111 protein-coding genes and 3 tRNA genes (1 of these 114 cut by a window edge) are annotated in these 110,434 nt (G+C 62.7%); 55 read left to right on the top strand and 59 right to left on the bottom strand.

What is annotated here, in order from left to right:
• Window positions 1–14: 14 nt before the first annotated feature.
• A tRNA-Pro gene (locus FJ949_RS05680) sits at window positions 15–91 on the bottom strand.
• Between the two features lie 389 nt (window positions 92–480).
• Between FJ949_RS05680 and FJ949_RS05675 the strand changes: the two genes are divergently transcribed.
• From FJ949_RS05675 to FJ949_RS05665, 3 genes are all read left to right on the top strand, one after another.
• Window positions 481–1,878 carry a cytochrome B6 gene (locus FJ949_RS05675; protein WP_140493995.1) on the top strand — a complete coding sequence of 466 codons (1,398 nt, stop codon included), beginning with the start codon at window positions 481–483 and terminating at the stop codon, window positions 1,876–1,878.
• Window positions 1,879–1,927: 49 nt separating this feature from the next.
• Window positions 1,928–2,530 carry a DUF4142 domain-containing protein gene (locus FJ949_RS05670; RefSeq protein ID WP_140493992.1) on the top strand — a complete coding sequence of 201 codons (603 nt, stop codon included), beginning with the start codon at window positions 1,928–1,930 and terminating at the stop codon, window positions 2,528–2,530.
• 117 nt (window positions 2,531–2,647) lie between these two features.
• A complete protein-coding gene (locus FJ949_RS05665; RefSeq protein ID WP_140493990.1) occupies window positions 2,648–3,157 on the top strand; it encodes a DUF892 family protein in 510 nt (169 codons plus the stop codon).
• Between the two features lie 80 nt (window positions 3,158–3,237).
• Here FJ949_RS05665 and FJ949_RS05660 read toward each other — a convergent pair whose 3' ends face one another.
• The 4 genes from FJ949_RS05660 to FJ949_RS05645 form a co-directional block, all read right to left on the bottom strand.
• On the bottom strand, window positions 3,238–4,512 hold the full coding sequence (locus FJ949_RS05660) for an O-antigen ligase family protein (RefSeq protein ID WP_140493988.1): 1,275 nt from the start codon (window positions 4,510–4,512) through the stop codon (window positions 3,238–3,240).
• Window positions 4,509–6,044, bottom strand: coding sequence for an undecaprenyl-phosphate glucose phosphotransferase (locus FJ949_RS05655; protein WP_140493986.1), 1,536 nt, complete (start codon window positions 6,042–6,044; stop codon window positions 4,509–4,511). Before FJ949_RS05655 ends, FJ949_RS05660 begins: the two co-directional genes overlap by 4 nt.
• Before the next feature lie 93 nt (window positions 6,045–6,137).
• A complete protein-coding gene (locus FJ949_RS05650; RefSeq protein ID WP_140493984.1) occupies window positions 6,138–7,268 on the bottom strand; it encodes a glycosyltransferase family 4 protein in 1,131 nt (376 codons plus the stop codon).
• 9 nt (window positions 7,269–7,277) lie between these two features.
• The gene (locus FJ949_RS05645) at window positions 7,278–7,841 is read right to left on the bottom strand and encodes a polysaccharide biosynthesis/export family protein (RefSeq protein ID WP_140493982.1); all 564 of its coding nucleotides are present in this window, start codon (window positions 7,839–7,841) and stop codon (window positions 7,278–7,280) included.
• Between the two features lie 253 nt (window positions 7,842–8,094).
• Here FJ949_RS05645 and FJ949_RS05640 point away from each other — a divergent pair, with 253 nt between their 5' ends.
• Complete coding sequence (locus FJ949_RS05640; protein ID WP_140493979.1) at window positions 8,095–10,344, top strand: exopolysaccharide transport family protein; 2,250 nt, start codon at window positions 8,095–8,097, stop codon at window positions 10,342–10,344.
• Window positions 10,345–10,390: 46 nt separating this feature from the next.
• Here the strand turns inward: FJ949_RS05640 and FJ949_RS05635 are convergent, their stop codons facing one another.
• Window positions 10,391–11,617, bottom strand: a complete 1,227-nt coding sequence (locus FJ949_RS05635) for a GNAT family N-acetyltransferase (RefSeq protein WP_140493978.1) — start codon at window positions 11,615–11,617, stop codon at window positions 10,391–10,393.
• A gap of 88 nt (window positions 11,618–11,705) precedes the next feature.
• Here FJ949_RS05635 and FJ949_RS05630 point away from each other — a divergent pair, with 88 nt between their 5' ends.
• On the top strand, window positions 11,706–12,764 hold the full coding sequence (locus FJ949_RS05630) for a polysaccharide deacetylase family protein (protein WP_140493976.1): 1,059 nt from the start codon (window positions 11,706–11,708) through the stop codon (window positions 12,762–12,764).
• Between the two features lie 17 nt (window positions 12,765–12,781).
• Here FJ949_RS05630 and FJ949_RS05625 read toward each other — a convergent pair whose 3' ends face one another.
• The gene (locus FJ949_RS05625) at window positions 12,782–12,997 is read right to left on the bottom strand and encodes a DUF2842 domain-containing protein (RefSeq protein ID WP_140493974.1); all 216 of its coding nucleotides are present in this window, start codon (window positions 12,995–12,997) and stop codon (window positions 12,782–12,784) included.
• 183 nt (window positions 12,998–13,180) lie between these two features.
• Between FJ949_RS05625 and FJ949_RS05620 the strand changes: the two genes are divergently transcribed.
• A complete protein-coding gene (locus tag FJ949_RS05620) occupies window positions 13,181–14,269 on the top strand; it encodes a COX15/CtaA family protein (RefSeq protein WP_140493972.1) in 1,089 nt (362 codons plus the stop codon).
• A gap of 82 nt (window positions 14,270–14,351) precedes the next feature.
• Here FJ949_RS05620 and FJ949_RS05615 read toward each other — a convergent pair whose 3' ends face one another.
• The 3 genes from FJ949_RS05615 to speB are packed head-to-tail and all read right to left on the bottom strand — an operon-like array spanning window position 14,352 to window position 17,154.
• A complete protein-coding gene (locus FJ949_RS05615; RefSeq protein WP_210240547.1) occupies window positions 14,352–15,194 on the bottom strand; it encodes an aminoglycoside phosphotransferase family protein in 843 nt (280 codons plus the stop codon).
• A complete protein-coding gene (argC, locus tag FJ949_RS05610; protein WP_140493968.1) occupies window positions 15,191–16,117 on the bottom strand; it encodes an N-acetyl-gamma-glutamyl-phosphate reductase in 927 nt (308 codons plus the stop codon). Before argC ends, FJ949_RS05615 begins: the two co-directional genes overlap by 4 nt.
• A gap of 29 nt (window positions 16,118–16,146) precedes the next feature.
• Complete coding sequence (gene speB / locus FJ949_RS05605) at window positions 16,147–17,154, bottom strand: agmatinase (RefSeq protein WP_140493966.1); 1,008 nt, start codon at window positions 17,152–17,154, stop codon at window positions 16,147–16,149.
• 123 nt (window positions 17,155–17,277) lie between these two features.
• Between speB and FJ949_RS05600 the strand changes: the two genes are divergently transcribed.
• The 3 genes from FJ949_RS05600 to FJ949_RS05590 all read left to right on the top strand — a co-directional run bounded on the left by FJ949_RS05600 (window position 17,278) and on the right by FJ949_RS05590 (window position 21,111).
• Window positions 17,278–18,486, top strand: coding sequence for an acyltransferase (locus tag FJ949_RS05600; RefSeq protein WP_140493964.1), 1,209 nt, complete (start codon window positions 17,278–17,280; stop codon window positions 18,484–18,486).
• Window positions 18,487–18,582: 96 nt separating this feature from the next.
• Window positions 18,583–19,641: a glycerophosphodiester phosphodiesterase family protein gene (locus tag FJ949_RS05595; protein WP_140493962.1), complete on the top strand. Its 1,059-nt coding sequence runs from the start codon at window positions 18,583–18,585 to the stop codon at window positions 19,639–19,641.
• Window positions 19,642–19,722: 81 nt separating this feature from the next.
• A complete protein-coding gene (locus FJ949_RS05590) occupies window positions 19,723–21,111 on the top strand; it encodes an MFS transporter (protein WP_224646253.1) in 1,389 nt (462 codons plus the stop codon).
• Between the two features lie 61 nt (window positions 21,112–21,172).
• On the opposite strand, the gene rpsI is transcribed toward FJ949_RS05590, so the two are convergent.
• The 4 genes from rpsI to FJ949_RS05570 all read right to left on the bottom strand — a co-directional run bounded on the left by rpsI (window position 21,173) and on the right by FJ949_RS05570 (window position 23,552).
• The gene (rpsI, locus tag FJ949_RS05585) at window positions 21,173–21,655 is read right to left on the bottom strand and encodes a 30S ribosomal protein S9 (protein ID WP_140493960.1); all 483 of its coding nucleotides are present in this window, start codon (window positions 21,653–21,655) and stop codon (window positions 21,173–21,175) included.
• A 1-nt stretch (window position 21,656) separates the two neighbouring features.
• Complete coding sequence (gene rplM, locus FJ949_RS05580; RefSeq protein ID WP_010915638.1) at window positions 21,657–22,121, bottom strand: 50S ribosomal protein L13; 465 nt, start codon at window positions 22,119–22,121, stop codon at window positions 21,657–21,659.
• A gap of 274 nt (window positions 22,122–22,395) precedes the next feature.
• A complete protein-coding gene (locus FJ949_RS05575; protein ID WP_140493958.1) occupies window positions 22,396–23,043 on the bottom strand; it encodes a LysE family translocator in 648 nt (215 codons plus the stop codon).
• A gap of 62 nt (window positions 23,044–23,105) precedes the next feature.
• Window positions 23,106–23,552 (bottom strand): PaaI family thioesterase, encoded by a 447-nt coding sequence (locus FJ949_RS05570; RefSeq protein WP_140493956.1) that lies wholly within the window; start codon window positions 23,550–23,552, stop codon window positions 23,106–23,108.
• Between the two features lie 152 nt (window positions 23,553–23,704).
• Here FJ949_RS05570 and FJ949_RS05565 point away from each other — a divergent pair, with 152 nt between their 5' ends.
• The 6 genes from FJ949_RS05565 (at window position 23,705) to FJ949_RS05540 (ending at window position 28,133) form a co-directional block, all read left to right on the top strand.
• Window positions 23,705–24,526 carry an enoyl-CoA hydratase gene (locus FJ949_RS05565; RefSeq protein WP_140493954.1) on the top strand — a complete coding sequence of 274 codons (822 nt, stop codon included), beginning with the start codon at window positions 23,705–23,707 and terminating at the stop codon, window positions 24,524–24,526.
• An 11-nt stretch (window positions 24,527–24,537) separates the two neighbouring features.
• On the top strand, window positions 24,538–24,960 hold the full coding sequence (locus FJ949_RS05560; protein WP_140493952.1) for a VOC family protein: 423 nt from the start codon (window positions 24,538–24,540) through the stop codon (window positions 24,958–24,960).
• Window positions 24,960–25,742: an AAA family ATPase gene (locus FJ949_RS05555; protein ID WP_140493951.1), complete on the top strand. Its 783-nt coding sequence runs from the start codon at window positions 24,960–24,962 to the stop codon at window positions 25,740–25,742. Before FJ949_RS05560 ends, FJ949_RS05555 begins: the two co-directional genes overlap by 1 nt.
• Entirely contained in the window at window positions 25,739–26,260 is a 522-nt protein-coding gene (locus tag FJ949_RS05550; RefSeq protein WP_140493949.1) for a CoA-binding protein, read from the top strand. Before FJ949_RS05555 ends, FJ949_RS05550 begins: the two co-directional genes overlap by 4 nt.
• Before the next feature lie 158 nt (window positions 26,261–26,418).
• On the top strand, window positions 26,419–27,699 hold the full coding sequence (locus FJ949_RS05545; RefSeq protein WP_140493947.1) for an O-acetylhomoserine aminocarboxypropyltransferase: 1,281 nt from the start codon (window positions 26,419–26,421) through the stop codon (window positions 27,697–27,699).
• Window positions 27,700–27,782: 83 nt separating this feature from the next.
• On the top strand, window positions 27,783–28,133 hold the full coding sequence (locus FJ949_RS05540; protein WP_181172165.1) for a cupin domain-containing protein: 351 nt from the start codon (window positions 27,783–27,785) through the stop codon (window positions 28,131–28,133).
• A gap of 41 nt (window positions 28,134–28,174) precedes the next feature.
• On the opposite strand, the gene FJ949_RS05535 is transcribed toward FJ949_RS05540, so the two are convergent.
• The gene (locus FJ949_RS05535) at window positions 28,175–29,425 is read right to left on the bottom strand and encodes a cytochrome P450 (protein WP_140493945.1); all 1,251 of its coding nucleotides are present in this window, start codon (window positions 29,423–29,425) and stop codon (window positions 28,175–28,177) included.
• 104 nt (window positions 29,426–29,529) lie between these two features.
• Here FJ949_RS05535 and FJ949_RS05530 point away from each other — a divergent pair, with 104 nt between their 5' ends.
• On the top strand, window positions 29,530–30,633 hold the full coding sequence (locus FJ949_RS05530; protein ID WP_140493943.1) for an FAD-dependent oxidoreductase: 1,104 nt from the start codon (window positions 29,530–29,532) through the stop codon (window positions 30,631–30,633).
• Between the two features lie 2 nt (window positions 30,634–30,635).
• On the opposite strand, the gene FJ949_RS05525 is transcribed toward FJ949_RS05530, so the two are convergent.
• Window positions 30,636–31,226 (bottom strand): hypothetical protein, encoded by a 591-nt coding sequence (locus tag FJ949_RS05525; protein WP_140493941.1) that lies wholly within the window; start codon window positions 31,224–31,226, stop codon window positions 30,636–30,638.
• 335 nt (window positions 31,227–31,561) lie between these two features.
• Between FJ949_RS05525 and clpP the strand changes: the two genes are divergently transcribed.
• From clpP to FJ949_RS05505, 4 genes are all read left to right on the top strand, one after another.
• Entirely contained in the window at window positions 31,562–32,191 is a 630-nt protein-coding gene (clpP, locus tag FJ949_RS05520) for an ATP-dependent Clp endopeptidase proteolytic subunit ClpP (RefSeq protein WP_027028064.1), read from the top strand.
• A 295-nt stretch (window positions 32,192–32,486) separates the two neighbouring features.
• Window positions 32,487–33,761: an ATP-dependent Clp protease ATP-binding subunit ClpX gene (gene clpX / locus FJ949_RS05515; RefSeq protein WP_140493939.1), complete on the top strand. Its 1,275-nt coding sequence runs from the start codon at window positions 32,487–32,489 to the stop codon at window positions 33,759–33,761.
• Window positions 33,762–34,033: 272 nt separating this feature from the next.
• Window positions 34,034–36,445, top strand: coding sequence for an endopeptidase La (gene lon, locus FJ949_RS05510; RefSeq protein ID WP_140493937.1), 2,412 nt, complete (start codon window positions 34,034–34,036; stop codon window positions 36,443–36,445).
• A 196-nt stretch (window positions 36,446–36,641) separates the two neighbouring features.
• Window positions 36,642–36,914 (top strand): HU family DNA-binding protein, encoded by a 273-nt coding sequence (locus FJ949_RS05505; protein ID WP_006201846.1) that lies wholly within the window; start codon window positions 36,642–36,644, stop codon window positions 36,912–36,914.
• 93 nt (window positions 36,915–37,007) lie between these two features.
• Here the strand turns inward: FJ949_RS05505 and FJ949_RS05500 are convergent, their stop codons facing one another.
• The gene (locus FJ949_RS05500; RefSeq protein WP_140493934.1) at window positions 37,008–38,030 is read right to left on the bottom strand and encodes an aldo/keto reductase; all 1,023 of its coding nucleotides are present in this window, start codon (window positions 38,028–38,030) and stop codon (window positions 37,008–37,010) included.
• Between the two features lie 187 nt (window positions 38,031–38,217).
• Here FJ949_RS05500 and FJ949_RS05495 point away from each other — a divergent pair, with 187 nt between their 5' ends.
• Both FJ949_RS05495 and FJ949_RS05490 read left to right on the top strand, forming a co-directional pair.
• Window positions 38,218–38,784, top strand: coding sequence for an SIS domain-containing protein (locus FJ949_RS05495; protein ID WP_140493932.1), 567 nt, complete (start codon window positions 38,218–38,220; stop codon window positions 38,782–38,784).
• Between the two features lie 4 nt (window positions 38,785–38,788).
• A complete protein-coding gene (locus FJ949_RS05490; RefSeq protein WP_140493930.1) occupies window positions 38,789–39,532 on the top strand; it encodes a creatininase family protein in 744 nt (247 codons plus the stop codon).
• Window positions 39,533–39,577: 45 nt separating this feature from the next.
• On the opposite strand, the gene FJ949_RS05485 is transcribed toward FJ949_RS05490, so the two are convergent.
• From FJ949_RS05485 to FJ949_RS05475, 3 genes are all read right to left on the bottom strand, one after another.
• Window positions 39,578–40,495, bottom strand: a complete 918-nt coding sequence (locus FJ949_RS05485; RefSeq protein ID WP_140493928.1) for a carbohydrate ABC transporter permease — start codon at window positions 40,493–40,495, stop codon at window positions 39,578–39,580.
• Between the two features lie 13 nt (window positions 40,496–40,508).
• Window positions 40,509–41,630 carry a sugar ABC transporter permease gene (locus tag FJ949_RS05480; RefSeq protein ID WP_140493926.1) on the bottom strand — a complete coding sequence of 374 codons (1,122 nt, stop codon included), beginning with the start codon at window positions 41,628–41,630 and terminating at the stop codon, window positions 40,509–40,511.
• Between the two features lie 87 nt (window positions 41,631–41,717).
• Complete coding sequence (locus FJ949_RS05475; RefSeq protein WP_140493924.1) at window positions 41,718–43,382, bottom strand: sugar ABC transporter substrate-binding protein; 1,665 nt, start codon at window positions 43,380–43,382, stop codon at window positions 41,718–41,720.
• Between the two features lie 288 nt (window positions 43,383–43,670).
• Between FJ949_RS05475 and ugpC the strand changes: the two genes are divergently transcribed.
• The 3 genes from ugpC to rbsK are packed head-to-tail and all read left to right on the top strand — an operon-like array spanning window position 43,671 to window position 46,134.
• A complete protein-coding gene (gene ugpC / locus FJ949_RS05470; protein ID WP_140493922.1) occupies window positions 43,671–44,720 on the top strand; it encodes a sn-glycerol-3-phosphate ABC transporter ATP-binding protein UgpC in 1,050 nt (349 codons plus the stop codon).
• Between the two features lie 27 nt (window positions 44,721–44,747).
• Window positions 44,748–45,200, top strand: a complete 453-nt coding sequence (locus FJ949_RS05465) for an RbsD/FucU family protein (RefSeq protein WP_140493920.1) — start codon at window positions 44,748–44,750, stop codon at window positions 45,198–45,200.
• 4 nt (window positions 45,201–45,204) lie between these two features.
• Window positions 45,205–46,134, top strand: a complete 930-nt coding sequence (rbsK, locus tag FJ949_RS05460; RefSeq protein WP_140493918.1) for a ribokinase — start codon at window positions 45,205–45,207, stop codon at window positions 46,132–46,134.
• Between the two features lie 26 nt (window positions 46,135–46,160).
• Here the strand turns inward: rbsK and FJ949_RS05455 are convergent.
• Window positions 46,161–46,236: transfer RNA gene (locus tag FJ949_RS05455), tRNA-Val, on the bottom strand.
• Window positions 46,237–46,452: 216 nt separating this feature from the next.
• On the opposite strand from FJ949_RS05455, the gene FJ949_RS05450 reads away from it, so the two are divergent.
• A tRNA-Asp gene (locus FJ949_RS05450) sits at window positions 46,453–46,529 on the top strand.
• A 46-nt stretch (window positions 46,530–46,575) separates the two neighbouring features.
• Here the strand turns inward: FJ949_RS05450 and FJ949_RS30225 are convergent.
• The 10 genes from FJ949_RS30225 to FJ949_RS05405 form a co-directional block, all read right to left on the bottom strand.
• Complete coding sequence (locus tag FJ949_RS30225) at window positions 46,576–46,725, bottom strand: hypothetical protein (protein ID WP_181171936.1); 150 nt, start codon at window positions 46,723–46,725, stop codon at window positions 46,576–46,578.
• A gap of 129 nt (window positions 46,726–46,854) precedes the next feature.
• Complete coding sequence (locus FJ949_RS05445; protein WP_140493916.1) at window positions 46,855–48,606, bottom strand: sulfatase-like hydrolase/transferase; 1,752 nt, start codon at window positions 48,604–48,606, stop codon at window positions 46,855–46,857.
• A 36-nt stretch (window positions 48,607–48,642) separates the two neighbouring features.
• Entirely contained in the window at window positions 48,643–50,049 is a 1,407-nt protein-coding gene (locus FJ949_RS05440) for a class I SAM-dependent methyltransferase (protein ID WP_140493914.1), read from the bottom strand.
• Window positions 50,046–50,255 (bottom strand): hypothetical protein, encoded by a 210-nt coding sequence (locus FJ949_RS05435; protein WP_140495002.1) that lies wholly within the window; start codon window positions 50,253–50,255, stop codon window positions 50,046–50,048. Before FJ949_RS05435 ends, FJ949_RS05440 begins: the two co-directional genes overlap by 4 nt.
• Before the next feature lie 869 nt (window positions 50,256–51,124).
• Window positions 51,125–51,328: a CsbD family protein gene (locus FJ949_RS05430; RefSeq protein ID WP_140493912.1), complete on the bottom strand. Its 204-nt coding sequence runs from the start codon at window positions 51,326–51,328 to the stop codon at window positions 51,125–51,127.
• A 157-nt stretch (window positions 51,329–51,485) separates the two neighbouring features.
• Window positions 51,486–52,271 (bottom strand): SDR family oxidoreductase, encoded by a 786-nt coding sequence (locus tag FJ949_RS05425; protein ID WP_140493910.1) that lies wholly within the window; start codon window positions 52,269–52,271, stop codon window positions 51,486–51,488.
• Window positions 52,268–53,263 carry an ABC transporter permease gene (locus FJ949_RS05420; protein ID WP_140493908.1) on the bottom strand — a complete coding sequence of 332 codons (996 nt, stop codon included), beginning with the start codon at window positions 53,261–53,263 and terminating at the stop codon, window positions 52,268–52,270. The genes FJ949_RS05425 and FJ949_RS05420 overlap by 4 nt, the downstream gene beginning before the upstream one ends.
• A 105-nt stretch (window positions 53,264–53,368) precedes the next feature.
• Window positions 53,369–54,409, bottom strand: a complete 1,041-nt coding sequence (locus FJ949_RS05415; RefSeq protein WP_140493905.1) for a sugar ABC transporter substrate-binding protein — start codon at window positions 54,407–54,409, stop codon at window positions 53,369–53,371.
• Window positions 54,410–54,448: 39 nt separating this feature from the next.
• Window positions 54,449–55,213, bottom strand: a complete 765-nt coding sequence (locus FJ949_RS05410; RefSeq protein ID WP_140493903.1) for an ATP-binding cassette domain-containing protein — start codon at window positions 55,211–55,213, stop codon at window positions 54,449–54,451.
• Window positions 55,213–56,376, bottom strand: a complete 1,164-nt coding sequence (locus FJ949_RS05405; protein ID WP_140493901.1) for an ROK family transcriptional regulator — start codon at window positions 56,374–56,376, stop codon at window positions 55,213–55,215. The genes FJ949_RS05410 and FJ949_RS05405 overlap by 1 nt, the downstream gene beginning before the upstream one ends.
• Before the next feature lie 167 nt (window positions 56,377–56,543).
• Here FJ949_RS05405 and FJ949_RS30220 point away from each other — a divergent pair, with 167 nt between their 5' ends.
• Window positions 56,544–56,693, top strand: coding sequence for a hypothetical protein (locus FJ949_RS30220; RefSeq protein WP_181165117.1), 150 nt, complete (start codon window positions 56,544–56,546; stop codon window positions 56,691–56,693).
• Between the two features lie 36 nt (window positions 56,694–56,729).
• Here FJ949_RS30220 and FJ949_RS05400 read toward each other — a convergent pair whose 3' ends face one another.
• Window positions 56,730–58,034 (bottom strand): M23 family metallopeptidase, encoded by a 1,305-nt coding sequence (locus tag FJ949_RS05400; protein ID WP_140493899.1) that lies wholly within the window; start codon window positions 58,032–58,034, stop codon window positions 56,730–56,732.
• A gap of 160 nt (window positions 58,035–58,194) precedes the next feature.
• On the bottom strand, window positions 58,195–58,662 hold the full coding sequence (locus FJ949_RS05395; RefSeq protein WP_140493897.1) for a peroxiredoxin: 468 nt from the start codon (window positions 58,660–58,662) through the stop codon (window positions 58,195–58,197).
• A 95-nt stretch (window positions 58,663–58,757) separates the two neighbouring features.
• Between FJ949_RS05395 and FJ949_RS05390 the strand changes: the two genes are divergently transcribed.
• Window positions 58,758–62,147, top strand: a complete 3,390-nt coding sequence (locus tag FJ949_RS05390; RefSeq protein ID WP_140493895.1) for a DUF3971 domain-containing protein — start codon at window positions 58,758–58,760, stop codon at window positions 62,145–62,147.
• A gap of 7 nt (window positions 62,148–62,154) precedes the next feature.
• On the opposite strand, the gene tyrS is transcribed toward FJ949_RS05390, so the two are convergent.
• A complete protein-coding gene (tyrS, locus tag FJ949_RS05385; RefSeq protein ID WP_140493893.1) occupies window positions 62,155–63,408 on the bottom strand; it encodes a tyrosine--tRNA ligase in 1,254 nt (417 codons plus the stop codon).
• Window positions 63,409–63,708: 300 nt separating this feature from the next.
• Between tyrS and FJ949_RS05380 the strand changes: the two genes are divergently transcribed.
• Genes FJ949_RS05380 through FJ949_RS05365 form a run of 4 tightly spaced genes read left to right on the top strand, consistent with a single transcriptional unit; the run spans window position 63,709 to window position 67,320 of the window.
• Window positions 63,709–64,443, top strand: a complete 735-nt coding sequence (locus FJ949_RS05380) for a glycosyltransferase family 2 protein (RefSeq protein ID WP_140493891.1) — start codon at window positions 63,709–63,711, stop codon at window positions 64,441–64,443.
• Window positions 64,436–64,768: a lipid-A-disaccharide synthase N-terminal domain-containing protein gene (locus FJ949_RS05375; RefSeq protein ID WP_140493889.1), complete on the top strand. Its 333-nt coding sequence runs from the start codon at window positions 64,436–64,438 to the stop codon at window positions 64,766–64,768. Before FJ949_RS05380 ends, FJ949_RS05375 begins: the two co-directional genes overlap by 8 nt.
• A 43-nt stretch (window positions 64,769–64,811) precedes the next feature.
• Window positions 64,812–66,461, top strand: a complete 1,650-nt coding sequence (locus FJ949_RS05370) for a glycosyltransferase family 39 protein (protein ID WP_181172164.1) — start codon at window positions 64,812–64,814, stop codon at window positions 66,459–66,461.
• Between the two features lie 25 nt (window positions 66,462–66,486).
• Window positions 66,487–67,320, top strand: coding sequence for a phosphatase PAP2 family protein (locus FJ949_RS05365; protein WP_140493887.1), 834 nt, complete (start codon window positions 66,487–66,489; stop codon window positions 67,318–67,320).
• A 17-nt stretch (window positions 67,321–67,337) separates the two neighbouring features.
• Here the strand turns inward: FJ949_RS05365 and FJ949_RS05360 are convergent, their stop codons facing one another.
• Both FJ949_RS05360 and FJ949_RS05355 read right to left on the bottom strand, forming a co-directional pair.
• Window positions 67,338–67,988, bottom strand: a complete 651-nt coding sequence (locus FJ949_RS05360) for an FMN-binding negative transcriptional regulator (RefSeq protein ID WP_140493885.1) — start codon at window positions 67,986–67,988, stop codon at window positions 67,338–67,340.
• 16 nt (window positions 67,989–68,004) lie between these two features.
• Window positions 68,005–68,679: an alpha/beta hydrolase gene (locus tag FJ949_RS05355; RefSeq protein ID WP_140493883.1), complete on the bottom strand. Its 675-nt coding sequence runs from the start codon at window positions 68,677–68,679 to the stop codon at window positions 68,005–68,007.
• Between the two features lie 240 nt (window positions 68,680–68,919).
• On the opposite strand from FJ949_RS05355, the gene FJ949_RS05350 reads away from it, so the two are divergent.
• The 7 genes from FJ949_RS05350 (at window position 68,920) to sufA (ending at window position 76,162) form a co-directional block, all read left to right on the top strand.
• Complete coding sequence (locus tag FJ949_RS05350) at window positions 68,920–70,083, top strand: cysteine desulfurase family protein (RefSeq protein WP_140493881.1); 1,164 nt, start codon at window positions 68,920–68,922, stop codon at window positions 70,081–70,083.
• 185 nt (window positions 70,084–70,268) lie between these two features.
• A complete protein-coding gene (sufB, locus tag FJ949_RS05345; RefSeq protein WP_140493879.1) occupies window positions 70,269–71,786 on the top strand; it encodes a Fe-S cluster assembly protein SufB in 1,518 nt (505 codons plus the stop codon).
• A gap of 27 nt (window positions 71,787–71,813) precedes the next feature.
• Window positions 71,814–72,569 (top strand): Fe-S cluster assembly ATPase SufC, encoded by a 756-nt coding sequence (sufC, locus tag FJ949_RS05340; protein WP_140493877.1) that lies wholly within the window; start codon window positions 71,814–71,816, stop codon window positions 72,567–72,569.
• 25 nt (window positions 72,570–72,594) lie between these two features.
• On the top strand, window positions 72,595–73,863 hold the full coding sequence (gene sufD / locus FJ949_RS05335) for a Fe-S cluster assembly protein SufD (protein ID WP_140493875.1): 1,269 nt from the start codon (window positions 72,595–72,597) through the stop codon (window positions 73,861–73,863).
• 183 nt (window positions 73,864–74,046) lie between these two features.
• Window positions 74,047–75,282 (top strand): cysteine desulfurase, encoded by a 1,236-nt coding sequence (locus FJ949_RS05330; protein ID WP_140494998.1) that lies wholly within the window; start codon window positions 74,047–74,049, stop codon window positions 75,280–75,282.
• Between the two features lie 5 nt (window positions 75,283–75,287).
• On the top strand, window positions 75,288–75,680 hold the full coding sequence (locus tag FJ949_RS05325; RefSeq protein ID WP_140493873.1) for an SUF system Fe-S cluster assembly protein: 393 nt from the start codon (window positions 75,288–75,290) through the stop codon (window positions 75,678–75,680).
• Window positions 75,681–75,781: 101 nt separating this feature from the next.
• Entirely contained in the window at window positions 75,782–76,162 is a 381-nt protein-coding gene (gene sufA / locus FJ949_RS05320) for a Fe-S cluster assembly scaffold SufA (RefSeq protein ID WP_140493871.1), read from the top strand.
• Window positions 76,163–76,323: 161 nt separating this feature from the next.
• On the opposite strand, the gene FJ949_RS05315 is transcribed toward sufA, so the two are convergent.
• Complete coding sequence (locus FJ949_RS05315) at window positions 76,324–76,821, bottom strand: GFA family protein (RefSeq protein WP_140493869.1); 498 nt, start codon at window positions 76,819–76,821, stop codon at window positions 76,324–76,326.
• A 92-nt stretch (window positions 76,822–76,913) separates the two neighbouring features.
• Here FJ949_RS05315 and FJ949_RS05310 point away from each other — a divergent pair, with 92 nt between their 5' ends.
• Window positions 76,914–77,237 (top strand): TfoX/Sxy family protein, encoded by a 324-nt coding sequence (locus FJ949_RS05310; protein ID WP_140493867.1) that lies wholly within the window; start codon window positions 76,914–76,916, stop codon window positions 77,235–77,237.
• A gap of 126 nt (window positions 77,238–77,363) precedes the next feature.
• Here FJ949_RS05310 and FJ949_RS05305 read toward each other — a convergent pair whose 3' ends face one another.
• Window positions 77,364–78,281 carry a pseudouridine-5'-phosphate glycosidase gene (locus FJ949_RS05305; RefSeq protein ID WP_140493865.1) on the bottom strand — a complete coding sequence of 306 codons (918 nt, stop codon included), beginning with the start codon at window positions 78,279–78,281 and terminating at the stop codon, window positions 77,364–77,366.
• Between the two features lie 46 nt (window positions 78,282–78,327).
• Window positions 78,328–79,272, bottom strand: a complete 945-nt coding sequence (locus tag FJ949_RS05300) for a carbohydrate kinase family protein (RefSeq protein ID WP_140493863.1) — start codon at window positions 79,270–79,272, stop codon at window positions 78,328–78,330.
• A gap of 282 nt (window positions 79,273–79,554) precedes the next feature.
• Between FJ949_RS05300 and recA the strand changes: the two genes are divergently transcribed.
• Both recA and alaS read left to right on the top strand, forming a co-directional pair.
• Window positions 79,555–80,652 (top strand): recombinase RecA, encoded by a 1,098-nt coding sequence (gene recA / locus FJ949_RS05295; protein WP_010909075.1) that lies wholly within the window; start codon window positions 79,555–79,557, stop codon window positions 80,650–80,652.
• A 304-nt stretch (window positions 80,653–80,956) separates the two neighbouring features.
• A complete protein-coding gene (gene alaS / locus FJ949_RS05290) occupies window positions 80,957–83,623 on the top strand; it encodes an alanine--tRNA ligase (protein ID WP_140493861.1) in 2,667 nt (888 codons plus the stop codon).
• Between the two features lie 150 nt (window positions 83,624–83,773).
• On the opposite strand, the gene FJ949_RS05285 is transcribed toward alaS, so the two are convergent.
• Both FJ949_RS05285 and FJ949_RS05280 read right to left on the bottom strand, forming a co-directional pair.
• Window positions 83,774–84,400: a glutathione S-transferase N-terminal domain-containing protein gene (locus FJ949_RS05285; RefSeq protein ID WP_140493859.1), complete on the bottom strand. Its 627-nt coding sequence runs from the start codon at window positions 84,398–84,400 to the stop codon at window positions 83,774–83,776.
• A gap of 86 nt (window positions 84,401–84,486) precedes the next feature.
• Window positions 84,487–85,698, bottom strand: a complete 1,212-nt coding sequence (locus tag FJ949_RS05280; protein ID WP_140493857.1) for an NADP-dependent isocitrate dehydrogenase — start codon at window positions 85,696–85,698, stop codon at window positions 84,487–84,489.
• A gap of 213 nt (window positions 85,699–85,911) precedes the next feature.
• On the opposite strand from FJ949_RS05280, the gene FJ949_RS05275 reads away from it, so the two are divergent.
• Genes FJ949_RS05275 through FJ949_RS05265 form a run of 3 tightly spaced genes read left to right on the top strand, consistent with a single transcriptional unit; the run spans window position 85,912 to window position 87,861 of the window.
• Window positions 85,912–86,835 (top strand): RNA methyltransferase, encoded by a 924-nt coding sequence (locus tag FJ949_RS05275; RefSeq protein ID WP_140493855.1) that lies wholly within the window; start codon window positions 85,912–85,914, stop codon window positions 86,833–86,835.
• Window positions 86,828–87,616 carry a glutamate racemase gene (gene murI, locus FJ949_RS05270; protein WP_140493853.1) on the top strand — a complete coding sequence of 263 codons (789 nt, stop codon included), beginning with the start codon at window positions 86,828–86,830 and terminating at the stop codon, window positions 87,614–87,616. Before FJ949_RS05275 ends, murI begins: the two co-directional genes overlap by 8 nt.
• 59 nt (window positions 87,617–87,675) lie before the next feature.
• The gene (locus tag FJ949_RS05265) at window positions 87,676–87,861 is read left to right on the top strand and encodes a DUF3008 family protein (protein WP_140493851.1); all 186 of its coding nucleotides are present in this window, start codon (window positions 87,676–87,678) and stop codon (window positions 87,859–87,861) included.
• Window positions 87,862–88,011: 150 nt separating this feature from the next.
• On the opposite strand, the gene FJ949_RS05260 is transcribed toward FJ949_RS05265, so the two are convergent.
• Window positions 88,012–88,218: a hypothetical protein gene (locus FJ949_RS05260; RefSeq protein WP_140493849.1), complete on the bottom strand. Its 207-nt coding sequence runs from the start codon at window positions 88,216–88,218 to the stop codon at window positions 88,012–88,014.
• A gap of 412 nt (window positions 88,219–88,630) precedes the next feature.
• Here FJ949_RS05260 and rpsD point away from each other — a divergent pair, with 412 nt between their 5' ends.
• The 3 genes from rpsD (at window position 88,631) to FJ949_RS05245 (ending at window position 91,088) form a co-directional block, all read left to right on the top strand.
• Complete coding sequence (gene rpsD, locus FJ949_RS05255) at window positions 88,631–89,248, top strand: 30S ribosomal protein S4 (protein WP_140493847.1); 618 nt, start codon at window positions 88,631–88,633, stop codon at window positions 89,246–89,248.
• A gap of 129 nt (window positions 89,249–89,377) precedes the next feature.
• The gene (gene ttcA, locus FJ949_RS05250; protein ID WP_140493845.1) at window positions 89,378–90,271 is read left to right on the top strand and encodes a tRNA 2-thiocytidine(32) synthetase TtcA; all 894 of its coding nucleotides are present in this window, start codon (window positions 89,378–89,380) and stop codon (window positions 90,269–90,271) included.
• On the top strand, window positions 90,261–91,088 hold the full coding sequence (locus FJ949_RS05245) for an inositol monophosphatase family protein (protein ID WP_140493843.1): 828 nt from the start codon (window positions 90,261–90,263) through the stop codon (window positions 91,086–91,088). Before ttcA ends, FJ949_RS05245 begins: the two co-directional genes overlap by 11 nt.
• A 47-nt stretch (window positions 91,089–91,135) precedes the next feature.
• Here FJ949_RS05245 and FJ949_RS05240 read toward each other — a convergent pair whose 3' ends face one another.
• The 6 genes from FJ949_RS05240 to FJ949_RS05215 all read right to left on the bottom strand — a co-directional run bounded on the left by FJ949_RS05240 (window position 91,136) and on the right by FJ949_RS05215 (window position 97,831).
• The gene (locus FJ949_RS05240; protein WP_140493841.1) at window positions 91,136–92,404 is read right to left on the bottom strand and encodes a multidrug effflux MFS transporter; all 1,269 of its coding nucleotides are present in this window, start codon (window positions 92,402–92,404) and stop codon (window positions 91,136–91,138) included.
• A 141-nt stretch (window positions 92,405–92,545) separates the two neighbouring features.
• Entirely contained in the window at window positions 92,546–92,881 is a 336-nt protein-coding gene (gene grxD, locus FJ949_RS05235; RefSeq protein WP_013532137.1) for a Grx4 family monothiol glutaredoxin, read from the bottom strand.
• A 153-nt stretch (window positions 92,882–93,034) separates the two neighbouring features.
• Complete coding sequence (locus FJ949_RS05230) at window positions 93,035–93,268, bottom strand: BolA family transcriptional regulator (RefSeq protein WP_140493839.1); 234 nt, start codon at window positions 93,266–93,268, stop codon at window positions 93,035–93,037.
• Window positions 93,269–93,390: 122 nt separating this feature from the next.
• Window positions 93,391–93,924, bottom strand: a complete 534-nt coding sequence (locus tag FJ949_RS05225; RefSeq protein ID WP_140493837.1) for a hypothetical protein — start codon at window positions 93,922–93,924, stop codon at window positions 93,391–93,393.
• Between the two features lie 47 nt (window positions 93,925–93,971).
• Complete coding sequence (purL, locus tag FJ949_RS05220) at window positions 93,972–96,203, bottom strand: phosphoribosylformylglycinamidine synthase subunit PurL (protein ID WP_140493835.1); 2,232 nt, start codon at window positions 96,201–96,203, stop codon at window positions 93,972–93,974.
• 221 nt (window positions 96,204–96,424) lie between these two features.
• Window positions 96,425–97,831, bottom strand: a complete 1,407-nt coding sequence (locus FJ949_RS05215) for a PLP-dependent aminotransferase family protein (protein WP_140493832.1) — start codon at window positions 97,829–97,831, stop codon at window positions 96,425–96,427.
• A gap of 94 nt (window positions 97,832–97,925) precedes the next feature.
• Between FJ949_RS05215 and FJ949_RS05210 the strand changes: the two genes are divergently transcribed.
• Window positions 97,926–98,171, top strand: coding sequence for a DUF1127 domain-containing protein (locus tag FJ949_RS05210; RefSeq protein WP_140493830.1), 246 nt, complete (start codon window positions 97,926–97,928; stop codon window positions 98,169–98,171).
• 18 nt (window positions 98,172–98,189) lie between these two features.
• Here FJ949_RS05210 and FJ949_RS05205 read toward each other — a convergent pair whose 3' ends face one another.
• The 5 genes from FJ949_RS05205 to purC form a co-directional block, all read right to left on the bottom strand.
• Window positions 98,190–98,846, bottom strand: coding sequence for a Pr6Pr family membrane protein (locus tag FJ949_RS05205; RefSeq protein WP_140493828.1), 657 nt, complete (start codon window positions 98,844–98,846; stop codon window positions 98,190–98,192).
• Window position 98,847: 1 nt separating this feature from the next.
• Entirely contained in the window at window positions 98,848–99,258 is a 411-nt protein-coding gene (locus tag FJ949_RS05200) for a hypothetical protein (protein ID WP_140493826.1), read from the bottom strand.
• Between the two features lie 41 nt (window positions 99,259–99,299).
• Window positions 99,300–99,968: a phosphoribosylformylglycinamidine synthase subunit PurQ gene (gene purQ, locus FJ949_RS05195; RefSeq protein ID WP_140493824.1), complete on the bottom strand. Its 669-nt coding sequence runs from the start codon at window positions 99,966–99,968 to the stop codon at window positions 99,300–99,302.
• Between the two features lie 60 nt (window positions 99,969–100,028).
• Window positions 100,029–100,268 carry a phosphoribosylformylglycinamidine synthase subunit PurS gene (gene purS, locus FJ949_RS05190; RefSeq protein ID WP_140493822.1) on the bottom strand — a complete coding sequence of 80 codons (240 nt, stop codon included), beginning with the start codon at window positions 100,266–100,268 and terminating at the stop codon, window positions 100,029–100,031.
• A 69-nt stretch (window positions 100,269–100,337) separates the two neighbouring features.
• Window positions 100,338–101,132 carry a phosphoribosylaminoimidazolesuccinocarboxamide synthase gene (gene purC, locus FJ949_RS05185; protein ID WP_127282327.1) on the bottom strand — a complete coding sequence of 265 codons (795 nt, stop codon included), beginning with the start codon at window positions 101,130–101,132 and terminating at the stop codon, window positions 100,338–100,340.
• 275 nt (window positions 101,133–101,407) lie between these two features.
• On the opposite strand from purC, the gene FJ949_RS05180 reads away from it, so the two are divergent.
• Both FJ949_RS05180 and FJ949_RS05175 read left to right on the top strand, forming a co-directional pair.
• On the top strand, window positions 101,408–101,728 hold the full coding sequence (locus FJ949_RS05180; protein ID WP_140493820.1) for a DUF1476 domain-containing protein: 321 nt from the start codon (window positions 101,408–101,410) through the stop codon (window positions 101,726–101,728).
• A gap of 163 nt (window positions 101,729–101,891) precedes the next feature.
• Window positions 101,892–102,665: an HpcH/HpaI aldolase/citrate lyase family protein gene (locus tag FJ949_RS05175; RefSeq protein WP_140493818.1), complete on the top strand. Its 774-nt coding sequence runs from the start codon at window positions 101,892–101,894 to the stop codon at window positions 102,663–102,665.
• A gap of 23 nt (window positions 102,666–102,688) precedes the next feature.
• On the opposite strand, the gene FJ949_RS05170 is transcribed toward FJ949_RS05175, so the two are convergent.
• Complete coding sequence (locus FJ949_RS05170) at window positions 102,689–103,243, bottom strand: alpha/beta hydrolase (RefSeq protein WP_140493816.1); 555 nt, start codon at window positions 103,241–103,243, stop codon at window positions 102,689–102,691.
• 244 nt (window positions 103,244–103,487) lie between these two features.
• Between FJ949_RS05170 and FJ949_RS05165 the strand changes: the two genes are divergently transcribed.
• The gene (locus tag FJ949_RS05165) at window positions 103,488–104,300 is read left to right on the top strand and encodes a VOC family protein (protein ID WP_140493814.1); all 813 of its coding nucleotides are present in this window, start codon (window positions 103,488–103,490) and stop codon (window positions 104,298–104,300) included.
• 58 nt (window positions 104,301–104,358) lie between these two features.
• Here the strand turns inward: FJ949_RS05165 and purB are convergent, their stop codons facing one another.
• From purB to FJ949_RS05150, 3 genes are read right to left on the bottom strand one after another with little or no spacing between them, the layout of a single operon-like run.
• Window positions 104,359–105,666: an adenylosuccinate lyase gene (gene purB / locus FJ949_RS05160; protein WP_140493812.1), complete on the bottom strand. Its 1,308-nt coding sequence runs from the start codon at window positions 105,664–105,666 to the stop codon at window positions 104,359–104,361.
• Between the two features lie 59 nt (window positions 105,667–105,725).
• Entirely contained in the window at window positions 105,726–106,250 is a 525-nt protein-coding gene (locus FJ949_RS05155) for a hypothetical protein (RefSeq protein WP_224519150.1), read from the bottom strand.
• Complete coding sequence (locus FJ949_RS05150) at window positions 106,247–106,972, bottom strand: DUF2259 domain-containing protein (protein ID WP_140493810.1); 726 nt, start codon at window positions 106,970–106,972, stop codon at window positions 106,247–106,249. Before FJ949_RS05150 ends, FJ949_RS05155 begins: the two co-directional genes overlap by 4 nt.
• Before the next feature lie 138 nt (window positions 106,973–107,110).
• Here FJ949_RS05150 and FJ949_RS05145 point away from each other — a divergent pair, with 138 nt between their 5' ends.
• Entirely contained in the window at window positions 107,111–107,365 is a 255-nt protein-coding gene (locus tag FJ949_RS05145; RefSeq protein WP_140493808.1) for a DUF2171 domain-containing protein, read from the top strand.
• Between the two features lie 11 nt (window positions 107,366–107,376).
• Here FJ949_RS05145 and FJ949_RS05140 read toward each other — a convergent pair whose 3' ends face one another.
• Together FJ949_RS05140 and FJ949_RS05135 are read right to left on the bottom strand one after the other, a co-directional pair.
• Window positions 107,377–108,396, bottom strand: coding sequence for a P1 family peptidase (locus tag FJ949_RS05140; protein WP_140493806.1), 1,020 nt, complete (start codon window positions 108,394–108,396; stop codon window positions 107,377–107,379).
• Complete coding sequence (locus FJ949_RS05135) at window positions 108,396–109,469, bottom strand: branched-chain amino acid ABC transporter substrate-binding protein (RefSeq protein ID WP_140493804.1); 1,074 nt, start codon at window positions 109,467–109,469, stop codon at window positions 108,396–108,398. Before FJ949_RS05135 ends, FJ949_RS05140 begins: the two co-directional genes overlap by 1 nt.
• 180 nt (window positions 109,470–109,649) lie before the next feature.
• Here FJ949_RS05135 and FJ949_RS05130 point away from each other — a divergent pair, with 180 nt between their 5' ends.
• Window positions 109,650–110,177 (top strand): flavin reductase, encoded by a 528-nt coding sequence (locus FJ949_RS05130; RefSeq protein ID WP_140493802.1) that lies wholly within the window; start codon window positions 109,650–109,652, stop codon window positions 110,175–110,177.
• Window positions 110,174–110,434: the start of a MoxR family ATPase gene (locus FJ949_RS05125; protein WP_140493800.1), read on the top strand. 669 nt of this gene lie beyond the right edge of the window; 261 of the gene's 930 nt are visible here — the first part of the coding sequence; its start codon is at window positions 110,174–110,176; the stop codon falls past the right edge of the window. Before FJ949_RS05130 ends, FJ949_RS05125 begins: the two co-directional genes overlap by 4 nt.

The following is a 110,434-nucleotide window of genomic DNA, read 5'->3' as shown; positions in this document are numbered from 1 at the left end:
GTCCTTGTTTAAAATGGTCGGAGTGGCCGGATTCGAACCGACGACCCCTTGACCCCCAGTCAAGTGCGCTACCGGGCTGCGCTACACTCCGGACCGCGCAAAGCCATATATATTCGAGGCTTGGCGCGCAAGCGCTAAAACCGCCTCCGGAAGCAGAACCAACCATCGCCGATAAATCGCGTCAAACCTGACCGGAAGTCCCACGGGCGTTCGCGGGTCGCTCCGTGGACCATGCCATGAGCAAGGCTTCCTTCAGAGTAAATGCCTCCACCTGTCGGGGCCCTCTTGGCCGGGAATTGCTTTCCAAACGTGGCGTCGCCGTTCGAGGCGGGGAAGATGTCGCCCTGCATTCAGAGATGACGGGCCCGGCGATGGCTCAATCCGGTGGCGGAAATAAATTCCCTTTCGCCAACTCCCGCCTTGGAACAAACCGCCCCCGGTCCGGTTTGGCAACCGTCCGGGGAACTTAGGAGGGACGAAATGACCGGCAAACTCCATATCGGCCTTCCGTGCGCGATCATCGTCGCGGCGGCCAGCATCAGTGCGTTCTCGGATCCGCTGCCTCCTGACATCACCTATCGGCCATTGCCGAGCCAGCCCTTTTCCGCGGTGAAAGCCGATGACGAGGCGCAGAAGCCTGGCGTGATGGAGCGTCAGAAGAAGCTTTTGGAGCAACGTTATGATCTGGCTGACCGTCCGATACCGGGCGTGATGATGACCGACGGCAAGAAGCCGGTCCAGGGTGGCGTCAGGGTCAAGCTGGCGGGTGGCTCGACCTGGGACAGGCTAAGCTCGATGAGCCCCGGCGATATTCGTGACCAGGGTCTTCTGCCGGCTGGCTTCCTGCCGCTACCTCATGTCAAGCAGGCTGCCGGAGGCCAAGTGTTTCCCGAGAAGGAAATCCGCGAGATCGGCCGCCAGGAAGGCCGTGATCTGCGCCGCTTCGACGTCGATTTCGATCTTCCCGATCACCTGACGCCCGAATTCCCGCCACCGATTTTCCTGACCACCCACCCTGAACTCGGCGATGTCTCGCGCGGCGAACTGCTTACCATCCGCAATTACTACGAGATCATGAACGGCATCATCACCCCAGTACAGATGGAGGGTTTGCGGCTTCTGCTGACGCCATTCCCGCAGGAAGAGTTCAATCAGACCGAGGACCGCAAGGTCGCTGGCCAGAGCATGGGTGTCGCCTGCCTTGATTGCCATTCCAATTTCAACACTAACGCCGCCTTCCATCAGACACCCGACATCAGGCCGCAGGCGGCGCGCTTCCGTCTCGACACCACCAGTCTGCGCGGCCTCTTCAACCAGCAGATACATGGATCGAAGCGCTCATTGCGGTCCGTGGAGGATTTCACCGAATTCGAGCAGCGCACCGCGTATTTCAATGGCGATCATGTCAGTGCCACCCGCAAGGGCGTCAACCTGCCTGACCGCCCGAACCAGGTGGCGATGATGGCACAGTTGCAAAACATCATCGATTTCCCGCCGGCGCCTAAGCTCGATCCGTTTGGCCGCCTCGATCCGGCACTGGCGTCAGCAGAGGAATTGAAAGGGGAAGCGGTGTTCATGGGCAAGGGCCGCTGCTCCCAATGCCACAATCCGCAGACGTCCTTCATGGACAACAACATGCACGATCTGAAGCTCGATCGTTTCTACAAGCCAGGACAGACCGTCAACGACATGGTCGAGCTTCCCGACGGTCCGATCAAGACGTTCACGCTGCGCGGAATCAAGGACACGCCGCCCTATTTGCATGACGGCCGCCTGATGACGCTCGCCGACACGGTCGAGTTCTTCAATCTGGTGCTGGGCACCAAACTCGACCAATCGGAAAAGGACGCGCTGGTCGCCTATCTGCTCGTGCTCTGAGAAAGCGCGCCGTGATATCCGGCGCGATACGCTTCCCGAGGAGGTTCGCATGCGTCTACTCGCAACTGTCGTGGGGCTTGCGCTTCTGCCTGCCGCCACCGCCTTCGCCCAGTTCGGCAATCCGGCTGGCATGGCGCCGGACACGATGAAGGAATCTCCCGGCAAGCCAATGCCTCACCAAACCAACTATCAGGACCGGCTGTTCGCGCAGCTTACCGCTGCTGGCGGTCTGGCCGAGGTCCGCTTCGGCGAGCTTGCCGGAAAATCCGAAAATGCCGCGGTGAAAGACTTTGCCCGCAGGATGGTTGACGACCACCAGAGGGCGAACGACAGGCTGAAGTCGCTCGCCGAAGCGGCCAAGATGCCGCTTCCGCCTGGGCTGGATGCCGAGCACGAGGAGATGCGTACCAGGCTGGAAAAGCTTACAGGCGTCGAATTCGATCTGGCTTACATCAGCGGCCAGATCGTCGAGCATCAGAAGACTGTGCAACTCCTTGAATGGGAGATCGGCTCCGGCCAGGATCCGGATGTCCAGCATTTCGCCTCGGATATCCTGCCGGCCGTACTGGAGCATCTGCGAATGGCGCGGGACGTCCGCAGCAAGCTGGTGAACCCGGCATTGGCCGATGCCTCGGGCCAGAGCAAGAAGTGACCGTCGCGTCGGCGGCCAATCCGCGCGTTGGCAGCGCCTCTGGCCGAACCTGCCATAGCCCGGGCGGAACAATGCTCTCCACTCGCGGTTTGGGCGAGCAACCCAAGGGAGACCTTCATGACACAATCGCGCGACTGGTTGATACAGTGGCTGAGAGACGCTCACGCCATGGAGGAGCAGGCCGAGACGATGCTCTCCGGGCAACTGTCACGCCTCGAAAGCTATCCGGAACTCGGCGACCGCATCCGTCAGCATCTCGACGAGACGCGGCAGCAGGCCTCGCGCCTCAAAAGCTGTCTTGACCGGATCGGAGAGGGATCCTCCGCGATGAAAGACGCAGGCGGCAAGCTCACCGCCATGGCCCAGTCGATCAGCGGCGTGTTTGCCGGCGACGAGGTGATGAAGGGCTCGCTCGCCAGCTATACTTTCGAGCATATGGAGATTGCCTCCTACACGATGCTCATCGCCGCGGCCAACGCCGAAGGGGAGGCCGAGGTGGCGCGTGTGTCTGAGCAGAATCTGCGCGAAGAGGAGGCGATGGCGGATTGGCTCAAGAGCCATCTCGCCGAGACGACGCAGATGTTCCTGTCTCGCGCCGCGGCCGACAGCGATGCCGCAAAACGATAATCGGGCCTGTCATCGCGTCGAATTTCGCCGGCCATGATCGTGCGACAGCGGCAGCGCGCGCTGCCTGTCGGCGGCGGCGACTATCGAGCCGATAGCGCTCCGCGGTCACGTGAAGCTTTCGGCATCGCCAGCCGTAATTGCCGCTGATGACGGTGTTCCAGCGCGATCGCGCCCCAGACCAATCCGAGCAGCAGGTAGACGTGGCGCCAATGGTCGATATCGATGAAGGTGCCGAGCCCGACATTGCCGATGAAGGCGACATAGGCGCACAGGAGATAAGGCTGCCATGGCCGGTCGCGCAGCAGGATGCGGAATCCGGCACATATCGTCCAGATGACGAGCGTCAGGAACGACACGAAGCCGAGCCAGCCATAGTCCATCAGCATCTTCAGCCAGATATCGTGGGTGTCCTCGCCGAAGATGGTGCCGAACACCAGAGGCCCGATGCCGAACGGATGCTCCATCGCCATCTGGAAGCCGATCGCATAGCGGGCGAAGCGGCCGAGGCGGGCGGTGTCGTAGCTCTGTTCGAGATGGGCACGGTTGGAGAACATCTCCGCCACGCCGGGCAGCTGCAGGATGACGATCATGGCGATCGCCAGCAGCGACAATGCCGCGATGGTCATCACCACCACGCGCAGCCGGAACATGCCGCTGTTGCTCTGAAGGAACAGACAGCCGGTGAGCAGAACGGCAGAGACGGCAAACATGCCCCACGCGCCGCGCGAGAAGGAAAAGAAGATGCCTGATGTGATGATGAGCAGCGGCACCGCCAGCAGCGGCATGCGCGAGACCGGCCCGGTCAGCAGCAGATAAAGCAGATAGATGCCGGGCAGCACCAGGAACGGCCCGAACACGTTCGGGTCCTGGAAGGCGCCTGCGGCGCGGTCGTATTTGGTGAACATCTCCGCGCCCGGGAAGGCATGGAAATACCCTGCTATGCCGAGTAGCGAAGTCATCACCGCGGATACGACATAGGCAATGAAGATCAGCCGGTAGAGGCTCGGCTGCGTGGCGGTGACCGATGCGAAGAAGACCGCGCTGAAGGCGAGAAACAGCGACACTGCAAGGTAGAGCGGCGTGTTGGCGAGGTCTGACATCTGCGTCATGGCGATCATGCCGCCGATATTCATCGTCACCAGAAGCACCAGCAGCGGCGCGGCCGCGTGCGAAATCCTCAAACCGAAAAGCGCCCAGATGGCGATCAGGCCGGCCATGTAGATCTCGTAAGGAGCCGGCTCGCTGATGACGAAGCCGGAAAGCAGGATGCCGAGCCCGACCGCGCCCGAGGAAATCAGCGCGATCAGCTTCGCATTGACCGCCGCGCGCGGCAGGTCATGGGTGACCGCGCTCAATAGGCGTTTTCCGTGTTGAGCAGCCGAATCGGCGTCAGGAACAGGATCCGCAGGTCGAACAGCATCGACCAGTTCTCGATATAATAGAGGTCGTATTCCGTCCGCATGCGGATCTTCTCGTTGGTGTCCATCTCGCCGCGCCAGCCATTGATCTGCGCCCAGCCGGTAACGCCGGGCTTGACCTTGTGGCGCGCGAAATAGCCGTCGACCACTTCGTTGTAGAGCAGGTTGTGCGACTGCGCGGCAATCGCGTGCGGCCGCGGGCCGACCAGCGACAGCGAACCCAAGAGCGAATTGAAGAACTGCGGCAGCTCGTCGATCGAGGTCTTGCGGATGAAGCGGCCGACGCGGGTAACGCGCGGGTCGTTCTTGGTGACCGTCTGTCTGGCGGTCGGGTCCGACCGGTCGGCATACATCGAGCGGAATTTGTAGACTTCGATCACCTCATTGTTGAAACCATGCCGCTTCTGGCGAAACAGCACCGGTCCCTTGCTGTCGAGCTTGATGGCGATAGCGGTCGCCAGCATCACCGGTGAGAACACGACGATGCCGATCAGGCTGAAAACGATGTCGAAGGCGCGCTTGGCCACCGAATCCCAGTCGTTGATCGGCTTGTCGAAGATGTCGAGCATCGGCACCGAGCCGATGTAGGAATAGGCGCGTGGACGAAACTGCAGCGCGTTCGAATGCGCCGACAGCCGGATGTCGACCGGCAGCACCCACAGTTTCTTCAGCAATTGCAGCACGCGCGATTCGGCGGTCAGCGGCAGCGACACGATCAGCATGTCGATGCGGGCGATGCGGGCGAATTCGATCAGCTCCGAGATTGTGCCGAGCTTGGGATAGCCGGCGACGATAGGCGGCGAGCGTTTGTCGCTGCGATCGTCGAAAATGCCGCAAATGCGGATGTCGTTGTAGGGCTGCCTCTCGACCGAGCGGATCAGGACCTCCGCTGCCTTGCCGCCGCCGACGATGACGGCGCGCCGCTCCATGTGGCCGTCGCGCGCCCAGCGCCGGATCAGCTTCGACATCACCAGCCGCAGGCCGAAGATGAGAATGAAACCGACGGCGAACCAGGTGCCGAACAGCAATCGTGAATAGTTTTCAGATATCTTCATCACGAATGCCGTCAGCGCCATGAGGGCGAACGTGCCGGCCCAGACCAGCAGCAAACGTCCAAAATTGGCGATCGGCCGCATGAGCGAGACGATCTGGTAGCAATCGGTGACGTCGAGCAGCACCACTGCAAGGAACGACGCGGCGGCGATCGTCAGCGGATATTGCCAGGCGAAATAGTTGAAGAAGCCGACAAAGTAGAAATAGACGCCGAGGCCGGAAAGGAACAGCACTGCGAACTCGACCATCCGCAGGACGCCGCTGACCATGATCGGCGACATCGTATCGCGCCGGTATTGCGAGGCGACCTGACGGGCGACATCATTCATGCCGCCCGGCATGCCGCCATCGGTCGGGGTGTCGAGTTTGCGCACAGCCTCTGCCGAAAAGCGGTGCACGGGATCGATCTCGTTCATGGGATTTCCGCAAGCTTCCCCCAGGCAATAGCAAAAGAGAGCTAAGAAACCCTTGAAACAACGCGTGGCTTTGGAAGGGCTTGGGCCGGTGGTTTATTTGGCCAGCGCCGCGAAATACGCTTTCTCGATCTCGGCAGCCATGACATCGGCTCCGAAGCGTGCCTCCAGATCGGCGCGATCGGGCATCAGTTTTCGATAGGCGGCGGGATCGGCCAGCGCTTCGGCGATCTTGTCGGCAAGCTGCAACGGATCAGGTCTGATCAGGGCAGGGGAATCGGCGCCGAAGATCTCCGGTATGCCGCCAACGGCCGTGGCGATCATCGGTTTTCCCGCCGCCAGCGTCTCGAGCACGACATACGGCAAGGCTTCGGCGCGCGAAGGAACGACGACCAGCGCGGCCAGCGCAAAGGCATCCCTGGCCGGCATCGGCGGCAGGAAACGCACATTGCCGTCAAGCCCGAGCCGCCTCACTTGCGCGCGGTACCGAGGCAGGTTGTCGCCGTCGCCCACCATGACCGCGCCCAGCGGGCGTCCGAGCCGTGTCCCCGCAAGGGCCAGCGCGTCGATGAAGATGTCGGGTCCCTTGAGGTCACGCATCATGCCGATGTAGAGCAGGTCCACCATTCCGGGCTTCTCCGGAACGGGGTCGAACTCAGCCGCGCGCAGGCCATTGTAGATCAGCGCGTTCGGAATGGGCGCCTCGCCGACCTTCCTGCGATAGGTGCGTCGCTCATAGTCCGAGACGAACAGCAGACAGTCGGTGAAGTGAGCCATGGATCGCTCGAGCGCGAAGAACAGCTTTCCCGTGAACGTGCTCTCGTCATAGTGGAGAGAACCGCCATGCGGCGAATAAAGGCGGGCTACGCGAGACCTTGATACCCGCAACAGTGAGCCGAACAGACGGGCATAGGCGCCACCCTTGGCGCCGTGCCCGTGCAGCACGTCCGGCCGCAATTCCTTGATGATTCCGTAGGTGCGCGAGGCCGAGGCGAGATCGCCCAGTCCGACATGGCGCTGCATCGGCGTGCGATGGATGCCGAGCGCCAGCATGGCCTTCATCCGCCCGAACAGGCGCTCCTCGTATTCCCCGCCTGTGGTCGAATCGCACACGATGCCGACCGAATGGCCGGCGGCGACCTGAGCTTCCGCGAGGTCCCGCACATGCCGAAAGATCCCGCCGACAGGTGAACGAAAGCAATGGACGATCCTGAGTTTGTCCGCCACGTGTGTTCGTCAGAACAGACGTTCACGCACATAGACAGTATCTCCGGGCAGCAGCGGGTCCGACGTAACAACCCGGCCGGTCATCACCTTGCCGTTGATATCTCGGGTGATGTCGACGCTTTCCTGGTTGGCGCGCGGCGTGAAGCCGCCGGCAATGGCGACGGCTTTCTGAACGGTGAGGCCGGGCACATAGGAATACTGGCCGGCGGCGCCCACTTCGCCCATGACGAAGATAGGCCTGTAGCGGTCGATCTCGACGGAAACGTCAGGATCGCGCAGATAGCCTTGGCGCAATTTGTCGGCGATTTCCTTTTCCATCTGCTGGGCGGTGTGGCCACGGGCCGGCACGGCACCGACCAGCGGGAAGGAGAGATAGCCGGACTGGTCGACACTATAGGTGTTGGTCAGCCCGTCCTGCTCGAACACGGTGACGCGGACGCGGTCGCCGGCGCCCAGGCGATAGGGTTGATCGAGCACCTCGTGGAAGGCGGCCGGCGTCGGCCGGTAGCTGGAGCAGCCGGCAAGCATCGACACGGCAAGCAGCGCGCGAAAAAGGGAAGCAGTGCTTTTCATGACAGGACACATACCTTCGACTGGCCGCTGCGGCGTCGCAGCAAACATCTGAGAGCGCGTCCGTTATCGTCCTGTTAGGGTTAATGGCCGGTAAAGGGTACGACCGATACGGCATCGATCGACAGGAGTTTTACAACTTTGGCGATTTTGCTTGGCGCCTCCCAGTAAGTCCTAGCGGAAGCTTGCTGTGATCTTAACGGCTGAGTTACCATAGTTGTTTACGGTGCACGCGATCCGTATCGGAGTAGGATGCATGTCCGTTCAGTCCACGGCCGCAGACGTTGACGTCGATCTTGGGCAGCTCTTCGCCAGCCTGGAGAGGAACTGGCTGCGAATATTGGTCGTCTCCCTGGTGGTCACCGGGTTGGCGTTTGCGCTCGCTTCGCTGGCAACCAAGCACTACAAGGCCCAGACGCAGGTTCAGATCGATACGCGTGAATCCGTCTACACGCGCCCCGCCGGCAGTAATGACAGCGACAAGCCGATCCTCGATGAGCAAGGCGTCGCCACCCAGGTCCAGATCATTTCGTCCAACGAAATCCTGAAGCGGGTGGCGCAGAAGCTTGATCTGTCGCGATTGCACGAATTCGATGAAACTGTCGATATGTCGCCTCTCAGCCGCCTGCTGATCCTGGTGGGGTTGAAGAACGATCCCCTGGATATCCCGCTCGATGAGCGCGTCCTGAAGAAGATGCGCGAGAAGCTCAACGTCTATGGCGTCGAAAAGACGCGTATCATCGCCATCGAGTTCTCCTCGGAAGATCCCAAGCTCGCGGCTGCTATCCCCGATGCCATTGCCGCCGCCTACATTGCCGGGCAGGGCGCGGCCAAGCTCGAATCCAACACGGCCGCGGCGGACTTCCTGGCTCCCGAGATCGCCGATCTGCAGAAGCAGGTCAGGGATGCCGAGGCCAAGGTCGCCGCCTATCGCGCCCAGTCGGACCTTCTGGTGGGCGGCAACAATTCTGTGCTCGCCACCCAACAACTGGCCGAACTGTCGACCGAATTGTCGCGGGTGCGGGCCAACCGCGCCGCCGCCGAAGGCACCGCCGACAGCGTGCGCAAGGCGCTGCAGAATGGCGGCTCGCTGGATTCGCTGCCCGAGGTGCTGTCATCCGATCTGATCCAGCGCTTGCGCGAACGGCAGGTCGAACTGCGCGCCAACATCGCCGACCTGTCGACGACGCTGCTCGACAATCATCCGCGCATTCGCGCGGCAAAATCACAGCTGGCCGATCTCGACGCGCAGATCCGCAGCGAAGCTCAGAAGGTGATGAAGGGGCTGGCCATGCAGGCCGATGCCGCCAAGTCACGTGAGAGCCAGCTCGTCGCCGACGTCAACACGCTGAAGGCGGCTTCCGCGGAGGCAGGCGAACAGCAGGTCGGTCTCGATGCGCTGCAGCGTGACGCTGCCGCCAAGCGCCAGCAGCTCGAACTTTACCTGACCAACTACCGCGAGGCGGCTTCGCGCCAGGATCGCAATTACGTGCCGGTCGACGCGCGTGTCATCTCGAAGGCCGTAGTGCCTTCCGAGGCCTACTTCCCCAAGATCGGGCCGATCGTCGGTGCTGCTTTTGCCGCCTCGCTTTTGCTCATGTCGGTGTTCACGCTGCTGCGCGAACTCTTTTCCGGCCGCGCCATGCGCCCGGCCAGCGGCGCTCGCTTCGAGCCGATCGACGAGGTGGCGATGCCGGTCGCGGCCAGGGAAACGACGATCATTCCAGAGTCCGGGCCTGAGCACCACGCTGAGAAAGCGGTGGAACCGGAGATGATGGTGGAACCGGATCTGCTCTCGCCGGCGGAATCTGCCATAGAGGTCGAACCCGCCGCCGGCGCACCGGTCGCCGAAACCGTCCCTGTTGCCGAGGCCGTCCCGGTCGCCAAAACCAGGCCGCGTTCGGTGCTGGGCGAGATCGACGTTGAAAAAGCGGCGGAAAAGCTGATCGCAAGCGGCGCCGCGCGCGCCATCTTCGTGTCGCCCGAAGGTGACGAGGCGGCCGCCTCCGCGATCCTGGTGGCGCGTGAGGTCTCCGACGCCGGCCTGCGCGTGCTGCTGCTCGACCTCACGGCTTCCGGCGCCGCCTCGCGACCGATGCTCGACAGCGGACTGTTCCCGGGCATCACCAATCTGCTCGCGTCGCAGGCGCAGTTCAGCGAAGTCATCCACCCCGACCTCTATTCCGACTGCCATGTCATTCCTGTCGGCACCGCCGATCCGGTTCGCGCCATGCGCGCCGCCGACCGGCTGCCGATCATCATGCAATCGCTGACCACCGCCTATGACCTGGTGGTAGTCGAATGCGGTCCCGCCGACGCCCAAGGCATCAGCCGTCTGGGTGGCGATGCGACCGAAGTGTTCCTCTCCATGCTGGAGCCGGATGATGAGGTGACGCAGGCCGCCGTCAAGCTTATCGAGAATGGCTATCCGGAGTTGACGCTGGTGACCCCGCTCGGCCACGAACCGCCGGGCACCCCGGTGCCAGGAAGGCGCTCGGCGGCTTGAGTCCGATGAGCGGCGCTTGTGGTCATCACGTTGGAAGGTGGGCGGGTTAGCTACCGTCCTCGGCGGGCGCCGGCGCCTGGCCAGCGGCCTTGCGACGCAGCAGCTTGGTCAGCTTCCAGATCGTCGGACTGTTCTTGACGACGGCTTTCAGCCTGGCGCTTTGCCGCAGCCCCAGCGCCAGTGCGCGGCCTTTCGACGTCAGCGGAACCAGCACCTCGAAGTGCTGCGTTTCGATATCGCACCATAAACGCTTGTACGGCTCGTCGCCGACCGAGAAATCATAGACGTCGAAACCCGCCTCGCAGGCTTCCTGGATATTGTCGAAGAACAGGAAGTCGCCGGGGCTGGTGTGGGCGAGGTCATCCTCGGCGATCGCGCCGAACTCGCAGATCAGCCGTTTGCCCGAGCGGCTCGATCCGGTCACGGCGCGAAGCTTGCCGGCGACCTCGAGCCCGTGCAGCACGAAGGAGGGCTTATCCTCGGCAAGCGCCTCGGTGAACAGAGCACGGAAGAACGCGCGCACTTGATTGTCGCCGAAGACGTTGGCGATGCCCATCCTGCGGAAGCGGGATTCCTTCATCTCGAAAAAGCCGTCGAGCAGCCGGCCGACCTCGTCCACGGTCCGCGCCTCGATGCGCCGATGGCTGCCGATGGCCTCGAACTTGCGCGTCTGCGAGCGGTGCTTCTTGCGTTTGCGCTTTCCGTTTGCCCGAGAGAGCAGTGCATCGAAACCGCCGACCAGGTCGACGGCGAGCGACAGGTTCGGGCTGTCGAAATAATCGAACGAGGCGAGTGGGTTGGCTACGCCATCGAGGTCGGGCAGCAGGCGTTCGAAGGCGACGAGATCGATGTCGGGGCGAGCCTCGGCTATGGCCGCCAGGGTCGAACGAATAGCCGCACTGTCCGCCCTGGCAAGCCATTGCGGGTCGGCGGCGACGAAATTGCCATTGGCGTGGCGGCCGCCCATGAAGCGGGCAACACGGAATGGCCCATGGCCGACGACCTCCAGCGCCAGTGCGAAAACCGGTCTGCCTTCGCAATTCAGCATCGCCACGACCGGGTCCGGCTCGACCTGCGCGGCCCAGTTGCGGATCCAAACCGCGCTCTGCGCCGGCGCGAACACGGCGGAGCGGCAGAACGCGGCATAGGCCGCGAGCCCATCGGCGGAAGCGGTGGAAACCGACAGCCCAGCCGGCTCTATCGGCGGCACACTGGGCGGGGCTTCGATTGCCGCCAGGCGATTGCCGTCAAATGACGCGGCCGCGTCAACCATACCTCAATCCTTAGGGCGTATTGCTGCCGATTTGGGGGCGCTCAGGCGTATCCGTGCTTGGTTCAGCCTAGGCGCAAAAGGTGAAGGAATGATCGACGGCGGGGAGGCAATCCGAAAGCTGGCGCTCAACGTCGCCCGCTATACCGGCCTCGCACCGCTGGCCAAACCGCTGGTCGGCGGTATTGGCGCCATCCTCATGCTGCACCGCGTTACGGCAAAGCCCGAAAAGCCCGACAGCGTCAACCGTCATCTCAACATTGCGCCCGGCTTCCTCGACGCCATGATCGCCGGCCTGAAGGCGGATGGCTACGCCTTCGTCTCGATGGACGAGGCGGTGGAGCGTATCGCGGCGCGCCGCAAGGGCGGCCAGTTCGCCGCCATCACCGCCGACGACGCCTATCGCGACAACATGACCGAAGCCTTGCCGGTGCTGGAAAAGCACGGCGCGCCGATCACCATCTATGTGGCTCCGGGGCTGATCAACGGCACTGCGGATCTGTGGTGGGACGTGGTCGAGGATCTCGTCAACGCGGGCGATCGCCTGACCCTGACGACGTCCGACGGGCAAACGACGATCGACTGCACCAGCCCGGCCAAAAAGCTCCAAGCCATCGCACGGCTGCACACCTATCTCACCACCGAGGTTCGCGAGGAGGACCTGCGCGCCGTGCTGCGCGAACTGGCGCATGCGAAAGGCGTCGACGCCGGCCGGCCGCGCGTCGACACGCTGATGACCTGGTCGGAGATCCGCGCGATCGCAGCGCATCCGCTGGTAACGATCGGTGCTCATACGATCAACCACAGCAATCTGAAGCGGCTTTCAGAAGCCGACGCGCGGCACGAAATCGTCGGGGTGAAGTCCATCCTGCGAGCCGAGCTGGGCGAGGAGCCGCGCCATTTCGCCTATCCCTACGGCTATGCCAGCGCCGTCGGCTGCCGCGAAGTGGGCTTTGTCCGCGATGCCGGCTACACTTCGGCCGTGACCACACGCCATGGCGTGCTGCGCGCCGCACACGCCGGCTTCCTGCACGCATTGCCACGCATCTCGGTGAACGGCCGCTACCAGAATCTCGCCCACATCCGCACCATGCTGTCTGGCGTGACGACGCCGCTCGCCAACGCCGGAAAGATGGTGGTCACCGTCTGAGGCGGGCCGGCAACGGTTCAGCGCTTGGGCCGAGGCTCCAGCATCAGCCATTTGATGATGCCCATGGCCGGCAGCACCCAGAGCAGGCCGCTTAGCAGGAAGAACAGGAAATGCGTCCACGGGCCCGCCTCGGACAGCCGGGCGACCGCGAAGATCGATGCGACCAGCGCATAGATGATCACAAGCGCCACCAGCAGGAACGTTCCGATCAGCTTTTTCAGGCGCACGGGCATGGTTGGCCTCCTGGAGCCGGGGTAAAGTGCGGCCCAGCTCAATGTGTCGGCTTCGCCATAGGCCTTGACGCGAAGCTGTGCAACCCGACAGACGCGGCGCGACGGCGTGCCGCGCCGCCCGGTCTTGCATGCGGGAATGCGATGGTCCACCAATCCGCGACTTCAACCTGCCGGGATAAATCCATGGCCGCCATTACTGCCGCGCCTTACGAGGCGCGTGACCGCGATCTGCACAACCGCGCGCTGGTGCGCGGCTGGCTCTACGTCGTGCTTCTGGTGCTGTTCGCGCTGGTGCTGGTCGGCGGCGCCACAAGGCTCACCGAGTCCGGCCTGTCGATCACCGAGTGGCAGCCGATCCACGGCGTCATCCCGCCGCTCAACGACGCCGAATGGCAAGAGGAATTCCAGCGCTATCAGCAGATCCCGCAATATGCCGAGCTCAACAAGGGCATGAGCATCGAGGCATTCAAGTCGATCTTCTGGTGGGAGTGGGCGCATCGTCTCCTGGCGCGCAGCGTCGGTCTGGTTTTTGCCTTGCCGCTGCTGTTCTTCTGGGCGGCGCGCCGCATCGAGCGCGGACTGGGGCCGAAGCTGGTCGGCATCCTGCTTCTCGGCGGTCTGCAGGGCGCCATCGGCTGGTGGATGGTTGCCTCCGGTCTGGTCGACCGCGTCTCGGTCAGCCAGTACCGGCTCGCCACCCATTTGACGCTTGCCGCGCTGATCTTCACGGCGACCATGGTCGTCGCGCGCGGCTTGGCGCCGCATTCGGAACCTGCGGCCGATCGTTCGACCCAGAAACTGGCTGGTCTCGTAGTGCTTCTGGCGCTGATCCAGATCTATCTCGGCGGTCTGGTCGCCGGGCTCCACGCCGGCCTGAGCTACAACACCTGGCCGCTGATGGACGGAAAGATCATTCCCGGCGATCTGCTGATCCTGGAGCCGGCATGGCGCAATTTCTTCGAAAGCCCCAAGACGGTGCAGTTCGTGCACAGGATCGGCGCCTATACGGTGTTCGTCGTCGCCTTGTGGCACATGATCGCCGCGCGTCGCCGTCTGCCCGGTTCAACGCATGCTCGTCGCGCGACGCTGTTGTTTGCCCTGGTGCTGGTGCAGGCCTCCGTCGGCATCGGCACGCTGTTGATGCATGTGCCGCTGCACATGGCGCTGATCCACCAGGGATTCGCGTTGATCGTGCTGGGGTTCGCCGCCGCGCATTGGCGCGGCACCAAGGGCGCATATCCCTTGCCCCACGAGATCGCCCTCGGACGCTGAGTCTCTCCGGTCACATCCAGAACGTTCGACTGCGCCATCGTCTTGTCGCCGTCGAATTCCGCCTGACGCAAGGCGGCACGGATCAGAAGCCGAGCCGTACCGTTCGGATCGCTGCTGCGACCGACAGTTCGCGGTTCTCCTCGATCGCGTTGTCGTCCTCATGGTGCCAGGAAGCCGACAGGCAGCCATAGGCGATGGCGTGATCCAGTATTGCCGCCGGCGTCTGGCTCAGCGTTCGCGCAAAGACTTCAGCCATCCCGGCAATCCGTGGGGGATCGAGACAAAGGTCGTCGCGATCAAGAGGATTGTAGAACATGTTCGCGGCATCGAATCCCGGGTCGCCGAGAACGCCCTTCGGATCTATCGCCAGCCAGCCGCGTGCTCCGTGCATGATGTTGTCGTGATGGAGGTCGCCATGCAGCGGCCTGACATCATGCGGACCACCCAGCAGCCGGTCGGCGATTTCCGCCGCTTCGACATAAAGGCTGTTCCGGCCAACGACACGGTCGGCCTCCGCTTTCTTGAACAGGCTGGAAAATCGTTCCCGAAGCGGCTGCAGGTCGGGCGGAGCGGGGTGATCCGATGGCGAAAACAGCTTTGCCATCACCTCCGCCGCGATTTCCGTGGCGGCCAAATCTCCCTGCTCGGCAAGAACATGCGACAGCATGGTCTCCCCGGCATATTCGAGCAACATGGAATGCCCGTCGCGGCCCAGCAGCCGCACGGCGCCTTCGCCGCGCCGCCAGGCAAGGAAATGCTCGCCGCGCAACTCGTCTGCGACGTCATCGAATGGCTTCAGCGCCTTGACGATCGCCGGCGAGCCGTCCTCGCGCCGCACCTTCCAGATGCGGCTCGAAAAGGTCTCGGCGATGAGCTCGGGCGCGCTGATCTTCCAACGGTCCGGAAATGCCGGTGCCGCCATCAGAGGCCGAGCATCAGGTCCATGTTCTGTACGGCAGCCCCCGATGCCCCTTTGCCGAGATTGTCGTAAACGGCGAGCAGCAGGGCCTGCGCGCGCTTGTCATTGGCAAAGACGTAGAGCTTCATTCGGTTGGTGCCATTGTAGATTTCCGGATCGATCTCCGGAATGCGCTCCACATGCGCATAGGGCGCCACTTCGACCACGCCGCCCTTGATGGCGGCGAAATGGTCGGCGATGGCTGCATGGAGTTCCGCACCGGTCGGCACATGGTCGAGGCCACCGAGCTGCAGCGGCACCACCGTGATCATGCCTTGCGCGAAATTGCCCACCGCTGGCTGCATGATCGGATCGTGCGACAGTTTCGCATAGGCCCTGAGCTCCGGCACGTGCTTGTGCTGGAGGGTGAGCCCGTAGGGCAGGAATTCAGAGGCGTCCTCGCCCTTGGCGACATAGTCCTCGATCATCGGGCGGCCGCCGCCCGAATAACCCGAGATGCCGTTGACTGTGACCGGGAAATCCGCAGGCAGCAGGCCGGCGGCGACCAGCGGCCGCAGCGTCGCGATCGGTCCCTGCGGCCAGCAGCCGGGATTGGCGACGCGTTTCGCCGCCCCGATCTTCTTCGCCTGCTCCTTGTCCATCTCGGCAAAGCCATATTCCCAGCCTTGCGCTACGCGATGCGCGGTCGAAGCATCGATGACCCTGGTGGTCTCGTTGGAGATCAGCGACACGCTCTCCTTCGCCGCATCGTCCGGCAGGCACAGGATCGCAACGTCGGCGGCATTGAGGAATTCGGCTCGCGCCGCCGTTTCCTTGCGGCGCTCGGCGGGAATTGAAATGATCTCCAGGTCGCCGCGCTCGGCAAGCAGCGCCCGGATCTGGAGACCGGTGGTGCCGTGCTCGCCGTCGATGAAGATTTTCGGTTTCATTGGCTGATCAAATTCCCTGATATCGAAAACTATATGCCGTTGCCTTGGTTCACCGCGGCACCGTTGTGGCTGCCGTTGTTCAGCTCTTCGAGCCGTGCTTTCCGCTCGGCCAGCAGGCCGAGATACTGCATGGCGATCATCGAGCCGGCAATCGCCGTTATATCGGCGTGATCGTAGGCCGGCGCAACCTCCACGACATCGGCCCCGACAATATCGATCTGGTTGAGCTGGCGCAGCGTCGACAGGATCTTTGCAGAGGACGGCCCGCCGGCGACCGGCGTGCCGGTGCCGGGTGCATAGGCGGGATCAAGGCAGTCGATATCAAAGGTGAGATAGGTCTTCTTGCCGCCCGTCCTGTCGACGATGGCGTAGGCGATGTCGGATGCACGCATCTCCTCGATCTCGTGACCGTAGAGGATCTTGATGCCGAACGTGTCGGGCGCGTGGGTGCGGATGCCGATCTGGATCGAGCGGTCGGGATCGATAATGCCTTCCTTGACCGCGCGGCCGACGAAGGATCCATGGTCGATGCGTTTGCCGTCATCCTCCCAGGTATCCTGGTGCGCATCGAACTGCACCAGAGCGAGCGGGCCATGGATTGCGGCATGTGCCTTGAGCAGGGGCCAGGTGACGAAATGGTCGCCGCCCAGCGACAGCAGGAAGGCACCTGACTTCAGGATCTTGGCCGCCTCGCGTTCGATCGTCCCCGGCGTCTTCTGGTGGTTGCCGGTATCAAGCAGACAATCGCCATAGTCGACCACCGCGAGGTGCTCGAACAGATCGCGCGAAAAGGGATATTGCGGATCGTTGTCGAGGATTGCCGAGGCGCGGCGGATCGCCTGCGGCCCGAAACGCGCGCCGGGCCGATTGGTGACGGCGGCATCAAAAGGGATGCCCCAAACCACAGCGTCCGCGCCCTTCACATCCTTCGTGTATTTGCGTCGCATGAACGACAGCGCGCCGGCATAGGTCGGCTCCAGCGAAGCGCCCGTCTTCGAGCGGGCTGTGAAGGCATGGTCGATGTTCTTGTTCGCCATTACGGATCCTTGGTTTTCATCGGGGTGCAACAACTACAGAACCGGCACGCAACATGCCAGTCACAGCTTGGGGAAACGAAACGGCGCGGGCGCGGTGCCGCCGCGAGACAGGATTGTATCATCATGACGCAGACCGCGTTTCTTGATTCTCCCCATGGCGCGGCGTCGATCCAGTCCGGCACGGTGGCGGGTGAGCGGTTCCTGGTTCTCGATTCGTGGCGCGGCATCTGCGCCCTGCTGGTGGCGCTGTTCCACTTCCCGACCGCTTCGACGATCTCGCAAAGCGCCTTTGTCGGTTCGTCCTATCTGTTTGTCGACTTCTTCTTCGTTCTCTCCGGTTTCGTCATCGCCAGCTCCTATGGCTGGCGGCTGAACCAGCCGCGGGAGGTCGCACGCTTTGCGCTGGTGCGCTTCGGCCGCATCTATCCGCTGCACTTTCTCATGCTCGCCGCTTTTGCCGGATTCGAGCTGCTGCGGCTGATGCTGCCTCAGGTGCATGGCGCCGGTGCCGCTCCCTTCACCGGCGGCTTCAGCCTCGAGAGCCTGCTTAGCAATCTGCTGCTGCTCCAGGGGGTCGGCTTCGATGACCAATTGACTTGGAATGCGCCAAGCTGGAGCATTTCGGCGGAGTTCTTCGCCTACCTGTTGTTCGCGGGAGTGGTCTTCACCGCCGGGGCACGCGCCTGGGTGTGGTTCGTCGCCGCCGCCATCACCGCGCCTCTGTTTCTGCTTGGCTTCTCGACCCACCATATGGATGTGTCCTTCGATTTCGGCTTCATACGCTGCCTGTACGGCTTCTCGCTCGGCGCCTTGCTTGCCTCGTTCCAGCATGATTCCATTGCAGGCGCGCGACAGGCGCTTGCCCGGACCGGCCCGTTGCTGAGCTGGACCCTTGCCGAAATCGTCATGGCGGCTGTCATTGTGCTTTTCGTCGCACTGGCGGGCGACAATGATGCCGGGATCGCAGCACCGCTGGTGTTTGCACTGGCATTGTTTCTCTTTGCTCATGAGGGGGGCTGGATCAGTGTCTTTCTGAGAACCCCACTCATTCTGACGCTCGGCGCGCTGTCCTACTCGATCTACATGGTCCACATCTTCGTCCAGGCGCGCATGATCAATGTCGCCGGCCTGGTCGAGCGCAAGCTCGGCCTCGGTCTTGTCGGCGACATCGTCTTGCGCGGAGAGCCGGCGACCGGCTTCGGCGCCGGCTGGGCGGGGGACGTTGCGATCCTCGTCATGCTCCTTGCCACGATAGGTGTCTCCTGGATTACCTGGCGTTTCGTCGAGATGCCTGCGATGGCCTGGTTCCGCCGACTGTCGAAACGCATCTGAGGCGACATATCGCTGGCAACCGCTAGCCGGCTTCGTTCACCTAGACGTCACGGGCATCGCCTATTCCCGGTTCGATCCGGAATGGAGCGATTCTCGATGCGGACCTTCTGGCCGAGCCTTCTGCTTTCCGTCACGCTGGCGGGTTTCGCCAGCCAGTCAATGGCGGGCGAAACCCGCGCCAGGCAGATCCTCGACCGCTTCGAACATGCCAACCAATGGCGCGACCACGTCATGGTGGCCGCGCATCGCGCCGGCAGCATGCAGGCCGGCAAGACGCTCTATGCGGAAAATTCGCTCGCCGCCGTCGAAGGCTCGATCGCGATCGGCGCCGAGATCGTCGAGGTCGACATCCGGCGCTCGAAGGACGGCGAGTTTGTCGTCATGCATGACAGCTGGCTTGATCGCACCACGACCTGCAAGGGTGAGGTGGTTAAGTACACGCTGGCCGAACTGAAGAGGTGCCGGCTGGTGATCGAAGGCACGGGCGCCGTCACCGACGAGACAGTCTCGACGCTGCGCGAGATGCTGCTGGCGACCCGGGACAGGATCCTCATCAATCTCGACAACAAGCTCGAGGTTGGGGACCTGTCGGGTATGGTCGCGGTGGCGCGAGATCTCGGCATGGCCGACCAGGTCATCGTCAAGGAAAACCTGTGGAACCAGACCAGGATCGCTACGGTGAAGGCTGCCATGGAAGCGGTCGGCGGCGGCGTTCACTTCATGCCGATCATCGCCGACGACGCAGTGCATGACGCCGGTTTCGCCGCGACGGTCGACCATGCTTTTGCGCCGCGCGCGATCGAGCTGATCAACTGGCGCGCCGGCGCGGAGACGTTGACCGAGACTGGCGGGCCGCTGTTCAGCACGCGCATGCGCGCGGCCGCGGTGAGGGGCGACTGGCACATCTGGGCCGACACCTACGCCATCGTCGACAAGCCGGGCGGCTTCCTGGCCGGCGGCCGGGGCGACGAACTGGCGGTTCAGGCCAGCCTGCCGCGCGAAGCCTGGGGTTTCTGGGCCGATCGCGGCGCCACCATCATCCAGACCGATGAGCCGAAGGCGGCGATAGGCTGGCTGGCGGCGAATGGGTTTCGCGTGCCCTATGCGGGGACGGGCGAACGCGTCGAACCTGCCGCGACCGCCAGCATCAATTGATTTGCCGCGGCTGAAGTTCCGGCCTGGTTGTCGCAGGCCGGCGCCTGCTGACGCAACGGTGTCAGGGGAAACCCGTTATCCATGGGCATGCCCGATACCATCGTTATCAAGCGCCCTGCCGCCTATGCCGCCACCGTTGCTGCGACCAGCCTCGGCTTCGTGGTCGTGCAGCTCGATGTCTCCATCGTCAACGTCGCGCTGAACAGGATCGGTACTGGGCTGTCGATGGGGGTCGGCGGCCTGCAATGGGTCGTCGACGCCTACACGCTTGCCTTCGCCTCGCTGCTGCTCGCCGGCGGCGCCCTCGGCGACAGGGTCGGCGCTCGCCGCGTTTTCGTTGGCGGCATGGCGCTGTTCAGCATTGCTTCGCTGGCTTGCGGCCTGGCTCAGAGTGCCTGGTTGCTAATTGCGGCGCGCGCTGCACAAGGCGCGGGTGCCGCCTTGCTGATGCCGTGTTCGCTGGCACTCCTCAATCGCGCCTACGCATCCGACAAGGCGCGCCGGGCACGCGCCGTTGGGCTGTGGACGGCGGCGGGCGGCATCGCGCTGTCGGCAGGGCCGGTGCTCGGCGGCTTCATGGTCGCGTCGCTTGGCTGGGCCAGCATCTTTCTGGTCAACCTGCCCATTGGCGCTCTCGCCATCTGGATGGCTTATCGGTTTCTGCAGGAAACGCCGCTCAAGGCCGAGCGGCCGCCGATCGACTGGGTGGGGCAGGGACTTGTCGTGCTGGCGCTGTTTTCGCTGACCGGCGCCTTTATCGAAACCGGTTCATCGGGCTGGACCTCGATGCCGGTCATCGGCGGACTGGTATTGGCGGCGGTGGCCGCAAGCCTGTTCCTGCTGGTCGAGAGCCGGACGAGGGCGCCGATGTTTCCGCTCGGTCTCTTTGCCAGCCGCGTGCCGGCTGTGACGAGCCTCGTGGGACTGGCCGTCAACCTGACGCTCTATGGCACGATCTTCATGCTCAGCCTGTATTTCCAGCAGGAAAGGCATTTTTCTCCCGAAATGACAGGGCTGGCCTTCCTGCCGTTCATGGCGGCAGTCACCCTGTCGAACATTGCCGCCGGGCGCATTGCCGCAAATCATGGTCCACGATCGCCCATGGCGATTGGCCTGTTCGTCGGGGCAGCCGGTTTCGGACTGATGGCGCTGATCCAGGCCGATACGTCCTACCTGTCGCTGCTGTGGCGCCTGCTGTTCCTGCCGGTCGGCATTGGTCTTGCCGTACCGGCCATGACCACCGCGCTGTTGTCTTCCGTGCCGGCGGAGATGTCGGGAACGGCATCGGGCGTGCTCAACACCGTGCGCCAGTCGGGTGGCGCGATCGGGGTGGCGCTGTTCGGATCCGCCTTGGCGCTGGGCACGATCGAGGGCATGCAACTGGCATTCCTGGCCTCGGCGCTCGCGGTGGCCGGCTCGGCACTTTGCGCGTTCCTGTTCATCCGCGACGCCGACCATTCCGCTCAATAGTGATGCGCAACGCAAAAAGGCCGCCCGCAGGCGGCCTTTCGGTTGTGAAGCTGCGATGCGCTTAGCGCTTCGAGAACTGGAACGAACGACGGGCCTTCGCCTTGCCGTACTTCTTGCGCTCGACGACGCGGCTGTCGCGGGTCAGGAAGCCGCCCTTTTTGAGCACGGCACGCAGCGCCGGCTCGTAATAGGTCAGCGCCTTGGAGATGCCGTGACGCACAGCGCCGGCCTGGCCCGAAAGGCCGCCGCCGATGACCGTGGCGACGATGTCGTACTGGCCCGAGCGGTTGGCGGCGATGATCGGCTGGTTGAGGATCATCTGTAGGACCGGACGCGCGAAATAGGTCGCGAATTCCTTGTCGTTGACGACGATCTTGCCCGAACCTGGCTTCACCCAAACACGCGCGATGGCGTTCTTGCGCTTGCCGGTGGCATAGGCGCGGCCCGACTTGTCGAGCTTCTGGACATGGACGGGTGCCGCGGCCTGCGTATTGGTGTTGCCGGTAGCGGCGCCCAGTTCTGCGAGCGAGGAAAGCTCAGCCATCTTATGCGACCTTCTTGTTCTTGGAATTCAGCTTGGCCACGTCGAGCACTTCTGGCTGCTGGGCGACATGCGGATGCTCGGCACCTGCATAGACGCGCAGGTTCTTCATCTGGCGACGGCCGAGCGGGCCACGCGGCACCATGCGCTCGACGGCCTTCTCGACGACACGCTCGGGGAAACGGCCTTCAAGCAGTTGGCGCGCGGTGCGCTCCTTGATGCCGCCGGGGTGCCCGGTGTGCCAGTAATAGACCTTGTCGGTGAACTTCTTGCCGGTGAACACCACCTTGTCGGCATTGATGACGATGACATTGTCGCCGTCGTCGACATGCGGGGTGAAGGTCGGCTTGTGCTTGCCGCGAAGATGATTGGCGATAACGGTGGCGAGACGGCCGACGACGAGACCTTCGGCGTCGATCAGGATCCACTTTTTCACCACATCCGCAGGCTTCTGCGAAAAGGTTGTCATGTTTTCTGCTTTCGGTTCGGACCTTCCCCAATCCACAAACGATAAGGAAGGCGTTTCTTGTTGCTTGGATTGACGAAAAGCGCTTGCCCGCCGCCAATAACAAAACGGCGGCCTTTGCGGGCCGCTGCTTCGTGAGGGCTTATAGGGGAGAAGGGTAGCCCTCGTCAAGCATCATTGGGAGTCAACGAAAACGAAAAACCGTTAAATTTCAATGGCTAAACTATGTGGTATTATTTTACAACACGGCCTACCGCCAAAACGGCTGGTATTTCGCTCACCGCCGGCCACTCGTCACTGCAAGCAGGAGTCTGATGCCGACGGCGACCATAATGGCTCCGGCTAGCCTTCCCTGCCACACGACGAAGCTGCTTCGGCGCGACAGCCAGCCGCCGACCGCGCCGGAGGTCAGCGCGACAGCGCCGAGGACAACCATTCCCTTCATCTTCATAGTCGTGCCGAGAATGACGAACTGCAACGCCGCTGGACCGGCCCAAGGGTGAACGAATTGCGGCAGCATCGCTAACATGAAGGCAAGCGTCGTCGGATTGGTGAGATTGCAGATCATGCCTTGCCGGAAAGCGGCAGCAGTGCCACCGGTGTTGGCAAAGGCAGAGGTACGACTTTCATCCTGCCGGCGCGCCAACAGGAATTTGACCCCGATGGCGATCAGATAGATGGCGCCGACGATTTGGAGAAAGCTGTAAAGAGGCGGCGAGGATGTGATCAGCGTGGCAAGTCCCATCGCAAGTAATGGAATTTGTACGACGCCGGCCGATACGCAGCCTGTCGCGGCCGCCAGCGCGTGGCGCCAGCCCTGTCCGACGCCGCGACTGATCACAAGCATCATATCGGGCCCGACGCCGGAAAGCTGGTAGGCAAGCACGGCGCCGAGAAAGGCAAGGTATGTGGTCAGATCGGGCATGCCGCAAAACGGACGTGTCGATCGGGAGTTCCGGCCAGGATGCCGGATCGGCCTTCTCCGTGTCAGCGTTTCGGCGGGATCGAATAGGTTCCGGTGGCGTGCGCCACTGTCTGCCCCTCCGGGCCGGCGACGATGTCGATGTCGAAGACCATCAGGTTCTTTCCGAGCTTCAGAATGCGGCAATGGCCATCGATCGGTCCTGCCTCGGCCTTGCGGACGAAATTGATGTTCAGATTGGTGGTGACCGAGAGCGCATCGGGCCCGGCATGGCTGAGCACGCAGACATAGCCGCCAATGTCGGCCAGCGTGAACAAGGCAGGGCCGGACACCGTACCGCCGGGACGCAAATGCCGTTCGCCGGCATTGAGCCGCACGGTGCAGCCGCCGGGAAACACGTCGGTTGCCTCAAAGGCCGCGCCCTTTTCGTTGAGCTGCGGAAACACGGTCTCCATCAGCGCATTGACCTGGGCTGCTGTCAGCACCGGCTCGAGCTTGGTCTGGGCGGGCATCTCGGTCCTCATTCTGCGCCAAGCCTGTATGGGCGAAGCGGCGCGTTTCTGGCAACACCTTCATCCTACTGGCGCAAGCGATACGGTGTTGATGAAACCCCAGCCGATATTAGATACCTTGCCAGCGGAACGGAATCGCGGAGACCTTAGCCATGGCCGAAATCCTTGCCATCAAGCCTGTCGCAGTTGAAGGGCCGGTTGTGGCTAGGCGCGACGAGGGCCTGCTGCGCCTGACGCTTGCCAATCCCCCCGCGAACGCGCTTTCCCTGGCGGCGATGACGGCGCTGACGGAGGAACTGGACCGTGCCAGGGCCGACAAGGCCGTTCGCGTCATAGTGCTGTCGGCGGCCGGAAAGGTATTCTGCGCCGGCCACGATCTCAAGGAGATGACAGCGCGCCGCGCCGACGCCGATCGCGGCAAGGCCTTCTTCGAAGAGACGTTTGCCGCCTGCGCTACGCTGATGCAGGCGATCGTGCGCCACCCCAAGCCGGTGATCGCCGAAGTGGATGGCCTTGCCACCGCCGCCGGCCTGCAGCTTGTCGCCAGTTGCGACCTCGCCATCGCCTCGCATGAGGCGACCTTCTGCACGCCGGGCGTCAACATCGGCCTGTTCTGCTCGACGCCGATGGTGGCGTTGTCTCGCAACGTCTCGCGCAAGCACGCCATGGAAATGCTCCTGACTGGCGAAACCATCGATGCCGCGACCGCCAAGGAGTTCGGCCTGGTCAACCGCGTCGTGCCGCGCGAGTACCTGAATCAGATTGTCAACAAATACGCCCAAACCATTGCTTCAAAATCATCTTCGGTGCTGAAGACCGGCAAGGAAGCGTTTTATGCGCAGGCCGAGATGGGGCTGGCGGATGCCTATGGCTATACTGGCCGGGTCATGGTCGAGAACATGCTGGCGCGTGACGCCCAGGAGGGCATCGGCGCCTTCATCGGCAAACGCAAGCCGGAATGGACCGACGAATAAGGACGAAAGTCATGGAGCCGCGCATCTCCATCATCACCATCGCCACCGATGATCTCGATCGTGCGGTGCGCTTCTACGAGACGATGGGCCTGAAGCGCCATGCGGGCATCACCGATGGCGTCGCCTTCTTCCAGATGGGTGGTGTTATACTCGGCCTGTTCCCGCGCGCCAGCGCCGAGGAGGATTCCGGCATCACCTTCGCCAAGGCGCCTGCCGCCGTCTATCTCGCCTACAACACCCGCTCCGATGCCGAAGTGGACGCGGTGCTTGCGATGGCTGAAGAGGCCGGCGGCCGCATCGTCAAGCTGGCAGGCCGTGCCTTCTGGGGCGGCTGGTACGGCTATTTCGCCGATGCCGACGGACATGTCTGGGAAGTGGCGCACAACCCGGCCTTTCCGATCGCGGAAGACGGTACGATCTCGCTGCCCGATTGATGGCTTACCGCAGGCAGTTGACGCGGCTCAAGGCGCCCTATCTCAAGCGCATTCTGCTCGATTCCGAGCGGGTGACCGATTGGGAAAAATACCCGTGGAACCTGCCGCTGTTTCGTGGTCACGCCTTCGAACTCGAATTCACCACACCAATTACCATCATCGTCGGTGAGAACGGCACCGGCAAATCGACATTGCTCGAGGCGATCGGCGCGCTCGCCGGCTACGACGAAGCCGGAGGCGGCAAGGGCTATCAGCCCGTCGACCATTCCGGCGCCATCGACAAGAGTGGTGCCGCGCTGGCAGACACTTTCCGTGGCCATTGGTTGCCAAAAGTCACCGCCGGCTGGTTCTTTCGCGCCGAATCCTTCTACTCGGTGGCTCGCTATCTTGACCAGGTGGCCCTGGAAGATCCGTTCAAGCCACCTCCGCCCGACTTTCTGTCCTGGTCGCATGGCGAAGGGTTCATCCGCTTCTTCGAGGAACGTTGCCGCAGACAAGGCATCTACATCCTCGACGAGCCCGAAAGCGCGCTGTCTCCATCGCGCCAGATCGAGCTTCTCAAGATGCTGCGGCGCATGGATCGGTCGGGCACCGCGCAAGTGATCATGGCGACGCATTCGCCGCTGCTGATGGCCTGTCCGGGCGCGCGGCTGTTCCGCATCAGCCGGTTCGGGCTCGATCCGACCGATTTTCGTGATACGGACCACTTCCGCATGATGCGCGATTTCAGCAGTGATCCTGATGGCTTTCTCGCCGAGGCGTTGTATGAGGACGAGCCATGAATCACGATAGCTATGACAACGCCTACATCGCCGGCATCCTCAATTCGGTGAAGACCATCGCCATGGTCGGCGCGTCCGCCAACGACGTTCGTCCAAGCTATTTCGTGTTGAAATACCTGCTGGCCAAGGGGTTTGAGGTGTTCCCCATCAATCCGGGCCATGCTGGCAAGGAGATACTCGGCCGTACGGTCTATGGCAGCCTTGCCGAGATTGCCCAGCCCATCGACATGGTCGACATCTTTCGCGCCTCGGCGGCGGTGGCCGGCGTTGTCGACCAGGTGCTGAAGCTCGATCCCCTGCCGAAAGTGATCTGGATGCAGCTCGGCGTGCGCCACGACGAAGCCGCCGCGCGCGCCGAAGCCGCCGGCATCAAGGTGGTGATGAACCGCTGCCCCAAGATCGAATACGGCAAGCTGTCCGGCGAGATCGGCTGGACCGGGGTCAATTCCGGTGTGCTGTCGTCGAAGAAGCCGCTGATGCGGTCGGGGTTCCAGAGTTTCGGCGTGCGGCAAAAATAGACAAGGGGAAGGCGCAAAATTATTCCGGCAGGAGCCGTATTTTCCTGCTATCTGGTCGAAGATGACACGCCGAAGGGTATTTTCTTCTTTGCATTCGTGGTCGAGCTTGGCCAAGAATGGCCGGCGAATTTCAGAAGTTTTGTTCGAGGGAGGTTTCAGTGACCCGCACGCCCGGTTTCAACACGCTCGCCGTCCATGCCGGCGCCAAACCCGATCCGGCCACCGGCGCACGCGCCACGCCGATCTACCAGACGACCTCCTTTGTTTTCGACGACGCCGATCATGCCGCCTCGCTGTTCGGGCTGAAGGCCTTCGGCAACATCTACACCCGCATCATGAACCCGACGCAGGCGGTGCTCGAAGAACGCATAGCGGCGCTCGAGGGCGGCACGGCCGCCCTGGCGGTCGCGTCCGGCCACGCCGCCCAGGTAATCGTGTTCCACAATCTGTTGCAGCCGGGCGACAATTTCGTCGCCGCCAACAAGCTCTATGGCGGTTCGATCAACCAGTTCGGCCATGCCTTCAAGAACTTTGGCTGGGAGGTGCGCTGGGCCGAAGCGAACGATCCGTCAACCTTCGAGAGCCAGATCGATGACAAGACCAAGGCGATCTTCATCGAGAGTCTGGCCAATCCCGGCGGCACCTTCGTCGACATAGAGAAGATCGGCGACATCGCGCGCAAGCATGGCCTGCCGCTGATCGTCGACAACACCCTGGCCTCGCCCTACCTGATCCGGCCGATCGAGCACGGCGCCGACATTGTCGTCCATTCGCTGACCAAGTTCATTGGCGGTCACGGCAACTCGATCGGCGGCGCCATCGTTGATGGCGGCACGTTCGACTGGTCGAAATCAGGGAAGTACCCGATGCTGTCGGAACCGCGCCCCGAATATGGCGGCCTGGTGCTGCACGAAACCTTCGGCAATTTCGCCTTCGCCATCGCCGCGCGCGTGCTTGGCCTGCGCGATCTCGGCCCGGCGATTTCGCCGTTCAACGCCTTTCTCATTTTGACAGGCCTCGAAACCTTGCCGCTGCGCATGCAGCGCCATTGCGACAATGCGATCACCGTCGCGGGCTGGCTGTCCAACCATCCCAAGGTGGCCTGGGTCAACTATCCCGGCCTTCCCAGCGACAAGAACAACGCCCTGCAAAAGAAATACTCGCCGCAAGGCGCCGGCGCGGTCTTCACCTTCGGCCTCAAGGGCGGTTACGAGGCCGGCGTCAAATTCGTTGAAGCGTTGGAGTTGTTCTCGCACTTGGCCAATGTCGGTGACACCAAGTCGTTGGTCATCCATCCGGCGTCGACCACGCACCGACAGCTGTCCGACGAGCAGAAGGTCAAGGCGGGTGCGGGACCGGACACGGTGCGGCTGTCCATCGGCATCGAGGACGTCACCGACATCGTCGCCGATCTCGAACAGGCACTCGCCAAAGTTTGATCTATCCTCCCCCTCGTGGGCGGGTCGGCGCAAAACGCCGGGGTAAGGCGAGCCGGCCCGAGGCCGGTTCTTCATGGAGGCAAATCCTGTCCGAGCATTACCTGACGATATCGACGGATTCTGTCGACGCCGAAGAAGGCGCGCCGGCGCCCGATCGCCTGATCTCGGGCGATCCGAAATTCCGCACCTGGAACGTCGAGGAGCGCGAAGGCGGCCTTTATGCCGGTATCTGGGAATCGACCCCGGGCAAGTGGCGCATCGTCTACGACGAATGGGAATTCTGTCACATCCTCTCCGGCGTTTCGGTGATCGAAGAGGAGGGTGGCCAAGCGCGCACCGTCAGGGCCGGCGACAGCTTCGTGCTGCGGCCTGGCTTTAAGGGAAGCTGGGAAGTGCTTGAAACCACCCGCAAGGAGTATGTGATCAGGCTGTGATCCTTTGCTGCGCGCAGCTCACAGCTCAGGCCTGCGCTCCTTCAGAAGCCGACGGTGAGCGCTTCCAGCCCGTGGAAGTGATACGTGTCGCGGAAGCTTGGGCTTTCGGCAAGACGAAGCTTTGGGTGCCGCTCGAACAATGTTTTCAGCGACACCTGCAATTCGAGCCTGGCCAGGGGCGCGCCGATGCAGAAATGGATGCCGGCGCCGAACGACACGTTCTTCTGGTCGGCACGATCCGGCCGGAAGGCCCGCGGCTCGGCAAAGGCATGAGCGTCATGGTTGGCCATGCCAAGCAGCAGACCGATCGTCTGGCCGGGCTGCACGACGATCCCGGGAGCGATTTCGATCTCCTGGTAGGCGTAGCGGGTGAACATGTGCAACGGCGCGTCGAAGCGCAGGCATTCCTCGACAGCGGCCGCCGTTGCCTCGGCTGAGGTGAAGAAACGGCGCGGGTCGCCGCCTTGCGCCAAGATCGAGCGCACCGCATTGCCGGTCTGGTGCACGGTCGCTTCGTGGCCGGCATTGAGCAGCAGGATCGCCGAGGACACCATTTCGTCTTCCGACAATTTTTGGCCGCCCTCCTGCGCCGAGATCAGCAGCGACAGCAGGTCGTCGCCGGGATTTTTGCGCCGTTCGGCGATGGTGCCGCGCAGGAAATCGGCGAAATCCTGCGCCGCGCGATTGGCCGTCTCCTCGATCTCGCGAGTGCGGCCATGCACGTACATGGCGACCATTCGATGTGACCAGTCGAGCAGTTGCGGTCCCATTTCGACCGGCACGCCGAGCATCTCGGCGATGATGGTGATGGGCAGGGGAGAAGCGAAGGCGGGCAGCAGGTCGACTTGCTTGCCCGGCTCGAAACGATCGATCAGTTCGTTGGCGAGTGCCTCCACGCGCGGCCGCAGCCGCTCGACCTGGCGCGACACGAAGGCGCGGTTGACCAGTGTTCGAAGCTGCGTGTGTACCGGCGGCTCCAGTTCCAGCATGGAATTGGCTTCGATGCCGTCGAATGCCTTGAGATGTGTTCTATCCCGGCCGATGCCACGACTGTCGGGAATGCCCGCCGGGTTCTGGCGGCCGAAGCGGCGGTCGCGCAACAGCTTGTTGACGTCGTCGAAGCCGCCAAAGCACCAGAATCCGAATTCTTCCCAGAAAAAGGCATTCGATGCATCGTGCAGGAACGTGTAGGCCTCGTACGGATCCTGGAAGAAAGCCCGCTCGTGCGGGTCAAGCCTCAGGTGACGGGTCGCTGGATCAAAGGCGAGGTAGGATGGCGTCGATTTGGTCATGCCAGACCAATAGCGCGGCTTGCCAGCCTGGTTCCAGACCGTATGTTGGCGGCCGCAATCCAATGCGTTGAGCCAGCCGCAACGGCTGCGGAAAGTCTGATTTGATGAATGTGATCGTTGTCGGCGCGGGCATCGCCGGTCTCTCCACCGCATGGTCGCTGGTCAAGGCTGGCCATAGCGTTTCCATCGTCGAGCAGGGGCCGATCCCCAATCCGTTGGCGGCATCCGGCGACCATCACCGCATCATTCGCCGTGCCTACCGGGCCGGGACCGGCTACGGCCGGCTGATCAGCGAGGCCTATGAAGCCTGGGACGAAATGTGGGCCGACCTCGGCGAGAACCATCTCGATTCCAGGGGCTTCCTCTGCGTCTCGCGCGAGCCGGGCGACGAAGCCGAGGAATACCGGGAAGGGCTGGAGGAGGGAAACTATCCGTTCGACCTGCTGGAACCTGATGCCGCGGTCGAACGCTGGCCTTTCCTGGAGCCGGGCTCGTTCCGCTACGCCTACTTTTCGCCGGAAGGCGGCGCGCTGCATTGCCGCAAGATCGCGTCCGGCCTGGCCAAGTGGCTGCGCGCCAACGGCGCCAACGTCTACGAGAACAGCAAGGTGACGGCGGTCGACTCCGAGGCAGGGCATATCGTGCTCGCGTCCGGCGAGACGATGCAGGCCGACCGCATCGTCGTCGCTGCGGGCGCCTGGGTGCTGAAACTGTTCCCCGAACTCGGCGGCGAACTGAAGACGTACCGAACCGCGCTCGCCTATGTCGAACCGCCGGCGGACCTCAAGGCCGTCTGGGAAGTTGCGCCCGTGGTCCTCGATGTAGGTGGCAAGACCGACGGCTACATGATTCCGCTGACCCGAGGTGCCGGCATGAAATTCGGTTCAGGCCTGCACAGGGTGCCGACCAGCGACGCCGACTGGAACCGGCAGCCGGTGCCGGGCGAGGGCGAGGCGATCCGCAACCTGTTTTCACCGCCGATCGCCCGCATCGAGGAGTATGAGGTGACCGAAGTGGTCACCTGCGCCTACACATTCACGGACGATGAGAAATTCCTGGCGCATGAGACGGGCAAGTGCCTGATCGTCTCGGCCTGCTCGGGCCATGGCTATAAATTCGGGGCGGCGGTCGGCCGGCGTGTGGCGGCGGCTGTCGATGATGGCGATATTGCCGGCCTGAAACGTTGGTTGCGAGCCGAAATCGCCTGAATTCAGTCCTGGCAATGCCTGGGAATATGCACGCGCCGCCAGCCGGATGAGCCTTCGCGCACCAGCACGCGCCGCGCGACGGTCTGGTAGGCGCCGGGAATGTCGATGACGCGCCTTTGCTCCGGTCGCACCAGCACCTCCTCGGCGATCCTGTCATATTGCGCCGGAATGACGACGCGCCTTGTGCGCTCCGGCCGGATCACCACCGTTTCGGCGACGCGTTCATAGCGCGCCTTGTGCCGGACCTTGCACAGCACCTTGCGGCCGTGGATGACGCGCCATTCCCAGGAATAGCCGCCATCATCGACCTTGACTGTGTGGTAGACCGTACGGGTGATTGCGGGCACCACCTCATAGGTCACCTGTGCCGGAACCGTCATCACCACCCGCTCGCGCGTGCCGTAGATCGGCGCTTCATAATCGACCTGCTGGCTGGGCGGACTGATCATCACGTCCTCGTAGACCGTGTCATAGACATCAGGCGTTTGGACCGGCTCATAGCATTCGACGGCGCGGCCGCCGGCCGCCGTCTGCGAAATCGAGCCGAGCATGGTCAGCCCGGCCATGGCGAAGCATGCGGTTTTCCTGGACATGACGTTCCCCCTGTTGAACCGCGGACACAAGTTCAACGTTGAATTGTAGGGGAAGCGGTCCGCGAGAAAAGCGGGTTCGGCGCATTCGTTAAGTGACGCGGTTAAGAAACTGCTACCTGTCAGGCCGCAGGTGCCGTCGCGAGCCGGCGGAAGCGCCCGCCGTTGCGAATCTCGCCTGGAAAGCTTGATTCGACTTACCCAGATGGCTAGGAGGGGTCGGCCTTGCACAAGGATGAGCCGGCATCCTATTTACACAATAACGATCCAGAACCGATTCTGCCCGAGTTGCCAGCATGTCCGGCGCCGGAATCCCACCGCGAGACAAGAGATAACGAATGAAGAACCCCGTCGAAACCTACATGAACCTCGTTCCGATGGTGGTCGAACAGACCAATCGCGGCGAGCGGGCCTACGACATTTTCTCGCGCCTCCTCAAAGAGCGCATCATTTTCATCACCGGTCCGGTCGAGGACGGCATGGCGACGCTGGTCTGCGCGCAGCTTCTGTTCCTGGAAGCCGAGAATCCGAAGAAGGAAATCAACCTCTACATCAATTCGCCCGGTGGCGTCGTCACCTCGGGCATGGCCATCTACGACACCATGCAATTCATCAAGCCGGCCGTGTCGACGCTGTGCATCGGCCAGGCGGCCTCCATGGGCTCGCTGCTCCTGACCGCCGGCCACAAGGACATGCGCTTCGCCACGCCCAACGCCCGCATCATGGTTCACCAGCCGTCCGGCGGCTTCCAGGGCCAGGCGTCCGACATCGAGCGTCATGCCCAGGACATCATTAAACTGAAGCGCCGCCTCAACGAGGTGTACGTCAAGCACACCGGCAAGAGCTACGACGAGATTGAAAAGACGCTCGACCGTGACCATTTCATGACCGCGGACGAGGCCAAGGACTTCGGCCTGATCGACAAGGTCATTTCGTCGCGCGAAGCGGCCGAAGGGGCGCTGGCATAACGGCATATTGGCAGTTGGATGGCGGCATCACGCGCTTTTGGCGCGTCTTGCGGCATTTCGGCCACAATTGGCTGTTCCCTCGACGATCGGGATTGCCTACGTTAAGGCTATGTTGATTTTCGACGGCTTAGCTTTGTGTGGGGTTGCTGCGAATCATTGCCACGTTTTCTGATTTGTGTTTCGTACGGAATACGTTGCGGGAGCCGGGATACTGGCGGCGGCGGATTCCCGCGATAAATAGAGTATGCGCCCTTTCAGCCAGACCATCGGCGGGCGGCCATGAAAGGACATGAAAATGAGCAAAGTCGGCAACAACAGCGGCGATTCCAAGAACACGCTTTATTGCTCGTTTTGCGGCAAAAGCCAGCATGAGGTGCGCAAGCTGATCGCCGGCCCGACGGTCTTCATCTGCGACGAATGCGTCGAGCTGTGCATGGACATCATCCGCGAGGAGAACAAGACCTCGATGGTGAAGTCGCGCGAGGGTGTGCCGACCCCGCAGGAGATCCTCAAGGTTCTCGACGACTACGTTATCGGCCAGCCGTACGCCAAGCGCGTGCTTTCGGTGGCCGTCCACAATCACTACAAGCGCCTCGCCCATGCCGGCAAGAACAACGATGTCGAACTGGCCAAGTCCAACATCCTGTTGATCGGCCCAACCGGTTGCGGCAAGACGCTGCTGGCGCAGACGCTGGCCCGCATCATCGACGTGCCCTTCACCATGGCCGATGCCACGACGCTGACCGAGGCCGGCTATGTCGGCGAGGACGTCGAGAACATCATCCTGAAGCTGTTGCAGTCGGCCGACTACAATGTCGAACGCGCCCAGCGCGGCATCGTCTACATCGACGAGATCGACAAGATCTCGCGCAAGTCCGATAACCCGTCCATCACCCGCGACGTGTCGGGCGAGGGCGTGCAGCAGGCGCTGTTGAAGATCATGGAAGGCACTGTCGCCTCCGTACCGCCACAGGGCGGCAGGAAGCATCCGCAGCAGGAGTTCCTGCAGGTCGACACCGCCAACATCCTGTTCATCTGCGGCGGCGCCTTCGCCGGGCTGGACAAGATCATATCGGATCGTGGCCGCAAGACCTCGATCGGGTTCGGCGCCACCGTGGCATCGCCCGAGGATCGCCGCACCGGCGATGTCTTCCGCCTTGTGGAGCCGGAGGATCTCTTGAAATTCGGCCTCATTCCCGAGTTTGTCGGCCGTCTGCCGGTCCTGGCGACGCTGGAAGACCTCGACGAGCCGGCGCTGATCCAGATCCTGACCGAACCGAAGAACGCACTGGTCAAGCAATACCAGCGGCTGTTCGAGATGGAGAATGTCGACCTGACCTTCCACGAGAACGCATTGTCTGCGATCGCCAAGCGCGCCATCGAGCGCAAGACCGGCGCGCGTGGCCTGCGCTCCATCATGGAAGCGATCCTGCTCGACACCATGTTCGAACTGCCGGCGCTCGAAGGCGTGCGCGAAGTGGTGATTTCGGAAGAAGTGGTGACCGGCAGTGCCCGGCCGCTCTACATCTATTCCGAACAGAAGGAAAAGAAGGGCAATGTCAGCGCCTGACATGCCACTTGAACCCATATTTTTGTGGAACGGCGCCCTCGGGGCGCCGTTTTGCCATGAGAGGCATGCGACCTTCGCGAGGGAATGGAACGCCGGCGATGTTAACTCTTGATCTTTGGCCCTCCTGCATCCACCTAACACGAGAAGGCCGAGGTGCCCGATTTCTGTGCTGTAAAACTCCCGTCACAACGGTGGTAGGCGGAACGATCCCCGGTCGTTAATATAAGATTCGCGGTTGGCCGATTGGCGGCCGCGACATGAAAGGTTGGACAATGGCCAAAATAACCAAGGCTCCCAGCGACGGCGTCTTCGCAGTCCTCCCACTGCGCGACATCGTGGTGTTCCCGCACATGATCGTTCCGCTCTTTGTCGGGCGTGAAAAGTCGATCAAGGCGCTGGAAGAGGTGATGGGTCAGGAAAAGCAAATCCTGCTCGCCACCCAGATGAATGCCGCCGATGACGATCCGGAGCCCGATGCCATCTTTGATATCGGCACGCTCGCCAACGTGCTGCAATTGCTGAAACTGCCCGACGGCACCGTCAAGGTACTGGTCGAAGGCGCCTCGCGCGCGAAAATCACCGCGTTCACCGACCGTCCCGACTTCCATGAGGCCCGCGCCACCGCGCTGGTCGAGCCGGAAGAGGAAGAGGTTGAGGTCGAGGCGCTGGCTCGTTCGGTCGTCACCGACTTCGAGAACTACGTCAAGCTCAACAAGAAGATCTCGCCCGAGGTGGTTGGTGCCGCCAGCCAGATCGACGACTATTCCAAGCTCGCCGACACGGTCGCTTCGCACCTCGCCATCAAGATCCCCGAAAAGCAGGAGATGCTGGCCACGCTCTCGGTCAAGGAGCGGCTGGAAAAGGCGATGGGCTTCATGGAAGCCGAGATATCCGTCCTGCAGGTGGAGAAGCGCATCCGCTCGCGCGTCAAGCGCCAGATGGAGAAGACGCAGCGCGAATACTACCTCAACGAGCAGATGAAGGCGATCCAGAAGGAGCTCGGCGAAGGCGAGGACGGCCGCGACGAGGCCGCCGAGATCGAGGCCCGCATCAAGAAGACCAAGCTCTCCAAGGAGGCCCGCGAAAAGGCGGAAGCCGAATTGAAGAAGCTGAGGACGATGTCGCCTATGTCGGCGGAATCCACCGTGGTGCGCAATTATCTCGACTGGATCCTGTCGATCCCGTGGGGCAAGAACTCCAAGGTCAAGCAGGACCTGGCGTTCGCGCAGAACGTGCTCGACACCGACCATTTCGGTCTCGACAAGGTCAAGGACCGTATCGTCGAGTATCTCGCCGTGCAAAGCCGCCAGAAGAAGCTCAAGGGGCCCATCCTGTGCCTCGTCGGCCCTCCCGGCGTCGGCAAGACCTCGCTCGGCAAGTCGATCGCCAAGGCGACCGGCCGCGAGTTCATCCGCATGGCGCTGGGCGGCGTGCGTGACGAGGCCGAGATCCGCGGTCACCGCCGCACCTATATCGGCTCGATGCCCGGCAAGGTCATCCAGTCGATGAAGAAGGCGAAGAAATCCAATCCGCTCTTCCTGCTCGACGAGATCGACAAGATGGGCCAGGATTTCCGCGGCGATCCGTCGTCGGCTTTGCTGGAGGTGCTCGACCCCGAGCAGAACTCGACGTTCATGGACCACTATCTGGAGGTCGAGTACGACCTGTCGAGTGTGATGTTCGTGACGACGGCGAACACGCTGAACATCCCTGCGCCCTTGATGGACCGCATGGAAATCATCCGTATCGCCGGCTACACCGAGGACGAGAAGATCGAGATCGCCAAGCGGCATTTGCTGCCGAAGGTGGTGCGCGATCACGCGCTGCAGCCGAAGGAGTTCTCCGTCAGTGAGGACGCGATCCGCGCCATCATCCAGACCTACACCCGTGAAGCGGGCGTCAGGAGCCTGGAGCGCGAGCTGATGAAGCTCGGGCGCAAGGCGGTGACCGAGATCCTGAAGACGAAGAAGAAGACTGTGAACATCACGGCGGACAATCTCGCCGATTATCTCGGTGTTCCGCGCTTCCGCTTCGGTCAGGTCGAGGCAGACGACCAGGTCGGCGTCATCACCGGACTTGCCTGGACGGAAGTCGGCGGCGAGCTGCTGACGGTCGAAGGCGTCATGATGCCCGGCAAGGGCCGCATGACGGTGACCGGCAATCTGCGCGACGTGATGAAGGAATCGATTTCGGCGGCGGCCTCCTATGTCCGCTCGCGCGCTCTCGATTTCGGCATAGAGCCGCCGCTGTTCGACAAGCGCGACATCCACGTCCACGTGCCGGAGGGTGCCACGCCCAAGGACGGGCCGTCGGCCGGTGTGGCGATGGCGACCGCGATCGTCTCCGTGCTGACCGGCATTCCGGTCAGGGCCGATGTCGCCATGACCGGCGAGATCACGCTGCGCGGCAGGGTGCTGCCGATCGGCGGTCTGAAGGAGAAGTTGCTTGCCGCACTGCGCGGCGGCATCAAGAAAGTGCTGATCCCGGAAGACAACGCCAAGGATCTGGCGGATATTCCTGACAACGTGAAGAACGGTATGGAAATCATCCCGGTCTCGCGGGTCGGCGAGGCGTTGCGCCACGCGTTGGTGCGTATGCCGGAGCCAATCGAATGGGTCGAACCGGTCAATCCTCCTGCCGCGACGGACACTGCGGATGACGCCGGAAAGTCGCTTGCGCATTAGTTCTTGCTAAAGTTGCAGCGCACAAACAGAAAGCCGGGCCTCGCGCCCGGCTTTTTCATGTGAAAAACCCCGGAATTCCGGGCTTTTTTCCATTCTTTCCCGGCTTTTCGACTTGGTTGCGCGAGCGCTTCTTTCTAAAGTCCGTTTCCTGCCGGATGAGTCGAGAGTTCCGGTGTTCTCATGGAAGGGAATTTTTATGAACAAGAACGAACTGGTGTCCGCTGTCGCCGACGCCGCGAGCATTTCGAAGGGTGACGCGCAGTCGGCTGTCGATGCGGTATTCTCCGTCATCACCGGCGAACTGAAGAAGGGCGGCGATGTCCGGCTTGTCGGCTTTGGCAATTTCACCGTGTCAAAGCGCGCAGCCTCGACCGGCCGCAACCCTCAGACTGGCGCCGAAGTAAAGATCCCGGCGCGCACCGTGCCGAAGTTCTCGGCCGGCAAGGGTCTCAAGGACGCCGTCAATTAAGCGCCTTTTTTAAATTTCAAAATATCAGAAAAGCCGGGCAAGCCCCGGCTTTTCTTTTGCGCTCGTGCCGGTCGATAGGTTCGCGATTGCGAGCTACCCGGTTGGCGCGTCCGCCCGCATCAGGCCGGCCTTCTTCAGGTCGGCCCAGAGTGCCGCCGGCAGTTTCGCGTCGAGCAGTGACCGATTGCTTTCGACCTCGCTTGGCCGCTGGCCACCGGGGATCACCGACACGACGGACGGATGCAGCAACGGGAACTGCAGCGCTGCCTCGATTAGGCGCACGTCATGGCGTCGGCAGACCGCCTCGATGAGCGCCACCCGGTCGAGCACGTCCCGCGGCGCTTCGGTGTAGTTGTAGAAGGCACCCGGCTTCGGCCCCGTGGCCAGGATCCCGGAATTGTAGGGGCCGCCCAAAACGATGCCGATGCCGCGCTTCTGGCAGAGTGGCAGGAAGGATGTCAGCGCCTCCTGCTCGAGCAGCGTATAGCGGCCGGCAAGCAGGAACAGATCGAAATCACCGCGCTCGGCCAATGTCTGGGCAACCTGCCATTCGTTGATGCCGCCGCCGAAGGCCTTGATGACGCCCTGGTCGCGCAAGGCAAGCAGTCCGTAATAGCCGGAGCGCATAAACTCCTCTATGCGCTGGTCGGACGCTTCCTTGCTGCCATGGGTGAAGATGTCGACGTCGTGCACGAACAGAATGTCGATGCGGTCGACGCCGAGCCGTTCCAGGGACGCTTCGAAGGAGCGCATCACGCCGTCATAGCTGTAGTCGTAGACCTCCTTGCGCGACGGCGTGTCGAAGAACTTGCCGATGCCGGTGCGTTCTTGCCGCGGACAGGCGCGCATGATGCGGCCGACCTTGCTCGACAGCACGTAGTCGTCGCGTTTCTTGCCGCGCAGGAAGGGGTTGAGCCGCGTCTCCGACAGGCCAAGCCCATAGAGCGGCGCGGTGTCGTAGTAGCGGCAGCCGGTCGCCCATGCAGCCTCCAGCGTCGCATTGGCGTCCTCGTCGGAGACGGCGCGGTAGAGGTTGCCGAGCGGCGCCGTGCCGAAGCCGAGTTCGGTGAAGCTGATACCGCCATTGCCGATGCGGTCGAAATGCCGTGTCTTCATATCCTGCCGTTTGCCTCATTGATTTGTCTGACATGACACTATCATGCTCGTGGCACAGCAAAAGCGCGCAGGGGCGTTGGACACGGATTTTCGCGGTGGTAGCATCAATAAAAACAAGCTGTTCGGGGAGAGACGTGACCGGGAATTTCCACTCTTCTTCGACCTCGGATCGTTGGACGGCACCATCATGAGCGATGCGGGCTCGCAGATGTTCAGGACCGCTCTGGACGAGCTCGGCACTGTGCTGGCGCGCGTCGACGACGGCCGGATCGATGCCGCCTGCGAGATGCTCGCAGGAGCACGGCAGATCGTCGTCTATGGCTGCGGCCGCGAGGCCTTGCAGGTCAAGGGCTTCGCCATGCGGCTCCATCATCTGGGCCTGCCGGTATCGGTGGTCGGCGACATGACCACGCCGCCCGTGGGGCAGGGCGATGTCTTCCTGGTCACTTCCGGGCCTGGAGAAACCGCGACCGTGCTGACCCTGATGCAGGTGGCGCGCCAGGCCGGCGCGACGGTTCTGCTTCTGACCGCTCAGCCGGGCGGCAGTGCAGCGCGCTTGGCTGACTTCACGCTGCTCGTGCCGGCGCAAACCATGGCTGACGACCAGGGTCCGCAAAAAACATCGGTCCTGCCGATGGGATCGGTGTTCGAAGGCGCGCTGTTCCTGCTGTTCGAGGTCATGGTGCTGAAACTCAGGGGTCTGACCGCGGCCTCGCCGGAGGCGATGCGGGCCCGTCACACCAATATGGAGTAGTGCGATGCGCTACGAGTTGATGCTGCCGCACCAGATCCGCAAGGCGATCGCCCAGAACTGGCCGATCGCGCTGCCGCTCGGCGTGCTCGAATACCATGGCGAGCACATGGCGGTGGGCATGGACACGCTGGCGGTCGTCAAGACGCTGGAGCTGTTTGAGAAGGAGCGGGAGATCGTCATCCTGCCGCCCTTCTACTACGGCGCGGCGAGCTACGCCGTGGCGCCGCCGGTGGGCACAGGCTCGGTGCAGGTTGGCGGCAATCAACTGGCGCCCTTCGCGGAGGAACTGTTCTACAGCCTGCTGCGCATCGGTTTTCGCAACATCCACGCCATAATCCACCACCAGACCGAGAATTTCGCCGCCGGCATGCCGACCGATCTCGCCTTCAAGGCCGCCGGACGTCAGGCGATCTTCCGCTTCCTTGAGAAGGAACGAGGTGAAGGCTGGTGGGGCTCCGAGGTGATGGCCGCCTACTATGCCGAGCATGCCGAGGGCAGCAATTTTTTCAACTGGGTGCAGGTGCATCCGCTGATGCCGGCCTCGATGAACGGCAAGTACCCGTTCGATCATGCCGGCATCGGCGAGACCTCGCTGATGCTGGCGCTATGCCCTGAGGCTGTCGATGCCGGCCATTTCGCCGACAATACGAGCTGGTATACGGCCAGCGCTCCGGATGCCTCGGCTGCGCTCGGAGCAGAGGGCGTTGCCATGATCATGGATCACCTGCGCACGATCCTGAGGGGCTAGCGCGGTTCTCCTTCTCCCTTGTGGAGAAGGTAAGGACGGCGCCGCCTATTTCACCGCTCCCGCGGTCATACCCATGATCAGGTAGCGCTCCAGCGCGATGCCGATGACGGCCAAGGGCGCGATTGCCGCCGTGGCAAGCGCTGCCATCGACCACCAGTTGATGCCTTGCGAACCGGTCTGGCTCGCCACCATGACCGGAATTGTCTTGGCGTCGGTCGAGGTCAAAAGGGCGGCGAAGAAATACTCGTTCCAGCACAGCACCATCGCCAGGATGAAAGCCGCGACCATGCCGGGCAGGGCAATCGGCATGACGATGCGAAAGAACGCGCCCCAGATCGACAACCCGTCGACGAGGGCCGCTTCCTCGAGCTCGACCGGGATGGAATTGAACTGGTCGCGCATGATCCAGATGACGATCGGCAGCACCATCAGCGTGTAGAGCAGGATCAGCCCGATGCGCGTGTCGAGCAGTCCGACTTCGCGGTAAAGCACCAGGAACGGCAGTGCGAGCACGACCGGCGGCAGGATGAGCTGCGACAGGAAGAAGAAGGAAATGTCCTCGTTCTTGAACCAGGCGAAGTGATAGCGGTAGCGCGTGAGGCCGTAGGCGGCGAGGCTGCCGATGACGATGGCGAGGCTCGACGCGCCGACCGAAGTGATGACCGAATTCATGAAGCGCTTGAAGAATTCGTCGCGGACGGTCGACGTCTGGAAGATCGAATCCGGCGACAGGCCAAGCGATCGCCAGCCCTTCCAGTCCGGCTGGAAGTCGACGAAGGGGATCAGATGCCCCTGGGTCACGTCTACCGCCGACTTGAACGAGGTCGTGATCGTCCAGTAGATCGGAAAGAGGCAGATGAAGGCCCAGAACACAAGCGCGCCATAGATGAAGACGCGGCTGGTGATGAAGCTCGCCGGCGAGTGGATTTCGGAGACGGTATAGTCGGTGGTCTGAACGCTCATGATCCCTGCCGCACTAGTTCACATTGCGCACGAAGCGGTTGGCGACCTTCAGCAGCCAGGTCACGAACACCACGATGATGACGAGATAGGCCATCGCCAGCATCGTGCCGTAGCCGACATTGGAACGGTCCCGGTACTCGCGATAAATAAAGCTCGACACGGAATCGGTGGCGCCGCCCGGACCACCCGAGGTGACCGTGATGATGATGTCTGCCAGTTTCAGCTTGAAGATGATGCGCAACACGACGGCGGTCACCGACACCGGCAGCATCAGCGGGAAGGTGACCTGCCAGAAGGTTTGCCAGGCCGTGGCGCCGTCGACGCGCGCGGCCTCCAGCACCTCGCGCGACATCGCCTGCAAGCCGGCAAGCAGCATGATCATCATGAAGGGGATGAAGGTCCAGGCGTCGAGCATCATGATCGAGATACGGGCGGTGATCGGGTTGGAGAAGAAGGCGGGGTTGTCCCAGCCGAGGTGGCGGGCCAGTGTCGCCGCCGGCCCGAACCGGTACTCCATCAGCGATTTGCCAATCATCCACGAGACCGCGACCGGCGACAGCATCAGCGGCATCAGGAAGACGACGCGAAAGAATTTGCGCGCCCGGATCTGCGCGTTGAGCAGCAGCGCCAGGCCGAAGGCGATGACATATTCGACCAGCACCGCCAGCACATAGAGCACCATGTTGAACAGCGCGTTGCGATAATAGGGATCGCCGAGCATCTGCCAGAAATTGTCGAGCCCGTTGAACTTGCGGCCCGAGAATGAACTCAGGTTCCAGTCGGTCAGCGCGATGTAGAAGCCGAACAGGGTCGGGAAGATCACCATGGCGATGGTGAACAGCAGCGCCGGCAGCAGGAACAGCGCCCGCTGGCCGTCTTCGCCGCGCGTCAGCACCTGGCCGACGCCGAGCGCCACGCCCCACAGCACATAGGCGTAGACCACGGGCCGCCATGTCTCGAAGCCGATCGTGTCGACCTCGCTCTTGTAGAGGATTTGCACCAGGATCGTTGCCAGAAGGCCGAGCGTCGCGACGGCCATCAGGGCCCAACCAAGCCGTTTGCGGCCGGGCGAGATCAGATCGGTCGGTACGGAATTTGCCGGCCACGCATTCGTGGTCGAAGTCTGGTCAGCCACGCCTCTTGCCTCTTTTGCGCAAATGACCGGCCGAAGCCGGCCGAGATACGGCCCGGCGAACAGGTTCCGCCGGGCCATAACGCCTGCCTACAGACCGAGCGAGGCCTTGTAGAGCTTGATCTGGTTGTCACGGCCGATCTGGTCGGTCAGCTTCTCCCAGGCCGCGGCAATGGCGTCTGCGCCCTCCTGGGCCTTCATCTTGCCGGCGAAGGTGTTAGCCAGAATGTCCTCGGCGGCTGAATAGTATTGGAAGATGCCGGGAATGCGTGGCTCGATCGCCGCGTTCGGGTGGTTGTAGCTGTCCGATTCCGACTTGAGATAGGAGGTGATGAAGGCTTCGTCATAGCCCGCCGCCACCCACTCCGGAATGTCGAAATGTGAGTTGCGGTAGGGCTGGAAGCCAGACGGGTACATCGCCGTCCAGATCGACAGGTCCTTGCCGCCGAGATGGGCGGCGGCGGACCATGCCGCCTTCTTCTTCTTCTCGTCGCTATCGACGCGGGCCATGACGTATACGCCCCAGCCGAGATAGGCGCAGTTCGGCGCATAGTTCGGTCCGCTGGCGAGTTTGTCCCACTGCCCGGTCTTGGAGTTGTAGACATCGTCGGAGCCGGGCAGGATCGAGAAGCCGGTGACGTCGCCCACGACGGAGGAGTCGTTGGTCTTGACGTTCGAGCCGACATCGCCCCACCAGGTGACCATCGAGCCGGTGCCGGCCAGGAACTGCTGGAAGGCGGTGGTGTTTGGATCGGCGTTGATTTGGTCGGCAGGCTCCGAAGGCAGCGCGTCGATCACGTCCTGTATGGCGCGCACCCAGGCCGGATTGTTGATGCGCGGCTTCATCGTGTCGGCGTCGAACAGCCAGGCCTTGTCGTCGGGGTGCTTGGCGTAGGCGGTGGCGCGGCTGCCGAGGAAATAGAAGCCGAATCCGCCCCAGGGTTTCGGCGCGTCGAGATAGCCGTAGACGTCCTGACCCTTGACCTGCTTGCCCTTGAGGAACTTGGTGACCGCCTGGACCTGCTGCCAGGTCTTCGGCACGCCCCATTCACCGCCGCCGCCGCCGTCCTTCCAGGCCTTGGCGAGGTCGGCATCGGAAAACACATCGGTGCGGTAATTGAAATTATGAGCGTCGCCGTCGACGGTCACGCGGTACTGCTTGCCGTTCCAGGTGCCGACAGGCGGCTTCAGATAGTTGACGAGGTCGTCGAAATCGATCTGGGTCTTGACCCAGTCGGGCATCTCGGACGTGAGGCCCTTGCCGCAGACGTCGCCCTCGAACGGCGCGCCCATCTCGATGATGTCGAAGTCGACCGTGCCGGTGGCGATCGACTGCTGCAGACGGGCATTGTAGTCGGCCTGCGCCAGATCGATCCAGTTGATCTTGGCGCCGGTATAGGTTTCCCAAGGCTTCAGGAAGCCGCGGAACAGCACATTGTGCAGGTTCTGGTTGTTGAGACCCATGAAGGTAAGCTCGACGCCGGCGAATTCGCCTTCCTTGACATTGGCCTTGGTCGCCTCGAGGCAGAGCTCGCCGACCTTCTGGAAGTCGGCGTCGGTCGGCTGACCCTTGCCCACGCCGGGGATCTGCAGGATTTTCGAGCGCAGCTCACTGGCGGCGGAGGCCGGGCGCGTGAGGGCGCCGAGCCCGGCGCCGGATGCGGCAGCGATCGCGGCCATCGAGGCCGCGCCCTTCAATATGTCGCGTCGGGTTGCCCCCGCGCGGACCAGCGTTTCGTAGAGACCTGTTTTCATCGATGTTCCTCCCAGAATATCTGTTGTGAATGCGGCCAAATTTCTCAGGCGCTGGAGCGCCAAACGATTCTCCCGGTTCGGAAACGAACGATGCAGGACCCCACCTGCTCGATTGAGGTTCCGTTTTTTTGGTTCGGGCAACCGGTATTCGGACCAGCGCCCGTCACTATTCTCGCAACCAAACGCCGTGTCAACGAGACCGGGTTTTGTCGGGAAGAGACCGGCTTGCCCTGGCAGGTCGCGTTGGTTAGCTTCTGCGCATACGGCAATGGAGCCGATGGGGGAGATATGGCTCAAGTCGCGATCAGCAAAGTGGCCAAGGCGTTTGGAACCGTCAAGGTTCTGCACGAAGTCAGCGTCGATATATCTGACGGCCAATTCGTGGTGCTGGTCGGTCCTTCGGGTTGCGGCAAGTCCACGCTGCTGAGAATGGTGGCGGGGCTGGAGACCGTCTCCGGCGGCACGATCGCCATCGGCGACCGTGTGGTCAACCACTTGCCGCCGGCCAAGCGCGACATCGCCATGGTGTTCCAGAACTATGCGCTCTATCCGCACAAGACAGTCGAGCAGAACATGGCCTTTGCGCTCAAGCTGCGCAAAACCGATCCGGCCGTGGTTGCCGAGCGGGTCAAGCGCGCCGCCGACATCCTCGACCTCAACCCTTATCTGAAACGCTATCCCCGGCAGCTTTCCGGCGGCCAGCGCCAGCGCGTCGCCATGGGCCGCGCCATCGTGCGCAACCCGCAGGTGTTCCTGTTTGACGAGCCGCTCTCAAATCTCGACGCCAAGCTGCGCGTGCAGATGCGCACCGAGATCAAGGAATTGCACCAGCGGCTGAAGACCACCACCATCTATGTCACGCATGACCAGATCGAAGCCATGACCATGGCCGACAAGATCGTGGTGATGCGCGACGGCCGCATTGAACAGGTCGGCGCACCGCTGGAACTGTTCGACCGGCCTGCCAACTTGTTTGTCGCCGGCTTCATTGGCTCTCCGTCGATGAACCTGCTCAAGGGCGTCGCGCGCAAGGGCGGTGTCGACATCGCCGGCGCTCTGTTCCCGGTCACGCCCGGCAGCGCCGTGGAGGAAGGGCGCGCCGTCGTCTATGGCGTGCGGCCGGAGCATCTCGAGATTCATGCCGATGGCGTGCCTGCCAAGATTTCGGTGGTCGAGCCGACTGGCTCGGAAACCCTGGTCTTCCTGCGTTTCGGGGACGGCGAGATGGTGGCGCTGTTCCGCGAACGCCACGACTTCAAGCCCGGCGATACGCTCAAGCTCAGGCCGCGGCTCGACCACATCCATCTGTTCGATGCCGAGACCGGCAGGCGTCTCTGATCTCAAACTCATTTCACGAGGAATATCATGCTCAAAGGGATCAATCCGCTCCTCAATGCCGACGTGCTCCAGGCATTGCGGGCGATGGGACACGGCGACGACCTGATTGTCGCCGACACCAACTTCCCCTCCGATTCGGTGGCGCGCCAGACGGCGCTCGGGCGGCTGCTGCGCATCGACGCGCCGGCGGCGCAAGTCGTGAAGGCGGTGCTGTCGCTCTACCCGCTGGATACGTTCGTCGACGATTCGGCCGCGCGCATGGAGATCGTCGGCAAGCCGGACGAGATCCCGCCCGTCCAGCAGGAAGTGCAAAAGGAGATCGACGCCGCCGAGGGCAAGCCATGGCCGATGCTGCCGGTCGAGCGCTACGCTTTCTACGAGCGCGCCAAGCAGGCTTACTGCGTCATCCAGACCGGCGAGCGCCGTTTCTACGGCTGTTTTGCCTTCCGCAAGGGCGTGGTCCCGCCGGATGCGGAGTAGCGGCATGCTGGCCGGCAAGCCGATCGTCATCCTCGGAGTCTTTGTCGCCGACACGGCCTATCGCGCCGCGCGGCAGCCGCGCATGGGCGAGACGATCCTTGGAACGTCCTTCACCCTCGGTCCCGGCGGCAAGGGTTCGAACCAGGCGGTTGCGGCCGGTAAGCTCGGCGCCGATGCAACCTTCCTCACGCGCCTCGGCGTCGATGCCTTCGCCGACATGGCCAAGCGCACCTGGAAGGACGCCGGCGTGAAGAATGCCGTGATCGACACGCCCGACAGCTATACGGGCGCTGCCTATATTTTCGTCGAGGAGGGCACCGGCAACAACGCCATCATCGTCAGCCCCGGCGCGGCGATGCTGATCTCGCCCGACGACATCGAGGCCAATGCCGCCCTGATTCGTGGTGCCGGCGTCTTCGTGACGCAACTCGAACAGCCCATCGAGGCGGCGCTGCGGGCGTTGGAGATCGCGCGCGGGGCAGGGGTGACGACCATCCTCAACCCGGCTCCAGCGGCCAGGCTCCCCGACCGCATCTATTCGCTCTGCGACTACCTCACGCCCAACGAGACGGAGACGGAGGAGTTGACCGGCATGAAGGTCGCCTCTGTCGATGACGCCCGCGCAGCCGCCGGCAAGCTGCTCGAAAAGGGCGCCGGCGCCGTCATCGTCACGTTGGGAGAGAAAGGCGCATTGCTGCACACGAGGGATCGGTCCGAACATGTCGCCGCCGTCAGCGCCGGCCCGGTGGTCGAGACCACGGGAGCCGGCGATGCCTTCAATGGCGGCCTGGCCGCCGCGCTGTCGCGTGGGATGGAGCCCCTGCAAGCCGTGCGCTTTGCCTGCGCCGTTGCGGGCATTTCGGTGACGAGGCCAGGCACCGCGCCGTCCATGCCGGACTTGCACGAGGTCGAGGCGCTGCTGGCAAGGGGCTGAGGCGTTTTGAATGAAAGGCGCCTGAATGGTGGGCGATGACGGGCTCGAACCGCCGACATCTTCGGTGTAAACGAAGCGCTCTACCAACTGAGCTAATCGCCCGCTCCGGGCCGGACCTTTAAGCGGTCGGGACCAGCTTCGCAAGGCCAAATGAGTGTGGGACGCCGTGGTTGCGGGCCGTATTTGCGAACAAAACGCCGGCTGTCAAAAAACCTTCTCCAGTTTGATGTTATGATGGTTTCGTGCGCTTGACACCCGGTGGCGAACCCCTTATCCAGCGCCCAACGACGAACACGGCTGACACGTGCTCGTCAATGCGCGGGTGTAGCTCAGTTGGTTAGAGTGCCGGCCTGTCACGCCGGAGGTCGCGGGTTCGAGCCCCGTCACTCGCGCCATTAGTTTCAAGGGGGTAGCTACCGCCCCTTGAAAAAGTTTCAACTCTCATTTTCCGGAGAGTTTCAACTTTTCGTATTCATTCCGTTCCTGGCCGAGCAGTTTCCTGCCCCTACGTCGGGCTGCGCAGACGGCTACCAGATTGACCGGCATGTACGTCTTCTGGATCGCCTTGTTCTGGTCGATTGAATTGGCCATCTTGGCCGAGATCGCCTCGATCGAAGCGCCGCTGGCGCGGCGTTGGCCTCGACCGCACCGGAACGCCCAACGTCCATGAACCGGGCGGGCCGAGGGGGGACGCATCGCGATATTCAAGCGGTTCAACCGCTACGGCACCGGTATAGTCTCGGTTTGTGTGAAGACTGCATGTCCGGCCGTGAACACTACGGTATTGGCTAGCAGCGGAGAAATGCCCCCATCGTGCGGATAGACAAAGAATTTTTGCGGGCGCACGCGGATGCTTTCACAGGATCCTGTTAGGCAGGGCAACAAACTCAGACCATCGTGAGGTCGGTTAGGCTGGTGCCCGATCGCGTCCATTATTGTGGGATAGACGTCGATCAACTGCGATTCTCCGTCAGATACCGCAAAATCAGAGTCCGATTGAGATGGCTTAATCATGAGGGTTGCCATCGACCTGCTTTCAAATGCTGCGGTGGTGCCTCCAAATGCGGTGATGCCGGAGTGATACGGCGGACTCATCTCTGAGCCACCGAGTGCATTCAAAAAGCCTGCCCACCCGGACCCGTGGTCGGATTGTATGACGATAATGGCGTCGTCATAGCGGCCCAGTCGCTTGAGCTCTTGCAAGAACTCCACAACAAGCTTCATGGCGCAAGTGGCCTGAGACTTGTAGGCAGCCTGGATCCCCACAGCCGCACGTTCGGGATCGACCATGCAATTTGCATCGAGCACGTAGGGGCCATGAGGAAGGATCGCTTGGAACAATGTGTATCTACCGCGCGCGGCAAACCGCTGTTCATTCGCGATCAGATATTTCATCCCCACAACAGCCTGAAATGGATGGACGCCTTGTTCTACGGTCTTCGGGATGTAGCTTTCCGCTTTGCGCTCAAATACCGCGCTAATCCGCTCGCCGGCCGAGTGTCCCCACCCCAAGGCCTCATTTGTCAAGAAATTTGGAAACAATTTTGCAAACAATAATCCAGAAAATTCGACAATTTGCGGGTGTTTGAGCGAGTATTGGTACTTGGTGATCTGCTCTGGCGTGAAGAATACATCTGCAACATTTGTCTGCAATATCTCCGGAAGCCCCACAACATCAACTGCGTAACCATCCGTCCGAAGATCTTTCAGCAATCCTTGATCGAAGGCTGCTCTCCAGGCGGGAAAGCTTCCGCTCCGAAATATGGTACCGGTCAGATAGCTCGCAACCGACGATAACGTATACGGATAGTTTGAAATATTCCGGCGCATAAACGTAAACCCGCGAAAAATGCTCCGGTCATTCATCTCTTCGATGGCGGCAAGTGCAAAATCTGACTGCATCTCATCGAGATGAAAGTGATATATATTTGGAAGGTCCGAGCGGCCATTTATAGACAAGCCGGATTTAGGAGAGTTTTCGGTTTCAGCCGGTGGCACTGGCAGGCCCGCAGCAACAGTGGCCAATCCGGCAATTAACGCGATCGACAGGATGGCAAAAACCCGAACCAGCGTGCCTAGAGTCGTAACTGCACCCACCGCCAACAGCGCGACCAAGATAGCAACTTCTACCGCAGTGATGGAGATGGGCTCCGGGCTTGTGAATGCTGCGCCATCTAAGCGACTCAGCTGAACGGGGGCAAAAACGTCGGCGAGTAATACGAAGGCCCCTAGAAGCAAATACGCCTTTTTTATGAAATCCCGAATTCCGAACAAGGTTAGAGCGCATACAAATATCAAGATAAATGCGCCGCCATAAAAGAAAATAGTGGGGAGCCAAATATCATACCCCAATTCCTTGGCGTTTTTCGCATAAAGCTCCAACGGAAAAAAAACGAAAAGGACTAATATTGGAAACAGTAAGGCAAGAAATGCCGTCGAAATTCTAACAATGCGATTGGCGTTAATACTCATTCGAAAATACCCGATAAAGTACCATCTCTTTTTATTTCATCGCCTATCGAATTGATAAAGTGTACGGCCGGTGGCCGACACTGTTTGTTTCTTCGCAATGCGGGAAACGGACGTAAGTGCGCATTCGAACGAAGAAGGGCTATAATCGGGGAAGATATCCTCTCGAAGAGCAAGCATCTGTCGAATTGTTGGATCATCCTTGGGGACGAACTCGATTATGCCGGTGGGAGCAACGTCAACAATCCATTTGACGGCCTGGTGCAAAGGCACGTTTCTGCCAATGGCAAGATGGTGCTCAAAAGCGAGAGCAAGAACCGCATCAGCTCTGAATCTCGACGAGAAACCCTTTCGTTCCTTCTGAGCCCATCCTTGATCAGGGCTGGGGTTCGCAGCATCCAGCCACAACGGAAGAAAGTTCATTTTAGCTGACGCGGCCCGCAAAAATCCGATGTCGACTGCGGTCTGATCGAAATCGAAGCCAACTACCGCTTTCGCGCCACCCTCCAAGGCGGCGACCGAAAAGTCGCCAGTATTGCAGCCCAGATCGATTGCGGTGGCGACATGGCCGGATGCCGCAAAATCGTGGATCATTTGCCGTTTTGTCGAGGCCTCTTGACTGGAGTAAGTGTTCATACTCGCGTATGCGCCCCACACAGTCTTGCCGGTGTCGGCCGGCTCTAGGCGTGCGATCCACCGGCGCAATTGGGATAAAATGCCGTGATACCCCGCCCGCGGTAGCTTTCTGCTTCGGCTAACCCTTTTGACAGCGTTGCTGGGATCATTCACGGAGCTCTGTTCAAGGCGACTTTGCAGCGTGACGTGGGTCAACATGTTCCACGAAAATCGCTCAGAAAATGTGAGCAAGCGAGCAAAATCGCGGGTGGAAATGCCCTCCAGCGCACCCCTGAACCATGAATTGTGGGCGATTCCCTTCACCGCTCGGAGAAGCAGCGGATTAAGAAACTGCTCGCAGAATTGTCTGTGACCCGTCCAATACTCCCCGTCGCGATATGGCCTAAGAGAGAGGATATCGATGAAGATGGGCTTGGAGCCAACGAACTGCACATTATAGGCACTTGCGTCTGAAAGGACAAAATTCTCGGTCAATAGTTGTATTTGCAGGTCAAGATGATGCAGGGCTGCTGCCTTCAACGCACCGAAAGACCATTCGTAGGGATAGCTCACAAATGGTATCGCTCCGTGTTCCAACACGTAAGCTGGTTTTCCTACAACCTCGGGCCAATCTGCGGGGGCAACCTCACTGGTCCGGACTATTTTATCCAGCTCGGCGTAACGTAGCAGGATGCCCGCATCCCGGGCGGCCTCATAGCTCGCTTTGCCCTGGTCGGTCACTGTGCGGAAAACCCGGCCATCGGAAACAAAGACCGACCCGGAAGGATCTCGGAACGATCCGTCCTCAAAAACTAGTCCTGAACCTTTCATTTCCGGTCTGTACGATTCTTACCGAAAATGCGCGCCAACAGCAGTTTGAGGCGATTGTAATAGATGGTTAACACGGTAGTGCCCGCCGCGACACCCGCAATCAAGCCCTGCAGCAGCATGCTCCCGGTGCCCGGGTCGAGATATGCGTGAGCCGACACCGTCAGACTCAATAAATATAGCATCCCAAGTGAAGCTGTCAGTCTCATCTTGTACAAAGGCCCATACTCCCCATCGGCTCTGCGCGCGGTTGCTGTTTAATGCGCCTTTAATGCGATCCAACGCGTTTGACCAGACATTTGTCACAAATCTTTCACACTTCGAGAAACTTATGGTGATGGAAATGGCCGCGACAGCGTGTCGCTAGTGAGCCACTCCGTCGCCCGTGCGGCGCCAAACATCTCGGATTTTTGCGATCGGGTTTGGGATCGAACAGGTCTCCGCCAAAATGGCCAAGGAACGCCTTCGTCGCGGCGGGGTTGGCGAAGCAGTGAAGGCGATAGTCCTCATATTTGCCGCTCGACCATATCGCCGGCACGTGCCCGTTCGATGAATGATGCCGCCGGGGGGACACGATTGCGTTTGGCATCAGTGGGAGATCGGCTTCTCGGTTGCTGCCGCTAGGGCGTCGATTGCGTCGCTCCTTGACCTGTAACATCATAGCGTGGGGCTGCTTGAACAACGATGTACTTGGCGCCGTGCCGAGCCGAGGTGGCCGGCGCCCTTTTTTGGGGGCGGGTGGGGTAAACCCGACTTGCAGGACGCCGGCCAGGCGGGTTGGGGTCCGCCAGGAACTATAGTGCCAGAAAACCTTATGGTTCGATATTCCGCGATAACGGAACATCTGCGCCACATGGGCGAGTTCCAGCCGATCTCAAGGGCCTATGATCCGGCTGTTCATCCACCGGCGTTGGTGGCGCATATCGGCTTGCTGGCCGCAGATCTTGCAGGTGTAGACGTTGTGCCTTTTTGCGCGCCGGAGCGCCATTATGCCGATGACCGGGAAGGGCGGAGAGAGCCCGCCGACCGCTGGCATAACGGCTCTCGGCAAAGACGCCTCCCCTGGCAGCTCTGCTATCTACCAGCCCTGCCGACTATACCAGTCGTCGACGTCCCGGCGTACGCGATCCTTCTCGATGCCGTAGCGTTCCTGGATAATGCCCTCAAGCTGATCGCGTTTGCCGGCGATGCGGTCGAGATCATCATCAGTGAGCTTCCCCCACTGCTCCTTGACTTTACCCTTGACCTGCTTCCAGTTTCCTTCGACGCGGTTCCAATCCATTGTGGCTATCTCCTGAATCACACATGGAAGAACGGGTGTATCGCCATGAGGTTCCGGTGGGCCAAATCCCCGTCGATCACCGCCAGCGGGAACGCTGCGGTTGCGCTTGGCATCAGTGATGATGTGCGCTGGCTTTCTTGTTCCCCTCACGCGTTGTTCACGGCGGCGCCAGCCTGAAGTCGCTCCCCTCCGGCAGCAATTGCCCGCCATCGACGACAATCGTGGTGCCGGTGATGTAGCTGGCATCGTCGGAGGCCAGGAACAGGAAGGCATTGGCGACGTCGCGCGGGCTGCCCAGCCGGCCGAGCGGAATGGCGTCTTCCATGTTCTTGATGAAGGCAGCACCCCGGTGAAGCTCCATTCCCTCGGTGAGAATGTTGCCGGGTTCGACGCCGTTGACGGTTATGCCGTAGCCGGCGAATTCGAGCGCCGCCGAACGGATCAGCCCGTTTATGCCTGCCTTGGTCGCGGAATAGTGGCCGTGGCCGGGACTGGTGACGTGCGGTCCGGTGATCGAGGAGGTGAACAGCATGCGCCCGCGGCGCTGCGCCTTCATCGGCACCAGTGCGGCGCGAGCGGCATTGAAACTGCCGCGCAGATTGACCGCCATGACGCGATCCCAGTCGTCCGGGCTGGTGTTCTCCAGCAATTGCCAGGGATAAATGCCGGCGTTCTGGACGATGACGTCGAGGCGGCCATGGTGCGCGAGCGCCAGCGCGACGGCGGCCTCGACATCGGCCAAAAGCGAGATGTCCGTGCCGATGAAGGCGGCGTCAAGTTCACTGGCGGTCGCTCGCCCCACCTCGATCTCGGTGTCGGCAAGCACAAGCCTGGCGCCTTCTTCGGCGAAACGTTGGGCGATGCCCTTGCCGATGCCGCGCGCGGCGCCGACGATCAGCGCTACTTTGCCCGACAGTCTTCCGGTCTCTGGCCGTACGGTCATGCGAGCCTCTGGCGAATGGTTTGCTTGAAGGCGTCGAGCAGAACCGCCGCCAGCACCAGCAGGCCGTGAATGACCTGGGTGAAGTTGGCGGGCAGGCCCATCAGATTGATCGCCGTGTTGATTGCCGACAAAAGCAGCACGCCGGCATAGACGCCGGGTAAGGTGCCGACGCCGCCCTTCAGGCTGACGCCGCCGATGACGACGGCGGCAAAGGCGTTGAACAGCAGGCCGACGCCGAGATTGGCGGTGGCGCCCGATGTGCGGATGGCGAGCAGCCAGCCGGCAAGGCCGGCTATGGCGCCGGCAAGCACGAAGGCGATGATCAGGTTGCGGTTGACGCGAATGCCGGCGCGGAAGGTCGCTGTCTCGTTGCCGCCGATCATCACCAGATGCCTGCCGAAAGGCGTCTTGGCCATGATCAGCGAGAAGACGACGAAGCAGGCGATCGCGATCCAGGCGGTGAGCGGCAGGCCGATCAGCCGCTGGATGCCGAACCAGCGGATGGCAGGCGCCAGATCCTGCGCCGAGCGGCCGCCCGAAATGACCAGCACCAGGCCGCGCACCCAGATGTAGGAGGCCAGCGTGATGATGAAGGCGCTCATCTTGACCTTGACGACCAGGAATCCGTTGAAGGCGCCGATGACGCCGCCGACGGCAAGCGCCAGCAGCAGCGAGACCGGCACCATCAGCCAGTCCGGATGCAACTGCACGCCGATGCCGATGCCCGAAGAGCAGAACAGGATGCCGACCGCCATGGCGCTGAGCGCGGCCACCGATTCGACCGACAGGTCCATGTGCCCGGCGATGATGACCAGCGCCAGGCCGATCGACATCACGCCCAGCACGCTGGAGGCTTCGATGATGTTGGCGAAAATACCGAGCTGGAAATAGTTGGGAATGAAAAGGGAGAACACCACCAGCACGAAGACCAGCATGAACCAGACGAGATTATCGAGGACGAACTCGAGGATTTGACGGGTGCGGGGGCTCATGGGCTGATCCGGTTTGGGTTCGAATGCCGCGGCGGCTCTATGCCGGGCAATTCTGCCGGGCAGGGCGGCTCCGGGCGGGTGGCCCGGAGCCGTTCTGGGGAAGGTTTATTCGACGGACTTCACGGTGTCCTTCGGCGGCTTCTGGTTGCCCCAGAAGGCCGGGTCGTCGACGTTCTCCTTGGTGATCGCGGCACCCGGGATCTTGATGTTCGGGCCCCAGGCCTCCTTGGTCACCACCGATTTCAGGCCAAGCACGTCATAGTCGCCGGGCTTGATCTCCTGCTTGTTGACGACCTTGTCCATGAACATGGCGACCGCCGCGGCCTGCGCGTAGAGCGGCTGTTCGACTTCGACGTTGAGCCAGCCCTTGCGGATCAGGTCGAGGCCGACCGGCGCGCCGTTCGAACTCATCAGCATGACGTCGCCCGGCTTCTTGCCGGCGGCCTCGAGCGAGGCGACGGCGGCGACCGAAAGATGCGCGGCGTGGCTGAAGATCAAGTCGATGTCGGGGTTGGCAAGCATCTGGTCGGCGACGATGGTGCCGGCGTTGCTGGCCTCCCATTGCATGGCCGGCAGCGAGATAATCTTGACGTCCGGGAACGCCTTCATCTTCTCTTCAAAGCCTTTCTGGATGTCGAGCGTGTAGGGATCGCCGGGGTCGCCGAGCACCTGCAGGATCTTGCCCTTCACAGCGCCGTTCTTGGCCTTCAGCAGCGCTTCGGCCTGTTCGGCGGCGACGTGGCCGATCTCGACAGTGCCGGCTACCGAGGTGAAGTCGGACGGAGTGGAGGTGATCTGGCGATCGAATTCCACGACAGGTATGCCGGCCGCGCGCGCGGCCTCGATCGACGGCTTCAGCGCGTTGAAGTCGACGGCGGCCAGGATGATCGCCTTCGGTTTCAGCGCGATGACGTCGTTCATCTGCGATTGCTGGGCGTCGGTCTTGTTGTCGGCGTTCAGCGTCTTCATCTCGTAGCCGACCTGTTTCAGGAACAGTTCCAGCGCGCTCACCGAGCCGGTCTGGAACTCATCGAGCAAGGTCGGCACCATGTAGTAGACGGTACCCTTGGACTGGGCGAATGCCGGCGTGAGCGTGGCAACTGCCAGTGCCAGGATACCGAGGACAGAAAGAAGTATTCGTTTCATGTCGTTGGCTCCTCTAGTGCCGGACCCCTCTTTTGTCCCTCAGCCCGCCGGTCCGGCACCGGCAAGCGTCTCCCCGGTGATCATGTTGATCACCGCATCGGGACTTGTTTTGTTGCGTGCGACATCGCCGGCCACGACGCCTTGCCGGATCACTACGATCCGGTCTGCGACCTGGAAGGCCTGCTGCATGATGTGGGTGATGATGACGACGCCGATGCCCTGGTTCGCCACCTGGCGGATCATGTCGAGGCCGCGCCGCGTCTGTTCGACGCCAAGCGCTGCAAACGGCTCGTCGAGCAGCACCAGCTTGCCGCCCCAGTGCACGAAGCGGTTGAGCTCGATGGCTTGCCGCTGGCCGCCCGAAAGATGCTCGACATTGGTGCGCAAAGACGGAATGCGGGTGCCGGCGCTGGCAAGCGCCTTGCCGACCACGGCCTCCATCGCCCGCTCGTCGAGCACTGGAATGCCGAGCACCTTGCGCGTGATCTCACGGCCCATGAAGAAATTGGCCACCACGTCGACATTCGTGCACAGCGACAGGTCCTGATAGACGGTCTCGATTCCCGCCGCCTTGGCCTCGGCAGGGGATTTGGCAAGGAACTCCTTGCCTTCGAACAGCATGCGGCCGGAGGTGGGCTCCAGGCCGCCGGCGATGATCTTGACCAGCGTCGACTTCCCGGCGCCGTTATCGCCCAGCAACGCGACCACCTCGCCCTTGCCGATCGAGAAGCTGATGCCCTTCAGCGCCTGGATCGCGCCATAGTTCTTGGTGACGTTGTCGAGCACCAGCAGGGGTTCGCTCATCAGGCAACCTCCCCGGCTGTCAGAATATCGCGGCCGCGTTCGCGCTCGGCGGTGAACATCTGGCCGAAGCGTGGCGACAACACGCCAGAGACGGCCAATGCGGCCGCGCCGCGCAGCACGGCTTGCTGGCCGCCGCCGGCGACGACGATGCGTGGCGTCTTGCGGTCCTTGCGGGCCGAAACCGAATTGTGCAGAGGCGCAGCCGATCTCGCCAGGCGTTCGAGCAGGTCCGGCGCCGCCAGCCCGCCGAGCACGACCGTCTCGGGGTCGAAAAGGTTCTCGATGATGGCAATGGCGTTGCGGAAGATCGGGCCGACCTCGGCGACCCAATCGGCATCGCTGCCCTTCCAGCGCCCTCGCGCTTCGAGCGAGACATAACGTTCGAGGCAACCGCGATTGCCGCACGGGCAAAGCTCGCCATTGGGAACGACGGGAATATGGCCGATCTCGCCGGCATTGCCCCAGGCGCCGCGCAGCACGCTGCCGTCATGCATCATGGCGCTGCCAAGTCCGACGCCGAAATAGAGATAGTAATATTCGGAATGCTGGGCGCCGATGCCGTAGAGGCGCTCGCCCACGGCGGCCGCAGCCATGTCGCCGTCGAAAAAGGCCGGCAATCCTGTCGCCGCCGTCAGCCGCTCGCGCAGCGCCACGTCCTTCCAGCCGGCCATTGTGGTCGGCCCGATGAAGCTCATCGTGTCCACGCCGAACGGGCCGGGAAGCGCCATGCCGATGCCGATGACGCGGCCCGCGGCGCGCGTTCCGGTCAGGTCGCGGACCATGGCGCGGACCTGGTCGAACGCATGATCGGGCGTCGCGTTGGGGGCCCCGCGGTGCAAGCTGTCGATCACGTCACCGCTGAGATTGATCAGCGCCGCGTCGATCCCCAGCGGCGTCAGGTGGATGCCGACGGCATAGCCGCCCTCGGGATTGATGCGCAGCGTCGCCGGTGGCAGGCCACGGCCCTTCGGCTCCTCGCGTACGGACAGGACGTAACCCTGCTCCTCCAGTTCGCGAACGATGGTCGATACGGTTTGAACGGTGAGGCCGACATGCCTGGCGATATCGCCCCTGGCGATGGGACCGTACCGGCGGATCGATTCGAGCACGATGCGTCGGTTGTACGGCCGCCCGAACTCCTGATTGGTCCCTCGCAATGCCATGCCTTGCGTCCCCGGTTGAGGCAAGGTTGGCACCAAATATTTATTCAGTCAAATGGAATTCAAAAATGCACCGCATTTGAGCGACGCGCCCGCTACGGCGGAAAAGCCGGCCGGTGTCCGGCTGATCACCGCGCCCTAGATGGCGGTACATGGATAAGATTTATGTCTTGCTGATCTTCGCCGCGGCCATTGCCATCATCTGCCTGGGCGGCAGATGGAACACATCTGATACCGACCACTATATGGGCTTCGACAATTTGCGGTCGCCTCGAAAGGGAAAAGCCCTGAACGGCGACAAGGATGCGAAAAAGCAATGAGGACGGCGCGGGATGGCGGCGGCCTGGGCCCGTGCGTTAGAGATACTGCGCGACCTTCTTGCCGACCGTGAGGAAACGCAAAGGATCGATCGCTTCGCCATTGCGGCGGACTTCGTAATGCAGATGCGGGCCGGTCGAGCGACCGCTGCTGCCGGTCTTGCCGATGACAGCGCCGGCATCCACTTTTTCGCCCACGGTCACGTCGATTTCGCTGAGATGTCCATAGCGCGTGGCAAACCCATTGCCGTGATCGACTTCGACCATGCGGCCATAGCCGCCATTCCAGCCCGCCTTGATGACCACGCCTGGCGCGGTGACCTTGGCCGCCATGCCGATCGGCGCCCTGAAGTCCATTCCCGAATGCAGGGCGGCCGTGCCGAGGATCGGGTCGGTGCGCACCCCGAACGGGCTGGTGACGGAATGACCGGGTGCGGGATTCGCGAGCGGCAGCCGGCGTGCTTCCTTCTTGAGCTGGTCGAGCGTGTCCAGCGCCTCGTCCAGTTCCTTGACCTTGCTGTCGAAAAACATCGAGCTGTCAAGCGGGATCAGCGGTCCGCCGACATCGCTTTCGTTCTTGCCGAAGTCGCTGTCGACCGGCAGCCCGGCCGCCTCGAGCGCCTGGGTTATGGCGTCGGCATTCTTGTAGGCGTTGTCAGCAAGTATGCTGATGCGCGTGAGCTGGTCATTCTCGATGGATTTCAACGACTTGTTGATCGAAATGAACAGCTTGTCGGCACGATCGGCGGCTGAATCGTTCGGCAGCGGATCGGAGCGGGTCGCCCACAGGGAGAACGGCCTGGTGTCGGCGGCGCCAGGGGCGGCGCCGAGGCTGGCCAGCGCGTAGCTTTGAGCAGGCTGGGCGATGCTGCCGGTCACTTCGGCGTGTTTGTCAGGCTTTGCCGGCACTGCCGGATCTTCGGCCGTCGCTGCGCCGACTTCATTTTCGGCGCGGTCGAGCAGCGGGCCGAGGCGGCCGTGGCGCTGGCTGAGTTGCGTCTGGCGCTCCAAAAGCTCGCTCACCTTGGTTTCCATCAATTGCTGGTCAAGCAACTGCCGGCTGGTGATGCGGTCGACCTGGGCGCGAAGCGCCGAGATGCGGTCTTCGTAAGCCTGCTGCATGCGCGCCTGGCGCGCGGTGGTGGCGCCGATCAGGTCGTCGCGCAGCACGAGATAGGAGGTGGCCAGCAGGTAACCGATGGCGATCGCCGCCAGCGCCGAACCGAGAAATACAACCAGCCAGGGCCGGATCGTGAAGTGCCTGATCTCGCTGCCGCGGGCGATGATGACTGTATGCGGTTCCTTGCGCCTGCCAAAGATCGCGGACTGACCGGTTGCGTTCACGGGACCAAGCTTTCGTTTACGACACCACGACAGCCCGACTACACATTATTAAGGTTAACAAAGCTTTGCCGAAGCAAGACGCCGGCAAGAATTGCCCGCAAAGCGAGCATGGGGTTGCTTCGCATCGCTTTCTGAAAACAAGGGCGCGGAGGCGCCCCCCTCAAATCGCCCGCACAGCTTCCAGCACCTCCTCGGCATGGCCCTTGACGCGCACCTTGCGCCAGATCCTGGCGATGCGCCCGTCGCGGCCGATCAGGAACGTCGCGCGCTCGACACCCATGTATTTGCGGCCATACATCGATTTTTCGACCCAAAGGTGGTAGGCCTCGATCACCTTGCGCTCCTCGTCGGAGGCAAGGTCGATGGTAAGATCGTATTTCGACTTGAACTTGTCGTGCTTCCTGGCGCTGTCGGGCGACAGGCCGATCACGACGGCGCCGGCCTTCTCGAACTCCGGCTTCAGCTGCGAAAAGCTGATCGCTTCGGCGGTGCAGCCGGTGGTGTCGTCCTGTGGGTAGAAGTAGAGGACGACAGGTCTGCCGGCAAAGCCGGCCAGGCTGAGCGAACCACCGCCGTCCCGCGGCAACTCGAATTGCGGCGCGGGATCGCCCACATTGAGGTCAGCCATATCCATGCCCTTGTTTGAGGTTACGCGCGAAGCCACACCGATATAGTGTCGAGCGGGGATTCGTCCACGAGCGAGTTCGTAGAACGGAAAATTGCGTGGATCAGGAGCAACCGCAGCACGAGAAGATCAGGTTCAGGCGGGATGAAATCACCGACCTGGGCGCCTTGCCATCGGCTTGCCGCGTTCCGCCGCTCGGCCAGGCGGCGATCGGCCGCGGCTTTCGTATCCTATCGCGGCTGTTTGCCGGCGCCGTTGCGCTGGTGCTGCTGGCGGCGGTGGCTGTCTATCTCATCGGTGTCTCCGGAATAGGGGCCGACCGGCTGCGCGTCGAGGCGGAGGCCGCCATCGAGAAGCTTGCGGGCGTCGATGTCGATGTTGCGGTCGGGCCCGCCCGCATCACCCTCGACAGTTCGAGCTTCGTCGCGCTCCAGGTGAGCGACGTCAGCCTGAAGGCCAGCGACGGTAAACCCATGGCCGATGCGGGCAGGGTGCGTTTCGGCATCCGCCTGCTGCCGCTGCTTCGAGGCGAGGTGCGGCTGACCAGCGCCAGGATTTCCGATGCGCGCATCGTTACCGCGGCGATGCCGTCGGGCGGCGACTGGACGGCCGAGCTGCGCAATCGGGACGGGCTGATCGATCCCGAAAAACTGTCCGATGCGCTCTTTGCCAACATCAATCACGCTCTCGATGCGGTGCGCGAGGAATCGCTGCACCGTATCGATCTTCACAATGTGGCATTCGTTTTGCCCGACACCGAGGCGGTCAGGTTGATCACAGTCGCCGACGCGGTCGTCCTGCAGTCGGGGACAGGCGGCATGGAGTTCTCCTCGCAGGCAAATGTCGACGGCAAGGCGGTGACCGTCGCCGCATCCGCCAGCCGCGATGCCGAGACCCGGCGCGTGATATCGCTGGATGCCACCGTCGGCATCGCCGAAGACGGCGGCGAGAGCGGCGCCACGGCGTCCGGCGGCAAGTTGGGGGCGCTCAGCGTGACGCTCAAAGGGTCGCAAGGAGCCGGCGACACCGCGTCGCGGCTGACGGCTGCCCTGTCGTCCAGGGGATCGGTGCTTGATCTCGGCACGCGTGGCCTGCTGTCGGCCGATGTCGATCTCGGCGCCACGCTCGTCCGCGGCAGCAACAAGATCCAGGTGGACAGGCTGTTGCTGAAGACCGGCCGCTCGACCTTCGATTTCGCCGGCTCGATCGGGCCCAGGCCCGCGACCGGCGCCGCCGGAGAGGAGCCGGCCTACCGATACGATCTGACCAGTGACGGCTCGACACTGGCGCCTTCGGAATCGCCGGAGCCAGCGCTCACCTTCCTTGCCCGCATCGCCGGCGTCTACCAGACCAAAAGCCATAAATTGGTAGCCGATCAGATCGCGGTCCGGTCGGCCGCTTCCAGCGAGGTCCTTGGAACCGCGGCCGTGCAGTTCGTTGACGGCAAGGCTCCCGGCATCAATCTGGCGCTCAACGTGCACGACATGCCGGTCTCGCACGTCAAGCAGCTTTGGCCATGGTTTTCGGCGCGCAACGCGCGGCTCTGGGTATTGGACAATCTGTTCGGCGGCCGCGTCGTCGACGCCAATCTTCAATTCCAGGTGGTGCCTGATCGCCTCGGCAATGGCGTGCCGCTTTCCGCCGACGAGGTGTTCGGCCGCTTCCAGATCGAAGGATCGCGTTTCGACACGGCTGGCCGCATCCCGCCGATACGCGATGCTGTCGGTGTCGTCGCCTTCCACGGCAATGACGTCGATATCTCCCTGTCTTCCGGTACTGTCTTCATGCCCAGCGGCCGCACGGTGGCGGCCAGCAACGGCACGCTGACGGTCAAGGCGGCCAACCGCCCGCCGGTCGTCGGCGCGCTCGACATCGACGTTGCCGGCGAAGCGTCCGCGGTCGCTGAACTTGCCTCCTACGAGCCGATCAATGCCATGCGCCATGTCGGCTTCCTGCCCGAAGACCTGTCCGGCAGCGTCACCGGCCATGTCAGGGCCGATATTCCGCTGCAATCCGGCGTCGACAGCTCGAAGCTCGATTGGCTGGTATCGCTCGACTACAGCGGGCTTTCACTGGCCAAGCCGTTCGAAGGCCAGAGCGTCAAGGATGCCGACGGTTCCGTCACGGTCGACCCTGAAAAGGCTGTGATTTCCGCCAAGGCATCCCTGAACGGCATTCCGGCCGAACTCGACCTGATCGAGCCGCTGGAGGATGGCGGACCGGCACGCAGCCGCAAGGTGGCCCTGGTGCTCGACGACAAGATCCGCGCCGCCGCCATGCCGGGGCTGGCCCCGTTGCTGGGCGGAACCGTGAAAGTCGCGATCGACAAAAGCGGCGACGGCAACCAGAACGTCTCGGCCGACCTGACCAATGCCAGGCTCGACATTCCCTGGGCCGGATGGAGCAAGGGGGCAGGGGTCCCCGCAAGTGCTACATTCGTCATGACCACGTCCGGCGATACCACGACGCTGTCCGACTTCGACCTCGGCGGCAAGACATTTTCCGTCGACGGCAACATCGTGCTGGTCAACGGGGCCCTGTCGTCGGCAAAGTTCAGCAAAGTCGCGCTGAACCGGGGCGACGACGTGGCGGTATCCGTCAAGCGATCGGGCAGGGGCTATGCAGTCAACATCAGCGGCAACGCCCTGGATGCCCGCTCAGTGATCAAGCAGTTCACCTCCGACGTCGACACCGCGACCAAGACGACGGGCGCCGACGCGATTTCCGTCAGCGCCGACGTCGATCGGCTGACCGGTTTCCACGACGAGCAACTGTCCAACCTCAAGCTCGACTACAGCGCGGCCGGTTCGAAGGTGAACGGGCTGAAGGTCAGCGCCACTGCAAGTTCGGGAGCCGCCATAGCTATCAGCAACACGAGCAGCGCCGGCCGACGCTCGCTCAACGTACAGTCGGCGGACGCCGGTGCGATACTGAGATTCCTCAACATCTACGAGCACATGGAAGGTGGGGCGATTGCCCTGGCCTTGTCGGGAGCGGGCGACGGGCCGATGAAGGGCAAGGTGGACACGACGAACTTCTTCGTCGTCAACGAACCGAAGCTCGCATCCATCGTCTCGACCACACCCGCAGGCGACAGCCGCAGCCTTAATCAGGCGGTTAAGGGCAAGCTCGACACCTCGCGGGTACAGTTCGAACGCGGCTACGCCGAGATCGAGAAGGGCAGCGGCTATCTCAGGCTGGCCAACGGCGTGCTGCGCGGTCCCCGCATCGGCACGACGTTCCAGGGCACGCTCTATGACCAGAACAACAATATGGACATGACCGGCACCTTCATGCCGGTATACGGCCTCAACCGCATCTTCGGTGAACTGCCCATCGTCGGCGCGCTTTTGGGCAATGGCCGCGACCGCGGCCTGATCGGCGTGACCTACCGGCTCAAGGGCAACGCCAACAAGCCGCTGCTCGACATCAACCCGCTCTCGGTGATCGCGCCGGGGATATTCAGGTCGATCTTCGAGTACCGGTGAAGCGGCCTCAGATCGGCCGCACCAAAATGTGTTTTTTCCTGCCCAGTGAAAGCTTTACGACGTTTTCCGGACTCAAATCCTGAAGCGTCACCGTGCGACGGTCATCGCTGACAGGCTGATCATTGAGCCGCACCGCACCGCCTTGCACATGCCGCCGCGCTTCGCCGTTGGACGCCGCCAGCCCGGCGGTCACCAGCAGCGCCAGGATGCCGACGCCGGCTTCGAGCTTGGCGTTTTCAACCTCGACGCTCGGCAGCGTCTCGGCGAGGGCACCTTCCTCGAAGGTCTTGCGTGCGGTTTCGCTGGCCTGTTCGGCGGCGCCGCGACCATGGAGCAACGCGGTGATCTCCGTGGCGAGGATCTTTTTCGCCTCGTTGATCTCGGACCCGCCGAGCTTCTCCAGGCGCGCCACCTCGTCCAACGGCAGCGTCGTGTAGAGCTTCAGGAAGCGGCCGACATCGGCGTCCTCGGTGTTGCGCCAATACTGCCAGAATTCGTAGGGCGAGAGCATCTCGGCATCGAGCCAGACCGCGCCCGTGGCGGACTTGCCCATCTTGGCGCCCGACGAGGTGGTGAGCAGCGGCGTCGTCAGCGCATAAAGCTGCGCGTCCTCCATGCGGCGACCGAGATCGATGCCGTTGATGATATTCCCCCACTGGTCGGAGCCGCCCATCTGCAGACGGCAGCCGAGGCGCTTGTAGAGCTCGACGAAGTCGTAGGCCTGCAGGATCATGTAGTTGAATTCGAGGAAGGACAACGACTGCTCGCGGTCGAGCCGCAGCTTGACGGAATCGAACGCCAGCATGCGGTTGACCGAAAAGTGACGGCCGACGTCGCGCAGGAAATTGACGTAGTTGATCTCCATCAGCCAGTCGGCGTTGTTGACCATGATCGCGTCATTCGGGCCGCTGCCGAATTTGAGATACGGCATGAAATTGCGGCGGATGCCGGCGAGATTGTCATCGATGTCGCGCGGTGTCAGAAGCTTGCGCGCCTCGTCCTTGAAGGAAGGGTCGCCGATCATCGAGGTGCCGCCGCCCATCAGGGCGATCGGCCGATGGCCGGTCTGCTGCAGCCAGTGCAACATCATGATCTGGATCAGCGAGCCGGCGTGCAGGCTCTTGGCGGTCGCGTCGAAGCCGATATAGGCCGTCACCGTCTCCTTGGCGAAGAGATCGTCCAGCCCGGCATCATCCGAGGTCTGGTGGATGAAGCCGCGCTCGCTCATCGTGCGCAGGAAATCGGATTTGAAGGCAGGCATTTTTTCTTTCCCGAAAGCGTCCGCCCGTCCGGCGCGGGCGTATGTGAAAGCGCGCGTTTAGCACCCAAGCGCGATCAGCAAAAGTGGATTCCGGTTTTGCGCCCGATCGCACTTCGACCAGGGGCTTGGCAATCACTTGTTGTTGAAACGCCGCAAGCCGCCCCTCGGCGCGGATGCTTGCTTCATTGTTTGTGCTGGCGTAATGAGGCGCGCGCCAAAAGGTCCTTGCAGCCCACGACCTCAAGCGGCACCGCACGGCATCCACCCAATGCCATATCCGACGACAGAGCCCCACGCGACATGCCGGACGCATTGATATCCATCGTCATTCCTTGCAGGAACGAGGCGGCAAACCTGCCGCTGCTGATCGATGAGATCGAGGCGGCGATGACCGGGCGCGACTTCGAACTGATCATCGTCAACGACGGCTCGACCGACGAAACCACAGCCGTTCTCGCCAGGCAGGCAGCACTTCGCCCGTTTCCAGTCAGGGAATTGCGGCACGAGAAATCCGCCGGCCAGAGCCTCTCGGTACGCTCCGGCGCCTGGGCGGCGCGCGGAAGCATCGTCGCCACGATCGACGGCGATGGCCAGAACGATCCTCAGTACATTCCCATGCTGGTCGACGCCTTGCGGCGGGCCGGGCCCGGCTACGGCGCCGCGCAAGGGCAGCGCCTGAAGCGCCGCGACAGCAAGGTCAAGCAACTGGCATCGCGGTTCGCCAACTGGCTGAGAAACGCCATCCTGCATGACGAGACGCGCGACACAGGCTGCGGCCTGAAGGCGGTCCACACCGAGATCCTGCGCAAGCTGCCGTTCTTCGACGGCACCCATCGTTTCGTTCCGGCGCTGGTCATCCAGGAAGGATACCATGTCGTGCATTGCGACGTCGTCGACCGCTCCCGCCGCCACGGCAAGTCGAACTACGGAATTTTCGACCGTGGCCTGCAGGGCGTGCTCGATCTCTGCGGCGTCTGGTGGCTGCGCCGCAGGCGTCGCCGGATGCCAAAAGTAGAGGAAATCACCCATGGTTAACGTGCTTCAGGAACTGGTGACCTGGATCCACCGGGTCTTCATCGAACAGTTCAACGCGTGGATCCTGCTCGGCTTCGTCGCCCAGTTCTTTTTCACCATGCGCTTCGTCGTGCAGTGGCTCGCATCGGAAAAGGCCAAGCGAAGCGTCGTGCCGATCGCCTTCTGGTTCTTCTCGCTGTTCGGCGGAGGTCTGTTGCTGATTTATGCGATCAAGCGGCAGGACCCGGTGTTCATCGCCGGCCAGGGCATGGGCTTGTTCATCTACATCAGAAATCTCTGGCTGATCGCCAATGAACGCAAGGCGGCGATGACGAAGGTCGATTGAGCGGCTTTGCGCATCAGGGAAGAATGGTCGGAGAGGCTGGAATATGGCGCTGAACAGGAACTACATCCTTCTTTTCCTGTTCAGCCTGGTGATGACGGTGTCGGGACTTGCGTCCATGCCGCCGCTGGACCGTGACGAGCCGCGCTTCGTCCAGGCCACCAAGCAGATGGTCGAGAGCGGCGATTATGTCGACATCCGCTTTCAGGACGCTTCGCGCTACCAGAAGCCGATCGGCATCTATTGGCTGCAATCCGCGGCCGTGGCTCTGAGCGGCAAGGGCGCCGCCGCACCAATATGGGTCTACCGCCTGGTGTCGACGCTGGGCATCGCCCTGGCCGTTCTCGGCATCGCCTGGACGGGCACCAGGCTTTTCGGAGCCAGTGCCGGCATCGCCGCCGGCCTGGTGATGGCGGCGATCTTCGCCACCGCCTTCGAGGGCCGCGACGCCAAGACCGATGCGATGCTGCTGGCCTGCTGCGTGGCGGCGCAGGGCGCGCTGGCGCAGATTTACCTGGCATCGCGCCGCAACGAGCCCGTCGCCGGCCATCTGTGGTGGGTATTCTGGCTGGCGCAAGGGGCCGCGATCCTCATCAAGGGGCCGATCGCCCCACTGCTGTCGGCGCTCACCATCGCTGTCTTGTTTGCATTCGAACGCGACGGGCGCTGGCTGTCGAAGCTCAAGGTGGGGCGCGGCCTGCTGCTCGTCGTGCTGATCGTGTTGCCCTGGCTCGCCCTGATCACCTGGAAAAGCCACGGCGCCTTCCTCCAGCAGGCCGTCGGCAAGGATATGCTCGGCAAGGTCGCCCAGGGCGAGGAATCGCACGGCCTGCCGCCCGGCTTCTACATGTTGACCTATTCGCTGTTCATGTGGCCGTTCGGCCTGATCGCCGTCGGCGCCGGCCTGCAAGCCCTCAACCGGCTGCGCGACGATGTCAGGCTGCGCTTCTGCCTCGCTTGGTACATCCCCTTCTGGCTGGTATTCGAACTGATTCCGACCAAGCTGCCGCACTACGTGCTGCCGGCCTATCCCGGCATGGCGCTGCTGATCGGCTGGCTTTTGACATTGCAGCCGCAGGAAGCCAATGCGCCGCTCCGGCGTTGGCAGCAATGGTTGTGGTGGTCGACGGCCTTCGGCCTGGTCGTGGTCAGCTTTGGCCTGGCTGCGGTCTGCGTGGGCGCCCCGATCTATCTCACCCATACTTTCTCCTGGTGGAGCATTCCGGCGGCCGCATCAGCGCTCGGCGCCGGCTACCTGGCCTTCTCGCGACAGCTGCAAGTGCCGCTTGCCCGTATCGGCGCCGTCGCGGCTTGTGCGGGCATCACCTACGGGTTGCTGTTTGGTGTCATCGCCCCGTCCTTGAAGCCGATATGGCTGAGCCCGGCGATCAACCAGGCTGTGCGCGTCTACAAGCCTTGCGACACCTCGGTGCTGGCGTCGGCGCGGTATCACGAGCCGAGCCTTGTGTTCCTGGTGGGCACGAAAACGATACTGACCGACATCGATGGCGTGGCAAAGCATCTGCTTGCCGACCCCGCCTGCGCGCTGGGGCTAGCGCCGGTCGAGGATGAGCAGAAACTCAATGGATTGCTGGCGGGGCAAGGCAAGGCGGCGAGCCATCTTACGACGATCGACGGGCTCAACTTTTCATCGGGAGACAAAATGTCGCTCGGCCTCTACCGTATCGCCCAATGAGTTCGACAATGGGATCCGGTTTTCAATGCTGGTGAAACCGCGCCCTTCCGTATCCGTTGCGCCCGCTGCGGTGGTGCGTCGGTCCGTTGGCAATTTCCGCGACACGCTGCGGATCGTGAGAGGGCGCTTCGCCGCTCGTTCCGCCTCGTATCCCAAGGTCCTATGGCCGCTCTGGATCTCGGCCTGGATTTTGCTTACGGCAGCGGCGTTCGTCGGCCTCGACACGCCGGCGGGACTGCTGCACGGCCGGTGGTCGGCGGGCTTCGGCCGGCTCGCCGAGTTCCTGACACAGTTCGGCCTGGGCGGCTGGTATCTCATCCCGCCGGCACTCTTGCTCATAGGGGCCAATCTGACGGACTGGCGAAGCCTGTCGCGGCGGTCATTGATGCTCGTCTACAACTGGACCTGCCTGGCGTTCCTTGCACTGAGCGCCGTCGGTCTGTCCGGCCTGCTGGTCAATGTCCTGAAATATGCGGTCGGCCGGGCGCGTCCGCTCTATTTTCAGGATCTCGGCGTGCTCTCGCTGCGTCCCTTCGCCTTCGATGCGCGCTTTGCCGGTTTCCCGTCCGGTCACGCCACGACCATGGGGGCCGTGTTCGGCATCCTGCTGCTTTTGTTCCCGCGGCGCTGGTACATCGCCTTGCCGATCACGGCCTGCATCGCCTCGACGCGGGTCTTCGTCGGCGCGCATTATCCGAGTGATACCGTCGCCGGCTTTGGTCTTGGCTTTGCCTTCGCGCTGGTTTGCGGACTGGCCTTTGCCCGGCTCGGCTTCATCTTCAGCCCGACACGATCGGGATTGCCGGTGCGCAAGCAGACGTTTCGGCTGATCGGTCGAACAAGCCGAACGGCCGTCTGATCCATCGAGCCTGGGATTTAGTCGCCGTTCAGTCCGCCATAGGACCTTACCAGGTTCACCATGTCGGACGAATTGGCCGTCTCGCTTTCAAGCCCGTGCGCAACGCCTGCGCGATCCGCGACGGGACGGTTCTGGCTGACCTTCCATTTGCCATGGATTTCGGCGATCTCGATCTCCAGCCCGATGATGCCCTTGATCTGCGACTGGATGAACGGGGCAGGCGCATCCGTTACCGCCCATGGCGCCTCACGCGTGCCTTCCTGCGATGCCGTCAGGTCGGCGATCTGCCGCGCCAGCCAGTCCTGATCATCGATCACCTTCGCGGTGCCGCGTACCTGCACGATGGCATAGTTCCAGGTTGGCACCACCTTGCCGGTCTCGCGCTTGGTCTCGTACCAGGACGGCGTCACATAGGCGTCGCTGCCCTGGAAGACGATCAGCACCGTCGAGGCCGGATTGTCGGCGATAAGCCGCCATTGCGGATTGGCTTTGGCCAGATGTGCGCGCAACCTGCCATTTGGCCCGACATCGGCGTCGATCAGGAACGGAATGGCGTCGGCGACCGGCCCTTCGGGTCCGCTGGAAACCAAGAGGCCGAGCGGATGTGCCCGGATCAGCCCGTGCAGCACCTCCGGCCGTGTTTCCTGGAAATGAGGAGGCTGGTACATCGCGATCATCCGTCCTTTAGCGCAGCCGCTTCGGGCGCGGATCCGACAATTCGCCGGCCAGCCGGCGATCGAGATAATCCGCGCATTCCTCGATCAGCAGTTCGGCATCGTTGGCGAAGAAATGATTGGCGCCGGGCAATGTCTTCTGCGTGATGGTGATGCCCTTTTGCGTGTGCAGCTTGTCGACCAGGCCTTGCACGTCCTTCGGCGGCGCCACCTTGTCAGCGTCGCCATGGATGATGAGCCCCGAGGAGGGGCAGGGCGCCAGGAAGGAAAAGTCGTAGGTGTTGGGTTGCGGCGCGACCGAGATGAAGCCTTCGATCTCGGGCCGGCGCATCAAAAGCTGCATGCCGATCCACGAGCCGAACGAATAGCCGGCAACCCAGCAACTCTTGGAATCCGGATGCAGCGACTGCACCCAGTCGAGTGCGGCGGCCGCATCCGACAATTCGCCGGTGCCGTGATCGAATTCGCCCTGGCTGCGGCCGATGCCGCGGAAATTGAAGCGCAGCGTGGTGAAGTCGCGCTTCTGGAACATGTAGAAGAGGTCGTAGACGATTTTGTTGTTCATCGTCCCGCCGAATTGCGGGTGCGGATGCAAGACAATGGCAATCGGCGCGCTCTTTTCCTTCGAGGGCTGGTAGCGACCCTCCAGACGGCCGGCCGGACCGGTGAAAATGACCTCAGGCATGAAATACTCCAACTTGGGTAATAGAATGCGCGGCGCCCGGAGAACCTTCCTCTGGCCTTGACGCAGGGCGAGCGTCTTCATAGAAGCTAGTTTAGAATTGTTCAAAACTGGGTGGCCGGAACGCAATCGTCCGGCTGCCCGCGCCGCAAGCCGCGTAAATAGGACGGCTTGCCTTGGAATTTCAAGGAAATAACGCGATATCTCGGTGGAATGGCTTCTGACGGGACCAACTGGAAGAAAATGGCCGGAATGCGCGCCTATCTCGACTACAATGCCAGTGCGCCGCTGCTTGCAGCGGCACGCGAGGCTATGGTCGCGGCGCTCGATGTGGCCGCCAACCCATCATCGGTCCATGCCGAAGGGCGTGCGGCGCGTCGCCTGATCGAAACTGCAAGGCGTGATGTGGCGGAATTGGTGAAGGCCAAGGCTGGGCATGTCGTGTTCACGTCAGGCGCCACGGAAGCCGCCTCGACGCTGCTGACGCCCGATTGGCGGATGGGGCGCGGGATCATCCGCATGAGCCATCTCTACATCTGCGAAGCCGACCACCCCTGCCTGTTGAACGGCGGGTCCTTCCCGGCCTCGCAGGTGACGCGGATCGGCGTCGACGCCAATGGAATTGTCGACCTCGAAGCAATGGCAAACGCGCTTGCCGCGCACGATAAGGCCGCCGGCCTGCCGCTGGTGGCAATCCATGCCGCCAACAATGAGACTGGTGTCATCCAGCCGGTCGATCGTATCGCCGAAATCGTAAAGGCGGTCGACGGTGTCCTCGTCGTAGACGCGGTTCAGGCGGCAGGGCGCATTTCGATCGACATTTCGGCGGGTTACGCCGACTATCTGATACTGTCGTCGCACAAGATTGGCGGCCCCAAGGGCGTCGGCGCCATCGTCGCCGCTGCCGATCTGATGATGCCGAAGCCGCTCATCAACGGCGGTGGCCAGGAAAAGGGCCATCGCGGCGGCACCGAGAACCTGCCCGGCATTGCGGGATTTGGCGCGGCGGCGCGGGAGGCTCTCATCGGATTGGAGGCCATCGACGCCCTGCGTCGGCGTCGCGACGAGATCGAGGCCATCGTTAAAATGTTGATACCGGACGTGGAAATCTTCGGAACCGGCGCACCGAGGCTTGCCAACACGACATTCTTCGCTATTCCCGGCGTCAAGGCCGAGACTGTACAGATCGCCTTCGACCTGGCCGGTGTGGCGCTGTCGGCGGGTTCCGCCTGCTCGTCGGGTAAAGTCGGCCCGAGCCATGTGCTGAAGGCCATGGGTCACGGTGACAGTCCGGGTGCGTTGCGCGTGTCGATCGGCGCGGCGACCGGCGCGCAGGAGGTCGAGGCGTTCCGCCTGGCGTTGGCAGAAATCGCCGCACGTCGGGTGGGCAAGGAGAAGGCCGCGTAGCGGTTGGACGAATTTGGGCCTTTCGGCCTGGTAGAGCCGTGCGTTTCATGCTGGCCGGGTGAATTTCCGGCCGAGGCGCACTATATGAAACTTACGCCGCCGCGGGTGCTCCTTGGGTGCTCATCCGGCGGTGCCATAGTTTGAAAACTGTCGGGCCTTGACCCCGGCGTGGATGGAGAACGCATATGCCTGCTGTGCAGGACACGATCGATCGGGTCCGAAAGATCGACGTCGACCAATACAAATACGGGTTCCAGACCGAAATCGCTGTCGACAAGGCCCCCAAGGGCCTGAGCGAAGACATCATCCGTTTCATTTCGGCGAAGAAGGACGAACCGTCCTGGATGCTGGAATGGCGTCTGGAAGCCTATCGGCGCTGGCTGACGCTGGAAGAGCCGACCTGGGCGCGCGTCAACTATCCCAAGATCGATTTCCAGGACATCTATTACTACGCGGCGCCGAAGAGCACGCCCGGACCGAGCTCGCTCAGCGACGTCGATCCGGAGATCTTGAAGGTCTACGAGAAACTCGGCATTCCGCTGAAGGAGCAGGAGATCCTGGCCGGCGTGCAGAAGACCGATGCGTCCGAGCTCGAGGAAGCCAGCGACAATGTCTACAAGTCCGGCCGCGTCGCCGTCGACGCCGTGTTCGATTCGGTATCCGTCGTCACCACGTTCAAGAAGGAACTGGCGCAGGCGGGCGTCATCTTCTGCTCGATCTCGGAAGCCATCCGCGAGCATCCGGAACTGGTGAAGAAATATCTCGGCTCGGTCGTGCCGACGTCGGATAATTTTTATGCGACGCTGAATTCGGCCGTCTTCACCGACGGCTCGTTTGTCTTCGTGCCCAAGGGCGTTCGCTGCCCGATGGAATTGTCGACCTATTTCCGCATGAACGAGAAGAACACTGGCCAGTTCGAGCGCACGCTGATCATCGCCGAGGAGGGGGCCTACGTCTCCTATCTCGAAGGCTGCACGGCGCCGCAGCGCGACGAGAACCAGCTCCATGCGGCGGTCGTCGAACTGGTGGCGCTAGACGATGCCGAGATCAAATATTCGACGGTGCAGAACTGGTACCCCGGCGACGCCGAGGGCAAGGGCGGCATCTATAACTTCGTTACCAAACGCGGCGATTGCCGTGGCCACCGCTCGAAGATCTCGTGGACGCAGGTCGAGACCGGCTCGGCGATCACGTGGAAATACCCGAGCTGCATCCTGCGCGGCGACGATTCCAGCGGCGAGTTCTATTCGATCGCCGTGTCGAACGGCTACCAACAGGTCGACAGCGGCACCAAGATGATCCATCTCGGCAAGAACACGTCGAGCCGCATCATCTCCAAGGGCATCGCCGCCGGTTTTTCGCAGAACACTTATCGCGGCCAGGTTTCGGCGCATCGCAAGGCGACCAATGCGCGCAACTTCACCAATTGCGACTCGCTGCTGATCGGCGACCAGTGCGGCGCCCACACGGTTCCCTACATGGAAGCCAAGAACGCGACGGCTCAGTTCGAGCATGAGGCGACGACGTCGAAGATTTCCGAGGACCAGAAGTTCTACGTCATGCAGCGCGGCATTCCGGAGGAGGAAGCGATCGCGCTGATCGTGAATGGCTTCGTCAAGGACGTCATCCAGCAGCTGCCGATGGAATTCGCCGTCGAGGCACAGAAGTTGATCGGGATTTCGCTCGAGGGCTCGGTCGGCTGACCGGACAGATATTCAGGAAACAAAAGAATGCTTGAGATCAAGAACCTGCATGCCCGCATCGTCGATGACGGCACCGAAATCATCCGCGGCCTGAACCTCTCGGTGAGAGCCGGCGAGGTCGCGGCCATCATGGGGCCGAATGGCTCGGGCAAGTCGACGCTGTCCTACATTCTCGCCGGCCGCGAGGACTACGAGGTCACCGAGGGCGATATCCTCTACAACGGCCAATCGATCCTCGAAATGGATCCGGCCGAGCGCGCGACGTCGGGGATTTTCCTGGCCTTCCAGTATCCGATGGAGATACCGGGCGTGGCGACTATGGAGTTCCTGAAGGTTGCCATGAACGAGCAGCGCAAGGCGCGCGGCGAGGAGCCGCTGAAGATCCCCGAATTCCTGAAGCGGGTGAAGGAAGCCGCCGGCTCGCTCAACATGGACATGAACATGCTGAAGCGGCCGCTCAATGTCGGCTTCTCCGGCGGTGAGAAGAAGCGCGCCGAGATCCTGCAGATGAAGCTTTTGGAGCCAAAGCTCTGCGTGCTTGACGAGACCGATTCCGGGCTCGACATCGATGCGCTCAAGATCGTTTCCGATGGCGTCAACGCGTTGCGCTCGCCCGAGCGCGCCATTGTCGTCATCACGCACTATCAGCGGCTGCTCGAACACATCGTGCCCGACACCGTGCACGTGCTCTACAGGGGCCAGGTCATCAAGTCCGGCGACAAGTCGCTGGCGCTCGACCTCGAGGCCAATGGCTATGCCGGCGTGATCGGTGAAGCCGCGTGAGATGCCAGAAGGCAAGGTCAAACTGATGAACATGCACACACAACCCCAGCGGACACCGGCCGAAACAGCGTTGATCGACGCTTTCGGCGAACGGTTGTCGCTGCTGCCGGGCGACGGCGCGGTGATGTTGAAGCGCGACGACGCCATCGAGGCGGTGAAGCACGGACTGCCGACCCGGCGTATCGAATCCTGGCACTACACCGACCTGCGCCGGCTGCTGAATGCGGTGCCGGACTTCGACCCGACGGCCGTGGTCAAAGCCATCGCGCCAGTCGTTGAAGGTTCCACCGTGTTGCCGCTTCTCAACGGCGTGTCGAGCGCCAAAACGCCCGCAATCGAAGGCGTCAGCGTCCAGTGCCTGTCGGAGAAACTGACCGACGGCAGCATCGCGCCTGGGCTCGATCCCTACGGCAGCGACGATGCCATCGGGGCGTTGAACACGGCTTTCGTCGCCGACGGTTATTTCGTCGACATCGCCGATGGCACCCAAATGGAAAAGCCGATCGAATTGCAAAACCTGCAGGCCGGCGGCCAGACGCATATACGCCTGGCCGTGCGCGCCGGCGCCGACGCCAAGGCTGTGATCGTCGAACGCCAGGCCGGCGAGGGCGCGGCCCTTGTCAGCTCGGTCAGCCAGCTCGTGCTCGGCGAAGGCGCCGAGGTGACGTGGCTGATCATCCAGGAGCAGCCGGACACGGCAACGCATCTGGCGCAGTTCAAGGCTCATATCGGCAAGAATGCGAAGCTGACGCTGTTCGTCATGAACGCCGGCGGCAAGCTCGTGCGCCAGGAGGTCGTGGTGAAGACGACGGGCGAGGGCGCTGACTTCCAATTGCGCGGCATCAACCTGCTGGCCGGCGACGCCCACACGGACACCACCATGGTGCTCGATCATGCGGTGCCGCACACCACGTCGACGGAAGTGATCCGCAATGTCGTGACCGGCAAGGCCCGTGGCGTCTTCCAGGGCCGCATCAACGTCCATCAATACGCGCAGAAGACCAACGCCAAAATGGCTTGCAACACGCTGCTTCTGTCGGACGACGGCGAGTTCTCGACCAAGCCGGAACTCGAAATCTTCGCCGACGACGTGGTCTGCGGTCATGGCGCCACCGTCACCGAGATCGACCACAACCATCTGTTTTACCTGATGGCGCGCGGCATCGACGAGAAGAGCGCCCGTGGTCTGCTGGTGAAGGCCTTCATCGCCGAGGTGATCGAGGAACTGGACGACGAGGTGATCGTCGAGGCCCTGGAGACCAGGCTCGACGGCTGGTTTGCGGCGCATGGATGAGTGGATAGGGCTCGCTCCGGCGAACACCCCTGATCCGGCCGCTTCGCGGCCACCTTCTCCCACAAGGGGAGAAGGAAGAGCGCCTGACCTTCTCCCCTTGTGGGAGAAGGTGGATCGGCGCGAAGCGCCGAGACGGATGAGAGGCGTTGCACGGAATGAGGCGGTGCCTCAAGAGAGCTTATGATGGACCAGAAAGTCGAAACCTACGACGTCGAGGCGATCCGCCGCGATTTCCCGATTCTGTCACGCGAAGTCTACGGCAAACCTCTCGTCTATCTCGACAATGGCGCCTCGGCGCAGAAGCCGCAGGCGGTGCTCGACGCGGTCCAGCACGCCTATGCCCAGGAATACGCCAACGTCCATCGCGGCCTGCACTTCCTGTCCAATGCAGCGACCGACGCCTATGAGAAGGCGCGGGAGACGGTTCGCCGCTTCCTCAATGCGCCGAGCACCGACAATATCGTCTTCACCTCGAACACGACATCGGCGATCAACACGGTCGCCTATGGCTATGGCATGCCCAATATCGGCGAGGGCGACGAGATCGTGCTGTCGATCATGGAGCACCACTCCAACATCGTGCCATGGCATTTCATCCGCGAGCGGCAGGGCGCCAAACTGGTCTGGGTGCCGGTCGACGATCTCGGCGTCTTCCACATCGAGGAATTCGAGAAGCGGCTGACAGACCGGACGAAGCTGGTCGCCATCACGCAGATGTCGAACGCGCTGGGCACGGTGACGCCGATCAAGGAGATCGTGCGCATCGCGCATTCGCGCGGCATTCCCGTGCTCGTCGACGGCAGCCAGAGCGCCGTCCATATGCCCATCGACGTGCAGGACCTCGACTGCGATTTCTTCGTCTTCACCGGCCACAAGGTCTACGGTCCCTCGGGCATCGGTGTACTCTACGGCAAGAAGGACATCTTGCAGCGCATGCGTCCGTTCATGGGTGGCGGCGAGATGATCGAGGAGGTGACCGAAGACATCGTCACCTACAACGACCCGCCACACCGCTTCGAGGCCGGTACGCCGCCGATCGTCCAGGCGATCGGGCTGGGCGCCGCGCTCGATTACATGGAAAAGATCGGCCGCGAGCGCATCGCCGCGCACGAGGCCGATTTGAAGGACTATGCGCACGAGCGGCTGCGCGCCATCAACTCGCTGCGCATCTTCGGCGATGCGCCCGGCAAGGGGGCCATCATCTCGTTCGAGCTGCAAGGCATTCATGCCCATGACGTGTCGATGGTGATCGACCGGCAAGGCGTGGCTGTGCGCGCGGGCACCCATTGCGCCCAGCCCCTGTTGAAACGCTTCGGCGTAACCTCCACATGCAGGGCGTCGTTCGGCATGTATAATACGCGAGCCGAAGTCGATGCTTTGGCTGATGCGCTGGAAAAAGCACGCAAGTTTTTCGGGTGACGATAATGGAAGATGCCAGCACAGCCACCGATGCTGTTCCCGACGCGGCCGCCAATGCGGTGGTTTCCGCGTCCGCCATTCCCGCCGACGAACTGGCGCGGCTGACCGACGACATCGTTTCGGCGCTGAAGACGGTCTACGACCCGGAAATCCCGGCCGATATCTACGAGCTTGGCCTCGTCTACAAGATCGACATCGAGGACGACCGCTCAGTCAAGATCGACATGACGCTGACCGCGCCCGGCTGCCCGGTGGCCGGCGAGATGCCGGGCTGGGTTGAGAACGCCGTCGGCGCCGTCGAAGGCGTGTCGGGCGTCGAGGTCAACATGACATTCGACCCGCCCTGGTCGCCCGATCGCATGTCGGAAGAGGCGCAGGTGGCGGTGGGCTGGTACTGACGTCGAGTCCGGCACACTTGCGCCAGTGGCAAAACTTCACCATTTTAGGTGAGGAATCATTCGGCAGGCCTTGAACCTGCATGGAATGGAGAAGGAAAAAGATGGGACGCTTTGCCGTCATCACGATGACCGAAAAGGCCGCCGACCGGGTGCGCGAGATCGTTGCCACGCGTGAGAATGCGCATGGCATTCGCCTCGGTATCAAGAAGGGCGGTTGCGCCGGCATGGAATACACGGTCGACCTGGTGACCGAACCCAATACCAAGGAAGACCACATCGAGCGCGACGGCGCCCATGTCTATGTCGCGCCGGAAGCAGCACTTTTCCTGTTCGGCACCGAGATGGATTTCGAGCAGACGACGCTGCGCACCGGCTTCACCTTCCGCAACCCGAACCAGAGCTCGGCCTGCGGCTGCGGCGAATCCGTCGAACTGAAGCCGGCCGACCTCAAGGCGCTGGCAGAAGCACGCGCCTCCGCCTGACCTTCCTTCGTCCCGTTTACGGGGAGAAGGTGTCCCCCAGGGCCGGATGAGGGGCAGCGATAGCCCCGCTGCCGGCGTTCGTCATTCGAAAAGCCGCGCAATTGGCTTCCCGCCTGGTGCGCAGACCACTCCTCACCTCCCTTAGAACGCAGCGAAGACACTCACTCCACCCACGTCCCGGTCCGCTTATGCCAGTCGGCGATCGATTCCTCGGGATAGACGTCGAACACCTTGTCGCTCGGCCCGACATCGGGCTCGACCCAGTTGGCCTTGTATTTCAGCATCAGATGCACCTTGCTCGGCGGTTTCGGCAGGTCGCTGTCGATCGCCGAGGCGAAGGGATGGACGAGTTCCGGCCAGGTCGGGTCGTAGAGCCACAGCGCCGATCCGCATTTGCGGCAGAAATTGCGCTCTCCGGTCGAGATCTCGCAATGCGGATGTTCGTCGTCCTCGATCTCGGCCCGATAGACGCCGAGGCTCCTCTTGCCGCGGATGGTCATCGTCTCGTAGTTGGCGCCGAGATTGATGGCAAAACCGCCGCCGCCCTGCTGCTTGCGGCAGATCGAGCAGTAGCACAGCATGAACGGCACGGGCGTGTGGCTTTCCACCTCGAAACGAACGGCATTGCAGCGGCAGGAGCCTTTGAGCAGGACAGGCATGGCGGGAAACTCCGATCGGCCATCCTTCAACCTGTCAGCATGGTTTTGGTTGCGCCGATGACAAGGCCGAATCGCGGTGACATGATCCGCGCATGGACAATGAACGCATAGAAGAACTCTTCCAGAGCCTGGGCCCGGTCAGCATCCGCAAACTGTTCGGCGGCAAGGGCATCTATGCCGACGGCGTCATCGTCGCCATCGTGTTGCGCGGCGAATTGATGCTGAAAGCGGACGAGCAAAGCGCGCCCGACTTCGAGGCCGCCGGCTGCGCGCAGTGGACCTACACCGGGTCTCGCCACGGCAAGCTGGTGGCGATGCCCTATTGGAGTATTCCCGATAGTGCCTTCGACGACCCCGACGAGATGGCGGTATGGGCGCGGCGGGCCTATGAGGCGGGGCGGCGGGCGGGAAAATAACGCTAGGACCTCGGGGCGATGAGGCAGTGCAGACTTTTTCGGAGACGTCCAGCAGGACAGAGGAGGGCGTGACGGAACTCGGTGGTCGCGAGTAGCCGTGGTGCCGCCGCTCGTATTTCCGGCGTCCTACAGCGCCCCGGCAATTCGCGCTGCCAGCCGAGCATTGTTTTCGACCAGCGCGATGTTGGTCTTCAGGCTCCGGCCGCCGGTGAGTTCGAGGATTTTGGAGAGCAGGAACGGCGTCACCGCCTTGCCGGTAACGTTGAGCGCCTCGGCGGCCTTCTGGGCGGCCTCGATGTAGCCGGCCATCTCGCCGGCCGGGATTTCGTGATCCTCCGGCACCGGATTGGCGATCAGCATGCCGCCGCTCAGGCCCAGCGCCTGTCGCGTCTTGTAAAAATGCGCGATCTCTTCCGGCGCGTGCAAGGTCAGCGGCGCGCGGAACGGCGACTGCCGCGACCAGAAGGCCGGCATGGTCTCGCAGCCATGGCCGATCACGGGCACGCCGCGGGTCTCCAGCACCTCCAGCGTCTTTTCGATGTCGAGGATGGCCTTGGCCCCAGCCGAGACGACGATGACGGGCGTGCGCGCCAGCTCATCGAGGTCGGCGGAAATGTCGAAGCTTTTTTCGGCGCCCTTGTGCACGCCGCCGATGCCGCCGGTGGCGAACACCTTTATCCCAACCATATGCGCGGCGATCATTGTGGCGGCAACCGTGGTGCCGCCGGTGCGCCCTTGCGCGACGGCGAAGCCGAGATCTGCGCGCGAGAGCTTCATGGCGTCGCCGGTCATGGCGAGCGATTCGCGTTCTCCGTCGGAGAGGCCGATCTTGATGCGGCCCGCCACCACGGCGATCGTCGCCGGCACCGCGCCGCCGTCCGCAATGATCCTTTCCACGTCGGCCGCCATGGCGCCATTGTCGGGGTAGGGCATGCCATGGGTTATGATGGTGCTTTCCAGCGCAACCACGGGCTTCCCGGCGGCCAAGGCTTGCGCCACCGGCGCGTGGACATCGATGAAGGGGCGGGCGGTGTCTGGGGTCATCTGGATCTCCAATCCGAAGTGCGGCGCATCCTTTCGGATGCCGGTCTCATGCCATTTCCTGCTCTTCGGGCACAAGAGCCAGCGCTTGCGCGAAAGTCGTCGTGGTGAAATCGGGAACGGCGCCCGCGCTTTCAATAGCCAGCGTCGCGGCGGCGACGCCCTCCCGCAGCGCCGCGCGCAAGGGCATGCCGCGCAGTAGGGCGGCGACCGTCGCGCCGGCAAGCGCATCGCCGGCGCCGGTGACGTCCACGACCTTTCTTGGAGGGGGCGGGACGACGGCAAAGCTGCCGTCGCGGTCGAAGCCTAGCACCGGGCCGCCGCCCGCCGTGACCACCGCGCTGTCGAGGCCGGCGCTTCTCAGCCCGTCGAGGACAGTTTTTTGAGAGGCGGCATCGTCAAGCCCGGCAAGCGCCACCGCCTCGCGCCTGTTCATGAAGGCGACGGCCAGGCCGCCGAGCACTGGTGTCAAGCGCACGACCTTGGCCGGTGAAATGGCAATGGCGAACACGGGCTTGCCGGCGGCAAGCGATACCAGCCGCTCCAGAGCCGCCGATGGCAGATTGGCGTCGCAAAGGACGGCATCTGCGGCGGCGATCTCCTCCCTCACCCTGGAGCGGCGGATCTGCTTTGCAAATGCCAGCTCATAAAGCGCCATGTCGGCAAAGCCGACGAGCAGTTCGCCCTCGCGGTCGATCAGCGCCGTATAGCTCGGCGTCGTGCGGTCGAGGAACACCGCGGACAGGTCGGCAATGCCTGCTTCGGCGATGGCGCGCGAAACCGTGTCGGCGGCGGCATCGCCGCCGCGCACCGACAGCAACGAGCCCGAGACGCCTCGCCGCACCGTGCTGCGCAAAGCGTTGAAGACGCCGCCGCCGACATCCTCGCGCATCGTGCCCGGGTTGGAGGCAGCCGGCACGTAAGCGCCGGACACCTGGCCGCGCCTGTCGATATGGGCGCCGCCCACCGCCAGAACTCTTGGAGATCTCACCATGCGCCGATATGACCTTTGTTGGCGGTCACGCACAAGCGCCATGCTATGCGACGGAGCTTCGCAGGCAACAACCAGCGATTCGTGAGGCCGGCACGGCGAACCAGCCTGGCCTAATATTCGGACCATGTTGGAGCCGAATCCTGAGACAAAAAAAGAACAAATCAGGATGTTGCTTATTTTTCAAATGCTTGATCCCTCTTGCCAAATGAGAACAAAAAAGGTACAAATAACCAAGGATTACGGATTGTCCGGCCTTCATTGACGACTACGGGGTGATGTATCATGGCTCAGAACAGCTTGCGGCTTGTAGAGGATAAGGCAGTGGACAAATCAAAGGCTCTGGATGCGGCGCTGTCGCAAATCGAGCGGGCTTTCGGCAAGGGCTCGATCATGCGGCTCGGCGCGAACGAGCAGGTCGTCGAGATCGAAACCGTGCCGACCGGCTCGCTCGGCCTCGACATCGCGCTTGGCGTCGGCGGCCTGCCGCGCGGCCGCATCATCGAGATCTACGGGCCGGAAAGCTCGGGTAAGACGACGCTGGCGCTGCACACGGTGGCGGAAGCCCAGAAGAAGGGCGGCATCTGCGCCTTCGTCGATGCCGAGCATGCGCTCGATCCGGTCTATGCCCGCAAGCTCGGCGTCGATCTCGAAAACCTCCTGATCTCGCAGCCTGACACTGGCGAGCAGGCGCTTGAGATCTGCGATACGCTGGTGCGCTCCGGCGCCATCGATGTGCTGGTGGTCGATTCGGTCGCGGCGCTGACGCCGCGCGCCGAAATCGAGGGCGAGATGGGCGATTCGCTGCCCGGCCTGCAGGCCCGCCTGATGAGCCAGGCGCTGCGCAAGCTGACCGCCTCGATCTCGCGCTCCAACACCATGGTCATCTTCATCAACCAGATCCGCATGAAGATCGGCGTCATGTTCGGCTCGCCCGAAACCACCACCGGCGGCAATGCGCTGAAATTTTACGCCTCGGTGCGTCTCGATATCCGCCGCATCGGCTCGGTCAAGGACCGCGACGAGGTCGTCGGCAACCAGACCCGCGTCAAGGTGGTCAAGAACAAGCTGGCGCCGCCCTTCAAGGTGGTCGAGTTCGACATCATGTACGGCGAAGGCGTGTCGAAGACAGGCGAGCTGGTCGATCTCGGCGTCAAGGCCGGCGTGGTCGAGAAGTCGGGCGCCTGGTTCTCCTACAATTCGCAGCGTCTCGGCCAGGGCCGCGAGAACGCGAAGCTGTTCCTGCGCGACAATCCCGATACGGCGCGCGAGATCGAACTTGCGCTCAGGCAGAACGCCGGACTGATCGCCGAGAAATTCCTTGAGAATGGCGGCTCCGAAGGTGGCGATGATGGGTTCGAGGATGAAGCCGGCGCGATGTAAGCGTTCGCCGGCGCAATTCAAGCGTTCGCCGGCGCGATCTAGCGTTCGGTTTATGGCCCGAGTTCGGCCATAATCCCGGTTCATCAATTTGAGCTTATGTAATCGAGTTCTGTAGTATTGCGTTTCAAACCGCCGGCCCCGTGCCGGCGGTTTGCGTTTTGGGTGGCTGGTGAACCGCGAATTGGCCGGCTTGCGTGTTTCTGGACAGGGTGCCAAGCGGCGGCTAAAAGGCCAGCTCCATCTTCTAAAGCAGAGCCCATTTTCCGCCGGTCCGGCCGGCGGCTCTCTCGAAAAGGCAGCATTCATGAGTGGCGTGAACGAGATCCGGTCGACATTTCTCGACTATTTCCGCAAGGAGGGTCACGAGGTCGTGGCGTCGAGCCCGCTTGTACCGCGCAACGATCCGACGCTGATGTTCACCAATGCCGGCATGGTGCAGTTCAAGAACGTCTTCACCGGCCTGGAGAAGCGGCCCTATTCGCGTGCCACGACCGCCCAGAAAAGCGTTCGCGCCGGCGGCAAGCACAACGACCTCGACAATGTCGGCTACACCGCGCGCCACCTGACCTTCTTCGAGATGCTCGGCAATTTCTCCTTCGGCGACTATTTCAAGGAGCGCGCCATCGAGTTGGCCTGGAACCTCATTACCAGGGAGTTCGGGCTTAAGAAGGACAAGCTGCTCGTCACCGTCTACCACACCGACGACGAGGCGGCCGGCTTCTGGAAGAAGATCGCCGGCTTTTCCGATGATCGCATCATCCGCATCCCAACCTCCGACAATTTCTGGGCGATGGGCGACACCGGGCCGTGCGGGCCATGCTCGGAAATTTTCATCGATCGCGGCGAGCACATCTGGGGCGGTCCGCCCGGCACCCCGGAGGAGGATGGCGACCGGTTCCTGGAATTCTGGAACCTGGTGTTCATGCAGTACGAGCAAGTGACGAAGGACGAGCGCATTGACCTGCCGCGCCCGTCGATCGACACCGGCATGGGGCTGGAGCGCATGGCCTCCATCCTGCAAGGCGTGGAAAGCGTGTTTGAGACCGACCTGTTCCGCCATCTGATCGATGCGGCGTCGTCCGCGCTCGGCCGCGGTCCCGACGCCGAGACCGTCGCATCCTATCGCGTCATAGCCGATCACCTGCGCTCGTCCTCGTTCCTGGTCGCAGACGGCGTGCTGCCATCGAACGAAGGCCGCGGCTATGTGCTGCGCCGCATCATGCGCCGCGCCATGCGGCATGCGCAATTGCTCGGTGCGAACGAGCCGCTGGTGTGGCAGCTGGTGCCGGCGCTGGTTCGCGAGATGGGTCAGGCCTATCCGGAACTGGTGCGCGGCGAACAGCTGATCACCGAGACGCTGAAGCTTGAGGAGACCAGGTTCCGCAAGACACTGGTGCGTGGCCTCGGTTTGCTGTCGGAGGCGACGGAAAAGCTCGGCGCCGGCGACATGCTGGACGGCGAGACGGCCTTCAAGCTTTACGACACCTATGGCTTCCCGCTCGACCTGACGCAGGATGCGCTGCGCCAGCGCAACATCTCGGTCGATCTTGCCGGCTTCACCAATGCGATGGAGCAGCAGAAGGCCGAGGCGCGTAAGCACTGGGCAGGTTCCGGCGAGGCGGCGACGGAAGCGGTCTGGTTCCCGGTGCGCGAAAAAGCCGGTGCCACCGAATTCCTCGGCTACGAGACCGAGCAGGCGGAAGGCATCATCCTGGCGGTTGTCCGCGACGGCAAGACCGTCGACAGCGCCGGCAAGGGCGAAGCGGTAGCCGTGGTCGTCAACCAGACGCCGTTCTATGCCGAATCCGGCGGCCAGATGGGCGACACCGGAACCATTTCAGGCGAAGGCTTCTCGATCGAGATTTCCGATACGCAGAAGAAGGCCGACGGGCTGTTCGTGCATCTCGGCAAGGTGGTCAGCGGCACTGCCAGGACGGGTGCCGCCGTCGAGCTGAAGGTTGACCATGCGAGGCGCTCCAGGCTGCGCGCGAACCATTCCGCGACGCATCTGATCCATGAGGCGCTGCGCGAGGTGCTGGGCACCCATGTCGCACAGAAGGGCTCGCTGGTCGCGCCCGAGCGCCTGCGCTTCGACATCTCGCACAACAAGCCCATCTCGCCCTCGGAACTCGAGGAGGTCGAGCGCATGGCCAACGAGATCGTGGTGCAGAACAGCCCGGTGATCACGCGCCTGATGTCGGTCGACGATGCCATTGCCGAAGGCGCCATGGCGCTGTTCGGCGAGAAATACGGCGATGAGGTGCGCGTCGTGTCTATGGGCACGGGCCTACATGGCGCCAAGGCCAACCGCCCCTATTCGGTCGAGCTTTGCGGCGGCACGCATGTCAGGGCAACCGGTGACATCGGCCTGGTGCGCGTCGTGTCCGACAGCGCCGTCGCCGCAGGCGTGCGCCGCATCGAGGCGCTGACGGGCGAGGCCGCGCGCAAGCATCTCGACGAACAGGACCGGCGGCTGAAGGCGGCCGCGGCAACACTGAAAATCTCGCCGGCCGACGTGCCGGCGCGTGTTGAAGCCCTGCTCGAAGAGCGCAAGAAGCTCGAGAAGGAGCTCACCGAAGCGCGCAAGAAGCTGGCGCTGGGCGGCGGGTCGCCCGCTGACGCGCCGGCCGCCAACGAGACCGTCGCGGGCGTCGGCTTCCTCGGCAAGTCGGTTTCCGGTGTCTCGCCGAAGGATCTGAAGCCGCTCGCCGACGCCGGCAAAAGCTCGCTCGGCTCCGGCGTGGTCGTATTCGTCGGTGCGGGCGAGGACAACAAAGCGAGCGTCGTGGTCGCCGTCACCGATGATCTCGTCGGCCGTTTCAGCGCCGTCGACCTGGTGCGTGTCGCCTCCGCCGCCCTCGGCGGGCAGGGCGGCGGCGGCCGGCCCGACATGGCGCAGGCCGGTGGCCCCGATGCCTCGAAGGCCGACGACGCGATTGCTGCGGTGAGGGCGGCGCTGGAGGCGGCGTGATTCATTGCAGAATTGGGGGGCAACGCTCCAGGCCGGTTGCTTCCCTTCGAGGTCGCGCGGCCCCTCATGATGGGCGGCGCGACATCAATGATCGGCTGTCCGCGAAATCGTTGACCTGAATCGAATATCGCTGCGCTGCGCTGTCGCAGATCAGCCGGCCTTTTCAGTCCTGGCAAAGCTTGCCTGTTTAGCAATACAATCCCACCAGTCCTGTATGTCGGCAAAGCGAGCCAGCAGTTTGCGCCCTTCCGCCACCTTGACGAAATAGCCGATGATCGGTGCCGCATGCAGGTCGGCGAGCGTCAGTTGATTGCCGAGCAACCACGGCCCCGGGGATCTCAATGATGAGAGCGCCTGAAGGACCGTTCCTGCTTGTCGTAATCCGCTGACAATCAGCGCTTCGTCAGGCGACGCCTTCTCCAGCCGCTCCACGGCGACGTCCCAGACCATGGCCCGATAGCCATAAGCGTCGAGCATGCCGATGATCTGGTTCATCCGCGCGCGGCCGCGCGGATCGTTCGGCTGCAAGGGCGGTCCGTCGAAAGCTTCATCGACATAGCGCGTGATCGCGCTGGCCTCGAACAGGCGAAAACCGTCATGCTCGAAGGCCGGGATGCGGCCGAACGGGTGGTGCTCGAAATACCAGCCGGGGATGCCCTCGGCGGCAAAGACATCGACCGGCACAAGCTCATAGTCGACGCCCTTCTCCTCCAGCGCCATGCGCGCTATGCGCACGTAAACGCTGTAGTCCGCGCCGTAGAGGACCGGTTTGGCCATGTTGCCAGTCCTTTGCTTTCGATTTCGTTGGCCCAAAAAAGCGAAGGCTCCTTCCGGAGCCTTCGGCGTGTTGAACCCGCGGGTGCCTACGCCATCGCCTTCTGCAAATTCTCGTCGATCTTGTCGAGAAATCCGGTGGTCGACAGCCAAGGCTGGTCGGGGCCGATCAGCAGCGACAGGTCCTTGGTCATGAAGCCGGATTCGACCGTCTGGATGCAGACCTTTTCCAGCGTTTCGGCAAAACGCTTCAATTCGGCATTGTCGTCGAGCTTGGCGCGGTGGGCCAGCCCTCGGGTCCAGGCGAAGATCGAGGCGATCGAATTGGTCGAGGTTTCCTCGCCCTTCTGGTGCTGGCGATAGTGGCGCGTCACGGTGCCGTGCGCGGCTTCCGCTTCCACCGTCTTGCCGTCCGGCGTCATCAGCACCGACGTCATCAGGCCAAGCGAGCCGAACCCCTGCGCCACCGTGTCGGACTGTACGTCGCCGTCATAGTTCTTGCAGGCCCAGACATAGCCGCCCGACCATTTCAGGCTGGAGGCCACCATGTCGTCAATCAGGCGGTGCTCGTACCACAGCTTCTTGGACTTGAACTCGGCCTCGAACTCAGCCTCGTAGACCTCCTGGAAAATATCCTTGAAGCGGCCGTCATAGGCCTTGAGGATGGTGTTCTTGGTCGAGAGATAGACCGGGTAGTTGCGCAGCAGGCCGTAGTTCAGCGAAGCGCGGGCGAATTCGCGGATCGACTCGTCGAGATTGTACATGGCCATGGCGACGCCGGCGCCGGGCGCGTCGAACACGTCGTGCTCGATCACCTGGCCATCCTCGCCGACGAACTTGATCGTCAGCTTGCCCTTGCCGGGAAAACGGAAATCGGTGGCGCGGTACTGGTCGCCATAGGCGTGGCGGCCGACGATGATCGGCTTGGTCCAGCCGGGCACCAGCCGCGGCACGTTCTTCATGATGATCGGCTCGCGGAAGATGGTGCCGCCGAGGATGTTGCGAATGGTGCCGTTCGGCGATTTCCACATCTTCTTCAGCTTGAATTCCTCGACGCGCTGCTCGTCGGGCGTGATGGTCGCGCATTTCACGCCGACGCCGTATTTTTTGATGGCGTTGGCCGAATCGACGGTCACCTGGTCGTTGGTGGCGTCGCGATGCTCGATGCCGAGGTCGTAATATTCAAGCTTGAGGTCGAGATAAGGGTGGATCAGCTTGTCCTTGATGAACTGCCAGATGATGCGGGTCATCTCGTCGCCGTCGAGTTCGACGACCGGGTTCGCCACCTTGATCTTCGCCATGGAAAGAATGCCTCGTTGCTGGGAAATGGGACGGCCTTGCCCGCGTGGCGTTCGGCCGGGGATGCGCCCCTATATCAAAGCGTTTTTGGCCGCGCAAACGACGATCGGTCACGAAAGCGAAGCGATCGCCCCGCCATTTGCGAATGGTTCATTTTCGCGGCCGAATATGGCAGGGGACGCTGAAATGCCGCAAACAGCAGTTCATTGACAATCATGCCCGTCACCAAAGATTCCGATACCGCTTCAGTCGCCAGCCCCGCCATCATCCTCGTGGAGCCGCAGCTCGGCGAGAATATCGGCATGGTTGCGCGCGCCATGGCCAATTTCGGCCTGGTCGAACTTCGCCTCGTCAACCCGCGCGACGGCTGGCCGAACGAGAAGGCGCGGGCGGCGGCCAGCCGCGCCGACCATGTCATCGACGCCGTCAAGGTTTTCGACGATCTCGCCACGGCGATGGCCGACCTGAATTTCGTTTTCGCGACCACCGCAAGGCAACGCGACGGCTTCAAGCCCGTGCGCGGGCCGGTCGAGGCGGGCAGGGTGCTCCGGGCTCGCCATGGCATGGGTCAGCGAACCGGCATCCTGTTCGGCCGCGAGCGTTTCGGCCTCTATAATGACGAGGTTGGCCTCGCCGACGAGATCGTCACTTTTCCGGTCGATCCCGATTTTTCCTCGCTCAACATCGCCCAGGCCGCGCTTCTCATGTCCTACGAGTGGATGAAATCCGGCCTCGAGGACGAGACCAAGACCAACTTTACGGGTCCGGACATGAAGCCGGCCAGCAAGGAAGAACTGCACGGCCTGTTCGCCTATCTCGAAGGCGCACTCGAAGCGCGCGGCTATTTCCGGCCGGCGCCGAAGAAGCCGAAGATGGTTGACAATCTGCGCGCCGTATTGACCCGGGCGGGATTTGCCGAGCCGGAGCTCAAGGTGCTGCGCGGCATCATCTCGTCGCTGGACAGGTTCTCGCCGGCGATGCCGCGCGGCGACGGCTCTCCGGGAGATGATCCAAGGCGGCTTCCGGCAGCGGCGCGCGCCGGCGGTCCCGGCCGCAAGACCAATGCGGATCGTCAGGTGGCCGATGACGACGACAACGCCGCGCCGCCGCTCGGCGGCAAGGGAACCGACAATGACTGATCAGCCGATCCTGATGTTCGATTCCGGCATTGGCGGGCTGACTGTGCTGCGCGAGGCGCGCGTGCTGATGCCCGACCGCCGCTTCGTCTACATCGCCGACGATGCCGCCTTCCCCTTTGGCGCCTGGGAGGAACCGGCGCTGCGGGTCCATATTCTCGACCTGTTCGGCAAATTGCTCGACCGGTTCGCCCCGGCCATCTCGGTCATCGCCTGCAACACCGCCTCGACGCTGGTGATCGATGCGTTGCGCGAGAGATTTCCCGGCCATCCCTTTGTCGGCACCGTGCCTGCGATCAAGCCGGCGGCGGAGCGTACCCGCTCCGGCCTCGTCTCCGTGCTGGCGACGCCGGGCACGGTGAAACGGCAATACACGCGCGACCTGATCAGCAAATGGGCGCAGAAGTGCCATGTCCGGCTGGTCGGTAGCGACCGCCTGGCGGGGCTGGCCGAAGCCTATATGCGCGAAGGGTTCGTCGACGAGGAAGCCGTGCGCGCCGAGATCTCCCCGTGTTTCATCGAGCGCGACGGCATGCGCACCGACATCGCCGTGCTCGCCTGTACGCACTATCCTTTTCTGGTCAACCGCATGCGCAAGACCGCACCCTGGCCGGTCGACTGGATCGATCCTGCCGAAGCGATCGCCCGGCGGGCGATGTCGCTGCTGTCGCCGGTCAATGGACCGTTGCCGCATGGTGAGCCGGACATCGCGGTCTTCACGTCCGGCAAGGCGGATTTTGCCACCAGCCGTTTGATGCAGGGCTTTGGACTGGCGGTCGCCTGATTTCCGGAACATTGGCGAGGCCGTTTCGTTTTCTCCCAGGCAATGAAGGGAGAAAAACCATGCCTGCCACCTCGAAAGCCCAGCAGAAGGCCGCCGGCGCCGCATTGTCGGCCAAGCGCGGCGAGACCAAGAAGAGCGAGCTCAAAGGCGCTTCCAAAGGGATGTACGAATCCATGAGCGAAAAGCAGCTCGAGGAATTCGCCGAAACCAAGCGCAAGGATCTGCCGGAGAAAAAGAAGCACTGAGGGAAGCGCTATTTGGCAACGCCCTTTGTGAAGGGCTCGTCCAATGGCAAGAAATAGGCCCGCGACGGGGTCGCAGGCCTTGATGTTATTGTCTGGTCAATGGCCGACGTAATCAGCGCCAGTGGCGGCTGTTAGCGCCAGTGGCGGCTGTTAGCGCCAGTGGCAACGTCGCACTTTTTGGCGAATGACATGGCGGTGACCATGGCGCCAGACGACGCGCTTCCTGACCACAATCCGGCATACCTGATGAGGCCGGTGGCCTTGCCAATGCCTTGCCATCGCCGGCTCAGGAGTAATGACGGCCATCGATCCGGCCAACACCGCCGCACCAGTCAGGCTTAGAAAGAACTTCTTCATCCGAATTCAGGCTCCTCTGCTCAAGTCCCTTCCTGGAGCGGTTCAGCTTCAGGGAATCGCCGCCCCGCTCCGGTTTTTTACACAATCCCGGGTAGAAACCGCTAGCGCTTTCCGGGAATTGTTCTAATAGCGCGGGCGGCGCCAGTTGGAACCTTGACAGCGGTTAAATCTCTGTTTAACAGCGCTCCCAACACCGGGCCGCAACGCCCGGTGGTTTGTTTTGCATGCGCAAGACCTCGACGGAAGCCAGTCTGTTTTCCAAGGTCTTGTTTGAACTGACGTGTCCCGTGGGTTTTTCGCCGCGTTGCGTGGAAAAACCCTGTCAGGTCTCGAAAACGGAGGCCAGAGGAGGGCGCGTTTCCTTCACCCGGACCATGAGGCTCCGGGTTATGTTGTTTTGAAAGGGAATGCGATGAGCAAGCGCGAATCCGCGAAGTACAAGATCGACCGCCGTCTCGGCGAAAACATCTGGGGCCGCCCGAAGTCCCCGGTCAACAAGCGTGAATACGGCCCCGGCCAGCACGGCCAGCGCCGCAAGGGCAAGCTTTCCGATTTCGGCCTGCAGCTGCGCGCCAAGCAGAAGCTGAAGGGCCACTATGGCGACGTTTCGGAAAAGCAGTTCCGCAAGGTCTATGAGGAGGCCGACCGCCGCAAGGGCGACACCTCGGAGAACCTGATCGGCCTGCTCGAGTCGCGTCTGGACGCTGTCGTCTATCGCGCCAAGTTCGTTCCGACCATTTTCGCCGCCCGCCAGTTCGTCAACCACGGCCATGTCAACGTCAACGGCAAGCGCGTCAACATCGGCTCGTACCGCTGCAAGCCGGGCGACGTCGTCGAAGTGCGTGAAAAGTCGAAGCAGCTGGTGATCGTCCTGGAATCGGTCGGCCTCGCCGAGCGCGACGTGCCGGACTACATCGAAGCCGATCACAACAAGATGACCGCGACCTTCTCGCGCATCCCGGGCCTGGCGGACGTTCCGTTCGCCGTCCAGATGGAACCGAACCTCGTCGTCGAATTCTATTCGCGTTAAGCGAAGGCTTTTTGCCAGACCGGAAGGGGCCGCCCATCGAGGCGGCCTTTTCTTTGTCGGCCATGTCCGCTAATCCGGGCGGCAACGAAGCTCCGAACGTTCGTTGCTCCAGGATTTGGAACCGACGCCATGAACATGCTGCCAGACGCTCAATCGCTTGAGCAGGCCGCCGACATCGAAGGCGGTTTTCACCCGCTGTTCGCCGATGTGCCGTCTTCGGTCGAGTTCAACAAATTGCGCAAGCGGCTGCTGCGGCTGACCCGCCAGGCGATCGAGGATTTTTCGATGGTCAGGCCAGGCGAGCGCTGGCTGGTGGCCCTGTCGGGCGGCAAGGATTCCTACGGCCTGCTTGCCATGCTGCTGGACCTCAAATGGCGCGGCCTGCTGCCGGTGGAGCTGCTGGCCTGCAATCTCGACCAGGGCCAGCCGAACTTTCCCAAGCACATCCTGCCCGATTACCTCAATGCCCACGGCATTGCACACCGCATCGAATACCAGGACACCTACTCCGTCGTCACCGACAAGCTGCCGCAGGGCAGCACCTATTGCTCGCTCTGTTCACGCCTGCGGCGTGGTCATCTCTATCGCGTAGCCCGAGAGGAGGGGTGCTCGGCGCTGGTGCTCGGCCATCATCGCGAGGACATTCTCGAAACCTTCTTCATGAACCTGTTCCACGGCGGCCGTCTCGCCGCCATGCCGCCAAAGCTGCTCAACGACGAGGGCGACGTCATGGTGCTGCGGCCGCTGAGCTATTGCGCCGAAATCGATCTGGAAAAGCTCGCCGCGGCGATGCGGTTCCCGATCATCCCTTGCGATCTCTGCGGCAGCCAGGAAGGTCTCCAGCGCAACGCCATGAAGGCCATGCTCGACGATATCGAAAAGCGCATGCCCGGGCGCAAGGACACGATGCTGCGTGCGTTGTCCAACACCAGGCCGTCGCATCTGCTCGACAGGAAACTGTTCGATTTCGCCGCACTCGATGAAACGCTCTCCAGCAGGCAAGACATTTCCGATGACATTTGACGATACCGCGATCGACTGGCTGGCCAGCACCCTGGCCGAAGCAGCCGAAGCCGAAATCATGCCGCGCTTTCGCCGGTTGGGCGGCGGCGACGTCCGCCAGAAGACGTCGGCCGCCGACCTGGTGACGGAAGCCGACGTCAGTGCCGAGCGGCTGATCACCGCCAAGCTGCGTGAGCGCTACCCAACGGCCATGATTGTCGGCGAGGAAGCCTGTTCCGACAATCCGGCGCTGCTCGACGGTCTTGGCGATGCCGATCTGGCTTTCACCATCGACCCGGTGGACGGCACTTTCAATTTCGCTTCCGGCGTGCCGTTGTTCGGCGTCATGCTGGGTGTCGTGGTCCGGGGTGAGACCGTCGCAGGCATCATCCACGATCCGGTCGGCAAGGACTGGCTGATCGGCGCCAGGGGCGCCGGCAGCCATATCAGGCACGCGCATGGCAACCTGGAAAAAGTGCGTGTCGCGGCGCCCGTGCCGATCTCGGGAATGACCGGCTCCGTCTCCTGGCAGTACATGGCCGAACCAGAGCGGTCGCGGCTGGCGCGCAACCAGACGAAAATCCTGTCGCAATTCGCCTATCGCTGCGCCGCGCATGAATATCGCCTGCTGGCCAGCGGCCATGCCCATTTCGTCGTCTACAACAAGCTGATGCCGTGGGACCATCTGCCCGGTGTCCTGATTCATGCCCAGGCCGGCGGCCACGCCGCGCGTTTCGACGCCAGTGCCTACCTACCGTCGCATGTCGGCGGCGGCCTGCTTGTCGCACCCGACCGGGAAAGCTGGCGCGAGTTGCGCAGCGAACTCTGGGCGCAATAGCCGGCTGCCAATTCGATTACCCAGCCGAGCGCCGCAAAGGCGACAATTCAATGCAGATCGGCAATGTGCCCCGAGACGGGTTGATTCTGCGGCTGGAACATCTTGCCGCGTTCGGCGATGAAGATCATCAGCAGGGCTGCGACCGAGACGCTGCAGAAGCCGGCGGCCAATGGCGTCACCGTGCCGTTGAAAGCCTGGCCGATCAGCGTGCCGAGAATGCCGCCGAGAAACGTCTGCATGAAGCCCAGGATGGACGAGGCCGTGCCGGCCAGCTGACCAAGCGGCTCCATAGCCAAGGCATTGAAATTCGCGCCGAGCGCACCGAAAGGGAGCATGGCGCAGGCAAAGAAGGTGACGAACAGCCAGAGCGGCATCTTCATTTCCAGCGAAACGACCAGCCAGGCCAGGCTGATGACCAGAAACAACAGCAGCGCGCTCTGCGACAGGCGGCGCATGCCGATGCGGCCGACAAGACGCGAGTTCAGATAGTTGGAGAAGGCGAGCACGCCGGCAACGCCGGCGAAGATGACCGGAAACAATTCGCCGACATTGAATATGTCGACATAAATCTGCTGCGCCGAGGCGATGAAGCCGAACATGGCGCCGAAGATGAACGTACTGGCGAAGGCGTAGCAGATCGCGACGCGGTTGGTCAGCACGATGCGGAACCCGCCGACAATGGCATTGACGGTCAATGGCCGGCGATATTCCGGATGTAGCGTCTCGGGCAGGCGCAGCAGCGACCAGGCCGAGACGACAAGCGCGCCGACGGCCATGGTGACGAAGATCAAATGCCAGGTCGCGAACAGCATGATGAACTGGCCGATGCCGGGAGCAATCACCGGGATCGCCATGAACACCATGAAGATCAGCGACATCACCTCGGCCATGCGCCGGCCATCGAACGTGTCGCGCACGATCGAGACGGCGATGACGCGGGTCGCGGCCGCACCGATGCCTTGCACGGCCCGGCAAAGTAGAAGCGTTTCAAAGCTTGGCGATATGGCGGCCGCGGCGGCCGCCGCCACATAAATGATCAGGCCGGCGACAAGCGGCGCACGGCGCCCGAATCGGTCCGAGAGCGGTCCGAAAAACAGCTGTCCGCCGCCAAAACCCAGAATATAGGCGGTGATGACATATTGCCGGTGGTTTTCGTTCTCGACGCCAAGCGAGGCGCCGATCTGCTGCAGCGCCGGCAGCATGATGTCGATGGCCAACGAATTGAGCGCCATCAGCGCTGCGCACAGCGCGATGAACTCCCAGCGCGGAATGGGCAATTTGCTTGCCGATTGCGGTGCTGACGTCTGCTGGTCCACGGCAAGTCCGATCTCTCAAACGAAAACGCGCCGGTGGCCCGGCGCATTGGCTCGTCCTGGTCCGGGTCCCGGACGCAAAATTGCCGAGGCGGGGCTGCCCCGGTGCTCAGGGCATGTCGACGGCGACATGCCCAACCGAAATCAGGCGGCGCCTTTGACGCTCACGCCCTTCTCGACAAGGAATGTCTGCAACTCGCCCGCCTGGAACATTTCGCGCACGATGTCGCAGCCACCGACGAATTCGCCCTTGACGTAGAGCTGAGGGATCGTCGGCCAGTTGGAGTATTCCTTGATGCCCTGGCGCAGCTCGGCCGAATCCAGCACGTTCACGCCTTTGTAGTCGGCGCCGATATAGTCGAGGATCTGGACAACCTGGCCGGAAAATCCGCATTGCGGGAAACCGGGCGTGCCCTTCATGAAAAGCACGACGTCGTTGCCCTTCACCTCGTTGTCAATGTAGTCGTTGATGCCGCTCATGGAATATCCTTTCCCGCCTGTGGGAGTCAGGCTCGAAGCTTTTCCATCAGATAAACCCATAGGTTGCCCGAAACAAGACTTTAGCCGCGTGGTGGCCTGAATGGCGCAAAAGATGCGGCGTTTTGGGCCAAGCGACTTTGGCGTTGGAAGCCCCTAGTCCGGCACGCTGGTCTGCAGCGCCAGCGCGTGCAGCACGCCGCCCATATTGCCCTTCAGCGCGTCATAGACCATCTGGTGCTGCTGCACGCGGCTTTTTCCGCGAAAGCTCTCGGCCACGACTTCGGCCGCATAGTGATCGCCGTCGCCGGCAAGGTCACGGATGGTCACCCTGGCATCCGGGATGCCCTCCTTGATCAGTTTTTCGATGTCGCGGGCATCCATTGCCATGGCAAGTTCCTGTTTTCGGGCGGGCTGCGGCATGGCTGCCCGTGCGATGAGAGTCGGAGTGAACCTAAAGCCTTTCCGGCCGGGATTGAAGCCGTTCCGTCCAGCCCCAGCGCGATTGTGGCTCACGACGCGTTCTCGCTCTGACCGCCGGCGTCGTCCGCGGGGTCGTCCTCGGGCGTCGAGAAGGTCCGCCCAAGGCTGAAGGTCAGCACATAGAGGGGAAGGTTGATCGCCAGGTTGGCAATCGGCAGGTAGGCGGTCATCCGCCAGACGGGCGAGAAGAACGGCTGGCCGTAGCCATCGCAGGCCAGCGAGGAGCCATACTCCCACAGTGCCCCCAATGCGGCCGCGACGGCGAAAAGTTTTATGCAGGTGAAGATGTGCCTTGTCCGTGCCCGGTCCGGCAGAAGCCGGCTCCAAAGCATCAGGCAGACAAGCGGAACTGCATAGAAAAGGTTTTGCAGGCCAAGTATCGGAAGCGTGTCGTTGGCCGCGGCGAGGAACTCCGCGCGTGTATCCAACCGGGCGCAGACCTCGCTCGATGTCGTCGACAGCAGGAAAAAGACGAACGGGCCGAGAAACCAGAAGAAGAACAGCGATGGCCAGAAGACGACTGCAAGCAGTGCCCGGACGGCCAGTTTCCTGTGGTTGAGCATGATTTTTCCGAAAAAATCGTTTCCCACTTTTCGGGATCACGCTCTGCTCAAATGGCCTGATCCATGAAGCGCGGGAACCAGCCTTCGTGCGCGGCGGTCAATTCGCCGAGCGGGATCGCCCGTGCCTCGCCGAGTTTCAGCGTGTTGCCGCCGGTCGAGCCGATCCAGGGCGCGAAAATACCGAGTTCGCCTTGCTGTTTGCGGATCGCGTCCCAGTCCTCACTGTCTGGATCGATTGACAGCGTGAGGAGATAGCGGCCCTGGTCCTCGCCGAACCAGACCGGAATAGGATCGGTGCCGGCCAGTCCGGGGACCGTCGCGCCGATGCCTGATGCCATCGCCATCTCGGCCAGCGCGACCGCAATGCCGCCGTCGGAAACGTCGTGAGCCGCGGTGACGATGCCGGACGCGATGAGGGCGCGCACATGGTCGCCGACACGCTTTTCATGGTCGAGGTCGACCGGCGGCGGCGGGCCGTCGCTGCGGCCGTGGATGTCGCGCAAGTAGACCGATTGGCCGAGATGCGTGCCCCATGAGGCCGGCGCGCCGACCAGCAGGATCATCTGGCCTTGCGCAGCGAAGCCGGCCCGCACCATCTTCGACCAGTCGGCGATCAGCCCGACGCCGCCGATGGTCGGCGTCGGCAGGATGCCCTGGCCATTGGTTTCGTTGTAGAGCGAGACATTGCCCGAAACGATCGGGAAGCCGAGCGCGCGGCAGGCATCGCCAATGCCCTTCACCGCGCCGACCAACTGACCCATGATCTCCGGCCGTTCCGGATTGCCGAAATTGAGATTGTCGGTGGCGGCCAGCGGCAGCGCGCCGGTGGCGGTCAGGTTGCGCCAGCATTCGGCCACCGCCTGCTTGCCGCCCTCATAGGGATCGGCCTCGCAATAGCGCGGCGTCACGTCCGACGAGAAAGCCAGCGCTTTGGTCGGATGGCCTTCGACCCGCACCACGCCGGCATCGCCACCGGGAAGCTGCAGCGAATTGCCCTGGATCAGCGTGTCGTACTGTTCCCACACCCAGCGGCGCGACGACAGGTCAGGGCCGCCGAGCAGCTTCAGCAGTGCTTCGGCGACATCGGCCTGCGGAATGTCATTGGCCGCAAGCGGCGCCGGCTTCTTCGGCTCGACCCACGGACGGTCATATTCCGGTGCCTTGTCGCCGAGATCCTTGATCGGCAGGTCCGCAACCTGATCACCCTGATGCAGGACGCGAAAGCGCAGATCGTCGGTCGTCTTGCCGACTATGGCGAAGTCGAGCCCCCATTTGTGGAAGATCGCCTCGGCCTCCTTTTCCTTTTCGGGGCGCAGCACCATCAGCATGCGCTCCTGGCTTTCCGACAGCATCATCTCGTAGGCGCTCATGCGCTCCTCGCGCACCGGAACCTTGTCGAGCTCGAGCTCGATGCCGAGATCCCCCTTGGCGCCCATCTCGACCGCCGAGCAGGTAAGGCCGGCAGCACCCATGTCCTGGATAGCGATGACCGCACCGGACGCCATCAGTTCGAGACATGCTTCAAGCAGGCACTTTTCGGTGAAGGGATCGCCGACCTGCACGGTCGGGCGCTTCTCGTCGATCTTGTCGTCGAATTCGGCCGAGGCCATGGTGGCGCCGCCGACCCCGTCGCGACCGGTCTTGGCGCCGAGATAGACGACCGGCAGGCCGACGCCCTTGGCCTCCGACAGGAAAATCGCGTCCGTCTTGGCAAGACCCGCGGCAAAAGCGTTGACCAGGATATTGCCGTTGTAGCGGGCGTCGAAATTGACCTCGCCGCCGACCGTCGGCACGCCGAAGGAATTGCCGTAGCCGCCGACGCCGGAAACCACTCCCGCCACCAGGTGCCTGGTCTTGGGATGATCGGGAGCACCGAAGCGCAAGGCGTTCATCGCCGCGATCGGCCGCGCGCCCATGGTGAAGACGTCGCGCAATATGCCGCCGACGCCTGTCGCCGCCCCTTGGTAGGGCTCGATAAAGGAGGGGTGGTTGTGGCTCTCCATCTTGAAGACGACGCAGTCGCCGTCGCCGATATCGACCACGCCGGCATTCTCGCCCGGTCCCTGGATGACCCGCGGGCTGGTCGTCGGCAGCGTGCGCAGCCATTTCTTTGAGGATTTATACGAGCAATGCTCGTTCCACATCGCCGAGAAGATGCCAAGTTCGGTGAAGCTCGGCTCACGCCCGACGAGGTCGAGGATGCGCTGGTATTCGTCTGGCTTCAGCCCGTGCGCGGCAATGAGCTCGGGCGTGATCGGCACGGAATTGGAAATGGTCATGGGCGGCGGTTTTTATCCGTGGGAGCTTGGGATTTTGAGTCTCCTCTTATCGCAAGCTTTGCGGCCGATACACCCATGGACCGACGAAAAGTGGCTGAATCCGGAGAAAGCCGCGGCGCCTTGAACGCGCGTCCCACCGGACCGGACTCAACCGATGCGCCTCGGTCTTGCCTGGAGGCATGCCGTCGTCCTGAACCGCCGGCGCTCCAAGGCGATGCGGATCAGGAAAAACTGTCGTAGCCGGCGCGGCCTTCGTCGAGGAGCCTCCGGATCGCCGCAACGCCGTCCGCGATGTCCTTGCGCTGCCTGGGCTGCGAAATGCCGAAGCGCACGGCGTGGAAGACCTGCTCGGAACGGCCCGCCTTGAACTCGTCTTCGTCGTCGATCAGCACGCCGTGCTCGAGGCAGGCGTTCTTGAACGTGCCGGAAAGCCAGGGGTCGGGCAAGGTCAGCCAGACAAAGGGTATATTGTCCCGCGACTTGAATTCGAAGCCGGCCAAAGTCTCGCGCACGATGGCGGTGCGGGCGTTGATTTCGGCGATGGCGCGTTTGCGTATGTCCGCGGCCTGGCCCGACAGCACCAGCCGGGCATTCACCTCGGCCAGCAGGAAAGGCATGCCGCCGGTCATCATCTTGTGGGCAACACGGATGCGATGGCGATAAGCAGGCGGGCAGGAAAGCCAGCCGCCGCGAACGCCAGCCGCTACCGATTTCGACAGGCCGCCTGCGACGATGGTGCGCTCGGGTGCATAGTCGGCCAGCATTGGCGTCGGATCTTCGGTCAGGCCGCCGTAAAGATCGTCCTCGATAATGACGACATTGTATTCACGCGCGATCCGCGCGATTGCCTCACGTCGCGCTGCCGGCAGGATCGCCAGCGTCGGATTCTGCACCGTAGGCATCAGAAAGATCATCTTCGGGTGCTTTTGCGCGCAGACGCGCTCGAAATCGTCGGCGTTGAGACCCTGATGGTCCGATGCCACCAGCGCCGTGCGACGACCGATCAGGCCGGCGCTGCGCGAAATCTGCGAATAGGTCAGGTGCTCGAAGGCGACGTAATCGCCGGGCGTGGTCAGTGCGGCGATCGCCGCCATGACAGCGGCATGGGTACCGAGCGTCGGCACGATCGTATCGGCGCTCGGTCGAAACGAGTTGCGCGACAGCCAACTGGCGCCGGCCTCGAACCAGCGCTCGGGAAAATCCCGCGTGTAGCTCGAAATCTCATGCGCATGATCCGAAGCCGTGCGCGACAGCACTTCGGTGACGATGGCGCCCTGGCCGACATCGGGCGCCGCGGTGCTGTCGAAGCGCAGCTTGCCGCGCGGCGCATCGATGTCGCGCGTGCCTTGCGCGTCCGGCGCTATGAAGTCGGGCTTCGCGTTCTGCCGGCCGAGGACATAGGTGCCGCGCCCGACCTCGCCGCTGACCAGCCCGCGCTCGCGCAGCAATTGATAGGCCCTGCCGACCGTGCCGACGGTTGCGCCGATGTCATAGGCGAGATCCCGCTGCGGTGGCAGCTTTGCCCCGGCGTCGATCACGCCGCGGTCGATATCTGACTCAATGCTGTCAGCAAGGCGCTGATAAAGCGGGCCGGAGCTGGCCGTGAGGTCGGGAAGCCAATTTGTCATGGTGACAATTTTGTATATTGCGTCGAACGATGAGTCAATTCACATGCGTTGTGTGGAATAAAAGAGTGCAATTTGCAGCTTTGGTAGAGCGAAGATGGATACAATCGAGACAATCAGCCAGACAACCGCAGGATTGTTCGCCGCGCGACCTGTGGACCGCGGCGGCTTTGTCAGCCGCATCGTGCGTATGGTCAAATCGCTGGGGCGCTGGATCGACGGCCTGCTGGAGCGCAGGCGCAGCCGGCTCGCCTTGCTGGACATGACCGACGACCAGTTGAAGGACATCGGCATTTCCCGCTGCGACGCCCATCGCGAAGGGATCAGGCCATTCTGGGAATGAACAGGCGCGATGCAATGTTCAATCCTGCTTGCGTGGCTGCACAACTGGCGCCCTGATCCGCGACAGGCCGCGGTCCGCAAGCACGGCGCCAACGCACAGCGCCAGGAAAAGGGCGGTGATGGCCAGCGAGGCGATGGCGACGCTGGCGATGCCGTACCTGGCGACATCGAGGAACGGGTAGGGCACTTCGCCTGTTATGGACGCCCCCGCCAGCGCATAGGCCAGATAAGCGAGCGGATAGAGCATCCACCAGGAAACGTCTCGCCATCGCGTCTTGCCGTCGGCACCGGCGGCCAGCCACCACAGCACGAACAGTGCAGGCGTCACATAGTGCAGCAGCACGTCGCACAGCAGGAACAGGCCCTGCGGCTGCCAGAGGCGTGCCAGCACGGTGGCGTAGACCATGAAGACCACGGTGATGGCGACGGCGACGCCTGCCCGCATCCGCGCTCCGGCAAAGGCCGGAAACCAGGCATGGCCGGCGGGCGACAGCAGCGACGCATGGACGAGCACCGCACCGATGTTGGTCAGGATGGTAAAGAAGCTGAAGTAGAAGACGACCGAACCGATCAGGCCGCGGCCGGCTTCCATCGAGGCCGGAACGGTGATCGAGAACTGCAGGAAAAGACCGGCCAGCCCTGCGACCAGACCCGCGACCTGCAGCAGCCGGCCCATCTTACGCGGCGGCGGCGCAGGCCGGATTGCCGGCCTGCCAGCGGGCGATGTCGGAGCCGATGCGCGCGCCGAGCGGCTCGGCCATCAGCGGACCGAACACGTCTACACGGCTCGAATTGCCTTGCGCCTGCACCACCAGCAGCGGCTTGCCGCCATAATGCTTGGCCGGCACCAGCAGGAAGCGCGGCGTGCCGCTGAACGAATTCAGCTCATTGGCCATCTGGTAGGATTTGAAGGCCGGGTCCTTGCTGGCGATCCAGCATTTGTGGGCGGAGATCGCCACCTGTTCCATGGCCAGCAGCGCCGCGCTCTTGCCGGAAGGCGGCGGAGCGCTCTTCGGACCCGACTGGCAGGATGCCAGCGCAACGCCGGCGGCAGCCAGGAGAGCAAAGCGAGCAATCGTCAGTCTCATCGTCAGGCCGCCCCCAGGTTCTGAAAGAATTTCGGAAGATATCAGGCGGCGATGCCGAGCGCGCCTTCGAACAACGCCCGGCCGTCATTGCCGCCATGTGCCGCTTCGATCAGGTTCTCGGGATGAGGCATCAGGCCCAGCACATTGCCCTGGCTGCTGATGATGCCGGCGATGTCGTTGATCGAGCCGTTGGGGTTGGTGCCGTCCGCATAGCGGAACACCACCTGGCCTTCGCCTTCCAGGCGTGCAAGCGTCTCGGCATCGGCGAAGTAGTTGCCGTCGTGATGCGCCACCGGCGAGCGGATGATCTGGCCCGGCTGGTAGCGGCGGGTGAACATGGTGTTGGCGTTGGCGATCTCGAGCTTCACCTGCCGGCAGACGAATTTGAGCGAGGAGTTGCGCATGAGCGCTCCCGGCAGCAGGCCGGCCTCGACCAGGATCTGGAAACCGTTGCAGACGCCGATGACCATGACGCCTTTGGCCGCCTTTTCAGCAACCGCCCGCATCACCGGCATGCGCGCCGCGATCGCGCCGCAGCGCAGATAGTCGCCGAAGGAGAAGCCGCCGGGAATGGCGATCAGGTCGACATCCGGGATTTCGGTGTCGGTTTGCCAGACCGTGGCTGGCGCCTTGCCGGAAATCTTGGTCAGCGCCGCGATCATATCGCGGTCGCGGTTAAGGCCAGGCAGGAGGACGACGGCTGATTTCATTTTGGTTCGTAAGGCCTCTGGGTTTCGGCAAGTTGGGGCATCCGTGCCTCCGGCACAACCTCAGGTAAGCGTCACACTATAGTTCTCAATCACCGTGTTCGCCAGCAGTCTGTCGCACATGGCCTTGAGATCGGCCTCGGCCTTGGCCTTGTCGATCCCGGCGAGCTCGACGTCGAACACCTTGCCTTGCCGCACCGAGCCGATGCCGTCAAAACCTAGCCCCGACAGCGCATGCTCGATCGCCTTGCCTTGCGGGTCCAGCACGCCGTTTTTGAGGGTTACGGTGATACGGGCTTTCATCGATGCTCCTGAATGATCGGTATCGGTCTGCGCCGGACCTGCCGTTTCCGGCAAGCCCGTTGCTGGCAATTAGTGCTTCATGCCCTTCGGCGGCTCGCTCGACGCGACGAGCACCGGTCCGGTTGGACGCGGCGGCTCGTTCTCGTTCATGATACCGAGACGGCGGGCGACTTCCTGGTAGGCCTCCACGAGGCCGCCCATGTCGCGGCGGAAACGGTCCTTGTCGAGCTTGTCCTGCGTCGCCACGTCCCACAGCCGGCAGGAATCGGGCGAGATCTCGTCGGCTACGACGATGCGCATCATGTCGCCCTCGAACAGGCGTCCGCATTCGATCTTGAAATCGACGAGCTGGATGCCGACGCCCATGAACAGGCCGGACAGGAAGTCGTTGACGCGAATGGCCAGCGCCATGACGTCGTCGATTTCCTGCGGGCTCGCCCAGCCGAAGGCAGTGATGTGCTCTTCAGAGACCATCGGGTCGTCGAGCGCATCGGCCTTGTAATAGAATTCGATGATCGAGCGGGGCAGGACCGTGCCCTCCTCGATGCCAAGGCGCTTGGACAGCGAACCGGCGGCGACATTGCGCACCACCACTTCGAGCGGGATGATCTCGACCTCCTTGATCAGCTGCTCGCGCATGTTGAGCCGGCGGATGAAGTGGGTCGGAATGCCCATCCGGTTGAGATGATTGAAGATGTGCTCGGAAATGCGATTGTTAAGCACGCCCTTGCCATCGACGACTTCGTGTTTTTTCTTGTTGAACGCGGTTGCGTCATCCTTGAAGAACTGGATCAGCGTCCCGGGCTCAGGGCCTTCATAAAGTATCTTGGCCTTGCCTTCATAAATGCGGCGGCGATTTTTCATTTGATTTTTCTCTGGATTTGCGGGCAGGCGGCAAGCGACCAGTTCCTGTCCGTCTGCCTAAATTAGTGTGGCGACGGTGGCGTTCAATGCCGGTGTCTATCGTAATCGCCTTGTTTGCTCAATCGGCAAATCCTTTCAATCAACTGCTTTCGGGACCGAAATGCCGCAGCGCAGCAAGCCACGAAGCGTATTGACCGGCCGCCAGCCTTTTGGTTTGTGCTTCGCCATCACATATTCATCAATGCCAGCGAATCGATTTCCATCGGAGGGACGCCATGAGCAACATGAAGGATCGCGAAGAGGGTTTTGAGCGCAAATTCGTGTTCGACGAGGAGCTTCGGTTCAAGGCGTCGGCGCGCCGCAACAAGGCTCTCGGCCTGTGGGCCGCGGAAAAGCTCGGGAAATCCGGCGCCGAGGCCGATGCCTACGCCAAGGAAGTGGTTGTTTCCGATATCGAGGAAGCCGGCGATCACGACGTCTTCCGCAAGATCCGCAAGGATTTCGACGCTGCCGGCGTCAGCCAGTCGGACCATCAGATCCGCCGCACCATGGACGAATTGATGGCGCAGGCCATCGAGCAGATCAAGAACACCTGATCCGGCCGAAGCAGGTTCCGCAAAAATGTCCCACAATTTTGCGACGGAACCTGCGGCAAAAGAATGACTGGACCAATCGACCGCCCGGCCCAGCCGGGCGGTTTTTCTTTGCGTTTCCCGTCGTTTCCGGCTGAAACTGCGATCCTTAGCGAGGAAAGAGCCGATGTCCCTGAAATCCCGCCTTGCGGCCGATGAAACGCTGGTCACCGCATGGTCAGGCGTGCCGGACGCGCTGACCGTCGAAATCCTTGCCAGGCAGGGCTTCGATGCGGTCACGCTCGACATGCAGCATGGCGGCCATCATGAAGACAGCGTGTTGCGCGGCCTGGCGCCCGTGCTTGCCACCGGCAAGCCGGCATTGGTGCGTATTCCCGTCGGCCGTTTCGACATGGCCAGCCGGGCGCTCGATTTCGGCGCCGAGGCGGTGATTGCGCCGATGGTCAACTCGGTGGCGGATGCAAAACTGTTCGCTGCGGCGATGAAATACCCGCCGGTGGGCGAGCGCTCCTGGGGCCCCACCTATGCCTTCCCACGCCATGGCAAGGGTGATCATGCCGAATGGCTGCGCGACAGCAACCAGCGCACCATGGCCTTCGCCATGGTCGAGACGCGGGCGGCGCTCGATGCGCTGGACGGCATCCTCGATACACCCGGTATCGACGGCATTTTCCTGGGGCCATCGGACTTCTCGATTGCCTGGTCGAACGGCACGACCGTCAATTCGACGCTCGAAAGCATGATGGAAACGGTGGGTTCGATCGCCGAGCGTACCCGCAAGGCCGGCAAACATGCGGCGATCTACGTCATCGAACCGGCCATCGCCGGCCGCGTCGTGGCGATGGGCTACCGCCTGCTGGCCACAGGGTCCGAGCACGCGCTGATTTCACTAGGGGCGAAGACGCTGTTGAAAGGCATCAAGGATTCGATCGGCGGCTGAGAGCCGCGATCCGGTCGGGGTCGTCAGGCCTTCAGTTCGGTGAGAAATTTGGCGAAGGTCATCGAACCTTCGGGCCATGGGCCGAAGCCTGAATCGGTGTTGAGGTGACCGGCTTCACCGGCATCGATGAACAGAGATCCCCAGGCGCCGGCAATGTCCTCGGCGACGTGGAAGGCGCAGAACGGATCGTTGCGGCTGGCAATCACCATGGACGGGAAGGGCAACGGCTCGCGCGAGTAGGGGCCGAACGTCATCAGGTGCCTTGGCCGTACCTCCGGATTGGCGACATCGGGCGGCGCCACGAAGAATGCGCCGGCGACCGGCTTGCGAAACTGCGGGATGGCTTGCACCGCCGCGGCAACGCCAAGGGAATGCGCGACGAGGACGACGGGCTTCTCGGCTTCGTTGACCGCTTTAGCCACGCTCGCCGTCCAGTCATCGCGCACGGGCTTCGACCATTCCGCCTGCTCGACGCGCCGCGCGGTCGACAGCTTTGACTGCCAGCGGGTCTGCCAGTGCTCGGGTCCGGAGTTAGTGTAGCCCGGGATGATGAGAATATCTGCGTCTTTGACTTTCATGGCGCTGAGATAGCGAGCGTGATTGCCTCATGCAACCGTCGATGGACGCGCTCCTGCTTGCAATGGTGAACACCATGTTCGCTTTTCGCTGTCTTGTGTGAACGATCACGATCGCCGATTTGTCCTCTGGAAGGAAACAGCCGTGAAGGACCGCATTTGGTGCTGACACGATGTACAATGATCGCCGGCGCCGGGCTCCTGACCTCGGGGTTTATGCCAAAGCGTCGCCGCAACGGAGACAATCATGAGCGAACTGCCCTTTGCCGCCACCACGCCGGTGAGCGTTGCCCGGGTCGGGCTGAAGGCGCGCGACGCCGAAAGCCTAGCGGCCTACTATCGCGCTGTTGTCGGCTTGCAGGAATTGAGCCGCGCCGATGGCGCGATCACCCTGGGCGCCGCCAACCGTCCGCTGTTGGTGCTGGAGCCGGACGCCTCGGCCAAGCCTGACGATCCGCGCAGCGCCGGCCTGTTCCACACGGCTTTCCTGCTGCCCAGCCGTGCCGACCTTGGCCGCTGGATCAACCACGCCATATCAGACAAGATCGCCATAGAGGGCGCTTCGGACCATCTGGTCAGCGAAGCGCTGTACCTCACCGATCCCGAGGGCAACGGGATCGAGATCTATGCCGATCGCCGTCCGCAGGACTGGACGTGGAACGGCGACAAGATCGCGATGGCGACCGAACGGCTGAACATTCCTTCGGTCGTCGCCGAAGTGCCGGCGGGCGACGCGGGCTGGCAGGGAGCGCCTGAAAACAGCATTGTCGGCCACGTCCACCTGCGCGTCGGCCGGCCGGAAGAGGCGGAAGCCTGGTGGAACCAGGAATTCGGCTTCGACACGGTGGCGAAGTATGGCGGCCAGGCTGTGTTCCTGTCGTCAGGCCACTACCATCATCATATCGGCGCCAATGCGTGGCAGAGCGCCGGCGCCGGCCGCCGCGATCCGACCCGGTCAGGCCTTGCCTGGGTCGAGATGCGGTCCGACAACGTGGCCAGTGAAACGACCCGCGAAGATCCGTGGGGCACGGTGATCAGGACCGTTCCCGGCAAAGCGTGATCGGCAGTTACGTCCTGCGGTACCTTCTCCTCGTAGCGACGGGGAGAAGGAAAGCCCCTCAGGCCTCTCCGAACACCCGCCGGAAGATCGTGTCGACATGCTTGGTGTGGTAGCCCAGGTCGAATTTCTCGCGGATCTCGGCTTCCGGCAAGGCGGCGGTGACGTCCTTGTCGGCCAGCAGTTCTTCAAGAAAATCAGCGCCTTGCTCCCACACCTTCATGGCATTGCGCTGCACCAGCCGGTAGGCATCCTCACGGGAGACGCCGGCTTGCGTCAATGCCAGCAGCACGCGCTGTGAATGCACCAGGCCGCGGAATTTGTTCATGTTCTTCAGCATGTTGTCGGGATAGACGAGCAGTTTGTCGATGACGCTGGTCAGCCGCGCCAGCGCGAAATCCAGCGTCACCGTCGCATCCGGCCCGATCATGCGCTCGACGGAGGAATGCGAAATGTCGCGCTCGTGCCAGAGCGCCACATTCTCCATCGCCGGCAGCGCGAAGGAGCGCACCATGCGGGCAAGGCCGGTTAGGTTCTCGGTCAACACCGGGTTGCGCTTGTGCGGCATCGCCGACGAACCTTTCTGGCCAGGCGAAAAATACTCTTCGGCTTCCAGCACCTCGGTGCGCTGCAGATGCCGGATCTCGATCGCCAGCCGCTCCACCGACGATGCGATGACGCCGAGCGTGGCAAAGAACATGGCATGGCGGTCGCGCGGGATCACCTGCGTCGATACCGGCTCCGGCTTCAACCCGAGCTTTGCCGCGACATGCTCTTCGACATAAGGCTCGATATTGGCGAAGGTGCCGACCGCTCCCGAAATGGCGCAGGTGGCTATGTCCTCGCGAGCATGCACGAGCCGCTCGCGGCAGCGCGAAAATTCGGCATAGGCTTGCGCCAGCTTGACGCCGAAAGTGGTCGGCTCGGCATGGATGCCGTGGCTGCGGCCGATGGTGACGGTATCCTTGTGCTCGAAGGCGCGGCGCTTCAGCGCCGCAAGCAGCGCGTCGATGTCGGCCAGCAGCATGTCGCTGGCACGCGTGAGCTGCACCGCGAAACACGTGTCGAGAACGTCCGAGGATGTCATGCCCTGATGGATGAAGCGGGCGTCGGGTCCGACGAATTCGGCGAGATGGGTGAGAAAAGCGATGACGTCGTGCTTGGTGACACGCTCGATCTCGTCGATCGCATCGACGTCGAACTTCGCGGCATTGCCTTTTTCCCAGATGGTCTTCGCCGCCTGTTTCGGGATGACGCCGAGTTCGGCCAGCGCGTCGCAGGCATGAGCCTCGATCTCGAACCAGATGCGGAACCGGGCTTCGGGCGACCATATGGCCACCATTTCCGGCCGGGAGTAGCGAGGGATCATCGGTCAGTCCTGACGTGTCGAGAAATTTGCCCGCGTCCTAACAGAGGCGGACAAAATGCTCAACGCCGCCGCCGCGCAAACCAGAGGCTGGCGGCAAACAAGGCGAGGAACCCGATCGGGAAATAGAGCCTGATGCCCAGCACCACGAACTGGTAGAGCGCCACCGCCATCGTGAAGACGAACTGAAGCCCCCAGGTGAGGGTGAAGGTGGGTGCATGCCATGCGGCATAGTAGGACCGGTATTGCAAGGCATACAGCCCGGCGGTCAGGCCGATCGTCGCGGCGGCGAGACCCACGAATGCCGCCGCGAAGGCGACTTCCCAGCTCCTTCCGCGCGAGACCAGCCGTGCCGCGAACAGGCCAACAGGAAAGGCCAGAGCGCCGCCGCCTGCAAACAGCAGCGTCACGGTGCGGATTTTATCTGGCGTCACCCAACTTTCCAGCAACAGGTTGAGGAGCGCGCTGGCGCCCATCGTGGCGGCCCAAAGCAGCGCGCCGAGCAGCGCCGTGCCCGGCGTTGGTATGGCGCCGCGGAGGCGGCCCAGGGCGCGATGACGCCTGGCGGGGTGGACGAGCGGTGTCACAGGCGGCCGGTCACCGCGATCCAGCGATAGTCCGGGCCTTCGAAGCCATATTGGCGCACCGCGATCAGCACCGCATAGGCGCTGGGATTGTCCATCGAAAATGTCTGCACGGCTCCGATGCGGTAGCCGTTCGGGCAACCCCGGCTCTTGGGGATCGATTTGTCCTCGTGCAACAGCTTCGTCGTACCGCCGGCTTGCGCCTCGACGCGCAGCAGCCGAAAGCCATTGATCTCACCCTGGCTCTCGCAGCCCTTAGTCTCGTTCATGCCGATCTCGTCCAGCCGGAACTCGAGCGGCTGGTCGACTGGCGAGAAGATCGGACGCGGATTGACCGCCATCCGATGCGGGTCGGCGGACATCTCCGTTACCGGGTTGAAGCCTGCGGTGATGCCCTTGTTCGCGGCCAACTCCGCCTGGCTGACGACCGCTTCGCCCTTCTCGCGGGCCTGAATACGAGCCGCCGTCAACGTGGCGTTCTCGTCGTCGAGCCGGACGCGAATAGGCGTTCCCTGGAGAAAGCTGTCGTTGCTGGTGTCGATATAATAGCGATTGGCGTAGGGAAATCCCGATCCATCCTGCACGCCATATTCTTCGAACGCGAAGATGCCGCCGTCCTTGGTGAAGCCCAGGATTTCAAGCTCGGCGACATCCCCGGCCCGGGCGGCGACGACTGCGCAAAACTGCGCAAGCAGGCAAACGGCAAACAGAAGAAGGTTTTGCATGAGGTTTTCCGCCGGCCAACGATATCGCCATTCCCTATCATGACAAGATACCGGCGTCGCGCTGCCCGATAAAGCAAGCGCCATGCATCCAATCGCGGCCTCGTCTGTTATTGTCGGCAGTCCCAATGGAGAACCACCATGACCGACACCAGCAAAATTCGTGAGCATATGGAAGTGATCGGTGCCGATGGCGTTCATGTCGGCACGGTCGACAAAGTCGAGGGGCAGCGGATCAAGCTGACCAAGTCCGACAGCGGCATGGGCACGCATAAGGGGCACCATCATTTCATTCCCCTGAGCCTTGTCGCGGAGGTCGAGGGAAAGAAGGTCTGGCTGTCGGCGAATTCCGACGTCGCGGTCACTTTCGAGGAAGAAAAGTCCGACCCCACCTGATCGCGTATAAGTCAGCGCGAAGACCAGACCGGAAACAGATCGCCCTCGGCGGGCGTCGCGGCGAAAACGCCGCGCGTGATGGCGCGCGCCATCGTGGCGCCTGCCGCGGCATAAAGGTCGATTGCCGCGTCGGCTTCGAGCCGGATACCGCTCCTGCCGGTCGCCAGCGCGAAGACCAGATCGCCATCGGCCGGCGTGTGCGTCGGCCATATGGCCCGCACGAAACCGTCATGCGCTGACATGGCCAGGCGCTTTGCGGCGGCCTTGGTGAGAACGGCATCGGTGGCGATAACGGCGATGGTGGTGTTGCCGCCGGCATCCGCCTTGCCCGTGAACGTCTTGTCGCGAAACTTCAAGAGGATGCTTTTGGCGTCGTCCGGCATTGGCGAGGGATAGCCAAGCCCGCCGAATTCATCGCCGATCTCGAACGGAGCCGCCCAGAAATGGCGGCTTCGGCTGATGGTCACCGAGCCGATCGGATTGACCGCCGCCAGCGCGCCGATGGTGACGCCATTGTCAAGCAGCGTCGAAGCCGAGCCAAGCCCGCTCTTGAGACCGGAGGTCAGCGCGCCGGTGCCGGCGCCGGTCGTGCCGATCTGGAAATCCGAACCGGCGGCCTGCACCGTCTCGTAGCCGAGGTCGCGGTATGGCGGATAGCGGCCCCAGTCCTTGTCGCCGCCATTGCGCAGGTCGAACAGGATCGCCGCCGGCACGATCGGCACGCGAAAGCCGCCGACCTCGAAGCCGATGCCACGCTCGCGCAGTGCTGCCTGTACGCCGGACGCTGCGTCGAGGCCGAAAGCCGACCCGCCCGACAGCACCACGGCATGGACCGTCTCAACCGAATTGTGGGGTTCGAGCAGGTCCGTCTCGCGCGTGCCCGGCGCACCGCCCAGGATCTGGACGCCGGCTACGGCCGGTTCGTCGCAAAGGACCGTCGTCACGCCGGATTTCAGTCGGGCATCGGAGGCATTGCCGACGCTGAGACCGGCGACATCGGTGATCAGGTTGCGCGGGCCGGTGCGAAACATCAGTTGCTTTCCAACGGTACGAAGCGGGCGCCATCGAACCGGAGGACGCGGTACGGATTCCGGCTGAGGTCGCCCTTCGCATCAAAGCGCACCGGCCCGATCGCCGTGGTGAAATCATGCCCGATGAGCGCTTCCGCAAGCGGCCTGCCGGAGCTTGCGGCTTCCGCCATCGCCGCCTTGGCGGTTTCTACCGCCGCATAGGCCGGCAGCGTGTAGCCGTCCGGCACGATCTTCTGCGAGGCAAACACCTCGAGCACCTTGGGATTGGCGACATCGGCCCATTCCGGGGGAGCGATCATCAGCGTTCCCGTGGCATAGGGCACTGCGCCGGGCGGAGTGCGCAGGTTCTCGCCGCCGGCGAATACGATGCCGGCGTCGAGTTGCGCGGCGTCGCGACCCATGATGGCGATGTCGTCGCCGTCGCCACCGGCAAAGACATGGGTTGCGCCGGCCTTCTTCAGCCGGCCAATCAGACCGATCTGGTTGTCGAGCTGCGGCCGGAACGTATCGACGAACACCGGCTTCAGCGCCGCCTGTTCGGCCGCCGCCCGCAACGTCTCGGCGATCTCACGGCCGTAGATGGTGCCGTCATCGATGACGGCGAACAGTTCGTTCTGCCAAAGCCGGGTAAGGGTGTTGGCGACGGCATTGCGCTCGTCGTCGCCCCTCGGTCCGAGCCGGTAGACCGGCCAGCCGGTCTTGGGACGACGGTCAGTCAGGCTTTCGGTTCGCACGCCAACGGTGATGACGGCGATGCCTGCGTCCTTCAAGATCGGCATCGCCGCCTCGATCGCTTCCGTACAGAGAAATCCCACGACGACATTGACCTTGGCGGTCGCGAATTCCCGGGCTGCCGCGGCACCCCCATCGGCCGTGCAGGCATCGTCGATGGTCTTGAGCTCGATGCCGTTCGCCTGGGCCGCCACTTCGGCGCCGGCTTCGATCTGCCTGCCAAGGATCGCCGAGGATCCGGAGAGCGGCGCGGCAACACCGACGAGCAGCGTCTGGGCGTTGGCGGCGCCGGTTAGCAGCAGCCAGGCCAGCGCGGCAGATATCGTTGCCCCGGGTCGCATCCTGTCGAAGACTTCCTCCAAGCGAGCCCGGATGGTCCCGGCGCCACTCCCGCCAAGACCTAAAGGCTGCCCGGTCTTGGCGCAACACGCGAATTTCGGGATATGGGCCAAGCACTTCGCTTGTGGCTTGTCATATCTAGCCATATATAGCGATAGGGTTCAGGCTATGGAAAATCTCCGGTGTTGAAGAAGAACGACATTGGGCCGCAGGCCTATCGCGACGCGATGAGCCATTTTGCCGGTCACGTCCATGTGGTGACCACCGACGGGCCGGCCGGCAAGCGTGGCGCGACGGTCATCGCCGCCTGTTCGGTTTCCGATACGCCGCCGACCATTTTGGTCTGCCTGAACCGTGAAAATCCCAAGAACGAGCCGTTCGTGAAAAACGGCAGGTTTGCCTTGAACACGCTTGCCTCGCACCAGGAGCCGCTGTCGATCGGCTTTTCCGGCATCACCGGCCTGCCGGTCGAGGAACGTTTCGCGCTCGGCGAGTGGGATGTGATCTCCACCGGCGCGCCGACCTTGAAGGGCGCGCTCGCCGTGTTCGACTGCGAACTGATCGACACCAAGGACCTGGCCACCCATCGTGTGCTTTTTGGCAAGGTGACAGGCCTGCGCATGGGCGATAATTTGCGGCCGCTGATCTATCACGCCCGCGGCTACCACGTTTTGGAAAGCGGGGCAGAGGCGTCCACGGAGAAGGAATGACCGAGCTAAAACCGCGCCCCGTGCCGCGGACGATCGACGAGACGCTCGATCTCTTGACCGGCGCGGACTATGTGGCGGACCGGTCGTTGGCCACCGTGCTTTTCCTGTCGCTGCGCATGAAGCGGCCGCTGTTCCTCGAGGGCGAGGCCGGCGTCGGCAAAACCGAGATCGCCAAGGTGTTGGCAGAGGCGCTCGGCCGCCGGCTGATCCGTCTGCAATGCTATGAGGGTCTCGACGTCTCGTCCGCCGTCTATGAG

Source organism: Mesorhizobium sp. B2-4-1 (assembly GCF_006442185.1).
Lineage (GTDB): Bacteria > Pseudomonadota > Alphaproteobacteria > Rhizobiales > Rhizobiaceae > Mesorhizobium.
The sequence above is the reverse complement of the archived record's forward strand: the minus strand, read 5'-3'. Positions and strand labels throughout refer to the sequence as shown.

Bases quoted from the DNA above. Each gene is read 5' to 3' on its own strand.
- grxD (WP_013532137.1), bottom strand. From the start codon at position 92,881: ATGAGCGGCATCAACGACTACATTGACAACGAGGTGAAGGGCAACGAC.
- FJ949_RS05425 (WP_140493910.1), bottom strand. From the start codon at position 52,271: ATGACCGTACGGCCAGAGACCGGAAGACTGTCGGGCAAAGTAGCGCTG.
- FJ949_RS05350 (WP_140493881.1), top strand. From the start codon at position 68,920: ATGGCCGGAATGCGCGCCTATCTCGACTACAATGCCAGTGCGCCGCTG.
- FJ949_RS05560 (WP_140493952.1), top strand. From the start codon at position 24,538: ATGGAGCCGCGCATCTCCATCATCACCATCGCCACCGATGATCTCGAT.
- FJ949_RS05315 (WP_140493869.1), bottom strand. From the start codon at position 76,821: ATGCCTGTCCTGCTCAAAGGCTCCTGCCGCTGCAATGCCGTTCGTTTC.
- FJ949_RS05200 (WP_140493826.1), bottom strand. From the start codon at position 99,258: ATGAGACTGACGATTGCTCGCTTTGCTCTCCTGGCTGCCGCCGGCGTT.
- purS (WP_140493822.1), bottom strand. From the start codon at position 100,268: ATGAAAGCCCGTATCACCGTAACCCTCAAAAACGGCGTGCTGGACCCG.
- FJ949_RS05380 (WP_140493891.1), top strand. From the start codon at position 63,709: ATGCCGGACGCATTGATATCCATCGTCATTCCTTGCAGGAACGAGGCG.
- rplM (WP_010915638.1), bottom strand. From the start codon at position 22,121: ATGACAACCTTTTCGCAGAAGCCTGCGGATGTGGTGAAAAAGTGGATC.
- FJ949_RS05165 (WP_140493814.1), top strand. From the start codon at position 103,488: ATGAGCGAACTGCCCTTTGCCGCCACCACGCCGGTGAGCGTTGCCCGG.
- FJ949_RS05555 (WP_140493951.1), top strand. From the start codon at position 24,960: ATGGCTTACCGCAGGCAGTTGACGCGGCTCAAGGCGCCCTATCTCAAG.
- FJ949_RS05530 (WP_140493943.1), top strand. From the start codon at position 29,530: ATGAATGTGATCGTTGTCGGCGCGGGCATCGCCGGTCTCTCCACCGCA.
- FJ949_RS05595 (WP_140493962.1), top strand. From the start codon at position 18,583: ATGCGGACCTTCTGGCCGAGCCTTCTGCTTTCCGTCACGCTGGCGGGT.
- FJ949_RS05360 (WP_140493885.1), bottom strand. From the start codon at position 67,988: ATGTACCAGCCTCCTCATTTCCAGGAAACACGGCCGGAGGTGCTGCAC.
- purL (WP_140493835.1), bottom strand. From the start codon at position 96,203: ATGACCATTTCCAATTCCGTGCCGATCACGCCCGAGCTCATTGCCGCG.
- sufD (WP_140493875.1), top strand. From the start codon at position 72,595: ATGAACATGCACACACAACCCCAGCGGACACCGGCCGAAACAGCGTTG.
- FJ949_RS05410 (WP_140493903.1), bottom strand. From the start codon at position 55,213: ATGAGCGAACCCCTGCTGGTGCTCGACAACGTCACCAAGAACTATGGC.
- FJ949_RS05275 (WP_140493855.1), top strand. From the start codon at position 85,912: ATGCCCGTCACCAAAGATTCCGATACCGCTTCAGTCGCCAGCCCCGCC.
- FJ949_RS05265 (WP_140493851.1), top strand. From the start codon at position 87,676: ATGCCTGCCACCTCGAAAGCCCAGCAGAAGGCCGCCGGCGCCGCATTG.
- FJ949_RS05420 (WP_140493908.1), bottom strand. From the start codon at position 53,263: ATGAGCCCCCGCACCCGTCAAATCCTCGAGTTCGTCCTCGATAATCTC.
- FJ949_RS05525 (WP_140493941.1), bottom strand. From the start codon at position 31,226: ATGTCCAGGAAAACCGCATGCTTCGCCATGGCCGGGCTGACCATGCTC.
- FJ949_RS05430 (WP_140493912.1), bottom strand. From the start codon at position 51,328: ATGGATTGGAACCGCGTCGAAGGAAACTGGAAGCAGGTCAAGGGTAAA.
- ttcA (WP_140493845.1), top strand. From the start codon at position 89,378: ATGAACATGCTGCCAGACGCTCAATCGCTTGAGCAGGCCGCCGACATC.
- rpsD (WP_140493847.1), top strand. From the start codon at position 88,631: ATGAGCAAGCGCGAATCCGCGAAGTACAAGATCGACCGCCGTCTCGGC.
- purC (WP_127282327.1), bottom strand. From the start codon at position 101,132: ATGAAAAATCGCCGCCGCATTTATGAAGGCAAGGCCAAGATACTTTAT.
- FJ949_RS05505 (WP_006201846.1), top strand. From the start codon at position 36,642: ATGAACAAGAACGAACTGGTGTCCGCTGTCGCCGACGCCGCGAGCATT.
- FJ949_RS05330 (WP_140494998.1), top strand. From the start codon at position 74,047: ATGGACCAGAAAGTCGAAACCTACGACGTCGAGGCGATCCGCCGCGAT.
- FJ949_RS05445 (WP_140493916.1), bottom strand. From the start codon at position 48,606: ATGAGTATTAACGCCAATCGCATTGTTAGAATTTCGACGGCATTTCTT.
- FJ949_RS05475 (WP_140493924.1), bottom strand. From the start codon at position 43,382: ATGAAAACAGGTCTCTACGAAACGCTGGTCCGCGCGGGGGCAACCCGA.
- FJ949_RS05640 (WP_140493979.1), top strand. From the start codon at position 8,095: ATGTCCGTTCAGTCCACGGCCGCAGACGTTGACGTCGATCTTGGGCAG.
- murI (WP_140493853.1), top strand. From the start codon at position 86,828: ATGACTGATCAGCCGATCCTGATGTTCGATTCCGGCATTGGCGGGCTG.
- FJ949_RS05405 (WP_140493901.1), bottom strand. From the start codon at position 56,376: ATGGCATTGCGAGGGACCAATCAGGAGTTCGGGCGGCCGTACAACCGA.
- FJ949_RS05630 (WP_140493976.1), top strand. From the start codon at position 11,706: ATGATCGACGGCGGGGAGGCAATCCGAAAGCTGGCGCTCAACGTCGCC.
- FJ949_RS05570 (WP_140493956.1), bottom strand. From the start codon at position 23,552: ATGCCCGCCCAGACCAAGCTCGAGCCGGTGCTGACAGCAGCCCAGGTC.
- FJ949_RS05260 (WP_140493849.1), bottom strand. From the start codon at position 88,218: ATGAAGAAGTTCTTTCTAAGCCTGACTGGTGCGGCGGTGTTGGCCGGA.
- rbsK (WP_140493918.1), top strand. From the start codon at position 45,205: ATGCTGGCCGGCAAGCCGATCGTCATCCTCGGAGTCTTTGTCGCCGAC.
- FJ949_RS05355 (WP_140493883.1), bottom strand. From the start codon at position 68,679: ATGCCTGAGGTCATTTTCACCGGTCCGGCCGGCCGTCTGGAGGGTCGC.
- FJ949_RS05415 (WP_140493905.1), bottom strand. From the start codon at position 54,409: ATGAAACGAATACTTCTTTCTGTCCTCGGTATCCTGGCACTGGCAGTT.
- FJ949_RS05495 (WP_140493932.1), top strand. From the start codon at position 38,218: ATGAGCGATGCGGGCTCGCAGATGTTCAGGACCGCTCTGGACGAGCTC.
- alaS (WP_140493861.1), top strand. From the start codon at position 80,957: ATGAGTGGCGTGAACGAGATCCGGTCGACATTTCTCGACTATTTCCGC.
- FJ949_RS05550 (WP_140493949.1), top strand. From the start codon at position 25,739: ATGAATCACGATAGCTATGACAACGCCTACATCGCCGGCATCCTCAAT.
- FJ949_RS05670 (WP_140493992.1), top strand. From the start codon at position 1,928: ATGCGTCTACTCGCAACTGTCGTGGGGCTTGCGCTTCTGCCTGCCGCC.
- argC (WP_140493968.1), bottom strand. From the start codon at position 16,117: ATGAAACCGAAAATCTTCATCGACGGCGAGCACGGCACCACCGGTCTC.
- FJ949_RS05175 (WP_140493818.1), top strand. From the start codon at position 101,892: ATGTCCCTGAAATCCCGCCTTGCGGCCGATGAAACGCTGGTCACCGCA.
- FJ949_RS05280 (WP_140493857.1), bottom strand. From the start codon at position 85,698: ATGGCGAAGATCAAGGTGGCGAACCCGGTCGTCGAACTCGACGGCGAC.
- purB (WP_140493812.1), bottom strand. From the start codon at position 105,666: ATGATCCCTCGCTACTCCCGGCCGGAAATGGTGGCCATATGGTCGCCC.
- FJ949_RS05215 (WP_140493832.1), bottom strand. From the start codon at position 97,831: ATGACAAATTGGCTTCCCGACCTCACGGCCAGCTCCGGCCCGCTTTAT.
- FJ949_RS05440 (WP_140493914.1), bottom strand. From the start codon at position 50,049: ATGAAAGGTTCAGGACTAGTTTTTGAGGACGGATCGTTCCGAGATCCT.
- sufC (WP_140493877.1), top strand. From the start codon at position 71,814: ATGCTTGAGATCAAGAACCTGCATGCCCGCATCGTCGATGACGGCACC.
- lon (WP_140493937.1), top strand. From the start codon at position 34,034: ATGGCCAAAATAACCAAGGCTCCCAGCGACGGCGTCTTCGCAGTCCTC.
- FJ949_RS05370 (WP_181172164.1), top strand. From the start codon at position 64,812: ATGGCGCTGAACAGGAACTACATCCTTCTTTTCCTGTTCAGCCTGGTG.
- rpsI (WP_140493960.1), bottom strand. From the start codon at position 21,655: ATGGCTGAGCTTTCCTCGCTCGCAGAACTGGGCGCCGCTACCGGCAAC.
- FJ949_RS05600 (WP_140493964.1), top strand. From the start codon at position 17,278: ATGACGCAGACCGCGTTTCTTGATTCTCCCCATGGCGCGGCGTCGATC.
- FJ949_RS30225 (WP_181171936.1), bottom strand. From the start codon at position 46,725: ATGGCCAATTCAATCGACCAGAACAAGGCGATCCAGAAGACGTACATG.
- FJ949_RS05375 (WP_140493889.1), top strand. From the start codon at position 64,436: ATGGTTAACGTGCTTCAGGAACTGGTGACCTGGATCCACCGGGTCTTC.
- FJ949_RS05395 (WP_140493897.1), bottom strand. From the start codon at position 58,662: ATGGCTGACCTCAATGTGGGCGATCCCGCGCCGCAATTCGAGTTGCCG.
- FJ949_RS05490 (WP_140493930.1), top strand. From the start codon at position 38,789: ATGCGCTACGAGTTGATGCTGCCGCACCAGATCCGCAAGGCGATCGCC.
- FJ949_RS05620 (WP_140493972.1), top strand. From the start codon at position 13,181: ATGGCCGCCATTACTGCCGCGCCTTACGAGGCGCGTGACCGCGATCTG.
- FJ949_RS05150 (WP_140493810.1), bottom strand. From the start codon at position 106,972: ATGCAAAACCTTCTTCTGTTTGCCGTTTGCCTGCTTGCGCAGTTTTGC.
- purQ (WP_140493824.1), bottom strand. From the start codon at position 99,968: ATGAAATCAGCCGTCGTCCTCCTGCCTGGCCTTAACCGCGACCGCGAT.
- FJ949_RS05365 (WP_140493887.1), top strand. From the start codon at position 66,487: ATGCTGGTGAAACCGCGCCCTTCCGTATCCGTTGCGCCCGCTGCGGTG.
- FJ949_RS05655 (WP_140493986.1), bottom strand. From the start codon at position 6,044: ATGAACGAGATCGATCCCGTGCACCGCTTTTCGGCAGAGGCTGTGCGC.
- FJ949_RS05230 (WP_140493839.1), bottom strand. From the start codon at position 93,268: ATGGCAATGGATGCCCGCGACATCGAAAAACTGATCAAGGAGGGCATC.
- FJ949_RS05465 (WP_140493920.1), top strand. From the start codon at position 44,748: ATGCTCAAAGGGATCAATCCGCTCCTCAATGCCGACGTGCTCCAGGCA.
- clpP (WP_027028064.1), top strand. From the start codon at position 31,562: ATGAAGAACCCCGTCGAAACCTACATGAACCTCGTTCCGATGGTGGTC.
- clpX (WP_140493939.1), top strand. From the start codon at position 32,487: ATGAGCAAAGTCGGCAACAACAGCGGCGATTCCAAGAACACGCTTTAT.
- FJ949_RS05435 (WP_140495002.1), bottom strand. From the start codon at position 50,255: ATGAGACTGACAGCTTCACTTGGGATGCTATATTTATTGAGTCTGACG.
- sufB (WP_140493879.1), top strand. From the start codon at position 70,269: ATGCCTGCTGTGCAGGACACGATCGATCGGGTCCGAAAGATCGACGTC.
- FJ949_RS05145 (WP_140493808.1), top strand. From the start codon at position 107,111: ATGACCGACACCAGCAAAATTCGTGAGCATATGGAAGTGATCGGTGCC.
- ugpC (WP_140493922.1), top strand. From the start codon at position 43,671: ATGGCTCAAGTCGCGATCAGCAAAGTGGCCAAGGCGTTTGGAACCGTC.
- FJ949_RS05535 (WP_140493945.1), bottom strand. From the start codon at position 29,425: ATGACCAAATCGACGCCATCCTACCTCGCCTTTGATCCAGCGACCCGT.
- sufA (WP_140493871.1), top strand. From the start codon at position 75,782: ATGGGACGCTTTGCCGTCATCACGATGACCGAAAAGGCCGCCGACCGG.
- recA (WP_010909075.1), top strand. From the start codon at position 79,555: ATGGCTCAGAACAGCTTGCGGCTTGTAGAGGATAAGGCAGTGGACAAA.
- FJ949_RS05180 (WP_140493820.1), top strand. From the start codon at position 101,408: ATGAGCAACATGAAGGATCGCGAAGAGGGTTTTGAGCGCAAATTCGTG.
- FJ949_RS05325 (WP_140493873.1), top strand. From the start codon at position 75,288: ATGGAAGATGCCAGCACAGCCACCGATGCTGTTCCCGACGCGGCCGCC.
- FJ949_RS05565 (WP_140493954.1), top strand. From the start codon at position 23,705: ATGGCCGAAATCCTTGCCATCAAGCCTGTCGCAGTTGAAGGGCCGGTT.
- FJ949_RS05665 (WP_140493990.1), top strand. From the start codon at position 2,648: ATGACACAATCGCGCGACTGGTTGATACAGTGGCTGAGAGACGCTCAC.
- FJ949_RS05245 (WP_140493843.1), top strand. From the start codon at position 90,261: ATGACATTTGACGATACCGCGATCGACTGGCTGGCCAGCACCCTGGCC.
- FJ949_RS05590 (WP_224646253.1), top strand. From the start codon at position 19,723: ATGGGCATGCCCGATACCATCGTTATCAAGCGCCCTGCCGCCTATGCC.
- FJ949_RS05135 (WP_140493804.1), bottom strand. From the start codon at position 109,469: ATGCGACCCGGGGCAACGATATCTGCCGCGCTGGCCTGGCTGCTGCTA.
- FJ949_RS05500 (WP_140493934.1), bottom strand. From the start codon at position 38,030: ATGAAGACACGGCATTTCGACCGCATCGGCAATGGCGGTATCAGCTTC.
- FJ949_RS05625 (WP_140493974.1), bottom strand. From the start codon at position 12,997: ATGCCCGTGCGCCTGAAAAAGCTGATCGGAACGTTCCTGCTGGTGGCG.
- FJ949_RS05205 (WP_140493828.1), bottom strand. From the start codon at position 98,846: ATGGGCCGGCTGCTGCAGGTCGCGGGTCTGGTCGCAGGGCTGGCCGGT.
- FJ949_RS05305 (WP_140493865.1), bottom strand. From the start codon at position 78,281: ATGACCCCAGACACCGCCCGCCCCTTCATCGATGTCCACGCGCCGGTG.
- FJ949_RS05140 (WP_140493806.1), bottom strand. From the start codon at position 108,396: ATGTTTCGCACCGGCCCGCGCAACCTGATCACCGATGTCGCCGGTCTC.
- FJ949_RS05300 (WP_140493863.1), bottom strand. From the start codon at position 79,272: ATGGTGAGATCTCCAAGAGTTCTGGCGGTGGGCGGCGCCCATATCGAC.
- FJ949_RS05675 (WP_140493995.1), top strand. From the start codon at position 481: ATGACCGGCAAACTCCATATCGGCCTTCCGTGCGCGATCATCGTCGCG.
- FJ949_RS05635 (WP_140493978.1), bottom strand. From the start codon at position 11,617: ATGGTTGACGCGGCCGCGTCATTTGACGGCAATCGCCTGGCGGCAATC.
- tyrS (WP_140493893.1), bottom strand. From the start codon at position 63,408: ATGCCTGCCTTCAAATCCGATTTCCTGCGCACGATGAGCGAGCGCGGC.
- speB (WP_140493966.1), bottom strand. From the start codon at position 17,154: ATGGCGAACAAGAACATCGACCATGCCTTCACAGCCCGCTCGAAGACG.
- FJ949_RS05210 (WP_140493830.1), top strand. From the start codon at position 97,926: ATGGATACAATCGAGACAATCAGCCAGACAACCGCAGGATTGTTCGCC.
- FJ949_RS05485 (WP_140493928.1), bottom strand. From the start codon at position 40,495: ATGAGCGTTCAGACCACCGACTATACCGTCTCCGAAATCCACTCGCCG.
- FJ949_RS05225 (WP_140493837.1), bottom strand. From the start codon at position 93,924: ATGCTCAACCACAGGAAACTGGCCGTCCGGGCACTGCTTGCAGTCGTC.
- FJ949_RS05645 (WP_140493982.1), bottom strand. From the start codon at position 7,841: ATGAAAAGCACTGCTTCCCTTTTTCGCGCGCTGCTTGCCGTGTCGATG.
- FJ949_RS05170 (WP_140493816.1), bottom strand. From the start codon at position 103,243: ATGAAAGTCAAAGACGCAGATATTCTCATCATCCCGGGCTACACTAAC.
- FJ949_RS05310 (WP_140493867.1), top strand. From the start codon at position 76,914: ATGGACAATGAACGCATAGAAGAACTCTTCCAGAGCCTGGGCCCGGTC.
- FJ949_RS05285 (WP_140493859.1), bottom strand. From the start codon at position 84,400: ATGGCCAAACCGGTCCTCTACGGCGCGGACTACAGCGTTTACGTGCGC.
- FJ949_RS05575 (WP_140493958.1), bottom strand. From the start codon at position 23,043: ATGCCCGATCTGACCACATACCTTGCCTTTCTCGGCGCCGTGCTTGCC.